This window comes from Brevibacterium sp. CCUG 69071 (assembly GCF_021023135.1).
In the GTDB taxonomy this organism is placed as follows: Bacteria; Actinomycetota; Actinomycetes; order Actinomycetales; family Brevibacteriaceae; genus Brevibacterium.
The window spans coordinates 1-112,085 of the sequence record NZ_PGFV01000006.1 but is presented as its reverse complement, the minus strand read 5'-3'; the positions used below and the strand labels follow the sequence as shown (position 1 = coordinate 112,085).

Here is a 112,085-nt window from a genome sequence, read left to right as displayed (position 1 = left end):
ACCCGGACCCGAACCGTAGGGACCCGGTCCGGAACCGTAGCCGGCCGGTGCAGATCCTGCCGGCCCAGGGTTCTGGGCTCCCGGACCCGAGCCGTAGGGGCCGGGTGCCGAACCATAGGGGCCCGGGTTCGAACCGTAGGCGGGACTCGGAGCCGAGCCGTACTGACCGGGGCCCGGGCCGAAGCTCGGATTCTGTCCGGCCGGAGGCTGGCCGGTTCCGCCGGGATGCTGCGAGGGCTGATCGTGCCACGGCTGTGGTCCGGATCCGGTTGGATGCTGCGGCGAACTCATCGCTTAACTCCACTCGATCTTGGGGACAGGGTCATCGACATTCCTGTGTCTGTGCAGTGTCCATCCTGACAGACTCTGACCCCATCCTTGCAGAACAGAACCTGCCGATGCACCCATTCTGTGCTCTCTGTCAGGTGCGCACGCACCGGTCCCGACCACTTCGGCGAGACCAGGGAGGAACGGAAATGTGGCGTGTAGCACATTCGGGGCGCGACGGCTACCCCCACTTCCCCCGCTCATCGCTCGGATCGGGGTGACCCGAGCACCCATCGCGGGTATACAGTGCAACTAGAATTTTCGATCCACCAAAGAAGCCGGAGGGAAAAATGACTGACAGCTCAGCCGATCACACCGAGACCTTTGCCCCACCAGAGGATTTCGCCGCTGCCGCCAACGTCAAGGCCGATGAGTACGAGCGGGCCGACGCCGACTACCTGGGCTTCTGGGCCGAGCAGTCCCGCGATCTCATCGACTGGAACCAAGACTTCGGGGAAGTTCTCGACTGGACCGACCCGCCCTTCGCGAAATGGTTCGTCGGCGGCAGGCTCAATGTCGCCTACAACTGCCTCGACCGGCACGTCAACGCCGGCAACGGCGACCGCGTGGCGATCAACTTCGAAGGCGAGCCCGGCGACTCCCGGTCCTTCACCTATGCCGAACTCCTCGCCGAGGTGTCCAAGGCGGCGAACACACTGACCGAACTCGGGGTGAAGACCGGCGACCGCGTCGCGATCTACCTGCCGATGATTCCCGAAGCGATGATCTCGATGCTCGCCTGCGCCCGCCTCGGCGCCGCCCACTCCGTGGTCTTCGGCGGATTCTCCGCCGACGCCCTGCGCTCACGCATCATCGATGCCGAGGCGCGCGTGGTCATCACCGCCGACGGCAGCTACCGTCGCACCAAACCCACCAGCCTCAAGCCGGCCGTGGATGAAGCGCTCTCCCACGGGGACACACCCGTCGACCACGTCCTCGTCGTCCGCCGCACCGGTCAGGACGTCGACTGGGTCGAAGGCCGCGATCAGTGGTGGCACGACACCGTCGAGCAGGCCAGCCCCGAACACGAGTGCGAGTTCTTCGACTCGGAGCAGCCGGTCTTCGTCCTCTACACCTCGGGCACGACGGGCAAGCCGAAGGGCATCCTGCACACCTCGGGCGGCTACATCACCCAGGTCGTGTACTCGATGAAGGCCGTCTTCGATGCCAAACCCGAGACCGATGTCTTCTGGTGCACCGCCGACGTCGGCTGGGTCACCGGCCACTCCTATGTCACCTACGGTCCGTTGGCCGCAGGCCTCACCCAGGTCGTCTACGAAGGCACACCCGACACCCCGCATCAGGGACGCTGGTGGGAGATCGTCGAGAAGTACAAGGTGACGACCCTCTACGCCGCCCCGACGGCGATCCGCACCTGCATGAAGTGGGGCGAGGAGATCCCTGCGAAGTACGATCTGACCAGCCTGCGCCTGCTCGGCAGCGTCGGCGAACCGATCAACCCCGAGGCGTGGCGCTGGTACCACCGCGTCATCGGCGGCGAGCGCTGCCCCATCGTCGACACCTGGTGGCAGACGGAGACGGGTGCACATATGATCGCTCCCCTGCCCGGCGTGATGTCGACGAAGCCCGGGTCCTCACAGCGACCGATCCCCGGCATCTCCGTCGATGTCGTCGACGACTCCGGCGAGAACCCGGCCGGACCCGAGGGCGGTCTGCTCGTCATCCGACAGCCCTGGCCGTCGATGCTGCGCGGGATCTGGAAAGACCCGGAGCGCTTCAAGGAGACCTACTGGTCCCGGTTCGAGGAGACCTACTTCGCCGGTGACGGCGCCCGCCGGGACGAAGACGGCGACATCTGGTTCCTCGGTCGCGTCGACGATGTCATGAACGTCTCCGGGCACCGCCTGTCGACCGCGGAGATCGAATCCTCGCTCGTCGCCCACCCCAAGGTCGCCGAGGCGGCCGTGGTCGGGGCGGCCGATGACACCTCCGGTCAGGCCGTCATCGCCTTCGTCATCGTCGGCAACGGCGTCGAGGACTCCCCGGAGACGGCCGAGGAGCTGCGGCAGCACGTGGGCAAGGACATCGGACCGATCGCGAAGCCGAAGAAGGTCCACATCGTCACCGATCTGCCGAAGACCCGGTCGGGCAAGATCATGCGCCGCCTGCTCAAGGATGTTGCGGAGAACAGGGAGGTCGGCAACACGATGACCCTCGCCGACGCCTCGGTGATGGATCAGATCGAGCAGTCGGTGGCGAAGTCCTGAACAAGCGGGTTTTTCGACAGTTCGCCCGACACCTCTTTGGTGACCGGGTCCGATCAGACTACTCTTGAGTCAGATAGTCCACTTTCCTGTCGATAGGAGCACTCATGGCCGAAAGGTCGATCAGCGAACTGATCAAAGGCATCGGCGACGATTCCAAAGCGATCGCCGAGGAAGAGATCGCCCTGGCCAAGGCCGAGGCGACGGCCGGAGCGAAGAACCTGGGCATCGGTGCCGGACTGGCCGTCGTCGCCCTGTTCTTCCTGTTCCTGTCCTCGTTCATGGTGATCTTCGCGGGAGCAGCGGCCTTCCATGAGGGACTCGGCTGGCCGTGGTGGGGAAGCTTCCTCATCATCTTCGGCATCCTCGCCGTCCTCGCGATCATCCTCGTGCTCATCGCACTGCCCCTGTTCAAGAAGGGCAACCCGGTTCCGGGCACGGCCATCGATTCGGCCAAGTCCCTGGTCGCATCCGTCAAACGGGCCGTGAAGAACCCCTCGGGACCCCGTTACTGAGGGACACCCGCACAGCAGAGCGACACAGACGGCGTCGAACCTTCGGGTTCGGCGCCGTCCGTGCATTCATTCGGCGGGCACGCTCGCGGCCGCCTGGTGCGCGGTGATCCTCGGCATCGCCGTGATCTGGGCAGCCCGACTATTCGCGGCCAAAGCGGGACGGCGGTGACACGCTCACCCGGGACCACCTCGGCGAGTCAGAAGTCGATGTCGATCGGCATCGCGGTGTCCCACGCCGCCGACCAGCCGAGTCGGTCGAGGGCGAAGTCGAGAATGCCGGCGGTGAAGCCCCACACCTTGAGCACTCCGACGTCGAAGGCCGGAGTCGAGATCTTGAGATCGGGTCGGGCGAAGGTGCCGCGGTTGGCCGGGGCGACGAGGTCTGCGATCGCCACCCGATAGACGGAGTAGGACTCACGTTCGTCCATCACCTGCACCGCTCCGGGCCTGACCCAATGACCGATGACGGGGGTGACCTCGAACTTGCTGACGGGGATGTAGAGCGGATCCATCTGCCCGAGCACGTCGACGGAGTCGGGGACGATGCCCGCCTCCTCCTCGGCCTCACGCAGAGCGGCGGCCGTCAGCGAGGCATCCTCGGGGTCGCGCCCGCCCCCGGGGAAGGCGACCTGCCCCGGATGGTGGCGCAGGGTCGCCGCACGCTGGAGGAGGACGATGTCGACGTCCTCGACGCCGAGTCCGGACAGTCGCGTGAGCTCTGCTTCTCCCGCCTCGGTGCGGGGTGTCCCGCCACGACCGAAGAGCATGAGCACGGCGGCGTCTCGGGCGGTCACCGCACCTGGAGCCTTCGAACGACGCAGCCACAGCGGGGACCCGTGGGAGTCAGCAAGCTCGCTCAGCTGCGCCCGCAGGGCACGGTCCCGAACCTCGGGGTCGTGCGCGGGAGTCCCGCCGAGAGCCTCAGCACTCATGCCGTCGCCTCGGGGGCCATTTCGAATCTCAGCATGTCCCGAGCCTTGTCCGGGTCGAGTTCGCCGATGCCGAAGGACGGGCATACGGCCGTGAGCGGGCAGGCTCCGCAGGCGGGCCTGCGGGAGTGGCAGATGCGGCGGCCGTGGAAGATCACCCGATGCGAGAGGAGGGTGAGTTCGCTGGTCGGGAACAGGGCGGCGATGTCGTGTTCGGCTTTTACGGCGTCGGTCTCCTCGGTCCAGCCGAACCGGCGGGCCAGGCGCCCCATGTGGGTGTCCACGGTCAGTCCCGGGGTGTCGAAGGCGTTGCCGAGGACGACGTTCGCGGTCTTGCGTCCAACGCCGGCGAGTTTGACGAGTTGGTCCATTGTGTCGGGCACGATTCCGTCGTATTCGTCGACGAGTTCGTTCGCGAGCTTGACGATGTTGCGGGCCTTGGCCCGGTAGAAGCCGGTGGAGCGGATGAGCTCCTCGACCTCGACAAGGTTGGCCACCGCCAGTGCGTGGGCGTCAGGAAAGGCCCGGAAGAGGCCCGGAGTGACCGCATTGACGCGGATGTCCGTGGTCTGGGCGGAGAGCACGGTGGCCACGAGCAGCTGGAACGGAGTGGCGAAGTCGAGTTCGCATTCGGCGTTGGGATAGACCTCGGCGAGGATGCGATTGATCTTCCGGGCACGCCGAGTCCGGCCCAAAGGGGTCTCCCTGGCGAACTTCCGCGCACTCTTCTCGGCCACCGTCAACACGATTCCCCATCCTAATCCGTGGCTGTGATTTCCGCAGTCACCCACCTCACACGGACCCGGCAGATCTCCTTGTTTCCCAATAGTCAGCCACACTCCCGCGTCTTTGCTGGTATCGATACCGTTGACCAGGTAGATTTATGTGTGATTACCACGACAAGGAGGACACAGTGGACATTGAAGTTGTGCGGGGCGCGACGCTCTTCGCAGGTTTGGACGATGAGGCCACCAGCGCATTGATGAAGTTCATGAACCCGCGGAGTCTCCGTCGGGGAACCGCGCTGTTCCACGAGGGCGAGGCCGGCGATGAGCTCTACATCGTCTCCACGGGCAAGCTCAAGATCGGCCGTGAGTCCTCCGACGGCCGTGAGAACCTGCTCTCCGTCGTGGGACCGGGCGAGATCATCGGCGAGCTCAGCCTCTTCGATCCGGGTCCACGGTCCACCACCGTCACCGCGGTCTCCCAGTCCGAGCTGCTCAGCCTCAAGCACGAGGACCTGACCACCTGGCTCAAGGATCGCCCGCAGGCCGGGATGAACCTGCTCAAGGCCCTGGCTCAGCGTCTGCGCCGGACGAATGAGACCGTCGGCGACCTCGTGTTCTCCGATGTTCCCGGTCGTGTCGCCAAGGCTCTGCTCGACCTGGCCTCCCGCTTCTCGAAGCCGGCTCCGGACGGTGTCCTCGTCGCCCACGACCTCACTCAGGAAGAGCTCGCGCAGCTCGTCGGCGCTTCCCGTGAGACCGTGAACAAGGCTCTGGCCGACTTCGCCGCCCGCGGGTTCATCCGCCTCGAGGCGCGCTCGGTCGTCATCCTCGACATGGAGCGTATGCGCAACCGCGCCCGCTGACTTCAAGTCGTCGACGAACGCCCCGGCCATGTGGTCGGGGCGTTCGTGTATTCACCGATTCATTCCTCGTTCGCCGGCAGGGCGCCGAGGTAGTTCAGCTGGGCCTTGACGATCTGTTCGGCGGCACCGCGCACGCTCGGGTCGACGTCGTGGTAGACGATGTCGCAGACCTCCGAGGCGGTCCTTGCGCCTTCGTCCAAGGCGGCCCTGACCTGGTCGATGCGTTCACGGCGGTGCCGGCGGTAGTAGTCGATCACCTCGGCGGGATTGTCGATCCGCGGTCCGTGGGCGGGTTCGATGATCGAGAACGAGCCGTCGTCGAGGAGGCCGCGGAGTCGGTCGAGTGAGTCGAGGTAGTCCCCCAGTGAGCCTTCCGGGTGGGTGACGATCGTCGTCCCCTCCCCGAGGATCGTATCCCCGCTGTAGAGGGCACCGGCGTGGATGAGGCTGATGCTGTCCATCGTGTGGCCGGGAGTGGCGATGACTTCGAGCACATCGGTTGGGGAGTTCCCGAAGGTGATCCGATCCCCGTCGGCCACCGGGTCCACGTGTCGGGAGAACCGGTCGAGCACCGCGTAGACGGGGACCTCGGGGGCCCAGTCCTCGACGCTTCCGAGCATCTCCGAATGATCGGCGTGCTGATGGGTCAGCACGATGGCGGCCAGATCCCGGTCGCCCACCTCGGCGAGGAAGTTCCGGCGATGTTCAGCCATCTCCGGTCCGGGATCGATGATCACCGCCGAGGCGTCGTCCTGGCTGGTGAGCACGTAGGTGTTTGTCCCGGTCAGGGTCATCGGGGAGGGATTGTTCGCGCGGATCATCATGGTTCGTCGGTCTCCTCGTCATCGGATTCTGCATCGTCATCGGCGTCGTTGAAGCTGAGGAATCCCGGGCCCTGGTCGCCTTCGTCATCGCCGACCGCCACCTCGAAGTCGCGCAGGGTGCCCTTGCTGTGCGGATCCTTGCCGGGTTGGATGACGACCTTCCACTCCCCGTCTTCGCTGACGACCTCCGGGCGCAGTGGGTGGAGGTTCCGGACCTGTGCCATGGCCGCCCCGACGGTGGGGATCTCGAGGAGGCTCTCGATGATCAGGCGGGTGCTCGCGCCGATGCTGTTGGGGTCTCCCCCGGCGTCGGCAAGGACTTGGCCGGGACGTTTCCATCCACCGGCGGTTTCGTTCGGGGAGAGGAAGTCGACCTCTTGGCCGAAGGGCACCGTGGCCACGAAGAAGGTGGTGTCGAAGCGGTGCAGCTGTGTGGAGGTGTTGATCCACCGCAGCCAGGGCTTGCACAGGTCCGGGCGAAGCCGGAGGTCGCGTTCGCGCAGGATCTGGGACCACGCGACCTCGTTCGTGAAGAGCCGGGTGCGGGTGGTGTGCCAATCGGACTGCGGTGCGGCCACAACGTCGCGGTCGACGTTCTCGGCCAGAAGGATTCCCGCGGCGGCGAAGGAGATGCGGGCCGCGGCGGAGAAGTGGTTGAGGGCACGGGACTTGTTCTCGATGTTGAGGGCGCGGGCGCACCGGGCCGAGTTCCACCCGGACAGGGGCAGTTTGCGCACATCACCCGGGCGCAGGCTCGAGGTCGGGTAGGCCCAGCGATTGCGGTCCTCGACTCCCCTGGCGTCGAGCTGCCGGGTGATATAGGTTTCCAGGCCCTCGGCAGAGTCCCTGATCAGGACGATCGCCGAGGCGGGTCGTGGGGCCTCGGGAACGGGCATCCGCCCGTCGGACTGCCAGTGATCGAGGAGCCACCGCAGTTCCGACGAGACGGGAAGGGTGCGTCCGCTAAGCGGCATCGCCTTCAACTTCGACGACGACCTCGACTTCGACTGGGGTGCCCAGCGGCAGAGTGTTCACGCCGACGGCGCTGCGGGTGTGCTGTCCGCGGTCGCCGAAGATCTCGCCGTAGAGTTCGGAGACGCCGTTGATGACGGCCGGCTGCTGGGTGAAGTCATCGGCGGAGTTGACGAAGCCGGTGACCTTGACGACGCGGACGATCGTATCGAGGTCTCCGATGACTCCGGCGATGGCTGCCAGGGCGTTGAGTCCGGCGGTCCGGGCGAGATCATAGGCGGTCTCAAGATCGACGTCGGAACCGACGTGGCCCGTGGCCGGCAGCTTGCCCTCGACGACAGGCAGCTGACCGGAGGTGTAGACATAGTTGCCGGTGCGCAGCGCGGGCACATAGACACCGGCGGGGGCGGCGACCTGCGGGAGTTCGAGGCCGAGCTCGGCGATGCGATCAAGGGTCTTCGACATGGCTCTTCTTTCGACGGGGTGGATCCGGGATGGTGGGTGTCAGTGGAGCTGGTGCGCTCCTGAGGTCATTCCTTGGGGCGCTTGAGGTACGCGACGAGACCGTTGTTGTCCGGCCCGGGCACGACCTGGACGAGCTCGTAGCCGTCCTCACCCCACTGGTCGAGGATCTGCTTGGTCGCGTGCACGATGAGCGGCACGGTGACGTATTCCCATTTGGTCATGATTCTCCTTGAGTTGTATCCGGCTGAGAAACCCCAGTCTGTCAGGAATCTCGGGTGCACGGGACGAGCATCCGCCACTTCGATTCCAGAGGATCGACGATGGGTGTCGATATCGCTCCCAACACTAACCGAGACCGGACCGTTTCGGCTTGCGACATCGTCATCATGGCAGAAACGGGGCGAGACGATCATGATGATCGTCTCGCCCCGTGTTGCCGTTCGAATCGCCGTTCAGCTCGGTGGCGTCAGTTGCCGCCGAGGCCCGGGGAGTCTCCTCCGCCGTCGCCGCCGTCGCCACCATCGCCGCCGCCATCGCCGCCGCCATCGCCGCCGTTTCCGCCGCCGGTGCCTCCACCGCCACCGCCGCCGTTTCCGCCGCCGCCAGTGCTGCCGCCGCCGTTACCGCCGCCGGTGCCTCCACCGCCGCCTCCGGTACCGCCGCCGCCACCGCCGGTCGAGGAGGATCCGCCGCCGCTGGAGCCGCCGCCCGAGAAGTACTTCCCGCTGGGCTTGGGGAAGCCGGTGTTGCCCTTGGTGTGTTTGACGGCCTGGCTCATGTACGCCTGCCAGGTCTTACCGGAGATCGTCGCGCCGAAGACCTGTCCGCTGACCTTGCCGGAGCCGTTCCTGCGCCAGTCCCTGGTGCCGGCCGGGTCACCGGTCCAGACAGCAGTGGACAGCGTCTTTGTGAACCCGAGCAGCCAGGTGTGGCCGACCTCGAAGTTCGTCGTACCGGTCTTCGCACCGGCGGGAACACCGATACCCAGACCGCTGGTCGTACCGCCGTTGAACGTCTGCGTCAGGGCGTAGGACACTCCCTTGGCCACTTCCTTGTCGAGGACCCGTTTGCAGCCCTCTCCGGGAATGTCGATCTTCTTGCCGTTGCGGTCCTTGATCTCGGTGATCGGCTTCGGTCCGCAGAATTCGCCCTCGTTCGCGAAGGTCGCGAACGCCGCCGCCATGGCGATGGGGGTGGTCTCTGTGGTACCGAGGATCGACGATGGGGACAGAGCCTGGATGAAGCCGGACTTGTCCTTGAAGTCGAGTTTCTCACCGCTGCCGTAGCGGATTCCCAGGTCCATGGCGGTGTCCATGATGTCGCACATGTTCAGCTGGTTGCCGATCGCGGCGTACCCGGTGTTCACCGAGTTCTTCGTCGCGTTGATGACGCTCATCGATCCGTTGCCCTTGCCGTCGCCGGCGTTGTTCGGATCCCAGTCACCGGCCATGTTCGGACAGCCGTCGTACTTCCACGAGCTGGCGGGGAAGTTTCGCTTGGTCGCGTTGACCGTGGCGTTGAGGCTCTTGCCCGACTTCAGCCAGGTCGCCAGAACGAAGGGCTTCCACGTCGAGCCGACCTGGAATCCGCCGCCGCCGTTGTGCTTTTTGTCGACGGTGTAGTTGACACTCGTCTTCTTGTTCTTGTCCTTCTTCTTCACCTCGCCCGCGGTGTATTCGCGGTTCTCTGCCATAGCGATGACCTCACCCGTGCCGGGTTCGACCGTCACCAAGGCGTGGCCGGCACCCGAAGGATCGCCCACGGGAACCCGGCTCTTGATCTGCTTGTCGGCGATCTTCTGGATGTCCGGATTGAGGCTGGTCTTGATCGTCAGACCGCCGCGCTGGAGCTTCGCGATACGATCATCGACGGTCTTGCCGAAGGATTTGTCGTTCTTGATCACGTTGACGACGTAGTCGCAGAAGAATTCGGCTTTGCTCTTGGCCGCGGAGCAGCCGTTCGGCGTCTCATGCAGGTCGAGGTCGAGGTCGGTCTTGACCGCTTTGTCGTATTCCTTCTGCGTGATGTGCTCGTACTTGAGCATCTGTCCCAGCACCGTGTTCCGGCGCTTGAGGACCTGGTCGGGGAACCGCTGCGGGTTGTAGGCCGAAGGGTTCTGCACGATGCCGGCGAGCATCGCCGACTGCTGGATGTTGAGATCCTTGGCGTGGATCCCCCAATACTTGTACGCCGCCGCCTCGACACCGTAGGCATTGGGCGAACCGGAGTAGTTGTTGATGTTCATGTAGCGGTTGAGAATGTCCTTCTTGTCGTACTTCTTCTCAACCGCGACCGCGAGCTTGGCTTCGCGCAGCTTTCGGGCATAGCCCGCGGTGCCTTCGGATTCCTTGGCCGCCGCGACACCCTCGGAGTTCTCTTCAGCGTGGGCGTTCTCCGCGAGCACGTTCTTCACGTACTGCTGGGTCAGCGTCGATCCGCCCTGAGTCGTCGAGGACACAAGGTTGTGCACCGCGGCACGGGCGATGCCCTCGATGTCGACGCCGCCGTGTTCGAAGTACCGATAGTCCTCGACCGCGATCGTCGCGTTCTGCATGTCCTGAGAGACCTCGTCGAGAGGCACCTCGACCCGGTTCTGCCAGTAGAACTCCGCGAGCTCCGAACCATCGGAGGCCTGCATCGTCGACTTCTGGCCGAGATCCTGGATCTCCAGGGTGGCGGGAAGCGAATCGAAGATCTCGACGGCGCTGTTGGCACTGGCAGTTGCGACACCGACTCCGGGGATGGCAAGACCAGCGGCGACGATTCCCGCCACCGCGCTGACGGCGACGAACTGTGCGAACGCGCCCATCTTGGTCGGATTCGGATTTGACTCAGGAGACACCATGAAGCCAAGTTTAGCGAATACGACTTGTGCAAATCTTCAGAAATCGATGAACGAGCTAACTTCTCGGCACCAGAGTGAGCAGGCTGACCTCGGGCCGACAGGCGAAACGCACCGGTGAGAACGGTGAGAAGCCCAAACCGGCCGAGATCTCCACCGTCGATTTTCGGTAGCCGAAGACACCTCTCGCGCGTGTCCGATCGAGATCGCAGTTCGTCACCGGGGCACCCCAGAAGGGCACCCGGATCTGTCCACCATGGGTGTGGCCGGTCATGATCAGGTCCGCCCCCGCCGAGGCGAACGCCTCCAGGGTCCGCGAATACGGCGCATGGGTCACGCCCACCTTCAGGCCCGCTTCGGCGGCGAAACGGGGGTACTCCAGCTCCGCCTCGGCGACTCCGGAGTCCTCGTCGAAGCGGATCCGGTCACGGTCGATATGGGCATCGCCCAAGCCGCATAGGTCGATCCGGGTGCCGCGGATGGTCAGGCTCACCTCGGCGTTGTCGAGGAGATGCCACCCGCGAGCGCCCGGTCGCTCGGAATCCGGTTCGAACCCGCGCACCAGCGCCTTGACGTCGAGATCGGGCTCGACCCGGTGCTTGACCTCGGAGGGTGAGCGCAGATACTTCGCGGGGTTCTTCGCCTGCGGGGAGAAGAAGTCGTTGGAGCCGAGGACGAAGACGCCGGGGACGTCGAGCAGGCCGTCGAAGACGTCGATGACCTCCGGCACGATATCGGCCGAGAGATTGTCTCCGGTGTTGACGACGAGGTCGGGCTCCAGGCGGGTCAGGGCCTTGACCCAGGCCGCGCGATGCTTCTGCCAGGGAGCCAGATGCAGATCGGAGACGTGCAGGACTCTCATCGGCTCGGCCCCAGCGGGAAGGATCGGCAGGGTGTGGCGACGGATCGCGAAGAGGTGCGGTTCGATGCCCGCAGCCCAGATGCCGGCGGCCGCGGGAACGGCGAGAGCCCCGGCGAAAAGTGCACGTTTCTTCATTCCGCCAACTCTATCCGCTCCCCCGGACACTCCCCGCCGTCAGGGAGTGGTGAGCGCTGGGGCTTCGTGCTGCCGTGCGGCGCGGACCGTGCGTCGGCGGTGCAGGGACTTCATGCGGCGACCGCCGATGATGCGGCAGACGAGGTAGATGAGGAAGGAGATGGTCGTGACGAAGGGGCTGATCGGAACCACCGGTGAACCCAAGGCAATGAGGATGCCGCCGACGGAGGCGGTGACCGCGAAGATCACGCTGAGCACGGGCACCCATACAGGGGATGCCGAGACCTGAGTGGCCGCGGCAGCCGGGGTGATGAGCAGAGCGAGGACGAGCAGGACGCCGACGACCTGGACGCTCAGGGCCACGGCCAGGCCGAGGGTGAGCATGAAGACGATCGTGAGCACGGAGACCGGCACTCCCTTGGCCCGAGCCACCTCCGGGTCGAGGCTGGCGAACATGAGCGGTCGCCAGACGAGTGCGAGGACCGCCAGGACGACGAGGGAGCAGATGACGAGGGTCATGATCTGTCCCGGCGTGATCGCGACGATCTGGCCGGTCAGCAGCCCGAACTTGCTGGCCGCACGTCCGTCGTAGAGCGCGAGGAAGAGGATCGCCAACCCCAGGCCGAAGGGCATGAGGACACCGATGATGGCATTCTTCTCCGAGGCCTTCGCCCCTCCCACACCGATGATGAGGGCCGCGATGATCGATCCGATGATCGATCCGCCGACGACGTCGAAGCCGACGAGGAGGGCGAAGGCGGCACCGGCGAAGGACAGCTCGGAGACTCCGTGGACGGCGAAGGGGATGTCGCGGGCCATGACGAAGACGCTGATGAGTCCGCCGACGACCCCGAGCAGCGCGGCGGCGACGAGTGAGTTCGCGAGCAGTGCGACGAGCTCGCCGTAGTCCTCGAAGGTGAAGAGGGTGCCGAAGATCTCTGCGGCGCTCATCAGATCGCACCCCTTTCCGGGTCGAGTTCATCGGAGTGGACATGGTGGTTGACGCATTCCTCTTCGCCACCGACGACGACGAGCCGCCCGCCGACGCGGACCACCTCGACCGGGGAGCCGTAGAGCCGGCTGAGCGATTCGGTAGTCATCACCTCCGAAGGTGTGCCGATGAGGAAGTGTCCGCCGACGATGTAGAGGATCCGGTCGACGTAGGGCAGGATCGGGTTGATCTCGTGGGTGACGAAGACGACCGAGGTGCCGCGTCTGACGCGCTGCTCGTGCAGGAGCGCGGCCACGACCTTCTGGTGGTGCATGTCCAGAGAGAGCAGCGGTTCGTCACAGAGGAGCACCGAGGGATCGTTGGCCAGGGCTTGGGCGACTCGCAGCCGCTGCAGCTCACCGCCGGAGAGTGTGCCGGCGGGGGCGTCGGCGTAGTCCTGCGCCCCGACGGAGGCGAGCAGTTCGTCGACCTTCTTCTTCCGACCTCGGGAGAACAGGCCTGTCCCCCATCGGTGGCCGTCGATGCCCATGCGGACGAGGTCGCGTCCGCGCATCGGAGTGTGCGGGTCGATTCCCCGCTGCTGGGGAATGTAGCCGATCGCCGAATTCCCCGAATGGACGCGCCGCCCGCTGACTTCGGCCGATCCCGTCGACAGGGTGTTCTGGCCGAGGAGGACCTTGAGCAGGGAGGTCTTGCCGGTGCCGTTGGGGCCGAGCACGGCGACGAACTCGCCCGGTGAGACATCGAGATCGAGGTCGTGCCAGAGCACGCGATCGCCGAATCGCAGTTCGGCGTCGCGGAGTTGAATCACCGGCTCCCGCACGGAAGGTTGCACGGAAGCGTCGGATTCCTTGGCCATTGTCAGTGATCATGCCCTTCGAGTGCTGTGGAGATGTCGGTGATGTAGTCGCCCATCCAGTCCGCGTAGTGCGTATCGGCGGGCATGGTCTCGCCGAGGTCGACGACCGGAACATCGGATTTCTCGGCCGTGGTTTTCAGCTGCTCCGCCTGCGGACCGGCCGCCTGTGTATTGTACCCAAGCAGCACTGCCTCTCCGTCGGAGATCTGCTTCTCGGCGTCCTTGAGCACGAGTGGCGGCACGTCGTTGCCCTCTTCGACGGCCTCGAGGAACTCGTCCGAGGTGATGTTCTCCAGGCCCATGTCCTCAAACAGCCACAGCGGCACCGGTTCAGTCGCCGCGACCTTCTCGTCCTCGTGGTCCTTCTTCACCCCGTCGATCTGCGTCTGCAGTTCGTTCAGGGTCTTTTTGTAGTCCTCGGCATTGGCCGTGAAGTCGTCCTTGTGCTCGGGCAGGGCCTCGCCGAGGTGGGTCGCGACTTCGTCGACGAGCTTCGTCATCGTCGGCACCGAGTACCAGAGGTGCTCGTTGAACTCGCCGTGGTCGTGGCCGTCTTCGGAATGGTCGTAGCCGTCTTCCTCATCCGCGTGGGTGTGGCCGCCGGCGTGAGCCTCATCGTCGTGGCCCGACTCGTCACCGTGGTCGTGGGGTTCGTTGCCGAGCCCTTCGGAGCCGGGCAGCCCGGAGATCGACACGGCGTCGATGGTTTCGACCTCGGCGTCGGAGGCTTCGAGCATCGTCGTCATGAATGCGTCGTAGCCGCCTCCGTTCTCGACGACGAGGTCGGCCTTCGAGAGCTTGAGACGATCCTGGGTGGTCGCTTCGTAGTCGTGGGGATCCTGGTTGGGATCGTCGATGACGGGAGTCACCTCGGCGAAGTCCCCGGCCACCTGGGAGACGATATCGGCGTAGACGTTCGTCGAGGTCACGACCGAGAGGTCGGCATTATCTGCATCCGCGCCGGAGGCTCCTCCCCCGCACCCGCTGAGGGCGAGGGCCGAGGTCAGGGCGATGGCCCCGGTGGCGAATCCGAGTCGGGAAGGTGTCATGGTGGACCTTTCGGGAGTGTGCGCGGTGATCAAGGTTTGAACGACGATCACACTACTCAGACTCGGGACCCACCACTAATATAAATATTTATATATAGCACTACGTTTATGCGTGGTCGGAGACGTCGGTCCCGACGCAGATGTGCACCGTTGCAACGCCAGGCCTGAAAAAGTTGTCACCAGTGACGACTTTTTCGAGCTTCGCATTGATCCACGCGAATCCCGTGCCCGGCATGGGCTCGACATGACGACGAACCGCCCGGGAGCATGTGCTCCCGGGCGGTTCGTCTTCGGCTCGGCCGACTCTGGCTCAGTCGCCTCAGGCGGCCTGCGACTCGAGCTTCTTCGCGAGCAGCGCCGCGATCTGCACGGTGTTGAGTGCCGCGCCCTTGCGCAGATTGTCATTGGCGACGAAGAGGACGAGGCCTCTGCCCTCGGGCGCGGACTGATCGGCGCGGATGCGGCCGACATAGCTCGGGTCCTTGCCGGCGGCCTTGAGCGGCGTGGGCACCTCGTCGAGTTCGACTCCCGGAGCCGCAGCGAGCACCTCGGCGGCGCGGGCCGGGGTGATGTCGGCGTCGAATTCGGCGTGGATGCTCAGGCTGTGGCCGGAGAACACGGGCACCCGTACACAGGTGCCGGCGACGAGGAGATCCGGCTTGCCGAGGATCTTGCGGCTCTCGTTGCGCAGCTTCTTCTCCTCATCGGTCTCGAGCTGGCCGTCGTCGACGATGGATCCGGCCATCGGCAGCACATTGAAGGCGATGGGCTCGACGTAGGAGTTCGGCTCCGGCAGGTCGACAGCGGACCCGTCGCGGACGAGCTTCCGAGAGTCGGCGACCCCGGCCTCGAGCTGACCGGCGAGTTCCTCGACTCCGGCCAGACCGGAACCGGACACCGCCTGGTAGGTGCTGACGATGAGGCGACGCAGACCCGCCTCGGCATCGAGGGCCTTGAGCACGGGCATCGCAGCCATCGTCGTGCAGTTCGGGTTGGCGATGATGCCCTTGGGCAGGGTGTCGAGCGCCTCCGGGTTGACCTCGCTGACGACGAGCGGAACCTCAGGATCCGAGCGCCAGGCCGAAGAATTGTCGACGACGATGACTCCGGCGGCGGCGAAACGCTCCGCCTGACCACGGGAGGTGGCTCCACCGGCGGAGAACAGTGCGATGTCGAGTCCGCTGGGATCCGCCTCGGCGGCGTCTTCGACGGTGATGGACTGTCCCTTGAAATCGACGGTCTTGCCCGCGGACCTCGCCGAGGCGAAGAGGCGCAGGCTCGCGATCTCGAAATCGGGGTTCTCTGCCAGCAGATCGAGCATGACGCCGCCGACCTGACCGGTCGCTCCGACTACTCCGATATTCACACTCATCGTCCGGTACCTCCGTAGACCACTGCTTCGTTGTCATCACTGTCGAGTCCGTAGGCCGCATGGGCGGCGCGGACGGCGTCGTCGAGCAGGTCTTCCCTGGTGACGACGCTGATGCGAATCTCCGAGGTGGAGATCATGTCGATGTTGACCTGGGCTTCGCTCAGGGCCTCGAACAGAGTCGCGGTCACGCCCGGGTGGGAGCGCATTCCCGCGCCGACGACGGAGAGCTTGCCGATCTGGTCGTCGTAGCGGACCTGGTCGAAGCCGATCGAGGCCTTCGCCGCATCGAGAGCCTCGAGTGCCTTGGCACCGTCGGTCTTCGGCAGGGTGAAGGAGATGTCGGTCTTGCCCGGTTCCCGAGTGGAGATGTTCTGGACGATCATGTCGATGTCGATCTCCTGGCCGGCCACGGTCTTGAAGATCTCGGCGGCCTTGCCGGGAACGTCGGGGACGCCGACGATCGTCAGCTTCGCTTCGGAGCGGTCGTGCGCGACTCCGGAGATGATTGCCTGTTCCATGGTGGACTCCGTTTCTGATTCCGCTTCCGGGGTCGATGGTCCCCGCCCCTGTCGGAAGGCTTCTGGGATGGGTGAATCGGTCACCCAGGTTCCTTGGTTGCGAGAGAATGAGGACCGCACGTGGACGGGCACGTTGTAGCGGCGGGCGTATTCGACGCAGCGGAGCATGAGGACCTTGGCGCCCGAGGCGGCCATCTCCATCATCTCCTCGTAACCGATCTCATCGATCTTGCGTGCCGTGGGCACGATGCGCGGATCCGCGGTGAAAACACCGTCGACATCGGTGTAGATCTCGCACACATCGGCGTCGAGGGAGGCCGCGAGTGCCACGGCGGTCGTATCCGAGCCGCCGCGACCGAGTGTGGTGATGTTCTTCGCGGTCTGACTGACTCCCTGGAAGCCGGCGACGATGGCCACGTAGCCTTCATCGAGTGCCGAACGGATGCGGCCGGGGGTGACGTCGATGATGCGGGCCTTGCCGAACTGCTCATCGGTGATGACTCCGGCCTGGGATCCCGTGAAGGACTGGGCTTCCTCGCCGAGGTTGGCGATCGCCATCGCGAGGACCGCCATCGAGATGCGCTCACCGGCAGTCAGGAGCATATCGAGCTCACGGGCCGGGGGCATGGGAGAAACCTGTTGGGCCAAGTCGATGAGATCGTCGGTGCTGTCCCCCATGGCCGACACCACGACGACTACTTCGTGACCGGCCTGACGGTATTCGACAATTCGCTTGGCCACCCGCTTGACCGATTCTGCATCGGCTACCGAGGACCCACCGAACTTCTGGACGACTATGCTCACTGCAGTCTCTTCCTTATCGCTGATAAGTTCCGTGCCGGGCGATCGATTCCATGGTTCCAAACATGGAGGTCTCGTGCTGCATCGATCAGGATTTCAGCCGTGTCGGCTAACCGGCACCTCGACCATTGTATGAGGTCGCTCATCTCACTTCACGGCCGCCCGTCATTCAGACACCCCGGTGACCTCGCTGAATGGATGGCGCGAACACCCCGATGGCCCTCCCATCGGGCGCTGGGAGGACCAGGAGGGCCCTCGGCTCGCGTCGTGGCCTCAGGATGGATCGGCTTCGACGGTGAACAGGTCACCGGGCTGACAGTCGAGCGCCTGACAGAGAGCGATGAGCGTGGAGTATCTGATCGCCTTCGCCCTGTTGTTCTTGAGCACCGAGAGGTTGGCCAGGGAGACTCCCACACGCTTCGACAGTTCGGTCAGACTCAGTCCGCGCTGGGTGAGCAGCGCATCCAGATGGCAGTTGACCTTGAGGTTCGCGAACTCTTCGACCATCAGACGAGACCTTCGAGCTCTTCCTGCGCGACTCTTCCCGAACGGAAGCAGCGGCGCAGGAGCTCGGCTCCGCCGACGACGCCGAGGACGAGGAAGGCCTGCATCGTGGTGACACCCGGTCCCACCCCGTTCGCGATGCCGATCTCTGCCGAGACCCAGTTGCTGCCGAGCACCATCGTTGCGAAATAGAGGACGAAGCCGATGGTCACGATCCACTCGAGCGCACTCAGCGCCTTGATCGAGCGCGTCGTGAACGGCGTTCCCGCGGCGATTGCGCGGATGACGGGCACGATCGCGATTGCTGCTCCGAGGAACGTGAGGATCACTGCGATCTTCGCGATGATGACCAGGACCAGGGCGCCGGCGGCTATGTCGCCCGTCGACACCGTGATCTGAGTGAGCCCGCTCAAGGCCGCGGTCGCCTCGGGGAAGTCGAGCGTCGAGACGGCATCGGACTCGAACTGCAGAGGCAGCCTGATTTCGGAGTGGACGAGGTCGGTGATGAGCTCGGTGACGGCGAAGACGACGTAGAAGCCGATCGCCAGACCGACCCAGAGCTCGTAGCCGGCGCCGAAGGCCTTGCGCTTTTCGGGGTGTTCGTTGCGTCCCGTATTCGGTGACATGACTGCGCCTTCCCTTGGTGGCCGTTCCCGCCTTGTCCCTAACCCTTCGAGTCCATGGACTCTGCGAGCGACCAAGCGATTGCTATCGTTCTTCGATATATCGATAAACAACATACTTCACGATAATCGATATGCTGTCAAGGGTTGCGGCACAACCGGGGCGGGGACGCACAGTCCTCGAGTCGGCGCGCGGCACGGTTGAGGCGGGGACGCACAGCGCTCAAATCAGCGCGCGGCACGGTTGAGGCGGGATTGTTCGGCTACTTCCGAGCAGATCTGGGCCCAAAAATGCTCGGAGGTAGCCGAACAATCGCTGCAGGTGGCCCTGATCGCTGGCGGCGCCAGGGGCGGAGAGCGATCCGGTGCGGCGAAGTCAGTCGATTTCGCGGCGGCCGGAGAAGGCGCGGCCGAGGGTGACCTCATCGGCGTACTCGAGGTCACCGCCCACAGGCAGCCCGGAGGCAAGTCGGGTCACGGTCACGCCGAGAGTGCCGAGCAGGCGGACGAGGTAGGTGGCGGTCGCTTCACCCTCGAGGTTCGGATCCGTGGCGATCACGCACTCCTTGACCTCGCCGTCCTGGAGCCTCGTCATCAGCTCCTTGATGCGCAGGTTGTCCGGTCCGACTCCGGCCATCGGGTCGATCGCGCCGCCGAGGACGTGATAGAGACCGCGGTATTCGCGGGTGCGTTCGATCGCGACGACATCCTTCGGCTCCTCGACCACGCAGATCATCGACCGATCCCGGCGAGGATCCTGACAGACGGTGCATTCGGATTCCTCGGACACATTGCCGCAGATATCGCAGAAGCGCACTCGCTTCTTCACCTCGGTCAGTGCCTGCGCCAGTGCGGTGACGTCAGCGGACTCGGACTGGAGAATGTGGAACGCGAGTCGCTGCGCCGACTTCGGCCCGATGCCCGGCAGTTTGCCGAACTCTTCGACCAGGTCCTGCAGGGCACCTTCGTAAACCGCGCTCATACTTCTCTTTCATCGATGACTTCGCCGCCGAGGACGCGTGCGATCACGTCGACTCCGATCTGCGGGGCCTCCGATACGTCGAGGTCCGTCTCCGGATCATACTCGTCCTCTACGGAACCGCTGTGCTGCTCGGATGTGTCGGCACCCTGTCCCTGGGCCGAGCCGTTGCCGCCGAATGCCCCGCTGCCGCCATACGACTCATCCGGGCTCGCCGGCCGCTGAGATCCGTAGCCCGAGGGGGTCGACTGAGCCGAGCTCGCACCGTGCTTCTCGGCGAGCGCGGCGAAGCGGGACTTGAACGGTTTGGCCCCACCGTTCCCGTGCGATTGCGGTGGGGGCGCAGTCTGGCTCGGCACCGCATCGTTCGGCCCGGCTTCGTTCGGCGCGGCGAAACTCGGGGAGTCTGCACCCGCATAGTCGTCGAGGAAGTCGAGGTCGTCGTCATCCGGCGGCGGGACGACGACCGCGCCGACGTCGACCGCTCCGCTGCCGGCGCTCGTCGAATCGGAGCTGTCAGGTTCGGCGCCCTCTGCCACCCCACCGGCAGGAGCGTCGTGCCAGGTCGGCTCCTCCCACCGGGGCTGGGCGTACTCCATGGGTTCGGCGGCGTCATCATCGGCCGCAGTCGGTTCCCGGTGCTCAGCATCCGGTGCCGGCGCTGGATTCGAAGGACGGTCCTCCGCGGCGACGGCCGTGGCCGAATCGCCCTCGTGACCGGCTGCGGGTTCACTGTCGTGAGCGCTCGAAGCTGCGAAGAAGTCGTCGTCCGAGAGGTCAGGGACGAAGATCTCGTCCCCAGCCGCAGTGTCGCTGACGGCGACGGGGTCGTCGGCCGGGGCTGTCGGTGCCTGATCTGCCGGGTCAGGCTGTTCTTCCGGACGTGCCAGATCAGGCTGATCGGCGGGATCTGCCTGGTCAGGCTGATCTGCCTGAGGTTCAGGTTCAGGTGCAGGCTCAGGTTCAGGTGCAGGCTCAGGATCAGGTACAGGCTCAGGTTCAGGTACAGGCTCAGGTTCAGGTGCAGAGCCGGGTGCATGGTCAGTCGAGGCCGCAGCAGCGTTGGACTGCGAGGAATCGACGGAGACGTCGGCCGTGTCAGCCTGCTGTTCTCCCTCCTCGTCGTCGGAGGACCATGGTCCTTCGCCCGACCCGCCGGTCTCCCAGAACTTCTCGTGGTCGACCTGAGGCTTGTCGACCTCGCGGGTGCCGACGACCGCGGCGACTTCCTGCGGGCTGGGGCGACGCTGGCTGGGCGCCGGACCGCGATTGGCACCGGAATCACTCAACCCGGGAGCCGATGCTCCCTTGCCGCCGGCGCCTCCGCCGGTACCTCCCGCCGGACCACCACCCGAGTTGCCGCCGACGCGACCGACATCACCGACGTCGATGCGCGCCTGGATGCCGAGGACATCGTTGATCGCCATGGCGAGCTTAGCCGCATGATCGCGCTGCTTGAACCCCTGGACGGAACCGGCATTGTTGAAACCGAGGTAGACGACACCGTCGGAGAACGACTGCGGGATCGCATTGGCAGCGATGATCGCACGAGTCAGGCGGCTGCGCTTCTCGACAGCGGCGAGGATGCTCGGCCAGGCGCGACGAATCGCTTCGATCTCTCCGCCGATCTCGCCGGCACCGGCCACCGAGCCCGCTTCCGGAGCCGTCGGATCACTCGAACCCTCGGGCTGGTTCGGAGCCGGTGCTCGAGACTCATCCGGGACTTCGGACCCGACCTGGGATCTGGCATCCGAAGGTTCTGTCTCGTTCGGCCCCGCACTCGCGTCATGGCTCTGCTGTGCTGGAACCTGCTGTGCTGAAGTCTGTTGTGCCGGAGTCTGCTGTGCCGGATTCTGCCGCTCCGGAGCCTGCTGATTCGCCTGTTCCTCCGGTCGATCGGCAGAGGCCTGAGTCTCCTCATCGTGAGCCGCGGCATCCGACGGTCCCGACTCCCCCTGATCCGATGTCGACGCAAGTGGCATAGGTGGCACAGACTGTGACGCCGCCTCCGGCTGGGCCGAACGCGGGGAATCATTGAGCATCGACTCGGCGGCGACGGCGATATCGGCGAGGTCATCGAAGTCATCGTGCGCGGCGGCGGACGCAGTCGACGGTCCGCGCACGGCCGAACCGGCGCCACCGCCCTGTTGAGCAGCGCCGCCCTGCTGAGGCGCGGCGGCCCGCTGGGAGGCACCGTCCTGCCCCGGCCCGGGAACCGACCCGCCCGTCATCGCCTGACCAGCATCGGCCACCTGACCGGCACCAGCCGCCTGACCAGCGCCAGCCGCCTGACCGGCAGGCTGCGACTCGACCTGAGCCGGGGACACATTCGCAGCGGTGCCCGTCGCGGACATGCCGATCCGGCGTTCCATGCGCTCCATGCGGCTGAGCACCGCGTCGCGGCTGCGTCCCGAACCGGGCAGCAGGACGCGGGCACAGATGAGTTCGAGCTGCAGCCTCGGCGAGGTCGCCCCGGACATCTCGGTCAGCCCGTGGTTGAGCAGATCCGCGGCCCGAGAGAGCTCACCCTGGCCGAAGCCGCGAGCCTGCAGAGTCAGCCGCTCGAGCCGATCCGGGGGAACCTCGGGCAGGAAGGCATGGGCCGCCTCGGGTGCGGCATTGATGACGATGAGGTCGCGGAAGCGTTCGAGGAGGTCTTCGACGAAGCGACGCGGATCCTGACCGGACTCGATGACTCTCTCCACCGCGCGATACACCCCTCCCCCGTCACCAGCGGAGAAGGCGTCGACGATGTCGGAGAGCAGCGAATCGGGTGTGTACCCGAGCAGCGCGATCGCCCGCCCGTAGTCCACGCCGTCGGGACCGGAACCGGCGATGAGCTGATCGAGCACGGACAGGGTGTCACGCACCGACCCCCCGCCGGCGCGCACGACCAGGGGCAGCACGCCCTTGGCGACCTGCACGCCCTCACGGGTGCACAGCTCATCGAGGTAGTTGCCCAGGGCCTCGGGCGGAACCAGGCGGAAGGGATAGTGGTGCGTCCGCGAACGGATCGTGCCGATGACCTTCTCCGGCTCGGTCGTCGCGAAGATGAACTTGATGTGCGGCGGCGGCTCCTCGACGATCTTGAGCAGTGCGTTGAAGCCCTGCGAGGTGACCATGTGCGCCTCATCGAGGATGAACACCTTATAACGGTCGCGTGCGGGCGCGTAGATGGCGCGTTCACGCAGGTCACGGGCATCATCGACACCGTTGTGGCTGGCCGCGTCGATCTCCACGACGTCGAGCGAACCGGGGCCGCCGTTGGCCAGGTCCTGACAGCTCGGGCATTCCCCGCACGGGACCGGGGTCGGGCCCTTCTCACAGTTGAGGCACCTGGCCAGAATCCGCGCCGAGGTGGTCTTGCCGCAGCCGCGGGGCCCGGAGAACAGGTAGGCATGGTTGATGCGGCCGCGTTCGATCGCGGCCTTCAGCGGATCGGTCACATGCTCTTGACCGATGACCTCGTCGAAGGTCTCTGGGCGGTATCTTCTGTACAGTGCGGTGGACACGCCCCTAGCCTAATGCCAACGACTGACACGACACACGGGCCGGCAGGAACGTCCCAGACGTTGTCGACGGCAGTGCGCATCGGGCACGATAGAGTCCATGAGTCCAGCCATCCCCGACCCCGACGCGAACCGCCCCGACGAGAACGACCCCGAGGCGCGCCCCACCGACCCGGCGAAGTCCATCCGCATCGGCCACCAGGAACGCGATGAGGCGATCGAGGTGCTCCGCGAGGCCGCCGGGGACGGACGGATCACCGTCGAGGAACTCGACGAGCGGATGGAGAAGGTGCAGGCGGCGAAGTTCCCCATCGACCTCGACGAGGTCCTGGCCGACCTGACGACGAAGCTGCCCTCCGACCGCTTCCGGCCTCAGACTCCCGGCTCTGGCCTGGCTCGCCCACCGGCTCCAGGCCAGGACGTCATGCGCCCGAACAACATCGGCATGGACTCGGCCGAGCCGCTCGTGCTCAAGGCCGGGTGGGAGTCGGAGAACCGCCGCGGTCGGTGGCTGGTGCCCGCCGTCATCCGCTGCGAACCGTCGATGTCGAACATCGAACTCAACTTCCTCGAGGTCACCACCGACCTCGAGCGCATCGACGTCGAGATCGTCGCGGGCATGGGCTCCGTCGTCGTGGTCGTCCCCGACGACTGGGGCGTCAACGTCGACCGTCTCTCGAAGACCTGGGGCACCGTGAGGTCCTCGGTCAGCGCGGTTCCCCAGGGGAGAAAGCCCACTATCGTGGTCGGCGGATCGGTCGGCATGGGCACCTTCCGCGCCCGCTTCGCGAACTGGCTCGACCGCCGGCGACTGGCGAAGTGATGGAACCCGGTCTCGGTGCCGTCCTCTTCCTCACGGTCTGCATCATCGTCATCTTCAGCCTCGGCGCGCTCCTCATCCATCGCGTGATGAACAAGCCCGGTGCCCACATCGGCTCCCGCCTGTCCCGGCATGACAACGACCACGGCACCGAGGCGGCCGACCGGAAGAAGGGCACCGACCCCGACGAGGAGTGAGTCGGTTCCTTGCAAACCCGGGCCCGACGTGGTCGACTCGAACCATGCCTGAGATCGAGATCACACGCATCGATCCCGATGATGCCTCGGGGCTGAAGGACTGGGATGCGCTCATGCGCGACGCCTACACCGCCGAGCGGACGGCGGCGTGGTGGCGCAGCCCCGAGGCCCTGCTCGCCCAGTTCGCCCACCCCCGCACCGACAAGCAGGACATCGCACTCGTGGCCCACCTCGGCGGGGAGGCCGTCGGCGGCGCGGAGCTTGCGCTCATCACCGATGCCCCCGCCGAGGTCGAACTCGGCGTCTCCCCCGCCCACCGCCGTCAAGGGGTGGCCACAGCACTCGCTGAGGCGGTCGAGGCGCTGCTGCGCGGGGCACAGCCGGGAGGCATAAGGGTCGAGGTCGTCCAGACCGAGACCTACTGTCCGGCCGGGATAGCATTCGCGCAGTCGCGGGGCATGCGCATCGGGATCGAGGAGCATCGGCTGCTGCTCGACCTGCCGGACTATCTCACCGCCGATGCGGACCGCTACAAGGATTCCGGGGCCGCCACCTCGGTGCCGGTCGTCGCCGCCGATCCGGACTTCGCGGTCACCTCGTGGACGGGAACCTGCCCCGAGGAGGTCCTCGAGGACTGGGCGATGCTGCGGGTGCAGATGGATGAGGACGTGCCCGTCGGGGACCTCACCCGCAGCACCCGGCATGCCGACACTGCCGCGATCCGCAGCCATGAGGAGCGCATGGACGAACACGGCTGGATCCTCGTCAGCTCGCTGGCACATGTCGAGGATCGGGCGGTCGGCTACACGGAGATCATGGTCTCCCGCGATCAGCCGGATATCGTCATCCAGGAGGACACTCTCGTCGATCGGGCCCACCGCGGCCGCGGCATCGGGCGTGCCCTCAAGGTCGCGAACATGCGTCAGCTCCAGGATGTGCCCGAGGCGGCCGCCGGGAAATGGATCCAGACCTACACGGCCACCGGAAATGCGCCGATGCTCGCTCTCAACCGCGATCTCGGCTTCCGCACGGTCGATACGATGACCGCACTCGAGGGACGATTCGACTACAGTGAACGGTGACAGTCCCGGCCACCGAAGCGAAGCAGGCACCCGTGTCGCCCAACATCATCATCGCCGTCCTCGTGTTCATCCTCGTCGTCCTCATCACCGTGCTCGTCATCCGCTCACGCGCCGCGAAGCATCGTCGACAGACCGCCGACCGGACCCCGCCGAGGCCCCGCGATCCCTTCGCCTCCGAACAGGACACCGGTGGAGATCCGGCAGCGATCAAGGCCGGCGATCTGCTCGAATTCGGCAATGAGAAGTTCTTCGTCCGCGGCACTCTGCGCATCTCCGAGGGCGGCTACGACTGGGCCGAGCACTTCTTCCAGTCCGACGAGTCCGCGACCCGACTGTGGCTGACCGTCGAACACGACCCCGATCTGCAGGTCTCCCGGTGGCGCGACCGCCCCGAGCTCGACATCGAGCCGAAGGCGAAGACAATCACCATCGACGGCACCGAATACCAGCTCGTCGAACACGGCACCGCCTCCTACCGCTCCGAAGGCACCACCGGACTGAACGAGAAGGGCGGGGTCGACTATGTCGACTACGAATCCGCCGATCACCGGCTCCTAGCCTTCGAACGCTTCGACCACGGGCGGTGGGAGGTGAGCACCGGCGAGTCCATTCCCGTCGGCTCCTTCACCATCTACTCGAGCAGCTGATGCGCGACCTCCCCCACACTCCCCCGCTGCCGACGGTGCCGCTGCGCGCCGAGGTGGCGTTCACCGACGTCTCGGCCGCCGCGTTGCGCTTCACCCTCGATCACGAACCCATCACCCCGCTGGCCTCCCGGTTCGTCGACGTCCCCGCGGGAACCGGGGATGCGCATATCCGCCTCGAACTCCGCGTCATCGGCTCCTCCCACCAGGTCATCGTCGACGACGCATTCATCGAGACCTTCGCCTGCCTCGGCGCCGGTGAGACTCCCGATTGGGGCACACAGCGGAGCACCGACGGCATCTGGGCCGGGTTCTCCCGGCACCGGTTCACCTGCACCCTGACCGAGGTGCCCGGTGACTTCGCCGCTGCCGCCGCCGAGGTGGTCGGGCGTTCCGGCGCCCACGACGATCACCTCGTCGTCTCCTTCCCAGGCGATCCGAGCGCGCTCACCGCACTGGCGCTGACCCACGTTGATACCGACAGGCTGGCCTGGCAGACCTGGCACTGCTATCCGCAGCACCGCCAGATGGTGCACAGTCACAGCGAGCTGAGGAGGGACGCATGAGCCGCGACCCGAACGTCTCCATGGGCGGAGGCTCCTTCGACTTCGATGCCGAGAACGGCCGCGGATCGTCCGGCGGTTCGGGCGGCTGGGGTTCGGGGCCCGCGAACAACGACTCGGGGCGGAAACCGAGGCGATTCGGCTGCGGCACGATCATCGCCCTCATCGTCATCCTCGTGCTCATCGGAAACGTCATGCGCGGATGTTCCGATGACGAAGGCGGCTCGGGCGGCGGAGGATTCTTCTTCCTGCCCTTCTTCGGCAGCAGCTCCACCGGATCGAACTACGGCGACGGCTCGGGCTTCCGCGGCGGCGGACCCGGCACGGGCAAATGACGGCAGACACGATGCGACCAGCACAGATGGCACTCTGAAAGGCAGACATGTTGGCAGAACTCTTCCTGGAGATCGGGATCGTCCTCTCCTATGCCGTGAGCGGCCTCGTGCTCATGCTCATCGGCTATTTCGTCGTTGACCTCCTCACCCCGGGCAAGCTCCACGTCCTGCTGTGGCAGCAGAAGTCGCGGACCGCGGCGGTGCTCGTGGCCTCAGACCTCGCCGGTGTCGCGATCATCGTCATCGCCGCGATCAGGGCCAGCTCCGATGCTCTGCTCCTCGGAGTCATCTCCACCCTGGTCTTCGGCATCGTCGGCATCATTCTGATGGCCCTGAGCTTCCTGCTCATCGACGCCTTCACCCCGGGCAAGCTCGGTGACATCGTCAAACCCGATCAGTTCCACCCCGAGGTGTGGGTCAACGCCACCGCACACCTGGGCATCGCGGGCATCATGGCCGCAGCGCTCCTTTGAGCACAGACACCGCTGTGGGCGATCCGGCTGCGGCAACGCTGCCGCTGAAGCCGGGACCTGCCCGCTTCTTCGTCCTCCTGGCCGTCTTCATCTGCGCGAGCTGCGGCATGGTCTACGAGCTCGCGCTCGTCGCGCTCGGCTCCTACCTCCTCGGCGACACCATCGTCCAGGCCTCCATCGTGCTCTCGGTGATGGTCTTCGCGATGGGCATCGGCTCACTGGCGACCAAACGGCTGACCCGGTTCGCCGCCGTCGCCTTCGCTCTCATCGAGGCAGCGCTCGGCATCATCGGCGGACTCTCGGTCATCCTCCTCTACCTCGCGTTCGCCTTCGCCGATGTCTACACCGTCGCGATGATCGTCCTCGCCTTCTCAATCGGTGCCCTCATCGGCGCGGAGATCCCCCTGCTCATGGAGCTCGTGCAGCGCATCCGCGCGCAGAAGGCCTCGAGCGCGGTCGCCGATCTCTTCGCCGCCGACTATGTGGGCGGGCTCGTCGGCGGACTCGCCTTCCCTTTCGTGCTGCTGCCGATCTTCGGTCTGCCGCGTGGAGCGCTGGCGGTGGGCATCACGAACACCGTCGTCGGCATCCTCATCGTCCTGTGGCTCTTCCGGGCCCAGATCCGCACCCGCACGCAGGTCATCCTCGCCGGTCTCCTCGTCGTCATCGTCGGGGGTCTCACCGCGGTGTGGGTGTTCACCGATGACATCGAGATGACCACCCGGCAGCGTCTCTACCGCGACCCGATCGTGTACTCCCAACGCACGGACTATCAGGAGATCGTGCTCACCGAGTCCCCGAAGACCGGGGACACTCGGCTCTATCTCAACGGGGATCTGCAGTTCGCCTCGGCCGACGAATACCGGTACCACGAGACGCTCATCCACCCGCTGATGAATGGTCCGCGACGCAACGTCCTCGTCCTCGGCGGTGGCGACGGCCTGGCCGTGCGGGAGATCCTCAGATATCCCGATGTCGAGACCGTCACCCTCGTCGATCTCGATCCCCGGGTCCTCGAACTCGCGCGGACCTCGGAGCACTTCACGGACTTCAACGAGGATTCGCTCGACGATCCCCGGGTGCGCACGATCGCTGCCGATGCCTTCACGTGGCTGCGCGAGGCGAAGCACGAACACTATGATGCCGTCGTCGCGGACCTGCCCGACCCCGATGACGTCGCCACCTCGAAGCTCTACAGCGTCGAGTTCTACGGCCTGATCAAGCAGGTGATGTCACCTTCGGCTCGCCTCGTCGTGCAGGCCGGTTCCCCCTACTTCGCCCCGGACGCGTACTGGGGAATCGGCGAGGGAGTCGCCGAGGCGGGCCTGGCTACCACGCCCTATCACGTGGACGTGCCCAGCTTCGGCGACTGGGGCTACTTCCTCGCCGCCGTCCCCGACGGTGGGGGCCAAGGTCCGGACGTGACGATCCCCCGGGATCATCCCGGGGGATTGAAGTTCGCCACGCCCGAGGTGCTCGCCGCTTCGACAACGTTCCCACCCGACCGCGATCGCTCGTCGGTCGGTGAGGTGGAGGCCTCGACGCTGCTTCATCCGCGGGTGCTCGATCAGGAGCGCGGAGCCTGGGTGGGCTACTGAGGAGCTCAGGCCCCGAGCAGTCCGAACAGTCCGGCCGCTCCGACGAACCCGAGCCCGAGCAGACCGCCGAGTGCGGCCAGGGAGAGGAAGACGATGCCGAGGATGAAGCCCCATTTGCCCATCTCGTTGTCGGCGTAGCCGGCCCGGCGTGAGTTGTTGCGGGCCATGTAGCCGGTGACGATGCCGACGATGGGGCCGAGGAAGTTGAAGCCGAGAAACGTCGAGAGTGTCGCGACCAGTGAGATGATGCCGAGGACCTTGCCCGGGTCCTCTTCGGCTCTCGGTGTCGGGCCGGGGACGTACGACTGGGGGCCGGTGTGCTGCTGGTAGTCGGTGTGCTGGTGCTGTCCCGGGGTGGGATCGGTCGGTGCATTCATGGCTGGGTCTCTCCTTCTGCGTTGGCTGTTGAGACCAGCCTAGGAATCCGCGTCAGCTGAGTGAATGCTTAAAACCTCTGACCTCGACGGGGGTTTTCCCGAGTCGCACTCATTTCACGCCGTTCACTTCACGCTGTTCACTTCACGTCGACGAGCGCGTGCCGCTGACGTCCCATGAGGTAGAGCAGGATCTCCAGCGGCTCCCCGGTGATCGTCACCGAGTCGCCGCGCTTCTTCCCGATCCTGCGGCTGCCGAATTCGGGGCTGCTGATTTCGACAGGGCCGTCGGCCTTGGCCGCGAACGGCAGCAGCATCAGCTTCGCCTGCGACCAGGCGGTGGCGTTCTCCGACCGGGACAGGCGCCGGGGAATCCATTCGATCGCCGCCCTCCGGATGTCCTCGTGGTGGACGAGGAATTCGCTCGTGTTCATCGCGGACTCCACACCCGGCAGCGCTCCCGGGGTCCACCTCGGCGGGGCGGCGACGAGACCGAGAAGCTGCGGAAACGGCATCTCCGCGTACTCGTCCGCCTTCTGTTTGAGCGCGTCGTCGAACCGGGAGACGAATGTGCCGAGAGCCGCCCGGGGATGCCGTTCGCGGATGATCAGGTGAGTGGCGAGGTCGCGGACCGTCCACCCCTCGCACAGGGTCGGGGCGTCTTCACCGGCACGGCGGGCGGAGTCGACGAGGCGCAGTCGTTCGGTGCGAGCAAGATTGGTCATGCTCGGAAGTCTGTCATCACTGCCTTGGACTCACCTGAATGCCGAGTTCAGCGGCCCAGTCCCGAACGAAGTCAGCGACCCGGGAGACCGAGCGGAAATCGGCGAACTCGTCACCGCGGGTCGGGCCGTCGGTGACGATGACGACCGGTTTGGCCGCCTTGGCGGCGGCACGGACGAAGCGCAGCCCCGAGAGCACTGCCAGAGAGGACCCGAGCACCACGAGTCCGCCCGCCTGCTCACAGATGCGGTTCGCCTCCCGCTGCCGCTCCACCGGCACCGAGTCACCGAAGTAGACGACATCGGGTTTGAGCACTCCCCCGCAGATCGGACAGTCGGCGAGCCGGAACCCCGCGGTCTCCTCGAGTTCGACGTCACCGTCCGGAGCGGTCTCGACATCGATCGGGTCGATGCCGGTGAGTTCGACGAAGTCGGGGTTGAGTTCGCTCAGTCGCCGCTGCATCCAGTCCCGGTCGAAGAGGTGTCCGTTGTCGAGGCAGATGACCCGGTCGAGGCTGCCGTGGAGGTCGATGACGGGGCTCGGAGCAGGGACCTCCTCGGCGGCGGCCTGGTGGAGTCCGTCGACGTTCTGGGTGACGATCCCGGCCACGTCGATCTGGGCCAGTGCCCGGTGTCCGCGGTTCGGGCGGGCCTTGAGCATCCGCGGCCAGCCGACCCATGACCTGGCCCAATAGCGGGCCCGTTGGTCGGGGTGGGAGAGGAAGGTCTGGATCGTCATCGGCCGTCGCGGCTGGGCGTCGGGTCCGCGGTAGTCGGGGACGCCGGAGTCCGTGCTCATGCCGGCACCGGTGAGCACCGCCCAATCGGAGCTCGCCGAGGCGGTGAGGGCCTCGATGATCTCGCCGTCGGTGTGGCTCGGTTCCGGGCGCAGGCGCCCGCGCAGGGGGTCGACGATGATCGCCATGCGTCCTCCTCGTGTCTCGTCGCCTCCCACTGTAGGCGCGAGGACTGACGCGACGCACACCGAGGGTTAGGCTGAGCCCATGGTCAGCGTATTTCTCGTTCATCATTCGCCCTCGGAGGCGACGAATCGGATCGCCGAGGCGGCCCTGGCCGGGCTGCGGATGCCCGAGTTGGGCGGCATCGACGTCATCGTCCGTCACGCCCTGGAGGCGAGCGCGGCCGATGTGCTCGCCGCCGATGCCTATGTGCTCGGCACCACCGCGAACTTCGGCTACATCTCCGGGGCGCTCAAGCACTTCTTCGACACCACCTATGACGATGTCAGGGAAGCGACCGCGGGTCGGCCCTTCTCGTACTGGATCCACGGCGGGTACGACACCACCGGTGCCGAGACCGCGATGAGGCAGATCACCACCGGACTCGGCTGGTCGCTGGCCTTCGATCCCCTAGTCCTCACCGGCGAGGTGGGAGCGGAGCATCTGGAGAAGGCCACGGAGCTCGCGGCCACGGTGGCCGCCTCGGCGCTGGCCTGAGACCGCGAGGCGGGAACCGGGAAACGGGGAAACGGGGACAGTACGAACTTTTCGGTGAAACTACTTTCCATTATGGAAAGTATTTGCTAGAATGAAATTAATTCCACCGCGGAAGTCGCCGAACCACTGGCACCAATCCCACCGAAGGAGCAGCCATGAACGCCACCCCCACCCCGGAACAGGCCAGCGACCTCCTCGCCCAGGTCGACGCGACCCAGCGGCAGGCGCGATCGAGCGACGCCTGGCCCCTGGTGATGATGCTCTTCGTCCTCAGCGGAGTCGTCTCGGTCAGTCTCGTGGCCGTCGGCATCCTCGAAGACAACATGACGCAGCTGATCATCCTCTGCGCCGGTCTCGCCTGGCTCATCCCCTCGATGATCGTCTACATCTCGAAGGCCCTGAGCTGGAGCCGCCGGTCGACGGTGCTGCTGCTGACCTGGCTGCCGCTGACGATGCTCGTCTACCTCGTCGCAATCGTCGTCGACTCCTACGCCCCGACCTCCTGGGTGCCCTTCGCCGCGGCCGGTCTCCTGTGGATCGCCTCCCCGATCGTCGCCCTCGTCGGCCTGCGCCGCTGAAGGGGAGGCGATCATGAACCCTTATCAGGACATTCCTGAGGAAGATGAGATCCCTGATCTCGGTGACTCCCTGGCCCGCATCGACCCCGACCTCGGCAATCCGACCCGCCTGGGCATCGTCTCGAGCCTGAAGAATCGTGAGAGGGCTGAGTTCAAACTCCTCCGCGACTCCCTCGGCGTCTCGGATTCGGTCCTCTCCCGCCACATCTCCGCACTCGAAAAGGCCGAGCTGGTCACCGTGAACAAGGGCTATGTCGGCAAACGCCCCCGCACCTGGGTCTCCATCAGTGAAGAGGGCAGCAGACGACTCGAGGCCCACATCCAGGCGCTCCGCGAGCTCGCCGGCGGCTGAAGGCGTGACCGCCACTGAGTTCCCGGCTAGCATGAGGATCATCCGATGCAAGGAGGCACGATGAACACCACCTCGGCGAACACCGGAGTCGAATTCCGCGAACTGCACGAGATCTCCCGCCTGATCCAGACCGGGCAGCTGAGCTCCCGGGAGGTCACCGCAGCCTTGCTCGACCGGATCGACCGCCTCGATCCCTCTCTCAACGCCTTTGCCGTAGTCATGCGTGAGAGCGCCCTTGCCGAAGCCGAACGCAATGATGAGTGTCTTGCCCGCGGTGATTGGCTCGGCCCGCTGCACGGCGTGCCGATAGCGGTCAAGGACCTCGCCTACACCCACGACGCACCCACAGCTGCCGGGACGACGATCCATTCGGGCTTCCGCCCCGACTTCGACGCCACTGTCGTTTCCCGCCTTCGGGCGGCCGGTGCGGTCGTCCTCGGCAAGCTGCGCCTGACAGAGGGCGCCTTCACCGGACACCATCCGGACCTGCCGACTCCGGTCAACCCTTGGGACTCGGCCACCTGGTCGGGTGTGTCCTCGAGCGGCTCGGGGGTTGCCACCTCGGCGGGCCTGTGCTTCGGTTCCCTGGGCTCGGACACGGGCGGGTCGATCCGACTGCCGTCCTCAGCCAACGGGGTGACCGGGCTCAAACCCACCTGGGGTCGCGTCTCCCGGCACGGCATCTTCGCACTCGCACCGAGCCTCGATCACATCGGACCGATGACGCGCAGTGCCCGCGATGCCGCAATCATTCTCGAGACCATCGCAGGACACGATCCGCACGATCCCACCTCGGCGCTCGAACCGGTGCCTCGCTACAGCCAGCACCTACGCCTCGATCGCAGCCCGGTGGTCGGCTTCGACCGCGAACTGGCCGAGGCCCACTTCGACGCGCCGACGAACGCGATGCTGGAATCGACGATTGAGACGATCGAGAAACTGGGCTGGCGAGTCATCGATGTGCGGACTCCGGATTTCCTGGCCGCGGCCCAGGACTGGACAGCATTATGCGGGGTCGAGACGGCCGGAGTCCACGATGAGACCTACCCTGCCAGGCGCAGCGAATACGGGCCGGACCTCTCCGGACTCATCGACATCGGTCGGGGCCTCTCCGCCGTCGACTACCATCACCTCCTCGAGTCCCGGCGAGCCTTCACCGGGCGGATGCGATCCCTGATGGCAGATATCGATCTCCTCCTGCTGCCCGGGATCGGAGTCGGGTCACCGACGGTCGAGCAGATGAAGAGCCTCGGCTCGGACCCCGAGTTGTTCGCCGCTACCACAGTGCCGACCGCCCCCATCGACAGCTGCGGGATGCCTTCGATCACCTTGCCCGCGGGATTCACCCAGCGGGGAACTCCCCTGGCCGCACAGTTCGTCGCCGATGATTTCGGCGAGCAGCTGCTGTTCTCGGCCGCGCACGCGTTCCAACAGTCCACGGACTTCCATACCCGCCACCCGGAGCTCGCCGGAGGCTGAGGGCGCGCCTCCGCCCGTCTGGCGGCGCCCCTCAATCTGAAATAGGTGACCTGAATCCACAGTTCCGTCGCAGACAACGCCTCGGGAGACGGTGTCTGCGACGGAACTGTGGACTGACGGATGCCAGAGCGATTTTGAGCACCGAAGGGCCGCCCACGCGCTCCGACGCGTCGCGTATTCTGATCGGGTGCCCACGATCAAGCCCTTCCGCACCCGAACCGACCCGGACAGAGCCACCGGCTCCGCCCGGGTCGCCGAACGTCGGCTGCCCCGCTATGAGGCAGGACAGCTGGAGATGCCGGTGCGGATCCTCGGCTCCCAGGAGGAGATGGATCGGGAGACCTATTGGGCCGAGCACTCTCATCCCACCCATGAACTCCTGTGGCGCGATGCCGGCGTCGGCACGGTCACGATCGGCTCACGGACCTGGACCATCACCGCCCCCTTGGGCATGTGGATCCCGGCCGGGATCCCGCACTCCGGGTGGACCCCGGCCGGAGTCGTCGTCTGTGCGGCACAGTTCAGTGTCGACAACCCGCACGTCAGCGACACCCCGACCACGATCGCGATCACCCCGCTGCTCCGCCTCCTCCTCGACCGCCTGCAGACCCTCGAAGCCCACACCGACTCCTATTCCCTGACCGAGGCGATGATTCTCGACGTCATGTCTCCGGCCGCCCACGAACTCCTCCTCCACCGGCCGAACAATCCGCTGCTGGCCCCGGTCGTCGCCGCCATCGCCGAGGATCCGGCCGATGACACGAGCCTCCAGGACTGGGCGCACCGCCTGGGGGCGAGCGCCCGGACCATCACCCGTGCCTTCGAGGCCGAGACGGGCCTGGGATTCAACCGCTGGGTCACGACCGCGCGGATCCAACACGCTGTCAGCCTCATCGGCCTCGGTCACGCGATCGAAGATGCCGCCTTCGACGTCGGCTACGCCTCGACGAGCGCCTTCACCACGGCGTTCAAACGCATCACGGGCACAACCCCCGGGCAGTTCCGCGCCTGAGACCACCACAGGTCTGTCCGTTTGGCGCAACAGCCTGTCGGAATTGCTCGATTGCGGCGCACAGTCGCCTCGGATAGTTTGTTTAGGCACACCTAAACCATCCTGCTTCGAGCGGATGAGCCGAGCTGTGCACCCTCCGCATCGTCCATGCGACCACACACCGTCGAAAGGCCACAATGACCCGCCGCCCTGCCCGCGCGTTGGCACTGACCGCAGCCGTAACCGCCGCGCTTATGCTCACTGCCTGCTCACCTTCAGAGTCCTCCGATGACGCCTCGGGCGGTGACGATTCATGGACACCCGTGACCATCGAACACGCCCTCGGCACCACCGAGATCTCGGAGAAGCCCGAACGCGTCGCCACCGTCAACTGGGCCAACCATGAGGTGCCTCTGGCCCTCGGCGTCGTCCCCGCCGGCATGGCCCGCGCCGACTTCGGCGATGACGACGGCAACGGAGTCCTCCCCTGGGTCGAGGACAAGCTCGACGAGCTCGGCGCCGAGACCCCGACCCTGTTCGACGAGACCGACGGCATCGACTTCGAAGCCGTCGCCGACACCCAGCCCGATGTCATCCTCGCCGGCTACTCGGGCCTGAGCCAGGAGGACTACGACACCCTGTCCGAGATCGCTCCGGTCGTGGCCTACCCGGAGACGGCCTGGGGAACCCCGTGGCGCGAGATGATCGAGATCAACAGCGAAGCCATCGGCATGAAGGACGAGGGCGACGAGCTCATCTCCGACCTCGAGTCCGAGATCGACTCCTCGGTCGCCGAACACCCGGCGATCAAGGACAAGTCGACGATGTTCCTCACCCACGTCGACCCTTCCGACCTGTCCGAGGTCAACTTCTACACCACGCATGACACCCGTGCGATGTTCTTCGAAGACATGGGGATGAAGGCTCCGGCCAGCATCGCGAAGGCCTCCGAGGAGACCGACCAGTTCTCCTCGACGGTCAGCGCCGAACAGGCCGACGTCTTCGACGACGTCGACATCATCGTCACCTACGGCGATGACAAACTCGTCAAGACCCTCGAAGACGATGAGCTGCTCTCGCAGATGCCCGCGGTGAAGAACGAGGCGATCGTCAACCTCCCGGGTGACCAGCCCCTGGGCACCGCGGCGAACCCGACCCCGCTGTCGATCTCGTTCATCCTCGACGACTACCTCGACGAACTCGACAAGGCCGCTTCGAACCAGAACTAGGCACCCACCTCGATGACAGCTCAATCGACAGTCGAGTCGACCGCCGCCCGGCTGCGGCGGTCGACTCACGTCCGCCTGATGTGGATGCTGACAGCCCTCGTGCTCGTCGTCATCCTGATGATCGCCTCGACCATGATCGGCTCTCGCAATGTCGGCCTCGACGACGTGCTCGCCGCCTACGGCGGTTCGGCGAGCGGCTTCGATCAGGCCGCGGTGGCCAAGCGCATCCCCCGCACCCTGCTTGCCGTCTGCGTCGGCGCGGCCCTCGGCGTCTCCGGCGCCGTGATGCAGGGCGTGACCCGCAACCCTCTGGCCGACCCGGGCATCCTCGGAGTCAACACCGGGGCCTCGCTGGCCGTAGTCATCGGCATCGCTTTCTTCGGACTGTCCACCGCCGATGGCTACATCTGGTTCGCCATCGCCGGTGCCGCGATCACCTCGGTGTTCGTCTACGCCGTCGGGTCCCTCGGACGGCAGGGCGCAACCCCGCTCAAGCTCGCCCTGGCCGGGGCCGCAACGGCTGCGGCCCTGTCCTCGTTCATCTCCGCCGTCGTCCTCCCCCGCGGTGACATCTCCGATCTCGCCCGGGACTGGCAGATCGGCGGGGTCGGCGGGGTGACCATGGACTCGGTCCTGCTCATTGTCCCCTTCCTCATCGCGGGCTTCCTCATCAGCGTCTACTGCACCCCGGGGCTCAACGCCCTCGCCCTCGGCGACGAACTCGCCGCGGGCCTGGGCCAGCACGTCGGCCTCACCCGCCTCCTCTCTGCCGCCGGTGCGGTGATCCTCTGCGGCGGGGCCACCGCCGTGGCCGGACCCATCGGCTTCCTCGGCCTCGTCATCCCCCACGCCTGTCGCCTGCTCATCGGCGTCGACCACCGGTGGCTGATCCCGTTCTCCGCGGTCACCGGGGCCGGCCTGCTCACCGCCTCGGACATCCTCGGACGCATCGTCGCCCGCCCCGCTGAACTCGATGTCGGCATCCTCACCGCACTCATCGGCGCCCCGTTCTTCATCGCCATCGTCCGCCGTCAGAAGGTCCGATCCCTGTGAGCACCACCCCACTGACACCCACCGCCGAGGCGGTCCTCGGCCTGCGTCGGGCGCGGGCGAAGCGTTGGACGAGCACCGTCGTGATCTTCGCCGTGCTCGTCATCGCGTGCTTCCTCGCCAGCCTCATGGTCGGGCAGACCTTCTACTCCTTCGACAAGGTCATCCGCGTCATCGCCGGCGACCAGGTCCCCGGGGCCTCATTCACCGTCGGTCGTCTCCGTCTGCCGCGTGCGGTGCTGGCGCTCTTGGTGGGACTGAGCTTCGGCCTCGGCGGAGTCACCTTCCAGACCATGCTCCGCAATCCCCTGGCCAGCCCCGACATCATCGGCATCAGCTCCGGGGCCTCGGCGGCCGCGGTGTTCGCGATCATCACCCTCGGCCTCGGGACCACCGGCGTCTCGGTCTTCGCGATCGTCGCCGGGCTCGCGGTGGCCCTCCTCATCTACCTGCTCGCGTATAAGAACGGAGCGGCGGGCATCCGCCTCATCCTCGTCGGCATCGGCATCTCCTCGATGCTGAGCGCACTGATCAACTGGGAGCTGACCCGGGCCGCACAGTGGGACCTGCAGGAGGCGCTGCGCTGGCTGGCAGGCAGCCTCAACGGAGCGAACTGGGACGCCGTGCTTCCGGTGCTCATCGCCCTCATCGTCCTGTCCCCGCTGCTCATCGGCCAGTCGAAGAATCTCTCGATCACACAGCTCGGCGACGACACCGCCGAGGCCCTCGGCGTGCGGGTGTCGCGGACCCGCCTGTTCGTCATCGTCACCGCCGTCGGCCTCATCGCCTTCGCCACCGCAGCGGCCGGCCCCGTGGCCTTCGTCGCGTTCCTGTCCGGGCCGATCGCGGCTCGGCTGGTCGGTCCGGGGCCGTCACCGCTCATCCCCGCGGGCCTCGTCGGCGCCCTCCTCGTGCTCGTCGCCGACCTCGTCGGTCAGTTCGCACTCGGCACCCGGTACCCGGTCGGCGTCATCACCGGCATCCTCGGTGCCCCCTATCTCATATACCTCATCATCAGGATCAATCGTTCGGGAGGCTCCCTGTGACCACGGACCATTCGCTTGCGGCCGAGGACCTGCACCTGTCCTACGGGGACGCGGACATCATCTCCGGACTCAGCCTCACCCTGCCCGCAGGAGACATCACCGGCATCGTCGGAGCCAACGCCTGCGGCAAGTCCACCCTGCTCAAATCCATGTCCCGGCTGCTCACCCCGCGTTCGGGTCGGGTCGTCCTCGCCGGTCAGCAGGTGCATGCGATGCCGGCGAAGAAGCTCGCCCGCACCCTCGGACTCCTTCCTCAGACGCCGATCGCCCCGGAGGGCATCACGGTCGCCGATCTCGTCGGGCGCGGTCGCCATCCGCATCAGGGCGCGTTCTCCCGGTGGAGTGCCGCCGATGACCTCGCCGTCGCCGAGGCCCTGGACTCCACCGGCACCGCGGAGCTCGCGGATCGGCCCGTGGACGAACTCTCCGGCGGTCAGCGGCAGCGGGTGTGGATCGCGATGGCTCTGGCCCAGCAGACCGATATCCTCCTCCTCGACGAACCGACGACGTTCCTCGACGTCAACCATCAGGTCGAAGTCCTCGATCTGCTCGCCGAGCTCAATCAGCGCTCCGGGGTCACGATCGTCATGGTCCTCCACGATCTCAACCTCGCCGCCCGCTACTGCGACCGACTCGTCATGCTCGCCGGCGGCACCATCCACGCTCAGGGCACCCCCGCCGAGGTGCTCACCGAAGCCAATGTCGAGCACGTGTTCGGGCTGGAGAATCGGATCATCGAGGATCCGGTGTCCGGGCAGCCGCTGATGCTGCCGATCGGACGCCATCGCACGCTCGGATAACGTGCCCGCGCCGCCTCAGTCGGCGGCGTCCGTGGGCGACTCGTCTGACCTGCGGCGGACGATCTCCGCAATCCAGCTCGGTGCGAAGGGAGAGGTGCAGCCCGGCTGAGTCGGATAGTCCTCGAGCACGCCGAGGCGGTGGCCGATGGCGATGGCCCGCTCCCGCAGCTCGGGGTTCTCAATGCCGATATACGACAGAGTCTCGTTCAGCGCCCACTGCAGACGCTCCTCGGCGTCGGCCATCTTCGCCTCGATCGTATCGAGCAGAGCAGGCAGATCGAGCCCTGCCGGGTTCCTGTTCACCCTCTCGCTCGTCAGCGCCCAGCCTGCGGAGGCGACGACGGGATCGGGATCGTCGAACCAGGACTGCCGGAGCACCTCGGCGTGGGGTGACTTCTTGACGATGTAGCTGACCAGCCAAGCGTGGACCTTCGGGACCCGGGCGTCCCGCAGCATCGCGTCGAGCTGCTCGAGGTCCCAGGCACGGGGTCGCATGATGAGGATCGCGACGAGGCGGGCGGCGGTGTCACCGGTCGCCCAGAGTTCGGCGGCGAGCTCATCGTTCTTCTTCAGGTCCTTGGCCACGGCGCGCAGCTTTGTGAGATTGACCCCGTGGTCGTCGCCGTGCCTCTCATTGACGGCGCGGATCTTCGGATCCTCGAGCGCGGCGAGGGCATCGAGGACTTCTGCGGTCGTGGACATGAGGGCCTTCCGGATCTGAGGGTGGGGCAACGACGTGTGATCATGATAGACCGCACGCGGGCGCCCAGCTCGGTCAACCGGCCGGGTCCTCGCCGGACCGGACCAAGGGCCGCGGGGCACGGCTGAAGGTGAGGAGAACGACGATGAGTCCGATGAAGACGCCGATGACGGTCTCGACGGCCCGGGAGGTCAGCAGTTCAGTGACCGGGAGCGGATGGCCGAGCTGCGTCATCAGCAGCGCCAGCGGGGTGATGAAGAACAGGGCCACCGAATAGTTGCGCAGGACGTAGATCTCGGCGAGGAACTGCAGCAGGATGACCCACACGACGATCTGCCACGGCTCGATCGGGAACGAGAGCAGGAACGCGGTGACGACGACTCCACCCAAAGTGCCGACGACCCGGTGAAGGCCGCGTTTGAGTCGGGCCGAACGACCGGGAGCGGCGATCGGAGCGACCGCGGCGACCATCGCCCAATAGCTGTGGGACAGCAGCGGCAGCACATCGATGAGCAGGGTGCCGACGATGCCCGCGATGAGCGGGGCGATGGTGAACCGCGCGGCATGGGCGAGCAGATCGCCTTTGCCGACGGGAGACAGCCCGACCCGGACGTATGTGGCCTTCTCCGCGGGCACCCGTTCGCCGGCCAAGTGGGCCAGTGCCCCGAATCCGATGCTCAGTCCGGCCGAGACCGCGGCGACGAGCATGGCCGTCGGCACCGAGGCGCCGTTCGGGATCGAGCCCACGGCACCAGTGGCGAAGATGAAGAAGATCGATCCGCCGGGTTTGAGCCGGAATCTCAGAGCGGTGGCCGCACCGAACCCCGAGACCAGCGAGGTGACGACGATGAGCACCCAGATCGAGGCGTCGAGCGCGCCCAGCAGGGCGCCGATGCCCACACAGACGACGAGGATTCCGGCCGCGATCGATTGGCGTCGCAGTCGCGAGCGCGGGGCTTCGAAACGCGCGTAGATGCCGGTGAAGGCGCCGAAGGCTGCGTAGACGGCGAGGTCGAGGCGATCGATGAACAGGAGGACCAGCAGCGGCACGGCCACACCCAGGGCGATCCGGAATGCGGGGATGTGATCGCGTTCGGACGGTGGGACGCGAAAGAACTCCTGGACATGGTTCACCCTCGGTGTGCCTCCTCGGCGGTGTCGATGACGTGGTGGGGATCATTTCGATCGTATGCCACGAGGACCGGGCCGGTCGCCCGAAACCGAGGGCATCGCCACGTCTGCTTCATCACAATGAGGCCCTCAGCTCCGCCGCCCGCCGCATCAGGTGATCGCGTTCGGCGAGGTTCGAGGTCCGCGCGGCGGCCGCCGCGAAGAGTTCGGCGGCCCGGTCCGTTTCGCCAGCGGCCGCGCGCAGATGCGCCTCGACGGCGGCATAGCGGGGCAGGTCCTCGGCCAGCTCCCCCAGGGCGGCCAAACCTGCCTGCGGCCCGTCGGCCTCACCGAGTGCGACCGCTCGATTCAGCGCCACCACCGGATTGTCGGTCAGGGCCGTGAGTTCGTCGTACCAGTCGAGGATCTGCACCCAGTCGGTGTCCTCGACCCGCTGGGCATCCGCGTGGAGGGCCGCGATCGCGGCCTGCGCCTGATACGGACCGACCCGATCCCGGGCGAGCGCCGCCTGGAGAATCGTGATCCCCTCGGCGATGAGGGCGGTGTCCCACCGGTCCCGGTCCTGGTCCGCCAGGGCGATCAGCCGTCCCGCCGGGTCGAAGCGGGAGGACCGGCGGGCGTGGTGGAGCAGCATGAGCGCGAGCAGTCCGGCGACCTCGGGGTCATCGCTGAGCGAGCGCAGTCCGCGGGTCAGCCGGATCGCCTCGGCGGCGAGGTCGACATCGCCGGAATGGCCCTCGTTGAACACGAGGTAGAGTACGGTGAGCACCGAGCCGAGGTCGCCGGGGCGATCCAGCCGATGCCCGGCGATCGTGCGTTTGGCGCGGCTGATCCGCTGGGCCATGGTCGTCTCGGGCACCATGTAGGCGGTGGCGATCTGCTTCGTTGTCAGTCCCCCGACCGCGCGCAGGGTCAGGGCCACCGCCGAGGCGGGGGCGAGGTCAGGGTGTGCGCAGAGGAAGTAGAGCTCGAGGGAGTCATCGACCGAGACCGACTCCCCCGCCGAACGGACCTCGTCGAGACCGTCGAGCAGCGTGACGCGCTCCTCCCGCCGCGACCGGGACGCGTCGGAGCGCACGCCATCGAGGAACTTCCGCCAGGCCACGGTGACCAGCCACCCGCGCGGATCCCGCGGCGCATCGGCGGGCCATGCGGACAGGGCCTCGATGAGCGCTTCCTGCACGGCATCCTCGGCAGCCGCGAAGTCGGCTCCGCGGCCGCGGAGGATGCCGATCACTGCAGGGACGAGCTCTCGCAGCTCCACCTCGGCGAGGGTGTCGTCAGCGACCATGAGCTCAGTCGGTGACGGTCGGGGCCTCGCCCAGGAAGGGGCGCAGCTCGAGCCATTCGCGGATCGGCTGACCGTCCTTGCCCGGGGCCGCGGAGAGCTCACCGGCCAGTTCGAGGGCGCGATCGTAGGAGCCGACGTCGATGACCATCCACCCGGCGATGAGGTCCTTCGTCTCCGGGAAGGGCCCGTCGGTGACCGGGGGTTGCCCGGGGCCGCCGGAGCGGACGAAGGTGCCCTCGGGTGAGAGCGCCTGGGAATCGACGAATTCGCCGGACTCCCTGAGCCGATCGGCGAAGTCGTTCATGTAGGCCACATGCGCGTCGACCTCCTCCGGCGCCCACTGATCCATCGGGGTGTAGTCCATGTATTCGCTCGGCATCCGATAGTGCTTGAGCATGAGGTATTTGGCCATGATCGTCTCCTTGTCCATCGCCGCTCGCACGGGTTGTGCTCGCTGACACCCCTGGGACGGAGCCGAGCGGCTGTTCTCGACATCACCGGGGAGAACTTCTCCAAGAATAGGGCGATGTAACCGACCTGCAACACCCGTCACCGGATGCGAACAGGAATCGGCCCTGGTCAGGCACGTGCGCTGAGAGGCTTGTCATGTACGAACGAACGATACATCCTCAGCACCTGCCAAGGAGCACATCATGAAGACCCCGATCCTCCTCAAGACCATCACCGTCGCCGGAGCCCTCGCCGCGACCCTGACTCTCTCGGCCTGCGATATGCACATCTCCTTCGGCCAGGACGACACCCTCCAGGATGAGGCCTCGACCGACCCGGGCGAGGCCGAATCCGAACCCACCGAGGAAACGGTCGCCGAGGAGTCCGCTCCCGGCTCGGACGCCGGACAGGATTCGACCTCGGGCAGCGATTCCACGACGGCCACCGATTCCACCTCGGCGAGCGACTCGGGCACCTCCGGCACCTCGACGAGCAGCGGCACCAGCACCTCGGCGGGCACCGTCACCGATTCGTCCGCCTCCACCAGCACCGCAGACTCGGATTCCGGGGCCTCGGGCTCAAGTGCCTCGGATTCCGGGGCCTCCGGCTCCGGTTCCTCCGGCGAGGGCAGCGGTTCAGAGGGCGTCGACCTCGACGATCAGGGCAACGGCACGATCCCCGCCGCCGACCTCGAGGCAGATATCAAGAACGCCTACGCGGACAAGGGCGTCTACGTCGACATCGTCGAATGCCGCTACGACCTGAGGATCATCGCCAAACGCGGAAGCACCAACTGCGAGGTCACCGACAGCGGCAAGACCCACTACGGAACGGTCAAGGTCACCTCGGTGACGAGCGCCGGCGTCGGCTACCAGCTCGAGTTCCCCAACATCAGCTGAGACGCGACCGAACGCCGAGACCTCCCCTCAGGCACCACGGACACATTCCCACCGCGAGGCGACCCCGACATCGTTCGGAGTCGCCTCGCGTCGTCGTATGACGCCAGATGCCGGGCCGGGAACAAACCCCTTCTGCGGGTCGTTATCGTCCACATCAACCGCAGTGCGGCCCCGTGAGGGCCCTGCGGCCTGATCGACAGCAGACAAGGAGTGTTCCATGACCAGAAGCGTCCGCTACAGCAGCAACGGTGATCTCGATCGGCTCGAGATCGTCGACGGCACCCTCCCCGAGGTGGGACCCGGCCAGGTCAAGGTCGACGTCCGTGCGGCCGGACTCAACCCCGTGGACTGGAAGATCCTCTCCGGCGGGATGGGTGAAGTGTCGGGGAGCGCCGGAATCGGCGCGGACTTCTCCAGAGTCGTCGCCGAGGTGGGTGAGGGCGTGAGCGACTTCAAGCCCGGCGACCTCGTCTTCGGCGGACTCCCCCACCGGTCGATCGCCGAGCAGCTGCTCATCGAGGACCCGGAGAACCGGCTCGACCTCATCCCCCGCGGCCTCGGACTCGACGCGGCAGGCGGCCTCTACATCGCCGGACGCACCGCGGTGGCCGGGATCCGCGCGATCGCACCGCAGGAAGGCGAGACCGTCTACGTCTCGGGAGCCTCCGGCGGGGTCGGGATCATCGCCGCCCAACTGGCGGTCAACCTCGGCGCCCGGGTCATCGGCAGCGCCAGCGACGCGAATCTCGGTCTGCTCGCCAGCCTCGGGATCGAACCCATCGCCTATGGTGACGGTCTTGCCGAGCGTCTGCGTGCCGGGGCACCCGAGGGCATCCACGCCGCCTTCTCCACCCAGGGCACCGAAGGGATCGAGGAGCTGCTGGCCCTCGGTGTGCCGGCCGAACGGATCGATTCGATCGGCGCCGGACCTCAGGTCGCAGACACCCACGGCGTCCACATCGACGGTGAAGCGGTCGCCCGCCGGGAGGATCTGGCATGGCTGGGCAAGGCCATCGCCTACGGACACGTCCACCTGCCGGTGGCTCGGGCCTTCGCCTTCGATGAGGTGCAGGAAGCATACCGCTTCCTCCAGACCCAGCATCCGGCCGGCAAGGTGGTGCTGCGCATCGCGGCCACCCCGCTCAGCGCCGAGCAGCGAGGACACCTCAACGGCTGAACTCGGCAGGTTCGGAATACAGGATCGGAATACCAGGCCCGTCCGGTGACGTTGTCAACGACGGTGCCCCCAGCACCGCCTCGCGTCGCACTCGACGCGAACACACGGAAGAAAAGGAGTTCGAACATGGCTGTCTCCGATAAGAGGGTCGCTTTCCTCCTCACCCGCGGTGTCGAGCAGGTCGAGCTGACCAGCCCCCGCGCAGCCCTCGACGAGGCCGGTGCCACCACCGTCATCGTCTCCCCCTCCGAAGGCACCCTGCAGGCGATGGAGGGCGACTGGGAGCATGCCGATGAGTTCACCGTCGATGTCCCCGTCGCAGAAGCCTCGGTCGATGACTTCGATGCCCTCGTCCTGCCCGGCGGCACTCTCAACGCCGATGCCCTGCGTCTCGATGAGCATGCCGTCGCCCTGGTCAAGGCGTTCTTCGCCGCCGACAAGCCGGTCGCCGCGATCTGCCACGCTCCCTGGATCCTCGCCGAGGCGGGGGTCGCCAAGGGCCGGAAGCTGACCTCGTTCGTCGCGACGAAGACCGATCTGGTCAACGCCGGTGCCGACTGGGAGGACTCCGAGGTCGTCGTCGACGGCAACCTCATCACCTCCCGCAACCCCGGTGACCTCGACGCCTTCAACTCAGCGATCGCCGACAAGTTGAGCTGACCGGCGGACATGCCCGAAGGTCATGTTATCCACCGGCTCGCCCACGACCTCGTCGACCTCTTCGCCGGGCACCGGGTCGCCTCCTCGAGTCCGCAGGGGCGCTTCACCGGCGCCGGGCTGGTCGACGGGGACGTGCTCGAGAGCGCCGAGGCGTGGGGCAAGCACCTCTTCGTCGGCTTCGCCTCCACGGAGGCCCAGGTGCATATCCATCTGGGAATCTACGGGACCATGCGCCTGCTGCCCGGACAGCCCGCGGTCGTCGGACAGGTCCGCTGGCGACTCAGCGACGGTGAGACCACCGCCGATCTGCGCGGTCCCAACACCTGCGCACTCCTCGACCCTCCCGAGGTGGCCGCCGTCATCGACCGGCTCGGCCCGGATCCGCTGCGGCCCGAGGCAGACGCGCAGAAGTTCGTCGACCGGGTGCTGAGCTCCCGGTCGACGATCGCGACCCTGCTGATGGACCAGGCGGTCATCGCCGGAACCGGCAACATCTACCGCGCCGAGGTGCTGTTCCGGCTCGGCATCGACCCGCGCACACCGGGCAGATCGCTCGGTCGCGAGCGTGCCGAACAGATCTGGACGGACACGGTCGAACTCATGGAAGTCGGCCGGGCGCGCGGCCGCATCGACACCGTCCGACCCGAGCACGAGCCCGAAGCGATGGGACGCGAACCCAGGCAGGACGATCACGGCGGCGAGGTCTACGTCTACCGTCGCCAGAACCAGCCCTGTCTGATCTGCGGCGCCCCGATTCTCACGACAACCGTGGCGGGCAGGAACCTGTTCTGGTGCCCGGGATGTCAGGCCGCCTGAAGGTTTTCCCTCCCCATTCACCCGCGGTCTTGACAGCACTGTCTATGATCAGTTTATGCCAGCTTCCCCGGCCGGACGCGTGACGTCCGGAATTCTCTCCTGTCTTCTCGTCGCTCTGCTGCTCGCTGCAGCGCCTGCAGTGGCCCCTGCCCATGCCGCGTACCCGACGAAGGGTGCGATCGGCACCGTGCACCGCAGCCTCGGCGGAGATTCGGGACGACTCGGTCCCCCGACGACTCCGGAGCGGTGCACGCTCAAGGACAAAGGCTGCTACCAGACGTTCAGGAACGGAACGATCCACTGGACGAAGGCCACCGGAGCCCACGCCACCTGGGGCGCCATCCGCACCGCCTGGAAGAAGTCGGGCTGGGAGCGGGGGCAGCTGGGCTACCCGACGAGCAACGAATACCGCTCCGGGTCTCAGACCCGCCAGAACTTCCAGAACGGACAGATCACCTGGACCAAGTCCGGCGGCGCGAAGGTCTCGGTGACGAAGACGCCGGCCTCGTTCACGCTCAAGGGCGCCGGCTTCGGCCACGGTGTGGGAATGAGCCAGTACGGGGCCCGCGGCATGGCCGCGGCCGGCAAGAGCGCCACCCAGATCCTCGAGCACTACTACAATCCGGCGAAGGTCGAGACGCTGGCGAAGAACGCGAACTCCGAGATCACGGTTCAGCTCCTCGCCGGACGCAAGACGGCCACGATCACACCGAACTCCGGTCGCCTGCGGGTCAAGGTCGGCGGCAAGACCGTCGAATCGGGATCGGCGCTCACCCTCGAGCGCACCTCGGCGGGGAAGGTGAAGGCGAAGGTCGGCGGGAAGTCCTACGAGGCCACCTGGTTGGCCGTCGAATGGCAGGGCACCCGATACTGGTCGGGCAAGTCGAAGACGACGGTGTCGGTCGCTCATGCGCAGAACGGGTCGACCGGGGTCTACCGGCACGGACGCATCGAGGTCAGGCAGCTGAACAAGGCCCTCAACGTGTTGGGTGTGATGAGGACGAACAGCGAGTACCTGCCCGGCATTGCCGAGGTGCCCGCCTCCTGGCAGTCCGCGGCCCTGCAGGCTCAGGCGATCGCCGCCCGCACCTACGCCTACCGCAATCTCGGATCGCTCAAGTCCGCCTGCGGCTGCAATGTCTACGATGAGGTCGCCTCCCAGCACTTCATGGGCTGGAAGCATGAGAACGCCTCGGGCAGCGCGCCGTGGCGCAAGGCCGTGGCCGCCACCCAGTCGGGTTCGGGTGCGAGCGTCAAGACGGCGAAGGTCGTCGCCTACAAGGGCGCGCTCATCGATGCCGTGTATTCGTCGTCCTCGGCCGGGAAGACCAATTCCGCCGCCGAGGTGTGGGGCAGCGAGGTGCCCTACCTGAAGTCCCGTGACGACGCCGCTTCGAAGTCCAAGGCGGCGGGCAACCCGAACGCCTCCTGGTCCGTGACGATCACACAGTCCGCCATGGCCAAGGCCTTCGGCCTCAAGGACGTGAAGTCACTCGCCGTGACCCGGACCGGAGCCGGACTGGTCAGGACCGCGAAGGCGACCTCGACGAAGGGCGCCACCGCGAGCCTGACCGGGGTCCAGCTGCGCAGCAAGCTCGGCCTGAAGTCGGCCAGCTTCAGCGTGAAGTAGGCCTGGCGGTCGCGGCCGGTCTCAGGCTCCGGCCCGGGCTCAGGCTCCGGCGGGCAGGAGGATGCCCTTCTCGGCCAGTTCGGCCTCCTTCTCGCGGACGATCGGGATGACCGTCCTGCCGAAGGCCTCGAGTTCCTCCTGGAAGTGGAGGAACGCGGTGAGGACGAGGTCGACACCGAGCTTCTTGTATTCGATGATCCGGTCGGCGACCTGTTCGGGGGTGCCGATGAGCTGGGTGCGGAAGCCGTCGTTGTACTGAACGAGGTCTTCGAAGCTCGAATCGGCCCACATGCCCTTCTTGTCCGAGGTCGAGGCGCCGGCCTCCTGCACGGACTTGCGGAAGCCGTTGACCGATCCTTCGTCGGCGTGGGCGATGATCTCGCGCAGCTGTTCGCGAGCTTCGGCCTCGGTGTCGCGAAGCCGTGGAGCCCGAAGCGGACCTTCCGGTTGTTCGCTTCGGCGATCTTCGTGACATCGGCATACTGTTCGCGGAAGCCCTCGAAGTCCTTGCCGTTGGAGAATTACCAGTCGGCGTGACGACCTCCGTTGTCGCGGGCGGCGGTGGAGTTCCCGCCCTGGAAGATCTCCGGGTAGGGCCGACCTTCGACTGGATAGGGACCGGGCCGGAGAGTGAAGTCGTTGACGGTGTAGAAGTCGCCGCGGTATCGCACGTTCTCCTCGGTGAAGAGCTTGCGCACGACCTCGATGAACTCGGCGGAGCGGCGATAGCGTTCGTTGTGGTCGAGCCAGGGCAGGCCGAGCTTCGTGTATTCGTCCTTGAACCAGCCCGAGACGACGTTGATCGCTGCGCGGCCCTTCGAGAACTGGTCGGCGGTGAGGATGTACTTCGCGAGCACCATCGGCTCCCAGATGCCGGGGTGGATGGCGGCGATGACTTTGAGCCTCTCCGTCGCGAGCAGCAGGGCCAGGGAGATCGAGGTCGATTCGTGCTGCTGGGCGGCCCCGTAGCTGGAGAGGTAGCGGACCTGACTGAGTGCGTATTCGAAGCCGACGTTCTCGGCGGTCTGGGCGAGCTTGACGTTGTAGTCATAGCCCCAGTCGGTGCGCTGCTCGACGTTCGAGACCATCAGGCCGCCGGAGACGTTGGGCACCCAGTAGGCGAATTTCAGCTCTTCGGGTTCGCCCGTGGAGACGGGATTGGCGGAGATGTACGTGCTGGTGCTGGACTCTGTCGCGGCGTCAGGCCCCTTTCATTCGTCGGAAGGTGTCTGCCAGCCTACGAACCGCCGGTGATCCAGCCCACACGATCGACGCATTGCTTCGCATCGGGTCACACGGGGACGCATTCTCTTCCGCGCGAGACTGTCGCAGGCAGCTCACCCGCTCAGGCAACGCGAAGCTCGAATAAGTCGTCGCCAGTGACGACTTATTCGAGCTTCGCGTTGACCGACGCCGATGAGTCCGAGCGGAGACGACCTTTTCGGATTTCGCGTTGACCGAGGGGCCGGGCGCCTGCGGACGCGCAGAAGCCCCGCTCCCGAGTGTCTCGGGTGCGGGGCTTCTGCTTCGCGCGGAGGATAGGGGATTCGAACCCCTGAGGGCGTTAACCCAACCCGCGTTCCAGGCGAGCGCCATAGGCCACTAGGCGAATCCTCCGCGAATCAGCTTATCCGAGTCATGACGACAATGCGAAATCGCAGTGGCCGAGTGTGAATCATCACACGATTGCGAGGTGAATGAGTCAGGCCCGCTTACGGCCACGCGGTCCCGAGCACAGCGCCTCGAGCACTGCGCCCGGCCGCAGGCGGCTCAGTCTCCGACGGCGTGGAGGTGGCGCCGGGGGCCCGCCTCGGCGCGTTTGCGTTCGATGCTGCCGTCGTTGATCCAGCCGTGCAGGGTCTCCAGCCGCGAACGGCTGAGCGAGTCGACCGGCTGGTAGACCGAGAGCGTCAGCCGCTGGTTCTCCTGGGCGATCAGCGTCGTCATCGTCAGCTTGAGCGTGCCGACATACGGGTGCTCGATGGTCTTCACCCGCCCCACCGAACGACCGACAGTCCCGGAGTCCCAGAGGCGGCAGAACTCCGGATGCGCCCGCAGCCGTCTCAGCAGCGGCGACCATTCCGGATCGTCGATCGACTCCGCATAGGAGGCACGCAGCTTCGCCACGACTTGCGCCCGATGGCCGTCGTCGGAATGGAACGTCCGCGCCCATTCCGGACTCTCGAAGGACTGGATCGCACAGTTGCGGTCGGCCGGAGCGAGCTCCTCGAGGTCGGAGGCGAGTTACCGTTCGACGGAATTGAAGGCGAGGATCGTGTACCTCGGGTCGGTGACCATCGCCGGCAGCGGCAGCAGCTCGTCGAGCAGGGTGCGCATCTGCTCGCCGACCGCCGAGTCCCCCGGGTTCGCCACCCGGTCCGGGTACCCGCCGAGCAGGAAGAGATGGGCACGCTCCTCACGGTCGAGCAGGAGCGCCTCGGCGATGGATTCGAGCACCGATTCGGAAGGGTGGACCTCCCGGCCCTGCTCGAGCCAGGTGTACCAGCTGGTGCCGATGTTCGCGAGCACGGCGACCTCCTCGCGCCGCAGTCCGGGCACCCGACGGCGGGTGCCCTTGGCCAGGCCCACATCGCAGGGGCGGACACGGTTGCGCCGCGAGCGCAGGAATCGTCCGAGCTCTTCGGTTCTCACTTGTGCCATGCTTCCATTGTCCGCCCGATCCGCCTGGCTCATCCAGGTGGTGCGACCAACACCATCCGCACGCCCTCCCACAACCGCATCCCGGCCCCGAGACTGGAGTCATGAGAAATTCCCCCACGCAGTCAGTCCTGCCCACCGACGCCGAGGCGATGGCCGGCTCCGTACCGGCCCCGACCCTGTGGCCGCTGCACCTCGGCGCGTTCCTCGCAACGTTCATGTTCTCCGTGTCGAATGTGGCCATCCCGGCCCTCAAGTCCGACCTCGGTGCCGATGATTCGACCTCGGCGCTCGTCGTCGGGCTCTTCTCCGCGGCCTTCGCGGCCGGGCTGATCGTCTGCGGGCGCATCGGCGACCGCTTCGGACGCCGCCGCCTGTTCACGATCGGCACCGGCGCGCTCGTCCTCGTCTCCCTCGGCGTCGGCCTCGCCCCCGATTCGCTCACCCTGCTCATCGCCCGGACCGCGCAGGGCCTGGCCGCGGCGGTGATGATGCCGCAGATCCTCGCGAGCTTCCAACATGCGCTGACCGGTTCCGCCCGACTCAAGGCGCTCAGCCTCTTCGGCGCCTTCTCCGGCGTCGGCACCGTCGGCGGGCAGGTCCTCGGCGGCGGGCTGATCTCAGCCTTCGGCGACACCTGGGGCTGGCGTGCGGCCTTCCTGTCCTGCGGCCTCGTGGCGCTGGCCGCATTCCTCGGCTCGCTGCGCCTCACCGAGTCCCGCTCCGCTCACCCCGGTCCGCTCGATCTGCCGGGTGCGATCATGCTCGGCATCGGCATGGTCGCCCTCGTCATCGGTCTCGCCCTCGGCCCCGTCACCGGGTGGCTGCCGCTGCCGGGCCTCCTCCTGGCCGTGTCAGTGCTCGGGCTGGCGGCGTTCGCGATCTGGCAGAACCGCGCCGAGGCGGCCGGTCGTGACCCTCTCATCCCGCCGCAGGTGGTCCGTGTTCCCGCCGCCTGGATCGGGATGCTCATGGCGTTGGTGTTCTTCGCCGGCTTCGGCACCTTCCTGTTCAACTTCTCGCTGACCTCGCAGACCGGCCATGGGGATCCGGCCTGGGTCTCCGGGATCGCCCTCGGTCTCTTCGCCGCGGCCTTCCTCTTCGTCTCCCTCCTCGTCCCCCGAGTCGTCGGCAGGCTGGGCGGCCCGGGCACGATGCTGCTCGGCACGACGATGCAGGTGCTCAGCCTCATCGGAGTCGCCTGGGTCTCGGCGAGTGCCCCGGAGTCGAGCTGGAACCTGTGGCTGCAGATTCCGGCGCTCAGCCTCGGCACCGGTCAGGCCCTGCAGTTCGGTCCGCTCGTGGGCACGGTCGTCGGGGCGGTCCCCGACCGTGTCGCGGGCCTGAGCGGTGGGCTGATCTCGACGATGCAGCAGGCCGGGATCGCGGTCGGGGTGGCCCTCCTCGGCGCTCTCTTCCACGTGTTCATCCTCGACGTCGGCTACGACGACGCCTTCGCCCTCGCCTGCCTGGTCCAGGTGGTCCTCAGCCTGGCCTTCGGGGCCGGTGCGCTGGCTCTGCTGCGCCTGAGCAGGCGGGCGCGAACGCGGGAGAGAGACCTCGTTTTGGCTGGCAGGGATGCTCTCGACTAGACTGGTCGCTGGCTCCCCGTGCGGCGTCATCTTGTGAACTCCCCCAGGGCCGGAAGGCAGCAAGGGTAAGCGAGCTCTGGCGGGTGCACGGGGAGTCCTCATTCCCCCAAGGTCACAATTCCACAACTCCCCTTTGTCGCTGTCAGCCCAGGTCAGCCTTGACTTTCGACGTCCCGAACGCCGAATTTCGCGGCTGCGAGGCCATTTCGTTAATACTTTCGTGATTTGGCTTCATTAGCATGGTCTGCAGCTCTCATCCCTGTGTTCGAACGAGGTTCCCTGTTGTCCAAGAAGATCCAAGGGGCGCTCGCCGCTCTGTCGGTGCTCGCCCTGCTGACGGCCTGCACTCCCTCGAGCTCCGACCCCGACTCCACTCGCAATGATGCGAAGAAGTCCGCCGAAGCGTCTCCCGAGCCGACCTTCCACGTCGGTGCGGTCTCCGAGGCGGAGGCGAAGGCCGCATCTGCGGACTCAGACGACGAGACCTCGGACGCAAGCGAATCGGCGGCCCCCACGGACTCAGCTTCCCCCACCGCGAGCGATTCCGCCCAGGGCGGCCAAGCCGTCGAATCGGGCTCGGACATCGAACTCGAACCGGGCAAGCGCATCTCGCTGACCGTCGCCGACGCGAAATTCACCGACATCTCCATCACCGATTCCGAACACCCGCGCATCTCGGCCGACCCCGGGGTCTTCTTCGACTCCACCGGCGCCGAACTCGATGCCGAGGATGAGGACGCCAAGGCCGGATCCGGCTCCCTCGGCTCGACCGATGACGAGACCGAAGACTCCGCCGAACCGAGCGAATCCTCTGAGCCGAGCGAATCCGCCGATTCGGACGAGACACCGAAATCCGACGAGACAGCAAAATCGGACGAGAAGAAGAAGTCCGCCGTCGCGGCGCCCGATGATGCGACCGCGTGGATCTCCGACTACGACCTCGTCGCCGACAGCACCTACGAGGTCGCGGCGACGGCGACGACCGAGGACGGCCAGGAGCACGAGTTCACCACCACCGTGAACGTCGGAGCGAGCGATTCCTCGCCGATGGCCGTGCGCACCGTCCTCTCCGACGACCAGACCGTCGGGGTCGCCGCCCCGATCATCCTCACCTTCGGATCGACCGTGTCCAAGGAGTACCGCGACGACGTCGAACACCGCCTCTCGGTCAAGGTCACCGACAAGGACGGCAAGAAGCGCAAGGTCAAGGGGTCCTGGGCCTGGCTGCCCGACGACCCGGAGTCACGTCTGCACTTCCGCCCCAAGGACTACTGGCCCGCACATTCGAAGGTCTCCGTCGACGCCCCGCTGAAGAACGTCCCCACCGGTGAGTCGAGCGTCGGCCAGAACGACCTCTCCCTCGACTTCGAGATCGGACGGGAACAGGTCGTCGAGGCGAGCGCGAAGACCCACCGGATGACCGTGACCCGCGACGGCAAGGAGATCATGGACTTCCCCGCCTCCCTGGGCGCCCAGAAGTCGCCGTCCTACAACGGCATCCATGTGGTCATGGCCAAGGCCGCCGACTACACGATGACCTCCCAGCAGTGGGACTACGAGACCGATGTGAAATGGGCGGTGCGCATCCACAACAACGGCGAGTTCGTCCATGCCGCCCCGTGGTCGGCAGGATCGCAGGGTTCGGCCAACGTCTCCCACGGCTGCATCAACCTCAGCACCGAACGTGCCAAGGAGTACTACGATTCGGCGATCTACGGCGACCCCGTCGAGATCACCGGCTCCGATGTCAGCCTCTCCACCGAGGCCAGCGACATCTCCGACTGGGTCTACGACTGGGACGACTGGAAGAAGCTGAGCGCACTCGACTGATGCGCTCCGAGGGTGAGGCCGGGGCCGCCTCGGCGAAGGACTTCCAGATCGAGTTCAGCACTCGGTTCGGCACGATGTGGTCGATGTCTGGCGCCTCGGTTCTCGAAGGTCGGATCGCCGGCTACCTCCTCGTCGACGAATCCGAGGGGGTGCGGGCCGCGGAGCTGACCGAGGCGCTGGGCATCAGCGCAGGCACCGTGTCGAGTGCGACCAGGCGACTGGTCGGTGCCGGCTTCGTGCGCCGGATCAGGAGACCGGGATCCCGGGCCGATCACTTCATCATGGACTCCGATGTGTGGGCCGGCTTCCTCGCCCGCGAGGTGCCCTACCTCCGTGCCCAACGGGATCTGGCCGCCTCGGCGCTGAATGCAGTCCACCCGGGCACGGATGCCCATGCCCGGGTGGTCAATATGCACGATTACATGTCCTGGCTCGTCGACGATCTCGACCTGGCCGGATCCTGGGCCCGGCGCAGGGCCGAACTCGAATCGGCCCGTGGCCGAGACCGCTGAACTCTACTTGTCGAGCTTCTTCACTGCCTCGTCGATCATCGGCACGTAGCGCTCGAGCGTCCAGGGGACGGTGAGCGGGTTGATGATCGACGAGCCGGTGACGAAGGGCTGGTCATCAGGGGCGACGACCGCTCCGGCCTTGATCGCGGGGATGTTCGCGTAGACGCTCTGTCCCTCGATCTCCTTCCGGCTCTTCTCATCGGAGTAGAAGGTGAAGATGAGGTCGGAGTCGTTGAGCTTGTCCGCGTTCTCCAGACCGATGAGAGCCGAATCCGTGCCCGGTTCGTCGTAGTCCTTCTTCAGTTCGTCGATGACCGGGTCGGGAGTCAGCCCGAGTGCCGAGACCATCGAGACGCGCTGTTCGCTGGGGTAGAACACGCCGAGGGTGCCCGGTCCGGAGTTGTAGATGAAGGAGAAGGTCAGGCCTTCGTACTCATTGCGCTTGGCATCGGAGAGCTGGGTCTTGATGTCCTCGACGAGCCCTTCGGACTCCTCTTCCTCACCGAGGGCCTTGCCGATCGTGGTGATCTGCTCGTCCCATTCGATCGTCCACGGCTGTTCGGGGTAGGCCACGGTCGGGGCGATGTCGGTGAGCTGATCGTACTGCTCCTGGGTGATGCCCGACCACGGGGCGAGGATGACATCGGGATCGAGTTCGGCGATCGCCTCGACGTCGAGTTCCGTGTCGCCCTGGAACTGCTCGGGCAGCTCTTCGCCCTTCTCCTCGATGGCCTCGTGGATCCACGGCATGTAGCCGGAGTCATCGCTTCCCCAGGCGTATTCCTCCATGCCGACCGGGGTCTTGCCCAGGGCGATGGCGGTCTCGGTCGATCCCTGACCGAGGGTGACGACGCGTTCGGGTTCGGTCTTGATCTCCGCCTTGCCCAAGGCGTGCTCGATCGTCACCGGCTCGAAATCACCCGCAGCCTGAGCCTCGGTGTCCTTCGAATCCTGGCTGCAGGCACCTGCGGTGAGCGCGAACGCGATGACCGTTCCCGCGCCGGCGAATCGACGCAAGAGTTGAGCTGACATTTCTGCCCCTTCGACAAGTGGGATTCCATGGGATCCCTCGTGTTTTACAAAGGCCAGCCTAACTTAAAGTTTCAAAAAGTTTGAAACCTGTGTGAGAAGAGTCTCCGAACCCGTGTCGATCGGCTCGGAGTCTGCGTCCATCTGCTCACAGCAGAAACCCTCGCAGCCGCGCCCGTCTGCCCCTAGGCTCGCAGCATGGACGCACATCGTGAGGACCATCGGACTCCCCCGCTGCTCTGGCGTGAGGCGCTGGGCCGGGTGCTGCGTCTGCGCCGCACCGGCCTCGCTCTGACGCTGGCCGCCGTCTCCCGACGCTCCGGGGTCTCGACCCAGTATCTCTCCGAGGTCGAACGCGGTCTCAAGGACCCCTCCTCCGAGGTCATCGAGGCGATCGCCGTGGTCCTCGGGCTCGAACTCCCGCAGGTCCTCGTGCTCGCTGCGAGCGATCTCGGTCAGGGATCCCTGCAGCTCAGCGCTCTGGGCTCTCCGGGCAGGGCGACAGCTGCACCCGCCGCTCCCCTGCGCGGACGGGCGCAGCTGTCTCTGGCGGCCTGATCAGCCGTTGCCCGGATCGGGCCGATTGGCCCGCAGCACCTCGAGCCTGGCCCGGTAGTCGGCCTCCTCGATGTCCCCCTGGGCGAAGCGCTCGGCCAAGGTCGCCTCGGCGCTCCTGACGCCTTGGTTGCGCGAATCCGCCCACGGCGGTCCCCCGGCATTGCGCCAGCGGCGACGGTTGAGGGTGATGATGAGCGTGACGACCAGGCCGATGACGACGACCCAGAAGATCGGGATGAGGACGAAGAACGGCCAGAGACCGGGTCCGTGTTCCATATGCATGATGCCTCCTTGTCAGGTGTCCACGGGTGTCGTGGACCTGGCATCCATCCTTCGCTCTCGGCCGCCTCGGCGAATCCCCCGCCGGGAGTCACTGCGGCTGCTCCCCGGGGATGACGCCCTCAGGTCTCGCCCAACCAGCCGGGTGAGACGAGCCCGGATTCGTAGGCGAGGACGACGAGGTGGACGCGGTCGCGGGCGGCGACCTTCGTCATGATCCGCGAGACGTGGGTCTTCGCCGTCAGCGGTGAGAGAACGAGTCGGGCCGCGATCTCGTCGTTGGACAGGCCTTGGCCGACGAGGGCGAGGACCTCACGCTCCCGCTCGGTGAGGGCCTCGAGTCCGTGCTCAGGTCCGGTTCGCAGGCCCAGTGACATGCGTGTCAGCAGGTACTTCGTGACCTCGGGTGAAAGCAGCGCCTCGCCTGCGGCGACGACGCGGACGGCACGGATGAGATCGACCGGCTCGGTGTCCTTGAGCAGGAACCCGCTGGCCCCTGCCCGCACGGCCCTCACGATGTAGTCGTCGAGGCCGAAGGTCGTCACCAGCACCACCCGCACTCCGTCCAGCCGCGGGTTCGCGGCGATCTCCTCGGTCGCCCACAGACCGTCCCCGGCGGGCATCCTGATGTCCATGAGGACCACATCGACCGGGGTCGCCCGCACCTTCTCAACCAGCTCCTCACCGCCGGAGGCCTGGACTGTCACGGAGATGTCGTCCTCGGAGTCGAGCAGCGAGGCGAAGCCCGCCCGCACCAGCTGGTGATCGTCGGCGATTGCCACGGTGATCGCGGTCATCGGTCGTCCTCTACTGTGCGGCCGGGCTCGGCCGTCGTCCACGGCAGGTCGGCGGCCACCTCGGTGCCGGATGCGGCTGCGGTTCCGGTCTCCGACGCCGAGGTGATTGTGACGGTGCCGTGGAGCAGCTTGGCTCGCTCCCGCATCCCGATGATCCCAGTCCCCTCCTGCGCCTCGCCGAGCCCGGTGCCGTCGTCGTGGACGCGGATGTGCAGGCGCGTCTCGGTGCGGGCGATCTCGACGTGGGCGGCCTCGGCGCGAGCATGCCGGACGACGTTGGTCAGGGCCTCCTGAACGATCCGGTAGGCGGCGGCACCGACGGCCTCACCCGGACGCTGACGAGTGCCGTCGGCCGCCAGCGGTCGCCGGTCGTCGAGGTCGATGGCCGGTCCCCCGGTCATGCTCGCAATCAGCGCGGGCAGGTCGTCGAGGCCGCGCACCGGGGCCAAGGGGGCATCCTCGCTGCCCTCTGCGCCGGTCATGTCCGAGCGCATCGTATGCAGGAGCGCCCGGACCTCGTTCAGCCCGGTGCTGCTCAGCCGTCTGATCGCCGCGAGTGCGGCCCGAGCCTGCTCGGGGTCTCGGTCGATGAGGTGTTCACCGACCCCGGCCTGCACGTTGATCTGCGACAGCGAGTGGCCGAGGACGTCGTGGAGGTCGCGGGCGATGCGCAGGCGTTCGTCTTGGACCACCTCGGCGTGGCGGGCGGCGGTGGCCGCGGCCTCCCGCCGTCTGGTCTCGCGTCGCCTGCGGACGAAGGCTCCGATTCCCACCGCGATGGCCAGGCCGATGCTCGCCGAGGCGACCCGACCGGCCGACCAGTCGACGCCGAACAGCGGACCGATCAGCAGGGCACCGAGCCACACCCCGGCGGCCGAAGCGATCGCCGGCGCGGTCTGCCCGCCGAGCATGGCCGCGACGATCGCGAACAGGTAGGCCGCATAGAACGGGGTCATCTCCGGTCCGGCGAATCCCTGTGACCAGGGCGGCCCGGTTCCGCTCCCGTGGCCGGCGACGAAGCCGAAGTCGCCCGGAGAATCGACGGCCGAGGACAGTGCCGCCCAGACGAGGATGTCGAGCAGCGTGAGACCCGCGAGCACCGCGACACGGAAGCCGGGGCGGCGGGCCAGGATCAGGAAGACCAGCGGTGAGGCCAGGGCCACGCCGATGCGGACGGCGCCGGCGACGATTCCGGCATCCGAGCCGGCGGCGAGCACGATTGCGAACGGCAGCTGCAGCAGCAGGGCGATCGCGGACAGGCCCAGGGTTCGGCTCATTCTCCGATCGTAGTCACCCGCCCGGGTCTGCGTCGTCATCCCCGGGGAGTATCGCGCTGCCCTCTGCGCGGAGTACGCGTGGTTCCCTGCTCCGGGCGAGGCCTCAGAGGATCTGGTCGATCAGCCCGAACTCCTTGGCCGCCTCGGCGTCGAGGACGAGGTCCCGATCGAGATCTGCATGGATCTGCTCGAGGCTGCGACCGGTGCCGCGGGCGAGCATGGCTTCGACCTCACGGCGCTGCCGGGACATCTCATCGGCGGCGAGGATGAGATCAGGAATGGTTCCCCGCGCCCCTTCGGCGTAGGGCTGGCGCAGCACCGCACGGGCATGTTCGAGCATCGAACGCTGCCCGGGCTGACCGGCGGCCAGGAGCACCGCGGCATCGGCAGCGGCCTGACCCACACAGGTCGTGGCCACGGTCGCGCGGATGTGGCGCATTGCGTCATAGATCGCGGTCATCGCCGTCAGCGAGCCGCCCGGAGAGTTGATGTAGAGGTGGATCGGCAGCTCGTGATTGTTCGCCTCGAGGTGGAGCAGCTGGGCGATGATCGTGTTCGCCACCCCGTCGTCGATGCCCACACCGAGGTAGATGATGCGGTTGCCGAGCAGATGAGAGTACACGTCGACGATCTTCTCGCTGCTGCCCGAGCGGTCGACGACGTTCGGGATCGTGTACTGGCTCATCGGCGTGCTCCGATCATTCCGTGGAGTTCGGCCGGATCGTCGAGGATCCGGTCGATGAGTCCGTACTCGAGGGCCGCGGTCGCGGAGAACCATCTGTCGCGGAGGGAATCGGCGAAGATCGTGTCATAGTCCTGCCCCGTCGCCGCGGAGAGACGGTGAAGCACCGAGTCCCTGACTTCCCGGAGGTCGCTGCCTTGGAGTTCGATATCGGCGGCGGCCCCGCCGATTCCGCTCGAGCCCTGGTGGAGGAGGATGCGGGCGTTCGGGAGTGCGAGGCGCTTGCCCGGGGTGCCCAGGGACAGGACGAACTGCCCCGCCGAGGCGGCCCACCCGAACGCGATCGTGACGACGTCGTTCGGCAAGGTCGCGATCGTATCGGCGATCGCGTGCATCATCGGCACGGATCCGCCCGGCGAGTTGATCCACAGATGGATGTCGGCCTGCGGGTCCTCGGCGGAGAGGAGGACGAGTCGGGAGATGATCTCCATGCCGTTCTCATCGCGCGGCTCCCCGGTGAAGACCACGGTGCGGTAGGCGTAGAGCATCCGCTGGGATTCGGGGATCGGGCTGGTGTCGGGATCGTCCTCGGAGTCGGAGAGGGTCGGCAGGAATGGCGCAAGATGTGTGTACATGCCCTCACTGTGGCCTTGTGCGCCGGTCAGCGGAACACGAATCCGCTCACGGCGGTGCCATGCCGCTGTGAGCGGATGGATCCCGGATTCTGTGGCACCGGCGGCTCTTGACTGCCCGCCCCGGGACCGGCCTAAGATCGGCGGCATGAGCACTCAGCGAAAACGTGCCGTACGCCTCATCGATGCCCACGGCCGCACATTTGCCGCTGACGCCGCAATCACGCTGCGCGACAAACCGGCCCCACTGTGGCAGCTGCTCGTCCTCAGCCTCCTGCTGTCCAAGCCGATCGGCTCCGATATCGCCCTCACCACTGCGCGCGAGCTGCACTCGAAGGGCTGGAGGACACCTCAGCGGCTGCGGGCGAGCACGTGGCAGCAGCGCGTCGATGCGCTCGGCCGCGGCGGCTATCGCCGATATGACGAGAGCACCTCCACCCGATTGGCAGAGGCCGCCGAACTGCTCATCGAGCGGTGGCACGGAGACCTGCGGCGGCTGCGTGATGAGGCGGAGGGACGGCCCCGCCGGATCGCCGCACTGCTCCGGGAGTTCACCGGAGTCGGTCCGACCGGGGCGAACATCTTCCTGCGTGAGGTCCAGCAGGTCTGGCCCACGGTGCGACCGGCGTTCGACCCGCTGGTCCGCAAGGGAGCGCAGACTGCCGGATTGCCGGAGGGCGACGAGGAGCTGGCCGACCTGGTCGCAGGCGAGGACCTGGCGCGGCTGGCGGCGGCACTCGTGCGACTCGCCCGGGACCCCGATCTCCTCAAGGCCGCCGAGGACTGAGCTCTCCGCGCAGGTGCGCATGCTAGCATCGGCCACGGAGAGGAGGACGAGACCATGCTGATGAATCTGCTGATGACGCTGCAGTTCCTGCTTGCCGTGCTCGTCTCCGACGTCGATTCGGCTCTCCCGCAGTCCCCCACCCACATGCTCGTGCTCGTCCTCTTGGGCGCGGCATTGCTGGCCCCGATCGCCTCATGGGCATCGACGGCCCTGGTCAGGGTGCTTTCTCTGGCCACCCGGGTGCCCACCCTTCCGAATGAGCGGACCGCGGTCCGTGACTTCCGCATGCCCGAGGAACCGGGAACACCCGGCACCGCTCGGCCCAGAGCTCCTTCACTCGTCGTTCGCGCCAGCGCCTGAACGACCGTGTGACTGCCTGAGGGCTCTCACTCCCACTGCACCCCCACCTCGGCGAGGTTGTGCTTCTGTGCGTCGTTCCGGCGATGGCTGCCACCGGCCCATCACCGCACCTCAGCGAAGGACGCACCGCCATGAACATCTACGAATTCCCGCCCATCGAACTGCTCGTCGACGCCGCCTACTGGATCGTCACCGGACTCAGCTCCCTGCTCGAACCCCTCGCCGGAGCCCAGAGCGCGGCCCTGGCCGTCGTGGTCCTCACCCTCGTCGTCAGATGCCTGCTCATCCCCGTCGGACTCTCCCAGGTCAAGGCCGGAATGACCCGCCGGCGGCTGGCCCCGAAGATCACGGCCATCCAGACCAAGTACAAGAAGCAGCCCGAGCTCATGCAGCAGAAGGTCATGGAACTGTACAAGGAGGAGAAGGCCTCTCCGATGGCCGGCTGTCTGCCCGTGCTCGCGCAGATGCCCGTGCTCATGGCCGTCTACGGGCTCTTCATCCATACGTTCGTCAACGGGCATGCCAACGAACTCCTCGGACACACGCTCTTCGGTCTCCCGCTGGGTTCGAGCTTCTTTACGCTCATGGGCGCCGGTGACCTCAGCGGGGTCTCGATCACCGTCTACCTCGTGCTCGTCGTCCTCATCGCCGTGGTCGCCGGATTCTCCCGGCACCTCCTGACCCCGGCGATGCCGGAGCCGGCGAGCACGCAGTCGCCGGCGGTCTCGAGTGCTGATCGCCCGGCGATGCCCGATCTCTCGGGCGTGACGAAGGTGCTGAGCTTCATGCCGTTCATCACCGCGATCATCGCCCTGTTCGTGCCGCTGGCCGCGGGCCTGTACCTACTGACAACGAGCACCTGGACGCTCGGCGAACGGCTGGTGCTCAACCGCCTCCTCGGCGCGAACGAGCCGGTGAAGAGCTGAGCGGAGCCTCGTCCGTCTCGATCACTGCGAAATCGGAAAAAGTCGTCACTGGCGACGACTTCTTCGACCGCCGCATTGCGCGACGACCAGATGCACACCCGGACCGGGTGCACGCGCGGACCGGGTGCACGCGCCGATCAGATGCACGCCCCGACCGGATGCACGCGAAGAGCCCGGGGCGGAGGAACGCATCCTCCGCCCCGGGCTCTGCTCGGCTCACGCCGGTTCGCTGTGCTCGGTGCGGCCGTGCCGATCCCGCAGGATCAGACGGCGACCATGGCCGATCCGGTGCCTGGGGCCACGCGCAGCGCTCCATCGATGACCGAAGCGCGGACGGTTCCGCCCTCGCTCACGGCCTCGGTGACCAGCAGGTCGGCGATCCGATCGTCGAGTTCACGCTGGATCGCCCGACGCAGCGGACGGGCACCGAACTCGGGCTCGTAGCCCTGATCGGCCAACCAGTCGAGGGCCTCGTCGGAGACCTCGAGCGCGATCTCCCGCGCGGCCAGGCGCTTGCGCGAGGCCTCGAGCTGGAGGCCGACGATGGTCCGCAGCTGCTCCCGGTCGAGGCGGGAGAACATCACCGTATCGTCGATGCGGTTGAGGAACTCGGGCCGCATGAACTCCTTGAGCCGGCCCATCACCTTCGCCTTGAGGTCCTTCTCCGCGTCGACCTGGGCACCGGAGTTGAAGCCCAGCGGGTTGCCGGACATGAACTCCGAACCGAGGTTCGAGGTCATGATGATGACCGTGTTGCGGAAGTCGACCGTGCGTCCCTGACCGTCGGTGAGCCGACCGTCGTCGAGGACCTGCAGCAGCAGGTTGAACGCATCCGGGTGGGCCTTCTCGACCTCGTCGAGGAGGATCACCGAGTACGGGCGCCTGCGCACCTGCTCGGTCAGCTGACCGGCTTCGTCGTAGCCGACGTAGCCGGGAGGGGCGCCGACGAGGCGGGAGACCGTGTGCCGCTCCCCGAACTCGCTCATGTCGAATCGGATCATCGCCGATTCGTCGTCGAAGAGCGTCGCGGCCAGGGCCTTGGCCAGTTCGGTCTTGCCCACGCCCGTGGGTCCGAGGAACAGGAAGCTGCCGATCGGGCGGTTGGGATCGCCCATCCCCGTCTGGCTGCGGCGGATCGCCTTGGACACTGCGGTCACGGCGTCGTTCTGTCCGATCACCCGTTCGTGGAGGACCCCTTCGAGTCCGGCCAGTCGCGTCTTCTGACTCTGCGTCATCCGCGCCGCCGGGATTCCGGTGGCCCGGGAGACGACCTGGGCGATCTGCTGTTCGTCGATGACGGCATCGGCGGAGTTCGCCGAGGTGGTCTCCGGGTTCTCTGCGGCCGTGATCCGGGTGCCGAGCTCGGTGAGTTCGTCCCGGAGCCGTCCGGCGCGTTCGTAGTCCTCGATCTCGATCGCTGACTTCTTCTCCGCTTCAAGCTCGCTCAGCTTCGCCTTGAGCGCTTCCACGTCGACCGCCGGTCCGCGCTGCAGCGACATCCGGGCACCGGCCTGGTCGATGAGATCGATGGCCTTGTCCGGGAGGAACCGGTCGGTGATGTAGCGGTGGGAGAGTTCGACGGCGGCGCGGATCGCCGCATCGGTGTAGGTCACCTCGTGGAATTCGGCGTAGCGGTCCTTAAGACCCTCGAGGATCGCCACGGCGTCCTCGACGTTCGGCTCATCGACCGTGACCGGCTGGAAACGGCGTTCGAGCGCCGAGTCCTTCTCGATCGTCCGGTACTCCTTGAGCGTGGTGGCTCCGACGAGATGCAGATCGCCGCGCGCCAGCCTCGGTTTGAGGATGTTCCCGGCATCCATCGAGTTCGATTCGCCGTTGCCGCCGGCACCGACGAGGGTGTGCAGCTCGTCGACGAAGACGATGAGCTCACCGTCTTCGGCGATCTCGTCGAGTGCCCCGGTCAGGCGCTCTTCGAAGTCACCGCGGTAGCGGGTGCCGGCGAGCATGCCGGGCATATCGAGTGCGATCACGCGCTTGCCGTGCAGCTGCTTGGGCACCTCGCCTGAGTGGATGGCCTGGGCGAGTCCCTCGGCGATGGCGGTCTTGCCGACTCCGGCCTCACCGAGGAGGACGGGGTTGTTCTTGGTCCGCCGAGCGAGGATCTCGACGGTCTGCTCGATCTCCTGCGAGCGGCCGATGACCGGGTCGAGGCGACCGTCTGCGGCCAGCGCCGTGAGGTCGGTGCCGAACCTCTCGAGCATCGTCTCCTCTTCGCCCTCGGCCTCTGCGCCGGGATGACCGGCGCCCGCCTCGGCGGCTTCGGCTCCGGCCTGCAGGGCGGCCTGGGTAACCCCGGCCTGGGCGAGGATGCGTCCGGCCGGCATCTCCTGGTTGAGCACGAACGCGAAGAACATGTGCTCGGGGTCGATGTAGGTCGAGCCGAAGGCGCGCGCCACCTGGTAGGCGTCGAGGAGCGCTCGCTGAGCCGAGCCGGTCAGCGACGGTGACGATTCGGCAACGCTGTCGGCCGTGGCCGGCAGGCGTCCCTCGATGGCACGGGCGATGGCTTCGGGATCGGCTCCGGCCTGACGCACCGCGGAGACTCCGGGTTCGGAGTCGACCATGGTGCGCAGGATGTGGAGCGCATCGACCTCGGCCTGACCGTGGCGGCCGGCGAATTCCGCTGCCGCTTCGATGACCTCATGGCTGCGCTTGCTCAGCAGCCGGTTGATGTCGACGGTGCGAGACCGACGGGCTCCGTTCTGACCCTGCAGGTAGCGGGCGAGGAACTCGTCGAACGAGTCGCCGCCGGAACCGGCGGGTCCGAAGAATGTGGCCAACGTGACCTCCTGTTGGAAAGTTGAGCGTATACGACTCAATCAACGACCGCGGTGGTGGTCTTATTCCCGCGCCGGTCAAGCCGTGTAATCAAGATCACGGGCCATATTTGCATGAAGTGCACTTCTGCACTTGATGCAAAATTGCAATAGATGCATAATTTTCTGGTGAGTTCCGAACCAGAAGTGTCGCTGCGCGAGCGCAAGACCCGAGAGCGTCGTGCGGCCATTCACACCGCTGCCGTCGATCTGGTCGTCGATCACGGTCTCGACAATGTGACCGTCGCGCACATCGCGGAGGCTGCGGAGGTCTCGACGCGCACGTTCTTCAACTATTTCCCGACCAAGGAAATGGCCATTCTCGGCTTCACGGAGTCCGCGGACCTCGCCACCGAGGTGCAGCAGTTCGTCGAGGACTTCGAACCCGTTCGTGAGCGTCTCGCCGAAGACCTCGCCTACACGATCCGCGCCACCTTCGAGTTCCTCGTGCCGCGCTCGACGAACAGGCGGAAGGTGCGCACGATCCTGTCCCGGTATCCGCATCTGAGCATGCTGAGTCTGGAGACGAGGCGGTCCTACTCCGACCAGATCCTGGCCGGGGTGCGCCGGCGCATCGAGCGTCACGGCGTCGACTTCGCGGACGAGGAGTCCGCAGCCAGCGCCACGCGCATGCTGGCTCAGCTGTGCTCCATTCCGATCGAGCACACCCTGAGATCGGCGAAGTCCGATCCCGCACAGAACTTGGCCGAGGACCAGGTGGACGAGGCGTTCACCTCCTCGACAGAGCTTTTCCTGACCGTCATAGAAAGGTTGAAATGAGTCACACCGCGACTGAGCCCACCGCTCCTTCGGAGCAGGGCGCCACACAGGAGGCCGAGGTCAAGACCTCGTCCGTGATCCTGCTGTTCATCGGCCTGATGCTGGCGATGTTCATGTTCTCGCTCAACCAGACCATGCTGGCAACGGCACTGCCGACCATCGTCGGCGACCTCAACGGCGTCGATCAGATGCTGTGGGTCTCGACGGCATTCATGCTGGCATCGACCATCATGATGCCGATCTACGGCAAGCTGGGCGATTCGTTCAATCGCAAGAAGATCTTCATCTTCGCGATCTGCATGTTCATCCTGGGCTCCGTGGTCGGATTCGCCGCGCACAGCATGGCTGTCCTCATCACGGCCCGCGTCATCCAGGGACTCGGCGGCGGCGGCCTCATCATCCTCGCCCAGTCCCTCATCGCCGCCGTCGTACCCGCCCGCCAGCGCGGCAAGTACATGGGAATCATGGGCGCCAACTTCGCCGTCACCTCGGTGGCCGGACCGCTGATCGGCGGCTGGATCACGGAGGGACCCGGCTGGCGCTGGACCTTTGCGCTCAACTGGCCCTTCGGAGTGCTGGCGCTGATCGCCGCCATGCTCTTCCTCAAGGTCCCCAAGTCCGACCGCTCGGTCAAGCGGCACGTCGACTACGCAGGCATGATCCTCATCGCGGAGTTCACCACCGCCCTCATCCTCACCACTTCATGGGGCGGACACCAGTACGACTGGAACGATCCCATCATCATCGGACTCATCGGCATCGCCGTGCTCAGCGCCGTCGTGTTCGTCTTCGTCGAGCGGGCAGTTCCCGAGCCGATCATTCCGATGTTCGTGTTCACCGACAGGAACTTCATCATGTGCACGATCGCGGGCATGTGCATCGCGGTCGGCATGTTCGGGGTGCTCTCCTACATGCCCACGTTCCTCCAGATGGCACACGGCATCGAGGCGACGAAGGCCGGGCTGCTCATGGTGCCCATGATGGCAGTCATGCTGCCGACCTCGATTGCCGTCGGCTTCATCGTCTCGAAGACGGGTCGCTACAAGTACTACCCCGTCATCGGCAGCGCGATCGTCGGCGTCGCCCTCTTCCTGATGGGAACATTCGTCTCGGCCGACCAGAACGTGCTCGTCGTGATCGGCTGCCTGTGCGTGCTGGGCCTCGGCCTGGGACTGTCGATGCAGATGCTCGTTCTCATCGTGCAGAACTCGTTCCCGGTGGCGATGGTCGGCACGGCCACGGCATCGAACAACTTCTTCCGTCAGATCGGCGGCACGCTCGGCATGTCGCTCATCGGCGCGCTCTTCACCTCGCGGCTCTCGGCCAACCTCGAGGACGGGATCAAGTCGCTGGGCCCGCAGGGTGGCGCCGCGCTCAAGGGCGCCGGATCGAATTCGCTCACCCCTGAGGTGGTCACCTCGCTGCCGGATCCGATCCACTCGATCATCATCAACGCCTACAGCGATGCCCTCGTCCCGATCTTCCTCTGGGTCAGCCCTCTGGGGATCATCGCCGCCCTTACCCTCCTGTTCGTTCGGGAGAAGGCACTGGCCACCAAGGTCGACGGCCCGGAGGCCCAACCTCCGCGTGAGGTCGTTGCGACCGACAGCATCGCCGTCGTCGAGCAGCCAGGCTCGCTGACACCGGCCGGCTCGTCATCGGTCAATGATGAGATCGAGTTCGAGACCGCGACGCGAGCGGCGGCCGGAGGGAACTCGCGCGAGCGCGCGCACTCACCCAAGCACTGAGGCCTCAGCCCTTCGAGGGCCAGCCGTTGGGTGTGCAGCCCTGCAGGCCCTTCGTCTGCTGCTGCATGAGCGGGGCGGTCTTGCCTCGGCCGGGGCACGATTCATGCCCGTGGCCGAGCGCATGGCCGACCTCGTGGTTGATGAGGTAGTGGCGGTACTGGGTGATGTCATCGAATTCCTCGGTCGCCGAGACCCAGCGTTTGGCGTTGAGGATGACGTTGTTGCCGTTGCGGCAGGAGAGCTTGCCCAGGGTACGCAGCGGCAGGCACATCTCGTCGACGGTGTCGGGGCTGGCGATGGAGATCATCGCGTCCTGGCCGTCGTCGACCATCTCGATCGCGACGTCGTCCATGTCCTGCCAGCCGCGTTCGTCCTGGAGCGTGCCGATGATGAACGCGGCCGCTTCGTCGACATCGATGGGCAGGTTGTCCTCGACGCGCAGGGCGACCTTGAAGGTCGTGCCCTCGTCCCGGTTCGGGCCGGTCTCCTCGGCCGGACGGTCCCATTTCCCGCTGCCGTGCATGTCGATGTCACCCTCACTCACTCCAGCGGCGCCGGCGGCCTCGACTCCCTCGGAGTCGGCATCGTCACTCGGTTCGGGCGACCGGCTGGGCTGTCCGGACTCACTCGGTGCCGCGGATCCGGTGCTCGGCGCGCCGACGGTCTCGGCGGCATGCGGGGTCGGGCGGGTCTCCTGTTCAGACTCTGGAGCGCAGGCGCTCAGGCCGATGAGCAGGGAGACTGCGGTGAGCGTGGTGAGCAGGCGGGCGCGGGGCTGGGGATGAGTCGGCACACTCGCAAGTGTAGTCTCAGAACTCCACTGTCCCGCCGGGTCCGCGCAGTCGTGCGTGCAGTCGGTTCTCCGGCCCGGTCACCACGTCCGCGTCCCCGGCTCCCAGCTCCCCGAGCACACCGCGCAGGGCCTCGGGGTTCGGGGTCTCGATGCTGAACTCGAGCAGCTCGAGGGCGGGCAGGGCCGCCTCGGCGGGGTGGGTGGACTCTCCCCAGTCGATGAGGAACGGCTGCACGCCGGACAACGGCAGCGGCGATTTCGACGTCAGCCGCCACTCGAGCAGCTCCCCCTCGGCGGTCTCCCGGGACATGTCCCGCACCTCGCCGAAATCGATGCCTGCGGTGTTCGCGGCCGCGATCTTCGCGAGGAACGCCGGCGGATGGATCGCCCAGGTCTGCAGGGTCAGCCCGGCCGACAGGTGGGCGTCGAGCGGCAGGGTGCCGTCGGCGGGTGCTGCCTGCTCAGGGTCGGGCCCCAGGATCTCGAGGTACGTGTGCGCCCCGGCCGGCCACCCCCTCGAGGTGAGACCGAGCAGGAAGTTCGCGGTCCCCCGGCCGGGATGCCGACCGCCGGGAACGGCGCGCACTCCGGTGGCGGCTTCGATCTCGGCGACGCCGGCGTCGAGTTCGGGCACCGTGACGATGAGATGGTCGAGTTCGGCGGGAATCGGTTTCAGAGCGTCCATGATCCACCTGGACCTTTCAGAGTGGTGTGCAGACGGTCGGTCTCGCCTGCCTCAACCTCGAGGTTAGCGCCCAAGGATCGCAGAACACTGCGAGTCCCGTCAACGTCCGGACTGCTCGCCCACAGTCGTTCGAGGCCGATGCGCGGCATCTCCCGGCTCGCGGGATGCGGGGAATCGAGCCAGTCGATGAGGAAGGGCTGGATCCCGCCGAGTGCCAGCGGGGTCCGCCGGGTCAGCCGCCATTCGAGCACCTCCCCGTCCGGAGTCCTCCGGGCCATGTCATGGACCTCGCCGAGGTCGACGTCCGTTGTCGTCGCCGCTGCGGCGACGAGTCCGTCGAAGTCCTCAGGCCGGACCGCCCAGCGTTGCACCGTGGGTTCGACGATGCCGGCCAGACGCCCGGCGGCGAGCGCGGGATCCTGGTCCGGGTCCGGGCCGAGGATCTCCAGATAGCTGTGCCCGTCGATCCCGAGCAGAGCGTTCGCCGTGCCCAGGCCCGGGTGTGATCCCCCGGGAACGGCCCGGACACCCAAACGAGATTCGAATTGCTCAACACCCTCGACGAGATTGGGCACGGCGATGACGAGATGGTCGAAGTCGGAGGCGCGCAACATAGTGCAATATTAACCCGAGCGAATTGACCGCCGATACGCCGATGCGTTTAACTCATAGCCATGCAGAACACGACCATGCCCCGACCATGTCGACGCATTGCGCGTCGCAGCGGGAATAGCCCGACCGGCTCCAATTGTTGAGCTATCGTCTCGTTCGTTCTGTCTCTGATCCCACCGGCCCGAAGGACCACCTGCCATGACGGATCTCCGTCCCTCCACCTCGGCGCGCGCCGCCCGCACCCCGTTGGGCCGCCGCAATTTCCTCAGCCTCGGACTGGGATTGGGCACCCTCATCACCCTGAGCGCCTGCACGCCCACGGACACCGCACCCCTGGCCGACGGCCAGCCCGTCAAGGGAGGGGTGCTCACGTACTTCGAGCCGCAGACCTGGACCCTGCTCTATCCGCCCTCGGTCGGTTTCTATCCCAACGGCGGCATCATGAACAACATCTCCGCCCGCCTGCTGTGGCAGGACCCGGAGACCCTCGAACTCCACCCCTGGCTGGCCACCAAGCTGCCCGAGATCAACGCCGAGGCCACCGCATTCACCTTCACCCTGCGGCAGGGTGTGACCTACTCGGACGGTTCGCCGCTGACCCCTGAGAACGTGGCGAAGAACTTCGACCTGTTCGGCAAGGGCGACGAGGCCCGCACCCTGCCGGTGTCCGAACAGATCTCGAACTACGATCGAGCCGAAGTCCTCGACGAGCACCGGGTGCGCTTCCACTTCAGCGCCCCCTCCCCCGGATTCGCGCAGGCCACGTCGACGATGAACGCGGGCCTGCTCGCCGATTCCTCCCTCGACCTCGATGCCGAGGGCTTCGGCCCCGGAGGTGCCACGCAGATCCACACCTGCGGGCCCTTCCACATCACCGAAGAGACCATCGGCACGAAGCTCTCCGTCCGGGCCCGTGAGGACTACGACTGGGCACCGCCCCACCTCGACCATCAGGGACGGGCCCACCTCGACGGCATCGACTACCTCGTCAACAACGAATACTCGGTGCGCATCGGTGCCGTGCTCTCCGGCCAGGCCGATGGTGTCCGCGACGTCCAGGCCCCGGACGAACCACGGGTGACCGAACAGGGTCTGCGCCTCTACGCGAAGGCCACCAACGGCATCAACAACAGCATCAACTTCCGGTTCCGGCACGCACTCCTCGACGACATCGCCGTCAGACAGGCCCTCATCGCCGCGATCGACCGGCAGGAGATCGTCGACAAGCTCTTCACCCCCAACTACCCCCTGGCAACGGGACTGCTGGCCAAGGGCGCCATGGGGTACAACGACCAGTCGGGATCGTGGACCTACGATCCGACGACGGCCGACCGCCTCCTCGACGAGGCCGGATGGGGCGAGCGCAACGGACAGGGATACCGGGTCCGGGACGGGCAGGTGCTGGCGCTGAGTGTGAACATCGCCCTGCCGCAGCCGCGTTCGAACGAGGTCCAGACCCTCATCCAACAGCAGCTGCGCCGGGTCGGGGTGCGCCTGTCGATCAACCCCGGCGACCAGTCGAAGCAGACCCTCGACGCCCTCGACCTCGACACCGTGCAGATCTACCACTCGATGGTCGCCCGCGCCGACTACGACAATCTGCGGTCGAACTACTCCTCGGTCAACCGCGACGTGTTCCTCAACGGCGCCGACCGGGAGGACGCAGCCAATGACTCCATCGACCCGAAGGTCGACGAACTCCTCGACGCCCTCGCCGCCGAACCCGTGACCGAGAAGCGTCAGATCGCCGCGGAGAAGGTCCAGGACTACCTCGTCGAGAACGCCTATGTGCTGCCGTTCTTCGAAGAGCCCCAGGTCTTCGCGTTCCGGCGCCGCGTCCACGGCTTCGCCACCGAACCGGTCGGCCGTCCCGATTTCTACAGCACCTGGCTGGCAGGAGAGCAATGATCCTCGACATCCGCTATCTCGCCCTCCGCCTCGGCCAGGCGGTGCTCGTGCTGCTCCTCGCCTTCACCGCGGCCTTCATCCTGCTCAGCCTCATCCCCGGCGACGGCGTCACCGCCCGCTTCGCCGACCCGGCGCTGGGCCTGTCCCCCGATCAGATCGCCGAGATCCGCGAATCCACCGGTGCCGACGAATCGTGGATCAGCCGCTACTTCCTCAGCCTGGCGGGCTTCTTCACCGGGAACTTCGGCTTCTCCGTGCAGACCGGGGCGGCCGTGTCGACGATCGTCTCCGCGGCCCTGCCCTCGACGGCGGTGCTCGCACTCTCCGGGTTCCTCACCGCCCTGGTGCTCGCCGTGATCATCGCGGTGCTCGCCACCTTCGGGCCTGCGACCGGTCCTTTCGCGTGGATCCGCCGCGTCCTCGACTCGGTGCCCAGCCTGTTCATCTCGATCCCCGTGTTCTGGTTGGGCATCCTGCTCATCCAGGTCTTCTCCTTCCAGCTCGGCCTCGTCTCCGTCGTCGCCCCCGGCCCCACCGAGGCGCTCGTGCTGCCGACGCTGACCGTGGCGGTGCCGCTCTCGGCCCCGATCGCGCAGGTCCTCATCCGTTCGATCACCGAGGTCAAGGCCTCCGGCTTCGTCAAGGTCACCGCCGCCAAGGGGGCCTCCGAACTGTGGATCCTCATCCACGCGGTCGTCCGCAATGCGATCCTGCCGGGTCTGACGATCATCGGGCTCGTCTTCGGCGAACTCGTCGCCGGGGCCGTGGTCACCGAGACCGTGTTCGGCCGCAACGGCATCGGCCAGATCACCGCCCAGGCCGTGACCCACCGCGACAACCCGATCCTGCTCGCTGTGGTCTCACTCGCCACCTTCGCCTACGTCATCATCAACCTCATCGTCGACCTCCTCTACCCCGTCATCGACGTTCGTCTGCGCCGGCAGCCGAGCGCCGCCTCGGCGGGCAGGAAGAGCCACGACGCGAGCACCCGCCGAGCCCTGGGCACGACCGCCGGCAGCGTCGGCGTCGACCTCGGCTGGGCCGAGGACAAGGAGTCCGAGTCATGAGCCTCACCGATGTCTTCACCCGCACCCCGGGTGCCCGCCGACTCGGAGCCGGCCCGCGCCGAGGCGGCGGCACCGTGATCGGACCGGCCACCGTCATCTCGGCGCTGGTCCTGCTCATCGCGGTCGCCTGGGCCCTGTTCCCGGGTCTGTTCACCCACCACGATCCCAACGACGGCGGGGACACCGCGGCACTCCTCGCCCCGAGCCTCGAGCACTGGTTCGGCACCGACCAGACCGGTCGCGATGCCTTCTCCCGCGTCGTCTACGGAGCCTCGCAGTCGCTGCTCGCGGCCCTCGTCGCCGTCGGCGTCGGCCTCATCGTCGGCACCGCGATCGGACTCATCGCCGGCACCCGCCGCGGACTCGTCGACGATGTGCTCATGCGGCTCATCGACGTTCTCCTCTCGATCCCCGCGATCCTGCTCAGCCTCTCGATCGTCGTCGTCCTCGGCTTCGGCACCATCAATGCGGCCATCGCGGTCGGCGTCACCGCCATCGCCCAGTTCGCCCGCCTGTCCAGGTCGCAGGCGGTGAGCATCAACACCAGCGACTTCGTGGCCGCCGCCTACGGTTCGGGCGGAACCTTCGGCTCCGTGCTGATCCGCCACATCCTCCCGAACTCGATCTCTCCCGTGCTGTCCCTGGCGGTGCTGCAGATCGGTTCGGCGATCCTGCAGATCTCCACGCTCGGGTTCCTCGGCTACGGCACCCCGCCGCCGACCCCGGAATGGGGCCTCATCATCGCCGAAGGCCGCAACTTCGTGGCCACCGCCTGGTGGCTGACCGTGCTGCCCGGCCTCGTGGTCATGGCCATCGTCCTGGCCACCCACCAGATCGGCAACACCCTGCGAAAGGCGACATCATGAGCGATGTGACACCGCTGCTGCGCGTCTCCGGACTCACCGTCGACTACGCCCGCCGAGGCGGCACCTCCTCCCCCGCCGTCGCGGACCTCGACCTCGAGGTCCGGCCTTCGTCGATGACCGCCGTGGTCGGCGAATCCGGATCGGGGAAGTCGACGACGGCCAATGCCGCCATCGGACTCCTCCCCTCCTACGCGGCTGTCACGGCCGGGCAGATCCACCTCGGCGAGGTCGATCTGCTCTCGCTGGGGACGTCCGGCTGGAGGGGTGTGCGCGGCACCCAGATCGGGTACGTCCCGCAGGATCCGGGCACCTCGCTCAACCCCCTGCAGACGGTCGGGAAGTCCGTCGCCGAGGCGCTGCGGATCCACCGCCGTGCGAACCGGCACGAGGCCCGTGCCCAGGTCATCGAGCTGCTCGGCCAGGTGGGCATCGACCGGCCCGAGAAGCGCGTCGATCAGTTCCCGCACGAACTCTCCGGCGGGATACGCCAGCGCGTGCTCATCGCCTCCGCCATCGCCCTGCGTCCGCGTCTGCTCATCGCCGACGAACCGACCTCGGCGCTCGACGTGACCGTGCAGAAGCAGGTCCTCGACCTCCTCGACGAGCTGCGGGCCGAGACCGGGATGGGCGTCCTCTTCATCACCCACGATCTCGCGGTGGCCGGGGAGCGTGCCGACGAAGTCCTCGTCATGCAGTCCGGTCGCCTCGTCGAATCCGGGCCCGCCCGGCAGATCTTCTCCCGCCCGGCCACTGACTACACCTCGCGGCTGCTCGCCGATGCTCCGGCCCTGCAGACGCAGGCCCGACGGTCCCCCACCGGCGCCGAGGCGGTCGATCCCTCCGCACGCCCGTTCGTCGCGGTCGATTCGCTCACCCAGGTCTACGACCGCACAGGCGATCAGGTCATCGGCGTCGAGGACGTGTCCTTCACCATCGCCCGCGGCACCACTCACGGCATCGTCGGCGAATCCGGTTCGGGGAAGACGACGACGGGCAAGGCTCTGGCCGGGTTCCTCACCCCGCAGTCCGGGAGTCTGCGCGTCGGCGACTTCGATGCGGCCGAACTCGGCGGCGGGCGCTCTCGACTCCGGGAGTTCCGGCGCACGGTCCAGCTCGTCCACCAGAACCCCTATTCCGCGCTCGATCCGAAGCATTCGATCCGGGCGACGCTGACCGAACCGCTGCGCAACTTCCGCATCGGGGATCGGGCGTCTCGGCCGGGCATCGTGGCCGAGACCCTCGAGCGGGTGGCGCTGCCCAGTGAGTTCCTCGACCGGCGACCGGCCGAACTCTCCGGCGGACAGCTGCAGCGCGTGGCGATCGCCCGGGCGCTCATCGCCGGTCCCGAACTCGTCGTCTTCGACGAAGCGGTCTCGGCTCTCGATGTCACCGTGCAGGCGCAGATCCTCGACCTCCTCGATCAGCTGCAGACCGAATTGGGGCTGACCTATGTCTTCATCTCCCACGACCTCGCGGTGGTCCGTCAGATCGCTGATACGGTGTCGGTGATGTCCGGCGGTCGCCTGGTCGAGAACGGTCCCACCGAGGATCTCTTCGCCCACCCGCGCACCACCTACACCCGCACCCTCCTCGAGGCGATCCCCCGACCCATTGCGGCCGGCGCCGAGGAACCGAAGCCTTCGGCCCAGACCGCCTTGGCCACCGCAGAAAGCTGAGTTGATATGACGAGTCCTTCCACGTCCTCCGCCGGGCCGCGGCTCGGGTTCTTCACCCGCCTGCTCGAAGACGCCCCCGCCGCGCAGCGCTACCGCTTCGCCCTCGAGCAGATCGAGCAGGCCGAACGCTTCGGCTTCGACTCCGCCTGGATCGCCCAACACCACTTCTCGGCCGCCGAGGGTGGGCTGCCCTCGCCGCTGGTCTTCCTCTCCCATGCCGCTGCGCGCACGTCGCGGATTCGACTCGGCACGGCGATCATCACCCTGCCGATGGAGAACGCGGTGCGGGTGGCCGAGGATGCCGCCGTCACCGACCTCCTCTCCGCCGGTCGTCTCGAGATCGGCCTCGGATCGGGTGGGAACCCGAAGTCGTTCCCGGCCTTCGGCACGAGCTTCGAGGACCGCCGCGAGGTCTTCGCGGACAATCTCTCCACCCTGCGCACCCTGCTGGCCGGCCGTTCCCTGCCCACCGAGCATCTGCTCTACCCGGGCCCCGATGCCGATTCTTCGGCCACGCGCCCGGGTCTTGCCGAACGTCTGTGGCAGGCGACCTTCTCCTCCCGCGGATCCGCGGCCGCCGGTGCTGCCGGGGACGGACTCATGCTCTCCCGGACGCAGCCGCGGGACCAGAACGACACGGGTGCGTCCTTGGACGAGGTGCAGCTGCCGGTCATCGACGCCTACCTCTCGCAGCTGCCCGAGGGTGTGGCACCGCGGATCCTCGCCTCCCGCACGGCCGTGGTCGCCGATGCGGAGAACCTCGCCGAACTGCGGGCACTGACCGAACCGGCGCTGCGGGCCGAAGCGAATCGACTCGTCGGCTATGACACCTCGAACCTCAGCCTCGATGAGCTCCTCGTCGCCACCGACACGTATCTGGGCACCCCGGATGAGGTGGTCGAACGGCTCTCGGCCGACCGTGTGCTGGGCCGGGTCACCGATGTCAGCTTCCAGGTCCATTCGGTACCGGCGACCAACGAGGTCGCCCTGCGCTCGATCGAGCTGCTCGCCACCGAGGTGGCCCCGGCGCTCGGTCTGAGCCTGGCCGAAGGGCAGGTGGCCTGAGATGACGGACATCATCAACGCCCTGGCCGGAATCTCCGCCGGTGATCGCCTCGATGCCCTCCGCGACCACCGTCCGCAGGCCAAGGAGAATGCTCAGCTGAGCTTCGAGGCGCTGCTCGAACCCGAGGACGTCGGTTCCTTCCCCCACCGGGATCGTTACGCCGTGGCCGCATTCACGGCGGGCCTGCTGGGTGCGCCGGCGGCCGAGGAGTTCTACCGCGACCTGCTCCGCGATGAGGACGAAGCCGCCTCGTGGGCGGTCGCGGAGCTGCTCGACGAGGCGGTGCTCACCCTTGATTCCCGTGCCGCGGTGCGTGGGCCCTACGGTGTCTTCGAGTCAGCCGCACTGGCAGCGGAGAACGTCCCCGGGCCCTGGTTCGCAGCCGACCCGAAATCGACGGAGACCCTGGGCGACCGAGTGGTCGCAGGCCTCGAGTTCGCACATCTGCTCGTCCTCCACCCGCGGGATTCGCGGCCGGAGCATCTGGCGCTGCTCCTCGATGCGGGCTGGGACGAGGATGCGATCGTCACTCTCGCCCAGCTCGTGTCGTTCCTCAACTTCCAGATCCGCATCAGCACCGGACTGGCCGCACTCTCCCACGCTCCGGCCGCCACCGATGCCCCGGCCACGGACGCACCGCCGCAGGCAGGGCAGGCCGAGAGCGGAACCGGCACGGTCGACGGCCAGGGTGGGACCACCTCGGCGCGGGCGACCGAAGCCCTGACCACGGTCGGTGACCGTGTGAACACCTACCCCGGGCTCAATCGACCGCAGCTGTTCCGGCAGGCGGGTCTCGGCTGGGTGCCGTGGATCGCCCCCGTCGCCGAGGCGGACCTCAGCGAGGTCCAGCGCGAGGCCCTCATCGAGGCCGGGCGGGCGAAGAACCCGTACTTCCGTCTCCTCGCCAGGGATCCGGCGGCGCTGCGGGCACGGACCCTGACCGACCTCGACATCTTCTTCAACGTCACCGACGGTCTGGGTCGGGCCGAGCGGGAGCTCGCGGCGACCGCGGCCTCACGGCTGAACGGGTGCCTGTTCTGCGCCTCGATCCACTCCGATCGGGCGACCGCGGAGTCCGGTCGCGGGGAACTCGTGCAGAAGCTGCTCGATTCTGGGGTCGCGGAGCGCTCCGACCTCGGCGACCCTGTCTGGGACGCCGTGGTCGATGCGTCGGTCGCACTCACCCTGACCCCGCAGGCCTTCGGTCCCACGCACGTCTCGACGCTGCGGGAGGCGGGCCTCGGCGATGGGGACATCGTCGACGCTCTCAGCTGCGCGGCGTTCTTCAACTGGGCGAATCGGCTGATGCTCTCCCTGGGAGAGCCGGAGGTGCTGAGCACCCGCTGACCGGGTGGTCCCTCTGACCTCAGGCGACTGACCTCAGGCGACGTCCATGAGGGCGGAGCGGATGATGAAGCGGTTGCCCGTCGGTGATTCGACGCTGAAACCGCTGCCGCGTCCCGGGACGACGTCGATGGTCAGGTGCGTGTGCTTCCAGTATTCGAACTGTTCGGTCGACATCCAGAAGTCCAGTCCGGCCTTCTCGGTGCCGTCGATGGGCAGTTCGAAGTGTCCGAGAAGCACGTCGGCTTCGGAGGTGAGGAAGTCGCCTTCGGGGAAGCACATCGGTGAGGAACCGTCACAGCAGCCCCCGGACTGGTGGAACATCAGCTGTCCGTGTTTGGCGACCAGGTCGGCCAGCAGGTCGACCGTGGCCTGGGTCATCGCCACTCGGGACTTCTCCTCACCGTCGATCGTCGGTGTGGATTCGAGGGCTGCGGTGTCGGTTGAGTCGGTCATCAGAAGAATCCTTGTGCGTTCTCGGAGTAGCTGACCAGCAGGTTCTTCGTCTGCTGGTAGTGGTCGAGCATCATCTTGTGGTTCTCTCGTCCGATGCCCGAGGATTTGTATCCGCCGAAGGCGGCGTGTGCCGGGTAGGAGTGGTAGTTGTTGACCCACACGCGACCGGCTTGGATGTCGCGACCGGCCCGGTAGGCGGTGTTGCCGTTGCGTGCCCAGACTCCGGCGCCGAGGCCGTAGAGGGTGTCATTGGCCGTGGCGATCGCATTGTCGTAGTCGGAGAACGAGGTCAGGGCGACGACGGGTCCGAAGATCTCCTCTTGGAAGATCCGCATGGTGTTGCTGCCCTTGAAGATCGTCGGCTGGATGTAGTAGCCGCCGGCGAGGTCACCGTCGAGTTCGGCCTTGTCTCCGCCGATGAGCACCTCGGCACCTTCGTCCTTGCCGATCTGCAGGTAGGACATGATCTTCTCGTACTGGTCGTTCGAGGCCTGCGCACCGACCTGGGTGTCGGTGTCGAGCGGGTTGCCCTGCTTGACCGCGCGGACGCGTTCGATGCCGGCGGCGACGAAGTCGTCGAAGATCGATTCCTGGACCAGCGCCCGGGACGGGCAGGTGCAGACCTCACCTTGGTTGAGGGCGAACATGGCGAAGCCTTCGAGGGCCTTGTCCCGGAAGCTGTCATCGGCGGCGAGCACGTCCTCGAAGAAGATGTTCGGTGACTTGCCGCCGAGCTCCAAGGTCACCGGGATGATGTTCTGCGAGGCGTACTGCATGATCAGACGCCCGGTCGTGGTCTCACCGGTGAAGGCGATCTTGCGGATGCGCTTGTTCGAGGCCAGCGGCTTGCCGGCTTCGACGCCGAAGCCGTTGACGATGTTGAGGACACCGGGAGGCAGCAGATCGCCGATGAGTTCGGCGAGGACGAGGATCGAGGCCGGGGTCTGCTCGGCGGGTTTGAGGACGACGCAGTTGCCGGCGGCCAGGGCTGGGGCGAGTTTCCAGGTCGCCATGAGCAGGGGGAAGTTCCACGGGATGATCTGTCCGACCACGCCGAGCGGTTCGTGGAAGTGGTAGGCGACGGTGTCTTCGTCGATCTGCGAGATGCCGCCTTCCTGGGCCCGGATCGCCGAGGCGAAGTACCGGTAGTGGTCGACGGCCAGCGGCAAGTCGGCGGCGAGAGGTTCGCGGATTCCCTTGCCGTTGTCCCAGGTCTCGGCGACGGCGAGCATCTCGAGGTTCTCTTCGATGCGGTCGGCGATCTTGAGGAGGATGTTCGCGCGTTCCGTCGTCGAGGTCTTGCCCCAGGAGGGGGCTGCGGCCCAGGCGGCGTCGAGAGCGGTTTCGATGTCTTCGGCGGTGGAGCTGGGGATCTCGGTGAATGCCTGGCCGGTGACGGGGGTGATGTTCTCGAAGTAGTTGCCGTTCTTCGGCGGCACCCACTCCCCGCCGATGTAGTTCTCGTAACGCGGTTTGAACGTGACGAGAGAACCTTCGGTACCAGGTGCTGAGTAGACTGCCATGACACTCCTTCGTGTGAGTCCATCCACCCCGTGTCACATGCTGTTTCGCGTGCTGCCTCCGGTCTCGGTCGACCGTGCGGAGCGGATGTGTCCGTGTTCTCTCACCCTAAGCCGCAGAGTCTGCGTGGACAATAGCTGTCACTGCTTCGTGATGGAGTTGGGAGGGGTGGCTCACCCTTCGACGATGGTGCCGCTGGCGGGCAGTGATTCGCCGAATCGAATCGGCACAGCAGCTGCGCGCGAGATGTCGAGAGCGTCGATCGCCTGGACATGCAGATGCGGTTCGGTGTTGTTGCCGGAGTTGCCGCACCGGCCGATCTCGTCGCCGATCCGCACATCCCCTCCTGGCGAGACCTGAGCACTGCCCCGTTGAAGATGGCACAGGGCGACGATTCCGCGGGTGGTCCTGATCATGACGTGATTGCCGGCGAGCGCGAGCCATCCGGCGTCGACACGCCTGCGTTGGGTCAGCGCATAGCCGAGCGAGGGCAGGCCACGGTAGGCAGGATGATCGGGCGCGGAGTCGTGGACGGCCACGACAGTGCCCTCGGCCGGGGCAAGAACGGCGCGGCCGAATCCGACGAACTTCTCCGGAGGTTCCGGACGAATCAGTGATTGGAGACCGAATGCGGCCGATCGTCCCGAGTCATCGACCGGCACGAAATCGATCGCATACGAGCTCGCGAACCGGACCGTCCCGTGGCTCGGCACACGATCGGCGGGACTGTTCTGAACCAACCACCGCCCGGTGAAGGGGTAGGCAAGTTCGAGTGGGTCAGTCGCCATCTTCGCTGTCGCTTTCCGCGGTCGGTCGAATTGCTGCGGCGAGAAGCATCTCACGCAGCTGTTCCAGCGAGTCGAGTTTCACGTCCGCGAGCTCCGTTTCGGGCCGGTGCCGGTGAATATGCGCCCACGGTCCTCTGATCAGGAACGCTGTGCGCATGCCCACCGAGCTTGCCGGCACGATGTCGTTGTCGAGTCGATCTCCGACATAGAGGATCTCTTCCGCAGAAACGCTCGCTGCCGAAATCACTCGGGCGAAGAACTCCTTCGAGGGCTTCTGCGCTCCCCAATCGTTCGAGGAGGCGATGAAGTCGACGTCGAATCCCAACGAGCTCAGGGATGAGTCGAGTCCAGCAGGCTGATTGCCGGCGATTCCGACGATCTTCTCCGTTGATCGCGCCGTCTCGATGCAGGCGATCGCGTCGGAGTAGAGATCGGCAGGCCCGATACGAGGTGACTCCCGAGGAGCTTGCGCGCTGAACTCCGTCCAGATTAGTCGGTGGTCTTCCCCTCGTTCGATGAGTGCCCCAAGCATGGCGAAGAATGACAGCGGTGTGACACCGGCGTGTTCCGCCTGATCGGTCCACAGACGAGTTTCATCGACGAGGGTCTCACCGACGTCGAAGACGATGGCGCGAATGTTTCTCAGCCATTCAGTCACGGCTTCTCCTCCGATGAGTTGTCGAGTATTCGAACATGTCACGGCGTTCACCGCCGATCTCCTTGTGCCCCGTGAGAAATCGCTCCCGCAGGTATCCGGATCGCTCGGCGGTGCGGAGAGATGCAACATTCCAGGGTTCGATGAACAGATCGATTCGTTTCACTTGAGGAATCGACAGGCCGAAATTCGTCAAGGCAGTGAGTGCATCTGCGGCATATCCGTGTCGCCTTTCGGACGGCACAATGGCGTACCCAGCGGTCCCGCGTCCCTCGTCGATCTCTGTCAACCAGAGGCCGCAGTGTCCGATCGCCCGATCATCGGATCGGCGCGCGATCGCAAAGGAGAAGCCACTACCTTCTGCATGCCGGCCCTGCTGTCTCCGTACCCACGCCAGGGCCTCCTCCGCGGTGGCATCTCCCGGCAGCGAACCGGTCAACGGCACATAGGGATCCGTGGACAGTTCCTGCGCCATCGCGACATCACGGACCTCGACCGGACGCAACTGAATCGCCCCTTGCTCCGGACGGACCTGGGGCCAGTGCGGCAGCGTCATTCCAGAGTCTTGACCATAATCAGGCAGGGAGTGCGTTCGCCCCATAGGTCTGTCTCCTCCAAAGGAATGAACCCCATCTTCTCGTAGAAGTACCGCGTACGACCATAGTTCAGGTCGGGGTGCGAGGGACCCAATGTCTTCACCTGCAGCAGTTTGGCTCCCCTTTGTCGGAGATCGGCACAGATCGACTGCAGCATCGCGGTGCCGACGCCTGTCCCGTGGGCAGATCGATCGACCACGGTGAAGTGGACCTCTGACGATCGACGGAAATGGTGAGAGATGAGAGTGACGCCGATAACCTGTCCGGTATCGTTTCTCACCGTCCATGTCTCCATGCTGCGAGCAGCATCGACGTATTCAGCATTGGACTGAGGGCGGCCGAACCACTCGGGCACCGTCAGAAGCAGACGCTCGACCTCATCGGGAACGTGAACGTCACGGACCGCACTCCATTGTGTCTGTGTCATTCCACCGATCCTAACCCGGCGTCGACCGGACGATGTCCGCGATCGCCACCGCCGCCTCGGCGCCGGTCACGAGTCTTGGTACCCTCAACTCATGCGCGACATCGACAACCCGACCCTGCGGCTGATCCCCTATCTCCTGGCGATCTCCGTCACGGTCTTCGCCACGCTGTCCGTGATCGGGACCGGTGAGTCCAACCTGCTCGTCACCTTGGTCGTCGCTGTCATCGGCTACTTCGGCACCTACTACCTCTGCCGATTCATCATCGGCTTCATCGTCCGCAAGTCACGCGGACGCGACTCCCAATAGTCACGACTCCGACTAGCCAGGAGCTTCCTCAGAAGCCAGAAGTTTCTTCCGCAGAAAACCGTTCTGCCACAACCTCAGCCTTGAACCCTGCGGCATTCTCCAGCCAACCGGCATAGTGTTCTCCGCCGCCCGCATGCGGGTAGCGATCGTGATAGAGAGGAAGCCATCCGTGGTTCGTTGCATCCGTCATGATCGAGTCCACATTCGAGGGACTGCCTGCTTCGAAGGCAAGATGGTTCATTCCCGGCCTCCGTCGATCGTGGGCCTGTGCGCTCATGTTCGGGGATGTCGTCAGAGTCAGATAAGTCCCGCCGGCGGCCCAAGACTGCCCCTGTGTCCAGGTGCTCTCAAGGGTGAAGCCGAGGCGGTCCAACAGCCACCCCCAGTCCCGTGCAGCTTCGTCGATATCGGGGACCCACACCTCAACGTGATGAAAACCAACCATCGGACGATTCTGCCAGACGCCCAAATTCAATTGAGGATTCCAGAGACCCAATTGTTGTTGAATGCTGAGATGCACCAGTCGACGAGCCCCTTAGTTCCGGCCCCGCTAGCCCTACCTCTTGTCCTGTGCAGGCACGACGACCTTGCGGATGACGATCAGCCCCGAGGCGGCCACCGGCACGGCGACCACGGCACCGAGCACTCCACCCAGGGTGCCGCCGGCGATCGCGGCGATGATGACCAGCGCACCGGGCACGTCGACGGCCTTATTCATGATGCGCGGGCTGAGCAGGTACGCCTCGACCTGCATGTAGACGAGGTAGTAGATGCCCGCGGCGATGCCCAGCCCCGGCGAGACCATCAGGCACGATGCCGTGATGATGATCGCACCGGTGATCGGACCGACGAGCGGGATGAGCGAGGCGAGGAACGCGACGAAGGCGAGCAGCGCCGGCAGGGGCGCACCGATGATGGTGAGGAAGATCGCCGAGCACACGCCGTTGACGATGCCCAGGGACACCTGCCCGAGGACGTAGCGTCCGATGGATCGGGTGACCTCCTCGGTGACGGATTCCACGGTCGGACGTGAAGTTGCCGCGACCAGCGAGATCATCGCCGCCTTGATCGTCGGCATGGTCACGGCGAAGTAGATGGTAAGGATGACGACGATGATCACACCGGTGATGAAGCTGAGGATCCCCGCCCCGATCGACACCACACCGCCGCCCAACGACAGGACGTTCTGCGGATCGGAGACCCAGTCGCTGATGCTCGCGAAGATCGCGTCGAGGTCGACGGCACCGGTGAACCGCTGCTCGAGATCGGTCACCCACCCGGTGGTCGCGAGGTCCGCGACGATGTCCGGCAGGTCGTCGATGAACTGCTGGATCTGACTGATCACGGCCGGAGCGATGAGCAGCACCGCCCCGGCGACGATGGCGATGAACGCGAACACGACGAGGATGACGGCCAGGGACCGTGAGAGCTTGCGCTCGGTCAGCCACAGCACGATCGGTTCGAGCCCGAGTGCGAGGAAGAGGGCCAGACCGATGTAGATGATGACGGTGGCCACGGACTGCAGGGCCATGATCAGGCCGATGGCCAGTCCCACGCCGAGGGTGCCGGTGAAGCCGACCCTGAACGCGCTGTTGAGTGAGAGGGACGCCCCCTGACCTGTGCCCATGGCCTCCAGTGTAGTCAGCGTTCATGCACGCCGAGGTCGACACACGTTAGGATCGTGGGCGAGAACCCATACGTGAAGAAAGTGGTACGTCGAGAATGAGCTCCGATCCGAACAGCATCGATGTCTGGGAGACCTTCCTCGACCCGCAGGGCGACTATTCTCTCCCCGATTTCTCCCAGGTCACCCCCGAATCGATGCTGAGCGCGGTGCACACAGCCACCGACTACGCCCGCGCCGAGGTGGCCGCGATCATCGCCGACGACACCGAGGTGACGTTCTTCTCCACCACGGTCCGCTTCGAATCCGCCACCGTGCCGATGTCGCGGATCACCTCGGTACTCAACGCCATCGAATCGAACCACTTCCGTCCCGAACTCCACGAGGCCTTCGCCGAGGCGCGGGACCTGCTGTCGGCGACCGAGACCGCGATTCTGCTCGACGTCGACCTCTTCCACCGCATCGAACAGGTCCACGTCACCGACCTCAACCCCGAGGACAAACGGCAGCAGGAGCTCACCGTCGACCGCTTCGTCCGGGCGGGAGCCCGCCTCGGCGAGGAGGAACGCGAGCAGATGACGACGATCGCCGCCGAACTCACCACCCTCGCGACCTCCTTCTCCCGGGCTCTGCAGACGGATACGCAGGAACTCGCCGTCCACCTCAGCGATGCCGAGCAGCTTGTGGGTCTGAGCGAGGACCAGATCGCCGCCGCAGCCGCCCGCGCAGCCGAACGCGGACTCGACGGCTTCCTGCTCACCCTGAACAACTTCACCCAGCAGCTCGCCCTCGGCTCCCTCGAAGTCGCGCAGACCCGCCGCCACGTGCTCAGCAACTCCACCGCCCGCGGATCCCGCGGCGGGGAAGGCGACACCCGCACCCAGGTCGCCGACACCACCGCCCTGCGCGCACTGCAGGCGATGCTGCTCGGCTACCCCTCCTACTCCTCCTATGCGATCGACAACCAGACCGCCGGCAACCCCGATGCCGCCGCGGACATCGTGTCCTCCCTCATCGCCCCGGCCAATGCCCAGCTCGATGCGGAACTGGCCACGGTGAAGGAGCGCTACGGCCTCGACGACGTCCCCGCCTCCGACGTCAAGTACTACCTGACGAAGTTCCAGCACGACGAGTACGGCATCGACCCCGACGAGGTGGCCAAGTACTTCGAATTCGACACCGTGCTGACCGAGGGCGTCTTCCGGGCCGCCACCGGACTCTACGGAATCACCTTCGCCCCACGCGAGGGCATCATCGGCTGGCACGAGGACGTCCGCGCCTTCGAGGTCACCGACGCCAACGAACGCCCCCTGGGGCTCGTGCTCCTCGACCCCTACTCACGAGACACCAAACGCGGCGGCGCCTGGATGGACGAACTCGTCCCCTCCTCCCGGCTGACCGGACACCTGCCCGTCGTCACCCTCTCACTCAACCTCGCGAAGCCGGGACCGGGCCGACCCACCCTGCTCAACCCGACCGAGCTGACCACCCTCTTCCACGAATTCGGCCATGTCCTCCACGGCCTGTTCGCGAACTCGACCTACCCCTCGACCGCCGGCACCTCGGTGCCGCGCGACTATGTCGAATTCCCCTCCCAGCTCAACGAGATGTGGGCCTTCCACCCGCAGGTGCTCCCCCACTTCGCCAAACACGTCGACACCGGTGAGCCGATGCCCGCGACACTCGTCGACGCCCTCATCGAATCCGAGAAGTTCGGGCAGGGCTTCTCCACCATCGAATACCTCGCCGCCGCGATGCTCGACCTGTCCTGGCATTCGCTCGAGGCCGGAGAGCACATCACCGACGTCCTGTCCTTCGAATCCGAGGTCCTCGCCGCCGCCGGGTTCTCCCCGCTCGTGCCTCCGCGCTACCGCACTCCATACTTCGGGCACATCTTCGCCTCCGGGTACGCCGCCGGCTACTACTCCTACCTCTACTCCGAGGTCATCGCGGCCTGGGTCAGCGAATGGTTCGAGAACCAGGGCGGACTCAACCGGGAGGCCGGCGATGCCTTCCGCGAAGCCATCCTCGCCCCCGGCTACTCGGTGGATCCGATGAGTGCGATCGAGAAGTTCTTCGGCACCCGCCCCGATGTCGCTCCCCTGCTGCGCCGTCGCGGGCTGGCCGAACCGGTGGCCGATGCCGAGCCCGAACCCGACGTCGAATCCGAGCCCGAGCCGACGACCGCCTCGGCGGCTGAGGCACCCGACCCGCACCCCAACCACGAGAAGGTCGCGACCGCACTCGAGGCCGCGGGCATCGAACCCCGGATCGAACTGTTCGCCGATGCCACCCCGACAGCAGCCTCGGCGGCGGCAGAGCTCGGAGTCGAGGTCGGGGCGATCGCGAACAGCCTGATCTTCTCCGCCGACGGCGAACCCGTCCTCATCATGGCCTCCGGAGCCCACCGCGTGGACACCGACCATGTCGCGAAGCTCATCGGCGTGGACTCTCTCGATCGCGCCGACAAGGACTTCGTCCGCTCAGCCACCGGCCAGGTCATCGGCGGCGTCGCCCCCTGCGGGCACCCGCAGGCGATCCCGACCTATGTCGATGTCACCCTGGCCGCGCACCCCGTGCTCTGGGCGGGCGCGGGGACGCCGAATTCGATGATGCCGCTGACGTACTCGCAGCTGCTCGCGGTGACGAACGGGAAGGAGATCACCGTTGTCGCCGACGACGCCTGAATCCGAGTCTGGACGGCCGGGTCGTGCAGACGACCCGGCGGATGACCTCCCGACCAACCGCCTCGCGGCCTTCGCATCCTCCCGGGGCCGCTACTACGCGGTGTTCCTCGCCGTCTTCGCCGCGGTGCTCATCATCTCCAACATCTCCGCGACGAAGGTCATCGGCTTCGGCCCCATCGTCACCGACGGCGGAGCGTTCCTCTTCCCCATCGCCTACATCCTCGGCGACGTGATCAGCGAGGTCTACGGCTTCAAGGCCGCCCGCAAGGCCGTGATCACCGGTTTCGGTCTGCAGATCCTCGCGACCTTCGTCTTCTGGCTCGTCCTCATCTCACCTCCGGGGCCGGGGTATGAGAACCAGGACGCCTTCGCCGCGGTCCTCGGCTTCTACCCGCGCATCGTCGCGGCCTCCCTGGTCGGCTATTTCGTCGGCCAGCTGCTCAACTCCTGGGTGCTCGTGGCCGTGAAGAAGCGGATGGGCGAATCGAAGCTGTGGGTCCGCCTGCTCACCTCGACCGGTGTCGGGGAGTTCGTCGATACCCTGCTCTTCTGCATCATCGCCTTCGCCGGAGTCATCCCGGGCCTCGACTTCATCAACTACATCATCGTCGGCTTCGTCTACAAGGTCGCCGTCGAAGTCATCCTCATGCCGGTGACCTACCGCGTGATCAAGATCGTCAAGAAGCACGAACCCAGCTACGATCTGCCCGCCGACGCGAGTCGATAGGCGCGCCGGGCCGGCTGACCGCTGTGACTCGAGGTATCCATTGACGTATCGGCGACTGTCCACAGTGCCGGGTGTCGGTACGCGCGCCTCAGTCCACGCGAATCTCGAAAACATCGTCACCCGAGACGATGTTTTCGAGCTAAGTGTTGACTGAGCGAACCGTCGGCCGCGCACACCCGCGCAGAACATGCGCGGCACCGCGGTGGCCTTGTGATGCCGCGCGTGAACGGCGACAACGGGGTACTCTCAGGCGTAGTAGCGGCCGAGGACCTCGGTCTCGAGTTCGGTGAAGCGGCCGTCGATCATCGCCTGCCGGATCTCGGCGACCATGGAGACGACGAAGTGCTCGTTGTGGATCGTGCACAGCGTGGAGAAGAGCATCTCCTTGGCCTTGTAGAGGTGGCGCAGATAGGCCCGCGAATAGTTCTGGCACGTGTAGCACGAGCAGTCCGGGTCGAGGGGACCGAAGTCGCGCCGGTACTTCGCGCCGGTGAGGTTGTAGCGGCCGTCGCGGGTGTAGATCGCGGCGTTCCGGGCCACGCGTGAGGGCGAGACGCAGTCGAAGGTGTCAGCACCGGTCTTGATCGCCTCGAACAGGTCATCGGGTTCCGAGATCCCCAGCAGGTGCCGGGGCTTGTTCTCCGGCAGCTCTTCGCACACCCAGCGGATGATGATGCCGAGGTTCTCCTTCTCCAGCGCCCCGCCGATGCCGTAGCCGTCGAAGTCCATGGAGCCTAAGTCCCGGGCGGCCTTCCGCCGCAGGTCCTCGTACTGCGCACCCTGGAGGACTCCGAAGAGCGCCTGGTAGGGGCGGTGCGAGCGCTGTGCGGTCAGCCGCTGGTGCTCCTCGATACACCGGATCGCCCACAGCCGGGTCCGCTCCAGCGATTCCTCCTGGTAGCCGCGGGTGTTGACGAGCGTGGTGAGCTCGTCGAAGGCGAACATGATGTCGGCGCCGAGTTCGTGCTGGACGCCCATCGAGATCTCCGGGGTGAACCGGTGCATCGACCCGTCGAGGTGGGATTTGAACGTCACCCCGTCGTCGTCGACGTTCGACAGCCGCTCCTTGCCCACGGCCACGAGCTCATCGTTCTGCTCGCCTGTCGACTCCATCGAGATGACCTTCTTGAATCCCGAGCCCAGGCTCATCACCTGGAAGCCGCCGGAATCGGTGAATGTCGGTCCGGGCCAGTTCATGAACTTCCCCAGCCCGCCGGCCTCGTCGATGAGATCGGATCCGGGCTGGAGGTAGAGGTGGTAGGCATTGGCGAGCACCGCCTGCCCGCCGAGTTCGGCGACCTCGTCGGGGCGGACCGCCTTGACCGTGGCCTTGGTGCCGACCGGGATGAACGCCGGTGTCTGGATGTCCCCGTGCGGGGTGTGGATGACGCCGGTGCGTCCGCCGGTGTCGAGCCGGGTGCCGACCTCGAATCCGAATCGGGAACGGTCGTTGACCCCCACCTCGGCGTCGGGGGCTGTCTCAGATGCTGCAGGGGATTCGAATGGGCTCACCGGACAAGTTTAACTGGGACCATGACCGAGACCTTCACCGAGACGCTCGAGCACGCACTCGACACCGGCACGCCCATCGTCATCGACGGCGGGCTGGGCACCGCACTGGAGAGCCGCGGCGTCGACCTCGGCCATGAGCTGTGGTCGGCCGACCTGCTCCGCGATGACCCCGACACCATCGCCGAGGTGCACGCCGCCTTCATCCGCGCCGGTGCCCGAATCGTCACGACCGCGAGCTACCAGGCCACCCCCCTCGGCTTCACGCGGGCCGGCATCGATGCCGCCGCGGGCCGCGGACTCATCACCAGAAGCGTCGAGGTCGCTCGCTCCGCCGCGGGCGGCGAAGCCCTCGTCGCGGGCTCCATCGGCCCCTACGGTGCCGCACTCGGCGACGGTTCCGAATACACCGGCGACTACCGCCTCTCAGAGGCCGAGTTCGCCGACTTCCACCGTCCCCGCATCGAGGCTCTCGCCGAAGCGGGAGTCGACCTGCTCGCGATCGAGACGCAGCCGCGCATCGACGAGATCCTGGTCCTCGGCCGGCTCGCCGCCGAGTACGGGCTTCCCGCGTGGCTGAGTGTGACGCTGGCCGGTGACGGGACCCACCTGCCGGACGGATCGGCCCTGGCGGATCTCGCCGAGGCGGCGTCCACCTCGGCGAGCATCGAGGCGATCGGCGTCAACTGCGTCCGTCCGGGCCTGGTCACCCCGGCGCTGCGCGAGCTCGGCGCACACACGGATCTGCCGCTCATCGCCTACCCGAACTCGGGCGAGCGCTACGACGCCGAAGCCATGACCTGGCAGGACAGCAACGGGGCGGGAGTCGGCTCCTGGCCCGTCGACGAATGGACGGAGACCGGAGCGCTGTTCATCGGCGGCTGCTGCCGGACCACGCCGGACCACATCGCGGCCCTGGCCTCGGGGATCGGCCGAGGCTGAAAGCTCAGCTCAGTTCAGCTCACGTGCTCCGGGTAGTGCCTCTGCGCGACATTGGGATGTGAGCGCAGGCGGGAGAGGAACGCGTTCTCCCCGTACACCGAGTGCAGCGCGTCGAGTTCGTCCACGGAGACTCCGCGCGCCTTCTCGGCCAATTCCGCGGGCAGGTCGACGGGAGGCAGCTGCGAGCTCAGTGCGGGGTTGTAGAAGAACGGGATGGAGATCCGGTCCTCGCCGGGACGGGTCGGCAGCACCCGGTGGACCGTGGCCTTGAGGTAGCCGTTCGTGGCGACCTCGAGGAGTTTGCCGATGTTGACGACGAAGGCGTTCTCGATCGGGTCGGCGTCGATCCAACCGTCATCGGTCTGGACCTGCAGGCCTGTGGTTCCCGGCTGCGGGTAGAGCAGGGTGAGCGTTCCGCCGTCACGGTGCTCGCCGACTCCCTGTGTCACGGCATCGTCCTCGGCGGCGGGATAGCGGACGATCTTGATGAACGATTCGGGGTCGTTCGCGAACGCCGAGGCGAAGTGGTCGGCCTCCTGTCCGAGGCTGAGCGCCCACTGGCCGAGCAGCCGATTCCCGACCTCGGTCAGCTGAGCATGCCAAGAGTCCGTGGCCTCCCGCAGTTCGGGCAGTGCGGCCGGGTACTGATTGGGGCCGGTGAGGTTGTCGAAGTCGTGGACCGGTTCAGCCACGGGGTCACGTTCGGGTCCGATGTCGATCTGCTCGCGCCAGTCGACCTTCCCCCGGGTGCGTTCCCCGCCGGTGCGGGTGTAGCCGCGGAAGTGAGGCGAGTTCGTGTTCTCGATCGCCAGCTTCTCCTCCTCCGGGAGGGCGAAGAACCGCTCGGCCACCTCGATGATGCGGGAGAATTCGGCGTCGGGGATGCCGTGCCCGACGAGGTAGAAGAATCCGATCTCGTGAGTGATGCGGGCCAGGTCGGCACGAAATGCCTCGGCCGTAGCGGGGTCCTCGGCGCGGCTGAGGTCGAGGATGGGCAACTGTGTGAGAGTCATGTCACAGACGATAGACCGCCGAGGCGAAGCGATGCCCTTGGCCGGTCATCGTGCGCAACACGGCGTCATACGGGGTCGCCGCCGGGTGGTCTCAGCCGAGCATCTTCCCCGGGTTGAGGATGCCGAGGGGATCCACGGCCTCCTTGAGGCTGACCTGCAGCAGCCGGGCTCCCTCGTCGAGCTCGCGGACCAGCCAGTCGCGTTTGAGGTAACCCACCCCATGCTCACCGGTGATCGTGCCACCCAGGTCGAGACCCAGCTGCATGATCGACGCGAACACCTCCCGCGCCTCGGCGACCTGGGCCTCATCTGAGGCATCGAAGAGCACGCTCGGGTGCATGTTCCCGTCCCCGGCATGACCGGCCGTGGCCACCTCGACCCCGGCCTCGGCGTCGATGGCGGCGAGACTCTCGAAGAACTCCCCCAGCCGGGAGCGCGGAATGCACACATCATCGATGAGCTCTCCCCCGCCGAGGCTGTTCGCATACTTCTCCATCGCCGGCGACACCGCCCGCCTGGCCGCCACGAGCATCTCGGAGTCGGCCGGATCATCCGAGAAGAACACCTCATCGGCCCCTTGAGCCTCCGCGATGGTCTTGAACGCCTCGAGCTCGGCGACACCGCCGGCACCTGGAGCATCCGACTGGACCAGCAGCAGGGCACCGGCGCCGTCGGGCAGACCGAAGTCCCCGTAGGCGTTGAGCATGCCCACGGTCGGACCGTCGATGAGTTCGAGCAGGGACGGGGCCGCCCCGCTCGACATGAACTCGGTGACCGTGTGTCCGGCGGCGGCCATCGACGGGAAGATCCCCACCCCGGTGATCGGAGGGCTCAACAGCGGCTTGAGTCCCAGGGTGATCTCGACGATGACGCCCAGGGTCCCCTCGGAGCCGATGAACAGGGAGGCCATGTCGAGGCCGGCCACGCCCTTCGCGGTGACCCGGCCCAACCGGGTCAGGGTTCCGTCGGGGAGGACGACAGTCAGCGAGCGCACGTAGTCCTTCGTCACCCCGTACTTCACACAGCACATGCCCCCGGCGTTCGTGGCGACATTGCCGCCGATCGTCGAGATCGCCACCGATCCCGGATCCGGCGGATACGACAGACCGTGTTCGGCCAGGGCCGATTTGAGGTCCTGGTTGATGACACCGGGTTCGACGGTGCAGGTCTGATTGACCGGGTCGATGTCGAGGATCTCATTCAGGCCCGCCACGTTGAGCAGCAGACAGCCGTCGACGGCGTTGGCCGCCCCGGACAATCCCGTCCGCGCCCCCTGCGTGACCACGGGGATCCGATGCTCGGTGGCGAAGCGCATCACCGACACGACGTCGTCGACCGAGCGCGCCCTGACCAGCGCCGAGGCGGTCCCGGCCGGGCAGAACAGGGCCTTGTCGGCCGCGTGGGCGGCGATGACATCAGCGTCGGTCACGAGTGCCCCGGGGCTCAGCCGTGCCGACAGGTCGTCTGGATTCATGCCTGCGCGGACCGGTCCCGGCGCTCGGCGGCGAAGGTCGCCGCCACCGTGCGCACCCGGTCGAGTGCCTCGTCTGGGCCGATGCTGATCCGCACGCCTCCGGTGAGTCGGCGGATCGCCACGGCCACCTCGGCGCAGGCCCCTTCGAAGGCCACGGCCTCCTCGGGGTCGAGGGCCACCCACACGTAGTTGCCTTCGGAATCGGGGACGTCGAAGCCGAGTTCGCGCAGATCTGCGGCGAAGCGGTCGCGGTCGGCCGCCACCTGCTTGGCCCGGACGAGGACCTCTCCGACCCTCCCGAGGGACTCCGCGGCCGCGGCCTGGGCGACGGCGGTGACGCTGAAGGGGGCGATGACCTGCCGCAGGGCGGTCGCGATCGTCTCATCGGCGACTCCGTAGCCGACCCGCAGACCGGCCAGCCCGTGGGCCTTGGAGAAGGTCCGCACGAGGACGAGGTTCGGGTGCTTCCGGTAGGCGGCCAGACCGTCGACTGCCTCGGCGCCGGTGGCGAATTCGAAGTACGCCTCGTCGAGGGCGACGATGACGTCGGCGGGCACCTCGGCGAGGAAGCCGTCGAGTTCCTCGGTCGTGATCGCCGGTCCGGTGGGGTTGTTCGGTGAGCACAGGAGGACCAGCCCGGTGGTCTGGTCGATCTCGGAGAGCAGCCCCTGGAAGTCGTGGCGGCCGTCGGGCAGGGTCGGCACGGCCCGCTTCTCGGCTCCCCGCGCCGCGGCAAGGATCGGGTACATCTCGAACGAGGGCCAGGGGTAGACGACCGAAGTCCCCGCTTCGAGCGTGATGTTCGTCAGCGCCGAGAGCACCTCCGAGGCGCCGGCACCGGGCACCACCTCCGCGGGCTCCACGCCGAGGTGGTCGGCGAGATCCGCGACGAGCTTCGTCGACTTCGGGTCGGGATAGTTCGCGGGGATCTGTCCGCCGTCGGTGACCGCGTCGAGGACACCCGGCAGCGGCGGCAGGTGGTTCTCGTTCGAGGACAGTTTGAACGGGGTCAGGCCGGGTGCCTGCACGGGAGGTTTGCCCGGGACATAGGGCGGGAACTGGCTGAGGGCCTCGCGAAGACGGAATCGATTCGACATGTGCCCATAGTTGCATACCTTGTGGCGGCCGACACAGGGTGTCCGCGCAAAAGGTCCGAACGGCCGGAATTCGAGTCGCCGACGGGACGCATGCCGGTTGTGAGCTTGCTCGCACGGGCCGTCCGTCACCCCTCCCCGGGTTATCGGTTCGCCGCGGCCGGAGAGTAGTCTGTGAGTCGAAGACCATACAGTTCAGTGACGAGGAATGAGAGTCGAAATGCCCTCAACGCAGGAAAAGGTTGACGTCGTCTTGATCGGCGGCGGCATCATGAGCGCCACCCTGGGTGCGATGCTCACCGAGCTTCAGCCCGAGTGGGACATCCGGGTCTACGAGAAGCTCGACTACGTCGCCGAAGAGAGCTCCGACCCGTGGAACAACGCCGGCACCGGACACGCCGCCCTCTGCGAACTCAACTACACCCCCGAGGACGCCGACGGTCACATCGACCTGAAGAAGGCCTCGCAGATCAACGAGCAGTTCCATCACTCCCGTCAGTACTGGTCGCACCTCGTCGACAACGGCGTCCTGCCGGACCCGAAGTCGTTTATCAACCAGGTCCCGCACATCAGCTACGGCCGGGGTGAGAAGGGACGCGACTACATCAAGAACCGTCGCGAGCAGATGGTCCGCAACCCGCTGTTCGCCGAGATGGAGTTCACCGACGACCCCGCCACCCAGGCCGAGTGGCTGCCGCTGATGTTCGAAGGCCGCGGCCCCGGCCAGGTCAACGGCATCTCCCGGACCAAGCTCGGCACCGATGTCGACTTCGGCTCGCTGTCGCGTCAGCTGCTCAGCTACGTCGCCGACAAGGGCGCCACGGTCCGCACCAACCACCAGGTCACCGACCTCGACCGCGCCTCCGACGGCTGGACGGTCACCGTCAAGGACCAGCTGTCCCATGAAACCCATCGGATCGGTGCGAAGTTCGTCTTCGTCGGCGCCGGCGGCGGTGCCCTGCCGCTGCTGCAGAAGTCCGGCATCCCCGAGGGCCGCGGCTACGGCGGATTCCCCGTCTCCGGCATCTTCCTGCGCACCTCGAACCCCGACCTCGTCGCCCGCCATCAGGCCAAGGTCTACGGCCAGGCCTCCTTCGGCGCCCCGGCGATGTCCGTGCCGCACCTCGACACCCGCGTCGTCGACGGCAAGGACTACCTGCTCTTCGGCCCCTACGCCGGCTTCTCCCCGAAGTTCCTCAAGGGCGGCCGCTTCACCGACCTGCCGTTCTCCGTGCGCGGAAACAACCTGGCGACGATGCTCAATGTCGCCAAGGACAACACCGACCTCGTCACCTACCTGGTCAGCGAGCTGGCCGCCTCGAAGAAGGCCCGCTTCGAGTCGATGCACGAGTTCATCCCGAACATCGACCCGAGCGACTGGGAATTCATCCAGGCCGGTCAGCGCGTGCAGGTGATGAAGAAGGACGAGAAGAAGGGCGGAGTCCTCGGCTTCGGCACCGAGCTCGTCTCCTCGGCCGACGGTTCGATCGCGGCCCTGCTCGGCGCCTCACCGGGTGCCTCGACGGCCGTGGCGATCATGCTCAACCTGCTCAAGACCTGCTTCCCCCGCCAGTACGCGGACTGGGAGCCCTCGCTCAAGGACATGGTCCCCTCGCTCGGCCACAGCCTCGCCGATGACGAGACCCTGCTCAAGGAACTCTCCGAGTACACCGCCCGGACCCTGCAGCTCATCTGAGCCGCTGCCGCCGCGGCGTTACCGCTTGCCAGAAGGCCCTGCGACCTGAACCAGTTCGGGACGCAGGGCCTTCTGGCAAGCGGTTGTCGCTCTCACCGCCGGTGGCGCAGAGCTCTCAGAGCTCGACCTGACGGTTGACGTCCTTGTACAGCAGATAGCGGAAGCGGCCGGGTCCGCCGGCGTAGCAGGCCTGCGGGCAGAAGGCGCGCATCGAGATGAAGTCGCCCTCCTGGACCTCGACCCAGTCGCCGTTGAGCCGGTAGACGGCCTTGCCTTCGAGGACGTAGAGGCCGTGCTCCATCTCATGCGTCTCGGCGAACGGGATGACCGCGCCGGGTTCGAAGGTCACGATGTTGACATGCATGTCGTAGGCGAGGTTGTCCGGATCGAGCGGACGGGTGGTCCGCCACCGGTTGTCGGTGCCCGGCATGGCCGCGGGCTCGACATCGGATTCGTTGCCGAACTTCGCCTCGGGGGTCAGCCCGGCCACCTCCTGGTAGCGCTTGCGCACCCAGTGGAAGCGGGCCGCCTCGGTGCCGGTGGACTTCGCACTCCACGTCGACCCGGCGGGCAGGAACGCGTACCCGCCCGGACTCAGCTCGTGGGCCTGTCCCTCATGGGTGACGGTGAGCTGCCCGGCCATGAGGAAGATGAAGCCTTCGACCTCGGGCTGCGGTTCGGGTGAGTCCGAGCCGCCGCCGGGGGCGACCTCGAGGATCGTCTGCGAGAAGGTCACCGCTCCCCCGGCCACGGGCTTGCTCAGCACCCACGACCGGGTGCCCGTCCACTCGGGCAGGTTCGAGGTGACGATGTCGCGCATGACTCCGCGCGGGATGACCGTGTAGGCCTCGGTGACGATCGCACGGTCGGTGAGCAGGTCCGACTGCGGCGGATGCCCGCCGGTGGGTGCGAAGTAGGTGTACGGGTCGGTCGTCGTCATGGGTGGGGTCTCCTTCTCGGTCATGCGGTTCAGTTCAGTGATCCCGTCCGGGCGAGCCGATCGAGCTCGCCGAGGCTGAGGTTCGTGCGGGTGGTGAGGAATTCCTCGGTGTGCGCCCCGCAGGCCAGGCCGCGCGAGAGATAGCGGGCCATGGCCTTGGCGGTGGCCGGTTCGTCGAGGACCGCGGAGTCCTCCCCGAAGACGTAGCTGCGCAGTCGTCCGGCCGCCTTCGCCCCGCCCTCGCGGTAGAAGCTGAAGGTCGCAAGGAACCTCGTCGGCAGCTGGTTGGGGTGCATGTCCCAGCCCTGGTAGATGCCGCGCCGCAGGTGACGGCGGACGAGTCCGGCGTGGAGGCTCCAGGCGTGCTGGATCTCCTCGGGTTCGCCCACCGGCAGGATGTTCGTCGAGCCGTCGGAGAGGTGGACGCCGGTGCCGGCCACGGCGAGCATCATCTGGTTCTTCGCGAAGTCCGCGACCGGGTGGTCCATCGCCTGGTAGGCGGCGGCCACACCCATCGAGGCCGAATAGTCGTAGGTGCCGTAGTGCAGGGAGGTCACTCGCCCCTCCCCCGCGTGCAGGGCCGTGGCCACCGGGACGGTGCCGTCGGCGCCGAGGATGAGCTGCGGGGTCTCGACCTGGACCTCGAAGCGGATCGTGCCCTCGCCGAGGTGGTGCTCGGCTTCGAGGGATCGGCAGGCGAGCACCATGGCCCGCACCTGGTCGACGGTGCTGACCTTCGGCAGGGTGAGGACGAGCTGAGACGGCCAGGAGCCGTGGGCGGCGAGCACCTCGGAGATGAAGAGATCGAGGGTCCGCAGACCCCGTGCCCGGGTCTCCTCTTCCATGCACTTGAAGCGGATGCCGAAGAACGCGGGCGCCGCCGGCTCGGACAGACCGGCGATCGCATCGCGGGCGGCCTGCTTCACCCACCGGTCCTCGCTCTCATCGGACTGGCGACCGAAGCCGTCCTCGAAGTCGAGACGGAGATCCTCGATGGGTTCGCTGCGCAGCTTCTCGGTGACCGCCTCGGCGAGCATTTCGGCCTCGCGGGCGATCTGGTGGAGACTGGGCACGATCGACCCGGAGACGGCCCCGGCCTCCTTGCGGGCGGCGATGATGACGCGCTCGGCGAGTTGGACCATGCCGCCGTTGGACTCCACGGCGTCGAGTGCCTGACGACCCCAGTCCCGGGGCAGAGTGGGGCTGGTGTCATGACCGGGCACATAGACGGTGTGCACGGGCTGGCGGGCATCCCGCTCCCCCGGGTAGCTGGTGCGCAGCAGCGCATCGGTCTCCGACAGGAGCGAGTCGATCTCGGCCAAGGTTCTCTGTTCCACTGTCACTTCCACTTTCTCTGCACGGGCTGCGAGTCTCCGGCGTCATCGCACGGCCTGTGCTCATTGTCTCTCATTCCATCCCGGACGCCACTCACCTCGATACGGCGGCGACCGCCTCGGCGACCTTCTTCGCGACCTCGGGGTCGAAGACCGAGGGGATGACGTAGCCGGGGTGGAGCTCCTCTTCCGGGATGCAGGAGGCGATCGCCTCGGCGGCGGCGACCATGATGTTCTCATCGACATCGGTGGCTTCGGCGTCGAGGAGGCCGCGGAAGATGCCGGGGAAGGCGAGGACGTTGTTGATCTGGTTCGGGTAGTCGCTGCGCCCGGTGGCGACGACGGCCGCGTACTTCAGCGCCTCGGCGGGGTCGACCTCCGGGTCCGGGTTGGCCATCGCGAAGACGAGCGCGCCTGAGTTCATCGCCTTGATGTCATCGCCGTCGAGTACATTGGGAGCCGAGACGCCGATGAATGCGTCCGCGCCGACCACGGCTTCCTTGAGCGTGCCTTCGAACCCTTCCGGATTCGTGTTGGCCTGCAGCCACTTCTTGTGCTCGGTGTCGACTTTCGAGTTCGGGCCGATGGCCCCGTCGCGACCGCAGGCGATGATGTTCTCTGCCCCCGCGACCTGGAGGAGGCGGATGATCGCATTGCCGGCCGCGCCGACTCCGGAGACGACGATCCGCAGATCCTCGATCTTCTTCCCGACGACCTTGAGCGCGTTCGTCAGGGCCGCGAGGGTGACGATTCCGGTGCCGTGCTGGTCATCGTGGAAGACCGGGATGTCGAGCTCATCGCGCAGCCGGGCCTCGATCTCGAAGCAGCGCGGGGCGGAGATGTCCTCGAGGTTGATGCCGCCGTAGGCCGGGGCGATGGCCTTGCAGATGGAGATGATCTCCTCGGTGTCCTTCGTGTCCAGAGCGACCGGCCAGGCGTCGACCCCGGCGAACTGCTTGAACAGCACGGCCTTGCCCTCCATCACCGGCATCGCGGCTTCGGGGCCGATGTCACCGAGGCCCAGGACCGCGGTCCCGTCCGTGACCACGGCGACGGTGTTGCGTTTGATGGTCAGGCGCCTGGCATCGGCCTTGTTCTCCGCAATCGCCTTGCACACGCGGGCCACGCCCGGGGTGTAGGCGCGGGACAGGTCGTCGCGGTTGCGCAGGGGCACCTTGGGGGCGGATTCGAGCTTGCCGCCGAGGTGGAGCAGGAAGGTCCGGTCGGAGGACTTGCGGACCTCGACGCCGGGGAGCTTGCCGAGCGCGGCCGCGACCTCCTCGGCGTGGGCGGTGTCGCGGGTGTCGGCGCTGACATCGATGATGACGGTGTGCGGAGTCGATTCGACGACGTCGAGGGCGATGACCGCGGCGCCCGTGGCCGCTGCAGCGGCGACGAGATCGGACGTCGCTGCCTGGCCGACCGCTGTCGCCACGCGAAGGGTGATGGAGTAGCCGGGACTGGGAGCAGCCATGGTTGATATCCTCTCTGATATGCATTTTCCGTACTATGGATACTAACTTCTGTATTGTGGAATATCCAACTGAGTGTGGAAAGTTTCTTCCATTTCGGGATTAGACTGGCCGATAGTTTCGCTGCAGCCGCTGGGCTCAGCGAGGCGGACCTTCGCCCCGGCACTCAGAGTCGAGTCGGCGACGACCGTCACAGATCGAGGAAGAGGAACTCCGATGACAAGCAACGACACGGCAACTCCCGCGATTCGTCAGACCAAGGGCGGAGTCCAGTCCGTCGAGCGCGCCTTCGGACTGCTCGACTGCATCGCGAACTCCTCGGGCTCGGCGACGCTGAGTCACATCGCCGCCGATGTGAATCTACCGCTGCCGACGATCCACCGCCTGCTCAACACCTTGGTCAACCTCGGCGTGGTCCGGCAGCTGCCCAACCGCGGCTATGCGCTCGGGCCCGGGCTGGTCCGCCTCGGCAATCTCGCCGGGGAACAGCTCGGTGCGATCGCCCGCCCCTATCTGCGCACGCTCGTCGAGGAGCTCGGCGAGTCCGCGAACGTCGCGACCCTCGACGGCGACATGGTCGTCTACGTCGATCAGGTCGCCTCCCAGCGGCAGATGCGCATGTTCACCGAGGTGGGCCGGCGGACCCATATGCACGACACCGGGGTCGGCAAGGCCATCCTCGCCGGCCTCGAGGCCGAGCAGGTCCGCCACATCGTGGCCACTGCGGGGATGCCGACGCCCACGGAACACAGCATCGGCACCCTGGAGGCGCTCGAGGCCGAGCTCGAGCGCATCCGCGAGCGCGGCTACTCGATCGACGAGCAGGAGCAGGAGCTGGGGGTGCGCTGCTTCGCCATGTCCATCCCCGATGCTCCCGCTCCTCTGGCGATCTCGGTCTCCGGCCCGATCAGCCGCGTCGATCAGGCCTTCGCCGACCGCGCCATCCCGCTCCTGCGCTCGGCCGCGCAGCGCATCTCCGAGGACATGCGCCGCGGGGCCTGAGCTGCTTCGCGGGGACTGAGCTGCTTCAGGAATCGCCGCCGGCGGTGCCGGAGGTGCCTGCGTTGACGTCGTCGAGACGGTACTTCTTCGCGGCCTCGACCGGCACGCTGCGAGCGATCTCACCGCGGTCGGCGAGCAGCTGCAGGGTCCGCACGACCATCGAGTGGGCATCGATCTTGAAGTGACGGCGCGCGGCCGCCCGCGTGTCGGAGAAGCCGAAGCCGTCGGCTCCCAGGGTCGCGAAGTCCTGCTTGAGGAAGGGCCGGATGAGGTCCGGCTGCGTGGAGTCGAAGTCGCTCGTGGCCACGATCGGCCCCGCTTCCGACCCCAGTCGCTGTCGCACATACGGGGTGCGCGGCTCGGCTTCGAAGTTCTCGAGCTTCTCCGCTTCGCAGGCGAGTCCGTCGCGGCGCAGCTGGGACCACGAGGTCACCGACCACACGGCGGCATCGACGCCCCAGTCCTGGGCGAGCAGTCCGCGGGCCTCGAGGGCCCAGGGGACGGCGACGCCGGAGGCGAGCAGCTGAGCCTTCGGACCGTCCCCGGCCCCCGCCTCGGCGACGCGGTGGATTCCTTTGAGGATCCCCTCGACGTCGACGTCCTCGGGCTCGGCCGGCTGGAGCATCGGCTCGTTGTACACGGTGAGGTAGTACATGACGTTGCGGGCGTCCTCGCCGAGGTCGTGCTCGCCGTACATCCGGTGCAGGCCGTCGCGGACGATGTGCCCGATCTCGTAGCCGTAGGCCGGATCATAGCTCACGACCGCGGGGTTGGTGGCCGCGAGCACCGGTGAGTGTCCGTCGGCGTGCTGGAGGCCTTCGCCCGTCAGCGTGGTCCGACCAGCCGTGGCGCCGATGATGAACCCGCGGGTCATCTGGTCACCGGCCGCCCAGAAGGCGTCGCCGGTGCGCTGGAAGCCGAACATCGAGTAGAACACGTAGATCGGGATCATCGGCTCGCCGTGCGTGGAGTATGCGGTGCCGGCGGCCGTGAACCCGGCCGCTGCCCCGGCCTCGTTGATGCCGACGTGGAGCAGCTGGCCCGATGTCGCCTCCTTGTAGGAGAGGAAGAGCTCACGGTCCACGGCGAGGTAGTTCTGCCCGTTCGGGTTGTAGATCTTCGCGGTCGGGAAGAACGCGTCGATGCCGAAGGTCCGGGCCTCATCGGGGATGATGGGCACGATCCGGTTGCCGATGCCCTTCTCCCGCATGAGGTCCTTGAGCAGGCGGACGAAGGCCATGGTCGTCGCGGCCTGCTGCTGCCCCGAGCCCTTCTTCGTCTGCGCGAAGGCCTTGTCGGACACCTCGGGCAGGGTCTTCTTGGAATGCTCAGGTTTGCGTGCCGGGAGGAAGCCGCCGAGTTCCCGGCGGCGTTCGAGCATGTACTCGATCTCCTCGGCGTCGGTGCCCGGATGGTAGTACGGCACGGCGTAGGGGTCCTCGTCGATGACCTTGTCGGTGATCGGGATGTCCATCCGGTCGCGGAAGGCCTTGACGTCGGCGGCGGTGAACTTCTTCATCTGGTGGGTGGCGTTGCGCGATTCGAAGCTCGTGCCCAGGCCGTAGCCTTTGACGGTCTGGACGAGGACGACGGTGGGCTTGCCGTTCGTGTTCACCGCGTGACGGTAGGCGGCGTAGACCTTGTGATAGTCGTGGCCGCCGCGCTTGAGGTTCCAGATGTCGTCGTCGGAGAGGTGTTCGACGAGGCCTTTGGTCGTCGGGGAGCGGCCGAAGAAGTTGTCGCGGATGAAACCGCCGGATTCGGCCTTGAAGGTCTGGTAGTCCCCGTCGAGGGTCTCGTTCATGATCCGCACGAGCTCGCCGGTGTGGTCGTTGTCGAGCAGGGAATCCCACTCGCGGCCCCACAGGACCTTGATGACGTTCCAGCCGGCGCCGGTGAAGGCGGCTTCGAGCTCCTGGACGATCTTGCCGTTGCCGCGGACCGGGCCGTCGAGGCGCTGCAGGTTGCAGTTGACGACGAAGGTGAGGTTGTCGAGTCCCTCATTGGCCGCGAGCTGGAGCGCCCCGCGCGATTCGGGTTCGTCCATCTCGCCGTCGCCGAGGAAGGCCCACACCCGCTGGTCGGAGGTGTCCTTGATGCCGCGGTTGTGCAGGTAGCGGTTCATCTGCGCCTGGTAGATCGCGTTGATCGGGCCGAGGCCCATCGACACGGTCGGGAACTGCCAGAACTCGGGCATCAGGCGCGGATGCGGGTAGGAGCTGAGTCCATGCGGAGACTTCGAGGCCTCCTGGCGGAAGCCGTCGAGGTCGGCCTCGCTCAAGCGCCCCTCGAGGAAGGCGCGGGCGTACATGCCCGGGGAGGCGTGGCCCTGGAAGAAGACCTGGTCGCCGCCGCCGGGGTGGTCCTGGCCGCGGAAGAAGTTGTTGAACCCGATCTCGTAGAGGGTTGCGGCACCCGCATAGGTCGAGATGTGACCGCCCACGGAGATCTCGGGTCGCTGGGCGCGATGGACGAGCATCGCGGCGTTCCAGCGCAGCCATTTGCGGTACTTGCGCTCGAGGCGCTCATCGCCTGGATACTCGGGTTCCTGGTCGGCCGGGATAGTGTTGACGTAGTCGGTCGTCGTCACCTTCGGCTGGGCCACCGAGTTCGAGGCCGCGCGCAGCCGCAGGGCCTCCATGATCTCGCCGGCGCGCAGGGTGCCGCGCTCGGCCACGAGTCCCTCCCAGGACTCGAGCCATTCGTCGACTTCCTGTTCGGGCGTTTCACTCGGGATCGCCGAGGATGTGGTCTGGGTCATCGGGGTTTCCTTCTCACGGGGTTCCGGGCTCCCGGGGAGGTGCCCCGAGAGCCCGGAGATGGAACTTCTCTGATCAGCAGAAGCCGGCGATCTGCGCCCAGGCCTCCTTGTTCTCCTCCACGCCGTCGCGGGTGAATGTGGCTTCGATCAGCCCGTAGGGCCGATCAGCGACGATGAACACTTCGTTCGGGTTCTCCAGCCCGAAGCGTTCGATGTCGTAGAGGAAGTGGTGTTTGTTCGGGCAGGAGAAGCGTATCTCGTCGATCTCCGGAACAGCCTCGATGACCTTCTCACCCATCTGGTAGAGGGTGTGCTGGAGGGCATGCGAGTAGTGATCGGTGAACGAGTCGAGGATGATTTCCTTGACACGCGTGTAGACGGCCTCGAAGTCGAGGTCCGTGGTGTTGTAGATCCAGCGGGTGGCGATGTCGGTGGCGAGGATCCTGTCGTCGGTCTCCGGCAGGGTGGTGTACTTGTCCTTCGGGTAGCCGACGAAGCCCGATTCGGTGGTCTTGAGCACCGTGAGTCCGTAGAAGCCGGAGATCAGCGTGTTCGTCTCACCGTCGCGGGTGAGCACCGCGGTGCGGGTCTCCGGGGCGGCCTTGTAGAAGGAGTGGTTGTGATCGTTGATCCGGTCCCAGCCGTATTCTTCGGCCGCCCAGCGTCCGCCGGTGACCCAGTCGAAGCTCGAGGTGAAGTGCTCGGCCAGGCCGAGGAGGAACTGCTCGGGTGAGCTCACTCCGAGTTCCTTGGCCTTGGCGAAGACCGTGTTCTTCTGGGTGTCGGTGGCCACGACGTGTTCGTTGTCGCCCTTGGTGTGGGCGGTCTCGAAGTCGCCCCACAGCTGGGAGGTGACGTTGAGATCGCGGATCTCGTGGCGTTCGGAGTCCCGGTAGACCCGCATCAGCCGGTTCTCGGCCTTGCCGTACTGGTTCGTCGTCAGTTTCACTGTGCTCATGTTCGTGCTCCTATAGCTCTGTCGGCGCTCGCATCTGCTCGTCTCCGAGGGCGCGCGCCGTGACCAATCAATCTGCGAGGCCCCTGCTGGGCTTCGGCGGTTTGTTGAGGATCCAGATCCTGCAGGGGGCCTGCTTCCCCTGGTGTCTATAGGTGGTGCGGTTCTTCAGCTGCCGCGGTAGGTGCTGTAGGCGAATGGACTGAGCAGCAGCGGAATGTGGTAGTGCGCTTCACCGGCTTTGACCGTGAAGTCGATCGTGACCGCGGGATGGAAGTGATCCTGCCCCTGGGCCGCGAAGTAGTCGCCGGTAGAGAATACGATCCGATAGTCTCCGGCCTCGAGGTGCTCCGGTCCGAATTCCGAGACACGACCGTTGTCGTCAGTGCGCGCCGAGGCGATGATCTCGTCTCCGTCGAAGAGGCTGACCTCGAGGTCCCGGGCGGGCGTGCCGAGGGTCGAATCGAGTGCGTGGGCGGAGATGAAGCTCATGTGAGTGCTCCTTCGAGTCTCAGGGCGGCGATCTGGATGAGCTGCTCGCCGACCTCGGCGAGCTCGGCGTCGTCGGTGTTGTCCATGCGGCGTTCGAGTTCGGCCAGGATCTCCTCGGGGTCGCGCCCGGCGGCGCGGATGAGGAAGACCCGGTCGAAGCGCTCTTCGTAGGCGGCGTTGCCGGCGGCCAGACGGGACTGCACGTCGGTGCCGAGCTGCCCCAGACCCGCCTGTTCACGGCTCGAATGGGCCGCCTCGGCGGAATCGCCTGCGGCCTTCTCCCCGATCCGCGGGTGATGGGCCAGCGCGGCATCGATCTCCTCCGGCGTCAGCGGGTTCGCGGCGCTGCGGGCGGCGGCGAGCGCGGAGTCGACGTCCGGATACGGACGGGCGGCGCTCACCTCGGCGATCCACCGATCGACGTCGAGGCAGGGGCGCAGTGCTGCGCGGGCCTCGTCCTCGGGCAATCGGTTGAACTCGTCCAGGTCCACGGTGACCTCCTCGATGGGCTTTCGCATTTCGGAATACCATTTCCGTTCGATTGATCCGAGTCTGCTGTCCGGCCGCGCGGATGTCAAGTTGCAGGGGTCGCCAATTGGAAACATTCTTCCGCATCATGGATACTGATGGGGGACGGAGCCGCCGGCGGCCGTCCGCCCCGTGGGCACCCGGCCACCGCGATCACGACAATGAGGTTGAATGAGGCCATGAGCATCGACGCTTCGACACAGACCCCGACCATCGTCTGCGCGCCCGATTCCTTCAAGGGCTCGGCCTCCGCACCTGCGGCCGCCGCGGCTCTGGCCCGCGGTGCCCGCCAGGTCTTCCCGGCCGCGACAGTCACCGAACTGCCCTTCGCCGACGGCGGGGAGGGCACCCTCGACGCCCTGCTCGCCGTGTGGGCAACGCCGCCGCGCACCGTCGAGGTTGTCGACGCCCTGGGCAGAACCGCCTCGGCGAGCTTCGGGGTCTCCGCCGACGGGCGGACCGCGGTCATCGAGGCCGCCCAGGCCAACGGGCTGCCACAGGTCTCCGATGTCGCCCTTGAGCCCCTGCGCGCCGACACCTACGGGGTCGGACTCATCGCCCGCGCCGTCCTCGACCTCGGCGTCGAGGAGATCCTCCTGTGCATCGGCGGCTCGGCGAGCACCGACGGCGGAACCGGCATCGTCTCGGCCCTCGGCGCGCGCTTCACCGACGCGAACGGCGAACCCATCGCGCCCGGCGGCGGCGGGCTGGCGGCACTGGCCGCGGTCGATGACTCCGGTCTCGATCCGCGCGCCCGGCAGGTCCGGTGGCGCATCGCCGTCGACGTCGACAATCCGCTCACCGGCCCGCGCGGTGCCGCCGCGGTCTTCGGCCCGCAGAAGGGGGCCGACCCCGCCGATGTGGAGACCCTCGACACCGGGTTGGGCCACCTCGCCGAGGTGCTCGCGGGCTCCCGGGAGCTGGCGGAATCGCTGGCAGCGACCCCCGGATTCGGGGCGGCGGGAGGCATCCCCCTGGCCCTGACGACGCTGCTCGGCGCCGAGGTGGTGCCCGGATCGACGATGGTCGCCGAGGCGGTCGGCCTGTCCGAGGCCCTCGAATCGGCCGACATCGTGCTCACTGGGGAGGGGTCCCTCGACTCGCAGTCCCTGGGCGGGAAGGTCGTCGCTGCCGTGCGGGACCATGCTCCCGCCCGGGCCTCGATCATCGTCATCGCCGGACGCGTGGGGCTGGGTCCCGCCGAATGCCGGGCCGCCGGGATCACCGCGGCCCTGTCCATCGCCGACGGGCCGGCCGACCTGAGCGAGCTCTCCGAGCGAGCCGGCGAGCTCATCGAATCCACGGCCGCCCAGGCCTGCGCGCTCCTCGCGGCGGGCACGGGCGTGGGCGCAGGCACGGGCGTGGGCGCAGGCACGGGCGTGGGCGCGAGCCGCAACTGACCACCAATAGGAACGAACACCGACGGAAGGAAACAGCATGACGACACAGCTGAGCGCAGGAGATCAGGCACCGGACTTCTCCCTCGCCGATGCGAACGGCACGACCTATTCGAAGGCGGACTTCGCCGGGCAGAAGGTGATCCTCTACTTCTACCCGAAGGCGGCCACACCCGGATGCACGACCGAAGCGTGCGACTTCCGGGACAATCTGTCCTCGCTGGCCGCGGCCGGGTTCCAGGTCCTCGGGGTCTCCCCCGATGACGCCGAGGCGCTCAAGGCCTTCGCGGCCGACGAGTCGCTGACCTTCCCTCTGCTCTCGGATCCCGGCGCAGAACTCGCGAAGGCCTACGGCAGCTTCGGCGAGAAGACCATCGGCGACCGGACCTTCGAGGGCACTCTGCGTTCGACCTTCGTCATCGACGAGGAGGGAGTGCTCACTTCCGCCGAATACAACGTCGACGCCGAAGGCCACGTCGCCCGCCTGCGCAAGAGCCTCGGCGCCTGACCCCACCCACCCCACTGCTACCTGACGGCGGCCCAGCAACGTGGCGCCACGTTGCTGGGCCGCCGTCAGGTAGCAGTGGGGAGGTCTCAGCGCTGTCGGAGCCGGGCCGCGACCGTGTTGAGGATATGGTCGAATGGCGCGGACTGGAACAATTGGCCGAATGTCAGCCGGATGACTCGGTATCCCCGTGACTCCAGAGCCGACTCCCGAGCCTTCTCCTTCGCAAGCTTCCCACGGGCGTCATCGTCCATGAAGTACTTTTCGATCCCATCCACCTCGACGATCACCTTGGCATCGACATTGCAGAAGTCCACGCGTGCGAAGATCCGACCGCTCTCATCGAAGAACTCCACCTGAGGCTCGAATCCCTCGATTCCATGTTCGAAGAAGCGAACCGCTGCGATCGACTCGGGGGCCGACTCCCGCCGACCGTCGGACAAGGCGAGCGCTTGACGTACCGCACCGTCGCCGCGTACCGCCGGATAGCGATCAAGTTGATCGGCAATATGACTTCTCGATGTGAGTCCGTCCCGGATCGCCTGATCGATGAGTGCCACGGAGAGGGCCAACTCGTAGTCTCTGGCCACGTCGACCAGCGTCCTCTCGAGAGTGGTCGCAGAATACATGCCGATCACGGTGGTCTGGTCTCTCGGAAGCTCTCTGTTGCGAACGTGGAGATACCTGTACTTCCGACTGACGTTCGGTCGCAGCGCCTCGACGCGTGCGGTGGCGGAATACGCCGGATCCAGCCCGTGGATCAGCGCTGCCGAGATGTGCGAGAACACCTCTCTGCCCTTTGTCACGCGGTTCCGCCTCGATGCGGCATTCACCTTCTCCGCCCGCGCCCGGATCAGCAATCTCAGCCGGTCCATCTCGTCGCGCATGTTTCCTCGCGATGCCAGGGCCTCGAATTCTTCTTCTGACAGCGCGCTCCAGATCGCCCGATGACGCGGATCATCGCAGACGGAGGTGGCCACATAACGCCCACGGGCGATGCGCGAGAGACAGCACCGCTGAGCTCGCCGGATTTCATCTTTGGTGAAACCCAGCCGGTGAAGTTTGCCGGTCGACAGAAACAGATGCATAGACACTAAATTGCATCATCTGGCAACAAATCGCAATATACTACATGAGACTGTGGATAACCCTGAGCACAAACTCCCCCACTGCTACCTGACGGCGGCCCAGCAACGTGGCGCCACGTTGCTGGGCCGCCGTCAGGTAGCAGTGAGAGGACTTTTAAGGGTCAGCGGGCGGTCAGGAGACGGCCCTGCGGCTGGTCGAAGTCGACGGGGGCGCCGCGCAGCAGGGTCGACGTCACTCGTCCGCGCACGGTCCGGGTGTCGTAGGCGCTGACCTGGTTGCGGTGGTAGAGCTCGGTGGCCGCGACCGTCCACTCCTCGTCCGGGGAGAACACGGCGAAATCGGCGTCGTTGCCCACGGCGATCGTGCCTTTGCCCTCCACTCGGGCCACGGCGGCCGGTGCCGCGGACATCCAGCGGACCACCTCGGCGAGGTCGACCCCGCGCTTCGCGGCCTCGGTCCACACGAGCGAGAGCCCCAGCTGCAGGGACGAGATCCCGCCCCACGCAGCCCCGAAGTCACCGGTGTCGAGCAGTTTGAGCTCGGCGGTCGAGGGCGAATGGTCGGAGACGATGCAGTCGATCGTGCCGTCGATGAGCCCCTGCCACAGCGCCTCCCGATTCGACTCCTCGCGGATCGGCGGGCAGCACTTGTGCGTCGTCGCCCCGTCGGGGATCTCCTCGGCGGTGAAGACGAGGTAGTGCGGGCAGGTCTCCACGGTGAGCCTGACGCCTTCGGCCTTGGCAGTGGCGATCTGCGGCAGCGCATCGGCCGAGGAGAGGTGGAGGATGTGCGCCCTGGCTCCGGTCTCCCGGGCGGCGTCGATGACGCGGGCGATCGCCACGTTCTCGGCCTCGCGGGGCCGTGAGGCAAGGAAGTCGCTGAATTTGGGGCCCGAGAACGACGGCGCCTCGGCCATCACCTCGTGGTCTTCGGCGTGGACGATGAGCATCCCGTCGAAGGAGGCGATCTCGCCCATGTCGGCCTTCATCTCGGCGGGCTCGAGCGGTGGGAACTCCTCGACGCCCGAGTCCTCGAGGAAGCATTTGAAGCCGTAGACTCCGGCGTCGAAGAGCGGGCGCAGGTCGGCGGTGTTGCCCGGGATCGCCCCACCCCAGAAGCCGACGTCGACGAAGGCCTTGGGACCGGCGACCTCGCGCTTGATCTGCAGCGAATCGACGTTGACGGTCGGCGGCAGGGAGTTCAGGGGCATGTCGACGATCGTCGTCACTCCGCCGGCGGCTGCGGCGCGGGTGGCGCTGGCGAAGCCCTCCCATTCGCTGCGGCCGGGATCGTTGACGTGGACATGGGAATCGACGAGTCCGGGCAGCAGCACCTGCGACTCGTCGATCTCGATGACCTCGGCACTCGCCGAGGCGGTCCCGCTCAGTCGGTCTTCACCGGTGGCGATCTGGGCGATCGCGCCGTCGCGGACGCCGATTTCGGCCGCGCTCACGCCTGCGGGCAGGGCGGCCCGCCGGGCGCGGATGATCAGGTCGAAGCTGTCGTCATTGCTCATGCATCCTCCTCGTTGATCCGACCGCCGTGGTCGGATGGAACGGCCCCGAGGGAGCCTGTGCGACTCCCCCGGGGCCATGGTATACCAATATGTGCGCCGTGTGTCGGCCGACGCGGTCTCTACTTCGCGGCGACGAGTTCGCTCATCGGCGTCAGCGCCGTGGGCGCATCGGCCGGGGTCTGGGCGAGCACGTCGAACTCGTTGATCTTATCGAGCGAGGCACCCATCGAGATGTTCGTGACCCGTTCGAGGATGACCTCGACGACGACGGGGACCTGGTGTTCGTCCATGAGCTCCTTGGCCACCCGCAGCCCTTCGCCGATGAGTTCGGGGTCCTCGACCCGCAGCGCCTTGCAGCCGAGTCCCTGCGCCACGGCGACGTGGTCGACTCCGTAGCCGGCAGCGCTGCCGGTGGAGTTGATGTTCTCGAACGCCAGGGACACCTGATAGTCCATGTCGAAGCCGCGCTGCGACTGCCTGATCAGGCCGAGGTAGGAGTTGTTGACAACCACATGGACGTACGGGATCCTGTGCTGGGCACCGACGGCGAGCTCTTCGATCATGAACTGGAAGTCGTAGTCTCCGGACAGGGCCACGACGGTTTCGTTCGGCTTCGCCTTCGCCACGCCCAGCGCGGCCGGTCCCGTCCACCCCAGAGGCCCGGCCTGACCGGCGTTGATCCAGTGGCGGGGCTTGTAGACGTGGAGCATCTGGGCTCCGGCGATCTGGCTCAGCCCGATCGTCGACACATAGGTCACGTCCTCGTCGAAGGCGGCGTTCATCTCCTGATAGACACGCTGCGGCTTGATCGGCATCTCCGTGTAGTTCGTCTTCCGATGCTCGGTCGACTTGCGCGCCGTGCACTCCCCCGCCCACTCGGAGAAGTCCGGCAGGCTCGCGCCGCCGCTGCGAGAACGCGCCGCGGCGAGCAGGGCGTCGAGGGCGGCTCCGGCATCGGAGACGACGCCGTAGTCCGGGGAGAAGACGCGTCCGATCTGGGTGGGTTCGATGTCGATGTGGACGAACTTCCGCCCCGCCCGATACACCGAGAGGTCGCCGGTGTGGCGGTTGGCCCAGCGGTTGCCGATGCCGATGACCAGGTCGGATTCGAGGAAGGAGGCGTTGCCGTAGCGCACGTGGGTCTGGATTCCGACCATGCCCGCCTGCAGGGGGTGGTTGTCCGGGATCGTCCCCCAGCCCATGAGCGTCGGCGAGACCGGGATGGAGGTCGCCTCGGCGAACTCGACGAGCCGCTCGGCGGCATCGGCGTTGAGGATTCCGCCGCCGGCAATGATGAGCGGATGCTTCGCCTCGGCGATGAGGTCGAGGACCTTCTCCGCCTGCGCCGAGGTGGCCGCCGGCTTCGACGGCAGCAGCGGTTCGTAGGTGGCGATGTCGAAATCGATCTCCGTCTGCTGGACGTCGATCGGCAGGTCGATGAGCACCGGACCGGGGCGGGCCGAGCGCATGAGCTGGAAGGCGGACTGGAAGACCCCGGGCACCTGTCCGGCCTCGAGGACGGTCTTGGCCATCTTCGTCACCGGAGCGGCGATCGAGGCGATGTCCACGGCCTGGAAGTCCTCCTTGTCCAGGACCGCAACGGGCGCCTGGCCGGTGATGCAGAGGATCGGCTGGGAGTCCGCGGCCGCGGCGTAGAGGCCGGTGATCATGTCGGTGCCGGCCGGTCCCGAGGTGCCGAGGCACACGCCGATGTTCCCGGCGGCCGCCCGGGTGAAGCCGTCGGCCATGTGGGAGGCGCCCTCGACGTGCCGGGCCAGGGTGTGGCGGATGCCGCCGTGGGCCTTCATCGCCGAGTACAGCGGGTTGATGGCCGCGCCCGGCAGGCCGAACGTCTCCGTGGCACCTTCCTTCTCGAGGATGAGCACCACCGCGTCAACTGCGCGCATTCGTGTCATTGTTCTGTCCTTTGCGTTGGTGAGCCGGCGACGACGTTGTCGCCGGCTCGGTTCGTGGTGGGGCCTACTGCTTGCCGGAGAGCTGCTCGACGACGGTGAAGAGACCAGAATGGTCGAGTCCCCCGTTGCCCTGCTGGACGGTCGCGGCGACGAGTTGGGCCACCGATGAGCCGAGCGGGATCGCGACGCCGGCCTCGCGGGCGGCGGCGGTGACGATGCCCATGTCCTTGTGGTGCAGGGCCAGTCGGAAGCCGGGTTCGAAGGACCGGTCGAGCATCTTCTGCCCCTTCTGCTCGAGGACCTTCGATCCGGCCAGTCCTCCGCCGAGGACCTGCAGTGCCGAGGTGGTCTCGACCCCGTAGGCCTCGAGGAAGACGACGGCTTCGGCCAGCAGGCCGATGTTGCCGGCGACGATGAGCTGGTTCGCGGCCTTGACGGTCTGGCCGGAGCCCGAGGGACCGACGAGGACGATGGTCTTGCCGACGGCGTCGAAGACCTCGGCAGCGGCGTCGAAGTCGGCCTGGTCTCCGCCGACCATGATCGAGAGCACTCCGTCGACGGCTCCGGGTTCGCCGCCGGAGACCGGGGCATCGAGTGCCTTGAGCCCCTTGGCCTTGGCCTGCTCGGCGAGGCCTTTGGCCACATCGGGGCGGATCGTCGAGAAGTCGATCCAGGTGGCTCCCGCCGCAGCGTGGGCGAGGATGCCGTCCTCACGGGTGAGCACGTCTTCGACGTCGGGCGAATCGGGGACCATGGTGATGATGACCTCGGCACCGTCGACCGCCTCGGCGATGGTTCCGGCGGCCTGGCCGCCCGCCTCGGCGAGGGCCTGGGCCTTCTCCGGGCTGCGGTTGAAGCCGCGGACGTCGAAGCCGGCGCTCACGAGGTTCTTGGCCATCGGCAGGCCCATGATTCCGAGTCCGATGAATGCGATTGTCTTGCTCATGTTCGTGTCCTCACTGCTGTGTCTGGAAAGAGGGGTCTCAGTTCGCGAGCCACTCGAAGGCGGTCTCGCGGTCCTGCTTGTATTCGAGGGCGATGGCCCCGGTGTAGCCGAGCTCGTAGGAGCGGTTGATCCAATCCTGCAGGGGCAGCTCGCCCGTGCCCGGCGCACCGCGGCCGGCGGCGTCAGCGATCTGGATGTGGCCGAACTTCGCCGCATCGGTTTCGATGACCGCAGCGACGTCGTCGCCGTTGATCGACATATGGAAGAAGTCGGCGAGCACGGCGATGTTGTCGACCCCGCGGGCCCGCACCCGGTCGACCACCTCGGCGGCGTCGGCGGCCCGCTTGAGCGGGTAGGCCTCGGCCCCGGAGACGGGTTCGACGAGGACGGTGCCGCCGATTGCGGCAACCGCGTTCGCGGCGAGCTCGAGGTTGGCCGCGGCGATCCGGTCCTGCTCCTCGGGATCTGCGCCGTCGACCCGCAGGCCGTAGAGGGCGTTGAAGGCGCGGCAGCCGGTGCGGCGCCCGATCTCGACGACGATCTCGACGTTCGCGGCGAAGTCGGCCTCGGCACCGGGGATCGAGACCATGCCGCGATCGCCGCCGGCCATGTTCCCGGCCCAGAAGTTCAGGCCCTTGAGTTCGACTCCGGCGGACTCGAGGGAGGCGATGAACCCATCGACCTCCGCCGAGGTGGGGCGCGGGTTGCCGTCGAAGGGCCACCAGAACTCGACCTGGCCGAACCCGGCGTCCTTGGCCGCCTGGGCACGCTCCATGACGGGCAGTTCGGTGAGCAGGGTTGAGCAGTTGAGGACGTAGCTGTCGGCATCGGTGAAAGCGAATGTCGCCATGGTGTTCTCCTTCGCGTCTCTGCGAGTACGGACTTCCACTGTTTTCGTATCGTGGAAGTTCATTTCCGTTTGATGAAATCAAGCATAGGCAGGGTCGCGGCCGGGAGTCAACCTGCTCAGAAGAATTTCCCCACTGCTACCTGACGGCGGCCCAGCACCCTCGCGCGA

Annotated in this window: 108 protein-coding genes, 1 tRNA gene, 1 other RNA gene and 2 pseudogenes (1 of these 112 running past the window's edge); 49 read left to right on the top strand and 63 right to left on the bottom strand. The window is 66.7% G+C overall.

What is annotated here, in order from left to right:
• A protein-coding gene (locus tag CV023_RS15760) for a hypothetical protein (protein ID WP_230747746.1) crosses the window boundary here: on the bottom strand, positions 1 to 291 show its beginning. The gene continues 2,313 nt to the left of window position 1, outside the view; only the first 291 of its 2,604 coding nucleotides appear in the window; it begins with the start codon at positions 289 to 291; its stop codon lies off the left edge, out of view.
• A 326-nt stretch (positions 292 to 617) separates the two neighbouring features.
• On the opposite strand from CV023_RS15760, the gene acs reads away from it, so the two are divergent.
• Together acs and CV023_RS15750 are read left to right on the top strand one after the other, a co-directional pair.
• Positions 618 to 2,555, top strand: coding sequence for an acetate--CoA ligase (gene acs, locus CV023_RS15755; RefSeq protein ID WP_230747529.1), 1,938 nt, complete (start codon positions 618 to 620; stop codon positions 2,553 to 2,555).
• Between the two features lie 104 nt (positions 2,556 to 2,659).
• Positions 2,660 to 3,067, top strand: a complete 408-nt coding sequence (locus tag CV023_RS15750; RefSeq protein WP_230747527.1) for a phage holin family protein — start codon at positions 2,660 to 2,662, stop codon at positions 3,065 to 3,067.
• 197 nt (positions 3,068 to 3,264) lie between these two features.
• On the opposite strand, the gene CV023_RS15745 is transcribed toward CV023_RS15750, so the two are convergent.
• The gene (locus CV023_RS15745; RefSeq protein WP_230747523.1) at positions 3,265 to 3,999 is read right to left on the bottom strand and encodes an NUDIX hydrolase; all 735 of its coding nucleotides are present in this window, start codon (positions 3,997 to 3,999) and stop codon (positions 3,265 to 3,267) included.
• Positions 3,996 to 4,742: an endonuclease III gene (gene nth, locus CV023_RS15740; RefSeq protein WP_442859945.1), complete on the bottom strand. Its 747-nt coding sequence runs from the start codon at positions 4,740 to 4,742 to the stop codon at positions 3,996 to 3,998. The genes CV023_RS15745 and nth overlap by 4 nt, the downstream gene beginning before the upstream one ends.
• A gap of 167 nt (positions 4,743 to 4,909) precedes the next feature.
• Here nth and CV023_RS15735 point away from each other — a divergent pair, with 167 nt between their 5' ends.
• On the top strand, positions 4,910 to 5,587 hold the full coding sequence (locus tag CV023_RS15735; protein WP_230747522.1) for a Crp/Fnr family transcriptional regulator: 678 nt from the start codon (positions 4,910 to 4,912) through the stop codon (positions 5,585 to 5,587).
• 59 nt (positions 5,588 to 5,646) lie between these two features.
• Here CV023_RS15735 and CV023_RS15730 read toward each other — a convergent pair whose 3' ends face one another.
• The 15 genes from CV023_RS15730 to CV023_RS15660 all read right to left on the bottom strand — a co-directional run bounded on the left by CV023_RS15730 (position 5,647) and on the right by CV023_RS15660 (position 22,856).
• Positions 5,647 to 6,411 carry an MBL fold metallo-hydrolase gene (locus tag CV023_RS15730; RefSeq protein WP_230747521.1) on the bottom strand — a complete coding sequence of 255 codons (765 nt, stop codon included), beginning with the start codon at positions 6,409 to 6,411 and terminating at the stop codon, positions 5,647 to 5,649.
• Positions 6,408 to 7,385, bottom strand: coding sequence for a hypothetical protein (locus CV023_RS15725; protein ID WP_230747520.1), 978 nt, complete (start codon positions 7,383 to 7,385; stop codon positions 6,408 to 6,410). The genes CV023_RS15730 and CV023_RS15725 overlap by 4 nt, the downstream gene beginning before the upstream one ends.
• Positions 7,375 to 7,848, bottom strand: a complete 474-nt coding sequence (locus CV023_RS15720; protein WP_230747519.1) for a RidA family protein — start codon at positions 7,846 to 7,848, stop codon at positions 7,375 to 7,377. The genes CV023_RS15725 and CV023_RS15720 overlap by 11 nt, the downstream gene beginning before the upstream one ends.
• A gap of 65 nt (positions 7,849 to 7,913) precedes the next feature.
• Positions 7,914 to 8,069 (bottom strand): hypothetical protein, encoded by a 156-nt coding sequence (locus CV023_RS15715; protein WP_009883339.1) that lies wholly within the window; start codon positions 8,067 to 8,069, stop codon positions 7,914 to 7,916.
• A 245-nt stretch (positions 8,070 to 8,314) separates the two neighbouring features.
• Positions 8,315 to 10,693 carry a transglycosylase domain-containing protein gene (locus CV023_RS15710; RefSeq protein ID WP_230747518.1) on the bottom strand — a complete coding sequence of 793 codons (2,379 nt, stop codon included), beginning with the start codon at positions 10,691 to 10,693 and terminating at the stop codon, positions 8,315 to 8,317.
• 55 nt (positions 10,694 to 10,748) lie between these two features.
• Complete coding sequence (locus tag CV023_RS15705) at positions 10,749 to 11,687, bottom strand: metallophosphoesterase (RefSeq protein ID WP_230747517.1); 939 nt, start codon at positions 11,685 to 11,687, stop codon at positions 10,749 to 10,751.
• Positions 11,688 to 11,726: 39 nt separating this feature from the next.
• Positions 11,727 to 12,638: a metal ABC transporter permease gene (locus CV023_RS15700; RefSeq protein WP_230747516.1), complete on the bottom strand. Its 912-nt coding sequence runs from the start codon at positions 12,636 to 12,638 to the stop codon at positions 11,727 to 11,729.
• Entirely contained in the window at positions 12,638 to 13,498 is an 861-nt protein-coding gene (locus CV023_RS15695) for a metal ABC transporter ATP-binding protein (RefSeq protein WP_230747515.1), read from the bottom strand. Before CV023_RS15695 ends, CV023_RS15700 begins: the two co-directional genes overlap by 1 nt.
• Before the next feature lie 2 nt (positions 13,499 to 13,500).
• A complete protein-coding gene (locus CV023_RS15690; RefSeq protein ID WP_230747511.1) occupies positions 13,501 to 14,547 on the bottom strand; it encodes a metal ABC transporter solute-binding protein, Zn/Mn family in 1,047 nt (348 codons plus the stop codon).
• A 319-nt stretch (positions 14,548 to 14,866) separates the two neighbouring features.
• Complete coding sequence (locus tag CV023_RS15685) at positions 14,867 to 15,919, bottom strand: aspartate-semialdehyde dehydrogenase (RefSeq protein ID WP_230747502.1); 1,053 nt, start codon at positions 15,917 to 15,919, stop codon at positions 14,867 to 14,869.
• Positions 15,916 to 17,241 (bottom strand): aspartate kinase, encoded by a 1,326-nt coding sequence (locus CV023_RS15680; protein ID WP_230747494.1) that lies wholly within the window; start codon positions 17,239 to 17,241, stop codon positions 15,916 to 15,918. The genes CV023_RS15685 and CV023_RS15680 overlap by 4 nt, the downstream gene beginning before the upstream one ends.
• Positions 17,242 to 17,511: 270 nt before the next feature.
• A complete protein-coding gene (locus CV023_RS15675) occupies positions 17,512 to 17,745 on the bottom strand; it encodes a helix-turn-helix domain-containing protein (RefSeq protein WP_230747492.1) in 234 nt (77 codons plus the stop codon).
• Positions 17,745 to 18,368 carry a DUF2975 domain-containing protein gene (locus tag CV023_RS15670; protein ID WP_230747490.1) on the bottom strand — a complete coding sequence of 208 codons (624 nt, stop codon included), beginning with the start codon at positions 18,366 to 18,368 and terminating at the stop codon, positions 17,745 to 17,747. The genes CV023_RS15675 and CV023_RS15670 overlap by 1 nt, the downstream gene beginning before the upstream one ends.
• A 373-nt stretch (positions 18,369 to 18,741) precedes the next feature.
• Positions 18,742 to 19,347, bottom strand: coding sequence for a recombination mediator RecR (gene recR, locus CV023_RS15665; protein WP_230747488.1), 606 nt, complete (start codon positions 19,345 to 19,347; stop codon positions 18,742 to 18,744).
• Positions 19,344 to 22,856 (bottom strand): DNA polymerase III subunit gamma and tau, encoded by a 3,513-nt coding sequence (locus tag CV023_RS15660; protein ID WP_230747477.1) that lies wholly within the window; start codon positions 22,854 to 22,856, stop codon positions 19,344 to 19,346. The genes recR and CV023_RS15660 overlap by 4 nt, the downstream gene beginning before the upstream one ends.
• Before the next feature lie 97 nt (positions 22,857 to 22,953).
• On the opposite strand from CV023_RS15660, the gene CV023_RS15655 reads away from it, so the two are divergent.
• The 8 genes from CV023_RS15655 to CV023_RS15620 are packed head-to-tail and all read left to right on the top strand — an operon-like array spanning position 22,954 to position 28,565.
• Positions 22,954 to 23,676 (top strand): DUF1707 SHOCT-like domain-containing protein, encoded by a 723-nt coding sequence (locus tag CV023_RS15655; protein WP_230747476.1) that lies wholly within the window; start codon positions 22,954 to 22,956, stop codon positions 23,674 to 23,676.
• Positions 23,673 to 23,870: a hypothetical protein gene (locus tag CV023_RS15650; protein WP_230747471.1), complete on the top strand. Its 198-nt coding sequence runs from the start codon at positions 23,673 to 23,675 to the stop codon at positions 23,868 to 23,870. The genes CV023_RS15655 and CV023_RS15650 overlap by 4 nt, the downstream gene beginning before the upstream one ends.
• 44 nt (positions 23,871 to 23,914) lie before the next feature.
• Entirely contained in the window at positions 23,915 to 24,952 is a 1,038-nt protein-coding gene (locus CV023_RS15645) for a GNAT family N-acetyltransferase (protein ID WP_230747470.1), read from the top strand.
• Between the two features lie 32 nt (positions 24,953 to 24,984).
• Positions 24,985 to 25,599 carry a DUF4178 domain-containing protein gene (locus tag CV023_RS15640; RefSeq protein ID WP_230747469.1) on the top strand — a complete coding sequence of 205 codons (615 nt, stop codon included), beginning with the start codon at positions 24,985 to 24,987 and terminating at the stop codon, positions 25,597 to 25,599.
• Positions 25,599 to 26,162: a DUF2617 family protein gene (locus tag CV023_RS15635; RefSeq protein ID WP_230747468.1), complete on the top strand. Its 564-nt coding sequence runs from the start codon at positions 25,599 to 25,601 to the stop codon at positions 26,160 to 26,162. The genes CV023_RS15640 and CV023_RS15635 overlap by 1 nt, the downstream gene beginning before the upstream one ends.
• Positions 26,159 to 26,494 carry a hypothetical protein gene (locus tag CV023_RS15630; RefSeq protein WP_230747466.1) on the top strand — a complete coding sequence of 112 codons (336 nt, stop codon included), beginning with the start codon at positions 26,159 to 26,161 and terminating at the stop codon, positions 26,492 to 26,494. Before CV023_RS15635 ends, CV023_RS15630 begins: the two co-directional genes overlap by 4 nt.
• A 47-nt stretch (positions 26,495 to 26,541) precedes the next feature.
• Positions 26,542 to 26,967 (top strand): DUF350 domain-containing protein, encoded by a 426-nt coding sequence (locus CV023_RS15625; RefSeq protein WP_230747464.1) that lies wholly within the window; start codon positions 26,542 to 26,544, stop codon positions 26,965 to 26,967.
• Positions 26,964 to 28,565 (top strand): polyamine aminopropyltransferase, encoded by a 1,602-nt coding sequence (locus CV023_RS15620; protein ID WP_230747462.1) that lies wholly within the window; start codon positions 26,964 to 26,966, stop codon positions 28,563 to 28,565. The genes CV023_RS15625 and CV023_RS15620 overlap by 4 nt, the downstream gene beginning before the upstream one ends.
• A 5-nt stretch (positions 28,566 to 28,570) precedes the next feature.
• Here the strand turns inward: CV023_RS15620 and CV023_RS15615 are convergent, their stop codons facing one another.
• From CV023_RS15615 to CV023_RS15605, 3 genes are all read right to left on the bottom strand, one after another.
• Positions 28,571 to 28,942, bottom strand: coding sequence for a DUF4190 domain-containing protein (locus CV023_RS15615; RefSeq protein ID WP_230747461.1), 372 nt, complete (start codon positions 28,940 to 28,942; stop codon positions 28,571 to 28,573).
• Between the two features lie 137 nt (positions 28,943 to 29,079).
• Positions 29,080 to 29,664: a TIGR03085 family metal-binding protein gene (locus tag CV023_RS15610; protein WP_230747459.1), complete on the bottom strand. Its 585-nt coding sequence runs from the start codon at positions 29,662 to 29,664 to the stop codon at positions 29,080 to 29,082.
• Positions 29,665 to 29,680: 16 nt separating this feature from the next.
• Positions 29,681 to 30,586 carry a Sir2 family NAD-dependent protein deacetylase gene (locus CV023_RS15605; RefSeq protein ID WP_230747457.1) on the bottom strand — a complete coding sequence of 302 codons (906 nt, stop codon included), beginning with the start codon at positions 30,584 to 30,586 and terminating at the stop codon, positions 29,681 to 29,683.
• A gap of 79 nt (positions 30,587 to 30,665) precedes the next feature.
• Between CV023_RS15605 and CV023_RS15600 the strand changes: the two genes are divergently transcribed.
• From CV023_RS15600 to CV023_RS15560, 9 genes are all read left to right on the top strand, one after another.
• Complete coding sequence (locus CV023_RS15600) at positions 30,666 to 31,118, top strand: flavodoxin family protein (RefSeq protein WP_230747455.1); 453 nt, start codon at positions 30,666 to 30,668, stop codon at positions 31,116 to 31,118.
• 155 nt (positions 31,119 to 31,273) lie between these two features.
• Positions 31,274 to 31,696 (top strand): hypothetical protein, encoded by a 423-nt coding sequence (locus tag CV023_RS15595; RefSeq protein WP_230747453.1) that lies wholly within the window; start codon positions 31,274 to 31,276, stop codon positions 31,694 to 31,696.
• Between the two features lie 13 nt (positions 31,697 to 31,709).
• Positions 31,710 to 32,048, top strand: a complete 339-nt coding sequence (locus tag CV023_RS15590; protein WP_230747451.1) for a winged helix-turn-helix domain-containing protein — start codon at positions 31,710 to 31,712, stop codon at positions 32,046 to 32,048.
• A gap of 60 nt (positions 32,049 to 32,108) precedes the next feature.
• Positions 32,109 to 33,527 carry an amidase gene (locus CV023_RS15585; protein ID WP_230747450.1) on the top strand — a complete coding sequence of 473 codons (1,419 nt, stop codon included), beginning with the start codon at positions 32,109 to 32,111 and terminating at the stop codon, positions 33,525 to 33,527.
• A 187-nt stretch (positions 33,528 to 33,714) separates the two neighbouring features.
• Complete coding sequence (locus CV023_RS15580; protein WP_230747448.1) at positions 33,715 to 34,539, top strand: helix-turn-helix transcriptional regulator; 825 nt, start codon at positions 33,715 to 33,717, stop codon at positions 34,537 to 34,539.
• A 176-nt stretch (positions 34,540 to 34,715) separates the two neighbouring features.
• Positions 34,716 to 35,747 carry an iron-siderophore ABC transporter substrate-binding protein gene (locus CV023_RS15575; RefSeq protein WP_230747446.1) on the top strand — a complete coding sequence of 344 codons (1,032 nt, stop codon included), beginning with the start codon at positions 34,716 to 34,718 and terminating at the stop codon, positions 35,745 to 35,747.
• Positions 35,748 to 35,759: 12 nt separating this feature from the next.
• Positions 35,760 to 36,800, top strand: coding sequence for a FecCD family ABC transporter permease (locus CV023_RS15570; RefSeq protein WP_230747444.1), 1,041 nt, complete (start codon positions 35,760 to 35,762; stop codon positions 36,798 to 36,800).
• Entirely contained in the window at positions 36,797 to 37,843 is a 1,047-nt protein-coding gene (locus tag CV023_RS15565) for a FecCD family ABC transporter permease (protein WP_230747433.1), read from the top strand. The genes CV023_RS15570 and CV023_RS15565 overlap by 4 nt, the downstream gene beginning before the upstream one ends.
• Positions 37,840 to 38,643, top strand: coding sequence for an ABC transporter ATP-binding protein (locus tag CV023_RS15560; RefSeq protein WP_230747431.1), 804 nt, complete (start codon positions 37,840 to 37,842; stop codon positions 38,641 to 38,643). Before CV023_RS15565 ends, CV023_RS15560 begins: the two co-directional genes overlap by 4 nt.
• Positions 38,644 to 38,658: 15 nt before the next feature.
• Here CV023_RS15560 and CV023_RS15555 read toward each other — a convergent pair whose 3' ends face one another.
• The 4 genes from CV023_RS15555 to CV023_RS15540 form a co-directional block, all read right to left on the bottom strand.
• Positions 38,659 to 39,345, bottom strand: coding sequence for a DNA alkylation repair protein (locus CV023_RS15555; RefSeq protein WP_230747429.1), 687 nt, complete (start codon positions 39,343 to 39,345; stop codon positions 38,659 to 38,661).
• A 73-nt stretch (positions 39,346 to 39,418) separates the two neighbouring features.
• Positions 39,419 to 40,477, bottom strand: coding sequence for an FUSC family protein (locus CV023_RS19050; protein WP_230747427.1), 1,059 nt, complete (start codon positions 40,475 to 40,477; stop codon positions 39,419 to 39,421).
• A 112-nt stretch (positions 40,478 to 40,589) separates the two neighbouring features.
• Positions 40,590 to 41,765: an RNA polymerase sigma factor gene (locus tag CV023_RS15545; protein WP_230747425.1), complete on the bottom strand. Its 1,176-nt coding sequence runs from the start codon at positions 41,763 to 41,765 to the stop codon at positions 40,590 to 40,592.
• Positions 41,766 to 41,769: 4 nt separating this feature from the next.
• Entirely contained in the window at positions 41,770 to 42,177 is a 408-nt protein-coding gene (locus CV023_RS15540; RefSeq protein WP_230747423.1) for a YciI family protein, read from the bottom strand.
• A gap of 241 nt (positions 42,178 to 42,418) precedes the next feature.
• Here CV023_RS15540 and CV023_RS15535 point away from each other — a divergent pair, with 241 nt between their 5' ends.
• The 5 genes from CV023_RS15535 (at position 42,419) to CV023_RS15515 (ending at position 47,397) form a co-directional block, all read left to right on the top strand.
• Entirely contained in the window at positions 42,419 to 43,114 is a 696-nt protein-coding gene (locus CV023_RS15535; RefSeq protein ID WP_230747421.1) for a hypothetical protein, read from the top strand.
• A 217-nt stretch (positions 43,115 to 43,331) separates the two neighbouring features.
• A complete protein-coding gene (locus CV023_RS15530) occupies positions 43,332 to 44,291 on the top strand; it encodes an NADP-dependent oxidoreductase (RefSeq protein ID WP_230747419.1) in 960 nt (319 codons plus the stop codon).
• Between the two features lie 126 nt (positions 44,292 to 44,417).
• Positions 44,418 to 44,951: a type 1 glutamine amidotransferase domain-containing protein gene (locus tag CV023_RS15525; protein ID WP_230747418.1), complete on the top strand. Its 534-nt coding sequence runs from the start codon at positions 44,418 to 44,420 to the stop codon at positions 44,949 to 44,951.
• Positions 44,952 to 44,960: 9 nt separating this feature from the next.
• Positions 44,961 to 45,767, top strand: coding sequence for an Fpg/Nei family DNA glycosylase (locus CV023_RS15520; protein ID WP_230747416.1), 807 nt, complete (start codon positions 44,961 to 44,963; stop codon positions 45,765 to 45,767).
• A gap of 55 nt (positions 45,768 to 45,822) precedes the next feature.
• Positions 45,823 to 47,397: a SpoIID/LytB domain-containing protein gene (locus CV023_RS15515; RefSeq protein ID WP_230747414.1), complete on the top strand. Its 1,575-nt coding sequence runs from the start codon at positions 45,823 to 45,825 to the stop codon at positions 47,395 to 47,397.
• Positions 47,398 to 47,436: 39 nt separating this feature from the next.
• On the opposite strand, the pseudogene sfnG reads toward CV023_RS15515, so the two are convergent.
• The 4 genes and pseudogenes from sfnG to CV023_RS15495 form a co-directional block, all read right to left on the bottom strand.
• Positions 47,437 to 48,566, bottom strand: a pseudogene (gene sfnG / locus CV023_RS15510) (dimethylsulfone monooxygenase SfnG).
• Between the two features lie 363 nt (positions 48,567 to 48,929).
• Positions 48,930 to 49,014, bottom strand: a tRNA-Ser gene (locus CV023_RS15505).
• Between the two features lie 153 nt (positions 49,015 to 49,167).
• A pseudogene (locus tag CV023_RS15500) lies at positions 49,168 to 49,629 on the bottom strand (MmyB family transcriptional regulator); the annotation flags it as partial.
• A 12-nt stretch (positions 49,630 to 49,641) separates the two neighbouring features.
• A complete protein-coding gene (locus CV023_RS15495; RefSeq protein ID WP_230747404.1) occupies positions 49,642 to 50,058 on the bottom strand; it encodes a helix-turn-helix domain-containing protein in 417 nt (138 codons plus the stop codon).
• 101 nt (positions 50,059 to 50,159) lie between these two features.
• Between CV023_RS15495 and CV023_RS15490 the strand changes: the two genes are divergently transcribed.
• From CV023_RS15490 to CV023_RS15475, 4 genes are all read left to right on the top strand, one after another.
• Positions 50,160 to 51,647 (top strand): MFS transporter, encoded by a 1,488-nt coding sequence (locus CV023_RS15490; RefSeq protein ID WP_230747402.1) that lies wholly within the window; start codon positions 50,160 to 50,162, stop codon positions 51,645 to 51,647.
• Positions 51,648 to 51,654: 7 nt separating this feature from the next.
• Positions 51,655 to 51,750: signal recognition particle sRNA small type (ffs, locus tag CV023_RS15485), an RNA gene on the top strand.
• A gap of 179 nt (positions 51,751 to 51,929) precedes the next feature.
• Positions 51,930 to 53,477, top strand: coding sequence for a L,D-transpeptidase (locus CV023_RS15480; RefSeq protein WP_230747400.1), 1,548 nt, complete (start codon positions 51,930 to 51,932; stop codon positions 53,475 to 53,477).
• On the top strand, positions 53,477 to 53,989 hold the full coding sequence (locus CV023_RS15475; protein ID WP_230747394.1) for a GbsR/MarR family transcriptional regulator: 513 nt from the start codon (positions 53,477 to 53,479) through the stop codon (positions 53,987 to 53,989). Before CV023_RS15480 ends, CV023_RS15475 begins: the two co-directional genes overlap by 1 nt.
• A gap of 3 nt (positions 53,990 to 53,992) precedes the next feature.
• Here CV023_RS15475 and CV023_RS15470 read toward each other — a convergent pair whose 3' ends face one another.
• Positions 53,993 to 55,021 carry an iron-siderophore ABC transporter substrate-binding protein gene (locus CV023_RS15470; protein ID WP_230747387.1) on the bottom strand — a complete coding sequence of 343 codons (1,029 nt, stop codon included), beginning with the start codon at positions 55,019 to 55,021 and terminating at the stop codon, positions 53,993 to 53,995.
• Between the two features lie 195 nt (positions 55,022 to 55,216).
• Between CV023_RS15470 and CV023_RS15465 the strand changes: the two genes are divergently transcribed.
• A complete protein-coding gene (locus CV023_RS15465; RefSeq protein WP_230747385.1) occupies positions 55,217 to 55,576 on the top strand; it encodes a helix-turn-helix domain-containing protein in 360 nt (119 codons plus the stop codon).
• Here CV023_RS15465 and CV023_RS15460 read toward each other — a convergent pair whose 3' ends face one another.
• The 5 genes from CV023_RS15460 to CV023_RS15440 form a co-directional block, all read right to left on the bottom strand.
• On the bottom strand, positions 55,577 to 55,858 hold the full coding sequence (locus CV023_RS15460; RefSeq protein ID WP_230747383.1) for an SHOCT domain-containing protein: 282 nt from the start codon (positions 55,856 to 55,858) through the stop codon (positions 55,577 to 55,579).
• Positions 55,859 to 55,977: 119 nt separating this feature from the next.
• Positions 55,978 to 56,652, bottom strand: coding sequence for a response regulator (locus CV023_RS15455; protein WP_230747381.1), 675 nt, complete (start codon positions 56,650 to 56,652; stop codon positions 55,978 to 55,980).
• Positions 56,649 to 57,929, bottom strand: coding sequence for a sensor histidine kinase (locus tag CV023_RS15450; RefSeq protein ID WP_230747379.1), 1,281 nt, complete (start codon positions 57,927 to 57,929; stop codon positions 56,649 to 56,651). The genes CV023_RS15455 and CV023_RS15450 overlap by 4 nt, the downstream gene beginning before the upstream one ends.
• A 103-nt stretch (positions 57,930 to 58,032) precedes the next feature.
• Complete coding sequence (locus CV023_RS15445) at positions 58,033 to 58,614, bottom strand: ClpP family protease (RefSeq protein ID WP_230747377.1); 582 nt, start codon at positions 58,612 to 58,614, stop codon at positions 58,033 to 58,035.
• Positions 58,611 to 59,246, bottom strand: a complete 636-nt coding sequence (locus CV023_RS15440; protein WP_230747373.1) for a ClpP family protease — start codon at positions 59,244 to 59,246, stop codon at positions 58,611 to 58,613. The genes CV023_RS15445 and CV023_RS15440 overlap by 4 nt, the downstream gene beginning before the upstream one ends.
• A gap of 145 nt (positions 59,247 to 59,391) precedes the next feature.
• Here CV023_RS15440 and CV023_RS15435 point away from each other — a divergent pair, with 145 nt between their 5' ends.
• The 3 genes from CV023_RS15435 to CV023_RS15425 all read left to right on the top strand — a co-directional run bounded on the left by CV023_RS15435 (position 59,392) and on the right by CV023_RS15425 (position 61,316).
• Positions 59,392 to 60,030, top strand: coding sequence for an endonuclease (locus tag CV023_RS15435; RefSeq protein WP_230747371.1), 639 nt, complete (start codon positions 59,392 to 59,394; stop codon positions 60,028 to 60,030).
• Between the two features lie 54 nt (positions 60,031 to 60,084).
• A complete protein-coding gene (locus tag CV023_RS15430) occupies positions 60,085 to 60,390 on the top strand; it encodes a hypothetical protein (RefSeq protein ID WP_230747369.1) in 306 nt (101 codons plus the stop codon).
• A 131-nt stretch (positions 60,391 to 60,521) separates the two neighbouring features.
• The gene (locus tag CV023_RS15425) at positions 60,522 to 61,316 is read left to right on the top strand and encodes a YidC/Oxa1 family membrane protein insertase (protein ID WP_230747367.1); all 795 of its coding nucleotides are present in this window, start codon (positions 60,522 to 60,524) and stop codon (positions 61,314 to 61,316) included.
• A 263-nt stretch (positions 61,317 to 61,579) separates the two neighbouring features.
• On the opposite strand, the gene CV023_RS15420 is transcribed toward CV023_RS15425, so the two are convergent.
• Complete coding sequence (locus CV023_RS15420) at positions 61,580 to 64,117, bottom strand: ATP-dependent Clp protease ATP-binding subunit (RefSeq protein WP_230747365.1); 2,538 nt, start codon at positions 64,115 to 64,117, stop codon at positions 61,580 to 61,582.
• Positions 64,118 to 64,282: 165 nt separating this feature from the next.
• Here CV023_RS15420 and CV023_RS15415 point away from each other — a divergent pair, with 165 nt between their 5' ends.
• Together CV023_RS15415 and CV023_RS15410 are read left to right on the top strand one after the other, a co-directional pair.
• On the top strand, positions 64,283 to 64,933 hold the full coding sequence (locus tag CV023_RS15415) for a TetR/AcrR family transcriptional regulator (RefSeq protein WP_230747363.1): 651 nt from the start codon (positions 64,283 to 64,285) through the stop codon (positions 64,931 to 64,933).
• Positions 64,930 to 66,681 carry a DHA2 family efflux MFS transporter permease subunit gene (locus tag CV023_RS15410; protein ID WP_230747361.1) on the top strand — a complete coding sequence of 584 codons (1,752 nt, stop codon included), beginning with the start codon at positions 64,930 to 64,932 and terminating at the stop codon, positions 66,679 to 66,681. Before CV023_RS15415 ends, CV023_RS15410 begins: the two co-directional genes overlap by 4 nt.
• Before the next feature lie 4 nt (positions 66,682 to 66,685).
• Here CV023_RS15410 and CV023_RS15405 read toward each other — a convergent pair whose 3' ends face one another.
• Genes CV023_RS15405 through CV023_RS15395 form a run of 3 tightly spaced genes read right to left on the bottom strand, consistent with a single transcriptional unit; the run spans position 66,686 to position 68,773 of the window.
• Positions 66,686 to 67,474 (bottom strand): DUF3152 domain-containing protein, encoded by a 789-nt coding sequence (locus tag CV023_RS15405; RefSeq protein ID WP_230747358.1) that lies wholly within the window; start codon positions 67,472 to 67,474, stop codon positions 66,686 to 66,688.
• Between the two features lie 16 nt (positions 67,475 to 67,490).
• The gene (locus tag CV023_RS15400) at positions 67,491 to 68,159 is read right to left on the bottom strand and encodes a VOC family protein (protein ID WP_230747356.1); all 669 of its coding nucleotides are present in this window, start codon (positions 68,157 to 68,159) and stop codon (positions 67,491 to 67,493) included.
• Positions 68,147 to 68,773: a VOC family protein gene (locus CV023_RS15395; protein WP_230747354.1), complete on the bottom strand. Its 627-nt coding sequence runs from the start codon at positions 68,771 to 68,773 to the stop codon at positions 68,147 to 68,149. The genes CV023_RS15400 and CV023_RS15395 overlap by 13 nt, the downstream gene beginning before the upstream one ends.
• Before the next feature lie 196 nt (positions 68,774 to 68,969).
• Here CV023_RS15395 and CV023_RS15390 point away from each other — a divergent pair, with 196 nt between their 5' ends.
• From CV023_RS15390 to CV023_RS15365, 6 genes are read left to right on the top strand one after another with little or no spacing between them, the layout of a single operon-like run.
• Positions 68,970 to 70,679 (top strand): TIGR04028 family ABC transporter substrate-binding protein, encoded by a 1,710-nt coding sequence (locus CV023_RS15390; protein WP_230747351.1) that lies wholly within the window; start codon positions 68,970 to 68,972, stop codon positions 70,677 to 70,679.
• Positions 70,676 to 71,746, top strand: coding sequence for an ABC transporter permease (locus tag CV023_RS15385; RefSeq protein ID WP_230747349.1), 1,071 nt, complete (start codon positions 70,676 to 70,678; stop codon positions 71,744 to 71,746). The genes CV023_RS15390 and CV023_RS15385 overlap by 4 nt, the downstream gene beginning before the upstream one ends.
• Entirely contained in the window at positions 71,743 to 72,612 is an 870-nt protein-coding gene (locus CV023_RS15380; RefSeq protein WP_230747347.1) for an ABC transporter permease, read from the top strand. Before CV023_RS15385 ends, CV023_RS15380 begins: the two co-directional genes overlap by 4 nt.
• Positions 72,609 to 74,288 carry a dipeptide ABC transporter ATP-binding protein gene (locus tag CV023_RS15375; protein ID WP_230747345.1) on the top strand — a complete coding sequence of 560 codons (1,680 nt, stop codon included), beginning with the start codon at positions 72,609 to 72,611 and terminating at the stop codon, positions 74,286 to 74,288. The genes CV023_RS15380 and CV023_RS15375 overlap by 4 nt, the downstream gene beginning before the upstream one ends.
• Before the next feature lie 6 nt (positions 74,289 to 74,294).
• Positions 74,295 to 75,353, top strand: a complete 1,059-nt coding sequence (locus CV023_RS15370) for a putative FMN-dependent luciferase-like monooxygenase (RefSeq protein WP_230747343.1) — start codon at positions 74,295 to 74,297, stop codon at positions 75,351 to 75,353.
• A 1-nt stretch (position 75,354) separates the two neighbouring features.
• Positions 75,355 to 76,701 carry an alkylhydroperoxidase domain protein gene (locus CV023_RS15365; protein ID WP_230747341.1) on the top strand — a complete coding sequence of 449 codons (1,347 nt, stop codon included), beginning with the start codon at positions 75,355 to 75,357 and terminating at the stop codon, positions 76,699 to 76,701.
• A gap of 33 nt (positions 76,702 to 76,734) precedes the next feature.
• On the opposite strand, the gene CV023_RS15360 is transcribed toward CV023_RS15365, so the two are convergent.
• From CV023_RS15360 to CV023_RS15335, 6 genes are all read right to left on the bottom strand, one after another.
• Positions 76,735 to 77,154, bottom strand: a complete 420-nt coding sequence (locus CV023_RS15360) for a DUF779 domain-containing protein (protein ID WP_230747340.1) — start codon at positions 77,152 to 77,154, stop codon at positions 76,735 to 76,737.
• Entirely contained in the window at positions 77,154 to 78,677 is a 1,524-nt protein-coding gene (exaC, locus tag CV023_RS15355) for an acetaldehyde dehydrogenase ExaC (RefSeq protein WP_230747338.1), read from the bottom strand. The genes CV023_RS15360 and exaC overlap by 1 nt, the downstream gene beginning before the upstream one ends.
• 171 nt (positions 78,678 to 78,848) lie before the next feature.
• Entirely contained in the window at positions 78,849 to 79,463 is a 615-nt protein-coding gene (locus CV023_RS15350; RefSeq protein WP_230747330.1) for a M23 family metallopeptidase, read from the bottom strand.
• Positions 79,453 to 80,121 carry an HAD family hydrolase gene (locus CV023_RS15345; protein WP_230747327.1) on the bottom strand — a complete coding sequence of 223 codons (669 nt, stop codon included), beginning with the start codon at positions 80,119 to 80,121 and terminating at the stop codon, positions 79,453 to 79,455. The genes CV023_RS15350 and CV023_RS15345 overlap by 11 nt, the downstream gene beginning before the upstream one ends.
• The gene (locus CV023_RS15340; RefSeq protein WP_230747325.1) at positions 80,114 to 80,674 is read right to left on the bottom strand and encodes a GNAT family N-acetyltransferase; all 561 of its coding nucleotides are present in this window, start codon (positions 80,672 to 80,674) and stop codon (positions 80,114 to 80,116) included. The genes CV023_RS15345 and CV023_RS15340 overlap by 8 nt, the downstream gene beginning before the upstream one ends.
• On the bottom strand, positions 80,671 to 81,069 hold the full coding sequence (locus CV023_RS15335) for a GNAT family N-acetyltransferase (RefSeq protein WP_230747323.1): 399 nt from the start codon (positions 81,067 to 81,069) through the stop codon (positions 80,671 to 80,673). Before CV023_RS15335 ends, CV023_RS15340 begins: the two co-directional genes overlap by 4 nt.
• A gap of 163 nt (positions 81,070 to 81,232) precedes the next feature.
• On the opposite strand from CV023_RS15335, the gene CV023_RS15330 reads away from it, so the two are divergent.
• A complete protein-coding gene (locus CV023_RS15330) occupies positions 81,233 to 81,448 on the top strand; it encodes a hypothetical protein (RefSeq protein WP_230747320.1) in 216 nt (71 codons plus the stop codon).
• 28 nt (positions 81,449 to 81,476) lie between these two features.
• On the opposite strand, the gene CV023_RS15325 is transcribed toward CV023_RS15330, so the two are convergent.
• Positions 81,477 to 81,893, bottom strand: coding sequence for a VOC family protein (locus CV023_RS15325; protein ID WP_230747741.1), 417 nt, complete (start codon positions 81,891 to 81,893; stop codon positions 81,477 to 81,479).
• A 111-nt stretch (positions 81,894 to 82,004) separates the two neighbouring features.
• Complete coding sequence (locus tag CV023_RS15320) at positions 82,005 to 83,075, bottom strand: AI-2E family transporter (RefSeq protein ID WP_230747318.1); 1,071 nt, start codon at positions 83,073 to 83,075, stop codon at positions 82,005 to 82,007.
• Positions 83,076 to 83,170: 95 nt separating this feature from the next.
• On the opposite strand from CV023_RS15320, the gene CV023_RS15315 reads away from it, so the two are divergent.
• Both CV023_RS15315 and CV023_RS15310 read left to right on the top strand, forming a co-directional pair.
• The gene (locus tag CV023_RS15315) at positions 83,171 to 85,759 is read left to right on the top strand and encodes a M3 family metallopeptidase (protein ID WP_230747317.1); all 2,589 of its coding nucleotides are present in this window, start codon (positions 83,171 to 83,173) and stop codon (positions 85,757 to 85,759) included.
• The gene (locus CV023_RS15310) at positions 85,740 to 86,486 is read left to right on the top strand and encodes a queuosine precursor transporter (protein WP_230747313.1); all 747 of its coding nucleotides are present in this window, start codon (positions 85,740 to 85,742) and stop codon (positions 86,484 to 86,486) included. Before CV023_RS15315 ends, CV023_RS15310 begins: the two co-directional genes overlap by 20 nt.
• Before the next feature lie 246 nt (positions 86,487 to 86,732).
• Here the strand turns inward: CV023_RS15310 and tgt are convergent, their stop codons facing one another.
• Positions 86,733 to 87,998: a tRNA guanosine(34) transglycosylase Tgt gene (tgt, locus tag CV023_RS15305; RefSeq protein ID WP_230747309.1), complete on the bottom strand. Its 1,266-nt coding sequence runs from the start codon at positions 87,996 to 87,998 to the stop codon at positions 86,733 to 86,735.
• A gap of 21 nt (positions 87,999 to 88,019) precedes the next feature.
• Between tgt and mmuM the strand changes: the two genes are divergently transcribed.
• Positions 88,020 to 88,937: a homocysteine S-methyltransferase gene (gene mmuM, locus CV023_RS15300; protein ID WP_230747306.1), complete on the top strand. Its 918-nt coding sequence runs from the start codon at positions 88,020 to 88,022 to the stop codon at positions 88,935 to 88,937.
• A gap of 14 nt (positions 88,938 to 88,951) precedes the next feature.
• Here the strand turns inward: mmuM and CV023_RS15295 are convergent, their stop codons facing one another.
• The 3 genes from CV023_RS15295 to CV023_RS15285 all read right to left on the bottom strand — a co-directional run bounded on the left by CV023_RS15295 (position 88,952) and on the right by CV023_RS15285 (position 92,521).
• Entirely contained in the window at positions 88,952 to 89,950 is a 999-nt protein-coding gene (locus CV023_RS15295; RefSeq protein ID WP_230747298.1) for an isopenicillin N synthase family dioxygenase, read from the bottom strand.
• 91 nt (positions 89,951 to 90,041) lie between these two features.
• Entirely contained in the window at positions 90,042 to 91,424 is a 1,383-nt protein-coding gene (locus CV023_RS15290) for an FAD-binding oxidoreductase (RefSeq protein WP_230747297.1), read from the bottom strand.
• Positions 91,421 to 92,521 carry an aminotransferase class I/II-fold pyridoxal phosphate-dependent enzyme gene (locus CV023_RS15285; protein WP_230747293.1) on the bottom strand — a complete coding sequence of 367 codons (1,101 nt, stop codon included), beginning with the start codon at positions 92,519 to 92,521 and terminating at the stop codon, positions 91,421 to 91,423. The genes CV023_RS15290 and CV023_RS15285 overlap by 4 nt, the downstream gene beginning before the upstream one ends.
• A 217-nt stretch (positions 92,522 to 92,738) precedes the next feature.
• On the opposite strand from CV023_RS15285, the gene CV023_RS15280 reads away from it, so the two are divergent.
• A complete protein-coding gene (locus CV023_RS15280; protein ID WP_230747290.1) occupies positions 92,739 to 94,214 on the top strand; it encodes a malate:quinone oxidoreductase in 1,476 nt (491 codons plus the stop codon).
• Between the two features lie 115 nt (positions 94,215 to 94,329).
• Here CV023_RS15280 and CV023_RS15275 read toward each other — a convergent pair whose 3' ends face one another.
• From CV023_RS15275 to CV023_RS15265, 3 genes are all read right to left on the bottom strand, one after another.
• Positions 94,330 to 95,154: a bifunctional allantoicase/(S)-ureidoglycine aminohydrolase gene (locus tag CV023_RS15275; protein WP_230747289.1), complete on the bottom strand. Its 825-nt coding sequence runs from the start codon at positions 95,152 to 95,154 to the stop codon at positions 94,330 to 94,332.
• A gap of 29 nt (positions 95,155 to 95,183) precedes the next feature.
• Complete coding sequence (locus CV023_RS15270; RefSeq protein ID WP_230747739.1) at positions 95,184 to 96,491, bottom strand: DUF6986 family protein; 1,308 nt, start codon at positions 96,489 to 96,491, stop codon at positions 95,184 to 95,186.
• 91 nt (positions 96,492 to 96,582) lie between these two features.
• Positions 96,583 to 97,962 carry an NAD-dependent malic enzyme gene (locus tag CV023_RS15265; RefSeq protein ID WP_230747287.1) on the bottom strand — a complete coding sequence of 460 codons (1,380 nt, stop codon included), beginning with the start codon at positions 97,960 to 97,962 and terminating at the stop codon, positions 96,583 to 96,585.
• Between the two features lie 214 nt (positions 97,963 to 98,176).
• Between CV023_RS15265 and CV023_RS15260 the strand changes: the two genes are divergently transcribed.
• Entirely contained in the window at positions 98,177 to 98,962 is a 786-nt protein-coding gene (locus tag CV023_RS15260) for an IclR family transcriptional regulator (RefSeq protein ID WP_230747285.1), read from the top strand.
• Positions 98,963 to 98,987: 25 nt separating this feature from the next.
• Here the strand turns inward: CV023_RS15260 and aceE are convergent, their stop codons facing one another.
• The 4 genes from aceE to uraD all read right to left on the bottom strand — a co-directional run bounded on the left by aceE (position 98,988) and on the right by uraD (position 103,688).
• Entirely contained in the window at positions 98,988 to 101,723 is a 2,736-nt protein-coding gene (aceE, locus tag CV023_RS15255; RefSeq protein ID WP_230747283.1) for a pyruvate dehydrogenase (acetyl-transferring), homodimeric type, read from the bottom strand.
• Between the two features lie 73 nt (positions 101,724 to 101,796).
• Positions 101,797 to 102,681 (bottom strand): factor-independent urate hydroxylase, encoded by an 885-nt coding sequence (gene pucL / locus CV023_RS15250; protein ID WP_230747274.1) that lies wholly within the window; start codon positions 102,679 to 102,681, stop codon positions 101,797 to 101,799.
• Between the two features lie 165 nt (positions 102,682 to 102,846).
• A complete protein-coding gene (gene uraH / locus CV023_RS15245; protein ID WP_230747272.1) occupies positions 102,847 to 103,170 on the bottom strand; it encodes a hydroxyisourate hydrolase in 324 nt (107 codons plus the stop codon).
• Complete coding sequence (uraD, locus tag CV023_RS15240; RefSeq protein WP_230747268.1) at positions 103,167 to 103,688, bottom strand: 2-oxo-4-hydroxy-4-carboxy-5-ureidoimidazoline decarboxylase; 522 nt, start codon at positions 103,686 to 103,688, stop codon at positions 103,167 to 103,169. Before uraD ends, uraH begins: the two co-directional genes overlap by 4 nt.
• A gap of 189 nt (positions 103,689 to 103,877) precedes the next feature.
• Here uraD and CV023_RS15235 point away from each other — a divergent pair, with 189 nt between their 5' ends.
• Positions 103,878 to 105,098, top strand: coding sequence for a glycerate kinase (locus tag CV023_RS15235; protein WP_230747255.1), 1,221 nt, complete (start codon positions 103,878 to 103,880; stop codon positions 105,096 to 105,098).
• 37 nt (positions 105,099 to 105,135) lie between these two features.
• Entirely contained in the window at positions 105,136 to 105,603 is a 468-nt protein-coding gene (gene bcp, locus CV023_RS15230) for a thioredoxin-dependent thiol peroxidase (RefSeq protein ID WP_230747253.1), read from the top strand.
• Between the two features lie 86 nt (positions 105,604 to 105,689).
• On the opposite strand, the gene CV023_RS15225 is transcribed toward bcp, so the two are convergent.
• From CV023_RS15225 to CV023_RS15205, 5 genes are all read right to left on the bottom strand, one after another.
• The gene (locus CV023_RS15225; RefSeq protein ID WP_230747251.1) at positions 105,690 to 106,406 is read right to left on the bottom strand and encodes a DUF559 domain-containing protein; all 717 of its coding nucleotides are present in this window, start codon (positions 106,404 to 106,406) and stop codon (positions 105,690 to 105,692) included.
• A 443-nt stretch (positions 106,407 to 106,849) separates the two neighbouring features.
• The gene (gene allB, locus CV023_RS15220; protein WP_230747249.1) at positions 106,850 to 108,205 is read right to left on the bottom strand and encodes an allantoinase AllB; all 1,356 of its coding nucleotides are present in this window, start codon (positions 108,203 to 108,205) and stop codon (positions 106,850 to 106,852) included.
• 119 nt (positions 108,206 to 108,324) lie between these two features.
• A complete protein-coding gene (gene gcl / locus CV023_RS15215) occupies positions 108,325 to 110,121 on the bottom strand; it encodes a glyoxylate carboligase (protein ID WP_230747248.1) in 1,797 nt (598 codons plus the stop codon).
• 64 nt (positions 110,122 to 110,185) lie between these two features.
• Positions 110,186 to 111,067, bottom strand: a complete 882-nt coding sequence (locus CV023_RS15210) for a 2-hydroxy-3-oxopropionate reductase (protein WP_230747246.1) — start codon at positions 111,065 to 111,067, stop codon at positions 110,186 to 110,188.
• Positions 111,068 to 111,104: 37 nt separating this feature from the next.
• Entirely contained in the window at positions 111,105 to 111,917 is an 813-nt protein-coding gene (locus CV023_RS15205; RefSeq protein ID WP_230747244.1) for a hydroxypyruvate isomerase family protein, read from the bottom strand.
• Positions 111,918 to 112,085: the final 168 nt, after the last annotated feature.

Excerpts from the sequence above, each read along its gene's own strand:
- acs (WP_230747529.1), top strand. The coding sequence starts at position 618 with ATGACTGACAGCTCAGCCGATCACACCGAGACCTTTGCCCCACCAGAG.
- CV023_RS15750 (WP_230747527.1), top strand. The coding sequence starts at position 2,660 with ATGGCCGAAAGGTCGATCAGCGAACTGATCAAAGGCATCGGCGACGAT.
- CV023_RS15745 (WP_230747523.1), bottom strand. The coding sequence starts at position 3,999 with ATGAGTGCTGAGGCTCTCGGCGGGACTCCCGCGCACGACCCCGAGGTT.
- CV023_RS15730 (WP_230747521.1), bottom strand. The coding sequence starts at position 6,411 with ATGATGATCCGCGCGAACAATCCCTCCCCGATGACCCTGACCGGGACA.
- CV023_RS15725 (WP_230747520.1), bottom strand. The coding sequence starts at position 7,385 with ATGCCGCTTAGCGGACGCACCCTTCCCGTCTCGTCGGAACTGCGGTGG.
- CV023_RS15720 (WP_230747519.1), bottom strand. The coding sequence starts at position 7,848 with ATGTCGAAGACCCTTGATCGCATCGCCGAGCTCGGCCTCGAACTCCCG.
- CV023_RS15715 (WP_009883339.1), bottom strand. The coding sequence starts at position 8,069 with ATGACCAAATGGGAATACGTCACCGTGCCGCTCATCGTGCACGCGACC.
- CV023_RS15710 (WP_230747518.1), bottom strand. The coding sequence starts at position 10,693 with ATGGTGTCTCCTGAGTCAAATCCGAATCCGACCAAGATGGGCGCGTTC.
- CV023_RS15705 (WP_230747517.1), bottom strand. The coding sequence starts at position 11,687 with ATGAAGAAACGTGCACTTTTCGCCGGGGCTCTCGCCGTTCCCGCGGCC.
- CV023_RS15700 (WP_230747516.1), bottom strand. The coding sequence starts at position 12,638 with ATGAGCGCCGCAGAGATCTTCGGCACCCTCTTCACCTTCGAGGACTAC.
- CV023_RS15695 (WP_230747515.1), bottom strand. The coding sequence starts at position 13,498 with ATGGCCAAGGAATCCGACGCTTCCGTGCAACCTTCCGTGCGGGAGCCG.
- CV023_RS15690 (WP_230747511.1), bottom strand. The coding sequence starts at position 14,547 with ATGACACCTTCCCGACTCGGATTCGCCACCGGGGCCATCGCCCTGACC.
- CV023_RS15685 (WP_230747502.1), bottom strand. The coding sequence starts at position 15,919 with ATGAGTGTGAATATCGGAGTAGTCGGAGCGACCGGTCAGGTCGGCGGC.
- CV023_RS15675 (WP_230747492.1), bottom strand. The coding sequence starts at position 17,745 with ATGGTCGAAGAGTTCGCGAACCTCAAGGTCAACTGCCATCTGGATGCG.
- CV023_RS15670 (WP_230747490.1), bottom strand. The coding sequence starts at position 18,368 with ATGTCACCGAATACGGGACGCAACGAACACCCCGAAAAGCGCAAGGCC.
- recR (WP_230747488.1), bottom strand. The coding sequence starts at position 19,347 with ATGAGCGCGGTTTACGAAGGTGCCCTGCAGGACCTGGTCGAAGAGTTC.
- CV023_RS15655 (WP_230747476.1), top strand. The coding sequence starts at position 22,954 with ATGAGTCCAGCCATCCCCGACCCCGACGCGAACCGCCCCGACGAGAAC.
- CV023_RS15645 (WP_230747470.1), top strand. The coding sequence starts at position 23,915 with ATGCCTGAGATCGAGATCACACGCATCGATCCCGATGATGCCTCGGGG.
- CV023_RS15635 (WP_230747468.1), top strand. The coding sequence starts at position 25,599 with ATGCGCGACCTCCCCCACACTCCCCCGCTGCCGACGGTGCCGCTGCGC.
- CV023_RS15630 (WP_230747466.1), top strand. The coding sequence starts at position 26,159 with ATGAGCCGCGACCCGAACGTCTCCATGGGCGGAGGCTCCTTCGACTTC.
- CV023_RS15625 (WP_230747464.1), top strand. The coding sequence starts at position 26,542 with ATGTTGGCAGAACTCTTCCTGGAGATCGGGATCGTCCTCTCCTATGCC.
- CV023_RS15615 (WP_230747461.1), bottom strand. The coding sequence starts at position 28,942 with ATGAATGCACCGACCGATCCCACCCCGGGACAGCACCAGCACACCGAC.
- CV023_RS15610 (WP_230747459.1), bottom strand. The coding sequence starts at position 29,664 with ATGACCAATCTTGCTCGCACCGAACGACTGCGCCTCGTCGACTCCGCC.
- CV023_RS15605 (WP_230747457.1), bottom strand. The coding sequence starts at position 30,586 with ATGGCGATCATCGTCGACCCCCTGCGCGGGCGCCTGCGCCCGGAACCG.
- CV023_RS15600 (WP_230747455.1), top strand. The coding sequence starts at position 30,666 with ATGGTCAGCGTATTTCTCGTTCATCATTCGCCCTCGGAGGCGACGAAT.
- CV023_RS15595 (WP_230747453.1), top strand. The coding sequence starts at position 31,274 with ATGAACGCCACCCCCACCCCGGAACAGGCCAGCGACCTCCTCGCCCAG.
- CV023_RS15590 (WP_230747451.1), top strand. The coding sequence starts at position 31,710 with ATGAACCCTTATCAGGACATTCCTGAGGAAGATGAGATCCCTGATCTC.
- CV023_RS15585 (WP_230747450.1), top strand. The coding sequence starts at position 32,109 with ATGAACACCACCTCGGCGAACACCGGAGTCGAATTCCGCGAACTGCAC.
- CV023_RS15575 (WP_230747446.1), top strand. The coding sequence starts at position 34,716 with ATGACCCGCCGCCCTGCCCGCGCGTTGGCACTGACCGCAGCCGTAACC.
- CV023_RS15570 (WP_230747444.1), top strand. The coding sequence starts at position 35,760 with ATGACAGCTCAATCGACAGTCGAGTCGACCGCCGCCCGGCTGCGGCGG.
- CV023_RS15555 (WP_230747429.1), bottom strand. The coding sequence starts at position 39,345 with ATGTCCACGACCGCAGAAGTCCTCGATGCCCTCGCCGCGCTCGAGGAT.
- CV023_RS15545 (WP_230747425.1), bottom strand. The coding sequence starts at position 41,765 with ATGGTCGCTGACGACACCCTCGCCGAGGTGGAGCTGCGAGAGCTCGTC.
- CV023_RS15540 (WP_230747423.1), bottom strand. The coding sequence starts at position 42,177 with ATGGCCAAATACCTCATGCTCAAGCACTATCGGATGCCGAGCGAATAC.
- CV023_RS15535 (WP_230747421.1), top strand. The coding sequence starts at position 42,419 with ATGAAGACCCCGATCCTCCTCAAGACCATCACCGTCGCCGGAGCCCTC.
- CV023_RS15530 (WP_230747419.1), top strand. The coding sequence starts at position 43,332 with ATGACCAGAAGCGTCCGCTACAGCAGCAACGGTGATCTCGATCGGCTC.
- CV023_RS15525 (WP_230747418.1), top strand. The coding sequence starts at position 44,418 with ATGGCTGTCTCCGATAAGAGGGTCGCTTTCCTCCTCACCCGCGGTGTC.
- CV023_RS15520 (WP_230747416.1), top strand. The coding sequence starts at position 44,961 with ATGCCCGAAGGTCATGTTATCCACCGGCTCGCCCACGACCTCGTCGAC.
- CV023_RS15515 (WP_230747414.1), top strand. The coding sequence starts at position 45,823 with ATGCCAGCTTCCCCGGCCGGACGCGTGACGTCCGGAATTCTCTCCTGT.
- CV023_RS15495 (WP_230747404.1), bottom strand. The coding sequence starts at position 50,058 with ATGGCACAAGTGAGAACCGAAGAGCTCGGACGATTCCTGCGCTCGCGG.
- CV023_RS15490 (WP_230747402.1), top strand. The coding sequence starts at position 50,160 with ATGAGAAATTCCCCCACGCAGTCAGTCCTGCCCACCGACGCCGAGGCG.
- CV023_RS15475 (WP_230747394.1), top strand. The coding sequence starts at position 53,477 with ATGCGCTCCGAGGGTGAGGCCGGGGCCGCCTCGGCGAAGGACTTCCAG.
- CV023_RS15470 (WP_230747387.1), bottom strand. The coding sequence starts at position 55,021 with ATGTCAGCTCAACTCTTGCGTCGATTCGCCGGCGCGGGAACGGTCATC.
- CV023_RS15465 (WP_230747385.1), top strand. The coding sequence starts at position 55,217 with ATGGACGCACATCGTGAGGACCATCGGACTCCCCCGCTGCTCTGGCGT.
- CV023_RS15460 (WP_230747383.1), bottom strand. The coding sequence starts at position 55,858 with ATGCATATGGAACACGGACCCGGTCTCTGGCCGTTCTTCGTCCTCATC.
- CV023_RS15455 (WP_230747381.1), bottom strand. The coding sequence starts at position 56,652 with ATGACCGCGATCACCGTGGCAATCGCCGACGATCACCAGCTGGTGCGG.
- CV023_RS15450 (WP_230747379.1), bottom strand. The coding sequence starts at position 57,929 with ATGAGCCGAACCCTGGGCCTGTCCGCGATCGCCCTGCTGCTGCAGCTG.
- CV023_RS15445 (WP_230747377.1), bottom strand. The coding sequence starts at position 58,614 with ATGAGCCAGTACACGATCCCGAACGTCGTCGACCGCTCGGGCAGCAGC.
- CV023_RS15440 (WP_230747373.1), bottom strand. The coding sequence starts at position 59,246 with ATGTACACACATCTTGCGCCATTCCTGCCGACCCTCTCCGACTCCGAG.
- CV023_RS15435 (WP_230747371.1), top strand. The coding sequence starts at position 59,392 with ATGAGCACTCAGCGAAAACGTGCCGTACGCCTCATCGATGCCCACGGC.
- CV023_RS15430 (WP_230747369.1), top strand. The coding sequence starts at position 60,085 with ATGCTGATGAATCTGCTGATGACGCTGCAGTTCCTGCTTGCCGTGCTC.
- CV023_RS15425 (WP_230747367.1), top strand. The coding sequence starts at position 60,522 with ATGAACATCTACGAATTCCCGCCCATCGAACTGCTCGTCGACGCCGCC.
- CV023_RS15410 (WP_230747361.1), top strand. The coding sequence starts at position 64,930 with ATGAGTCACACCGCGACTGAGCCCACCGCTCCTTCGGAGCAGGGCGCC.
- CV023_RS15400 (WP_230747356.1), bottom strand. The coding sequence starts at position 68,159 with ATGGACGCTCTGAAACCGATTCCCGCCGAACTCGACCATCTCATCGTC.
- CV023_RS15395 (WP_230747354.1), bottom strand. The coding sequence starts at position 68,773 with ATGTTGCGCGCCTCCGACTTCGACCATCTCGTCATCGCCGTGCCCAAT.
- CV023_RS15390 (WP_230747351.1), top strand. The coding sequence starts at position 68,970 with ATGACGGATCTCCGTCCCTCCACCTCGGCGCGCGCCGCCCGCACCCCG.
- CV023_RS15385 (WP_230747349.1), top strand. The coding sequence starts at position 70,676 with ATGATCCTCGACATCCGCTATCTCGCCCTCCGCCTCGGCCAGGCGGTG.
- CV023_RS15380 (WP_230747347.1), top strand. The coding sequence starts at position 71,743 with ATGAGCCTCACCGATGTCTTCACCCGCACCCCGGGTGCCCGCCGACTC.
- CV023_RS15375 (WP_230747345.1), top strand. The coding sequence starts at position 72,609 with ATGAGCGATGTGACACCGCTGCTGCGCGTCTCCGGACTCACCGTCGAC.
- CV023_RS15370 (WP_230747343.1), top strand. The coding sequence starts at position 74,295 with ATGACGAGTCCTTCCACGTCCTCCGCCGGGCCGCGGCTCGGGTTCTTC.
- CV023_RS15365 (WP_230747341.1), top strand. The coding sequence starts at position 75,355 with ATGACGGACATCATCAACGCCCTGGCCGGAATCTCCGCCGGTGATCGC.
- CV023_RS15360 (WP_230747340.1), bottom strand. The coding sequence starts at position 77,154 with ATGACCGACTCAACCGACACCGCAGCCCTCGAATCCACACCGACGATC.
- exaC (WP_230747338.1), bottom strand. The coding sequence starts at position 78,677 with ATGGCAGTCTACTCAGCACCTGGTACCGAAGGTTCTCTCGTCACGTTC.
- CV023_RS15350 (WP_230747330.1), bottom strand. The coding sequence starts at position 79,463 with ATGGCGACTGACCCACTCGAACTTGCCTACCCCTTCACCGGGCGGTGG.
- CV023_RS15340 (WP_230747325.1), bottom strand. The coding sequence starts at position 80,674 with ATGACGCTGCCGCACTGGCCCCAGGTCCGTCCGGAGCAAGGGGCGATT.
- CV023_RS15330 (WP_230747320.1), top strand. The coding sequence starts at position 81,233 with ATGCGCGACATCGACAACCCGACCCTGCGGCTGATCCCCTATCTCCTG.
- CV023_RS15325 (WP_230747741.1), bottom strand. The coding sequence starts at position 81,893 with ATGGTTGGTTTTCATCACGTTGAGGTGTGGGTCCCCGATATCGACGAA.
- CV023_RS15320 (WP_230747318.1), bottom strand. The coding sequence starts at position 83,075 with ATGGGCACAGGTCAGGGGGCGTCCCTCTCACTCAACAGCGCGTTCAGG.
- CV023_RS15315 (WP_230747317.1), top strand. The coding sequence starts at position 83,171 with ATGAGCTCCGATCCGAACAGCATCGATGTCTGGGAGACCTTCCTCGAC.
- mmuM (WP_230747306.1), top strand. The coding sequence starts at position 88,020 with ATGACCGAGACCTTCACCGAGACGCTCGAGCACGCACTCGACACCGGC.
- CV023_RS15295 (WP_230747298.1), bottom strand. The coding sequence starts at position 89,950 with ATGACTCTCACACAGTTGCCCATCCTCGACCTCAGCCGCGCCGAGGAC.
- CV023_RS15290 (WP_230747297.1), bottom strand. The coding sequence starts at position 91,424 with ATGAATCCAGACGACCTGTCGGCACGGCTGAGCCCCGGGGCACTCGTG.
- CV023_RS15285 (WP_230747293.1), bottom strand. The coding sequence starts at position 92,521 with ATGTCGAATCGATTCCGTCTTCGCGAGGCCCTCAGCCAGTTCCCGCCC.
- CV023_RS15280 (WP_230747290.1), top strand. The coding sequence starts at position 92,739 with ATGCCCTCAACGCAGGAAAAGGTTGACGTCGTCTTGATCGGCGGCGGC.
- CV023_RS15275 (WP_230747289.1), bottom strand. The coding sequence starts at position 95,154 with ATGACGACGACCGACCCGTACACCTACTTCGCACCCACCGGCGGGCAT.
- CV023_RS15265 (WP_230747287.1), bottom strand. The coding sequence starts at position 97,962 with ATGGCTGCTCCCAGTCCCGGCTACTCCATCACCCTTCGCGTGGCGACA.
- CV023_RS15260 (WP_230747285.1), top strand. The coding sequence starts at position 98,177 with ATGACAAGCAACGACACGGCAACTCCCGCGATTCGTCAGACCAAGGGC.
- aceE (WP_230747283.1), bottom strand. The coding sequence starts at position 101,723 with ATGACCCAGACCACATCCTCGGCGATCCCGAGTGAAACGCCCGAACAG.
- pucL (WP_230747274.1), bottom strand. The coding sequence starts at position 102,681 with ATGAGCACAGTGAAACTGACGACGAACCAGTACGGCAAGGCCGAGAAC.
- uraH (WP_230747272.1), bottom strand. The coding sequence starts at position 103,170 with ATGAGCTTCATCTCCGCCCACGCACTCGATTCGACCCTCGGCACGCCC.
- uraD (WP_230747268.1), bottom strand. The coding sequence starts at position 103,688 with ATGCGAAAGCCCATCGAGGAGGTCACCGTGGACCTGGACGAGTTCAAC.
- CV023_RS15235 (WP_230747255.1), top strand. The coding sequence starts at position 103,878 with ATGAGCATCGACGCTTCGACACAGACCCCGACCATCGTCTGCGCGCCC.
- bcp (WP_230747253.1), top strand. The coding sequence starts at position 105,136 with ATGACGACACAGCTGAGCGCAGGAGATCAGGCACCGGACTTCTCCCTC.
- allB (WP_230747249.1), bottom strand. The coding sequence starts at position 108,205 with ATGAGCAATGACGACAGCTTCGACCTGATCATCCGCGCCCGGCGGGCC.
- gcl (WP_230747248.1), bottom strand. The coding sequence starts at position 110,121 with ATGACACGAATGCGCGCAGTTGACGCGGTGGTGCTCATCCTCGAGAAG.
- CV023_RS15210 (WP_230747246.1), bottom strand. The coding sequence starts at position 111,067 with ATGAGCAAGACAATCGCATTCATCGGACTCGGAATCATGGGCCTGCCG.
- CV023_RS15205 (WP_230747244.1), bottom strand. The coding sequence starts at position 111,917 with ATGGCGACATTCGCTTTCACCGATGCCGACAGCTACGTCCTCAACTGC.